This window comes from Rhizobium album (assembly GCF_003122325.1).
In the GTDB taxonomy this organism is placed as follows: domain Bacteria; phylum Pseudomonadota; class Alphaproteobacteria; order Rhizobiales; family Rhizobiaceae; genus Metarhizobium; species Metarhizobium album.
This window is the reverse complement of record NZ_QFBC01000002.1, coordinates 282,073-389,496: the sequence shown is the minus strand read 5'-3', so window position 1 is coordinate 389,496 and position 107,424 is coordinate 282,073. Positions and strand designations below refer to the sequence as shown.

Genomic DNA, 107,424 nt, shown 5'->3' with positions numbered 1-107,424 from the left:
GTTCCGAGGCGGGACCAACGGCCGGGTGGATGGCCTCGCGGACCTTGCGGCGCTTCCTGCGCAGATAGTCGCGCAGGCGGTGGGCGATCTCGCGCAGGTTGATGAAGATCGGCAGGCTGGTGGCCGGCTCCAGCGGTTCGAGCGATATACCGACCGACTTGACGTGTTCCTGTTCGTCGAAATCACGGACGATCAGGATGATCGAGCCGAGGCGGACACGATCGGCATATTCCGGCCGGGTGCCGAGCCGCATGGAGACCAGTTCGGCGATCGTCACGTCTTTTTCGCTGTCGTAGAGAAGGCCGGGGCCGTAGGCGGAATCCAGTTCGCGCGCCGGGCGGCTGGCGGAGATCGAGAAGGCGCCGAAGAACTCGGCGTCGTCGGCGTCGACGGGCGCGCGGCTGGCGAACAGCCGGTCGAGCAGGTGGGTGTAGGTCGGCGCCACGAACATGTAGACCTGGTCGTTTTCACGCAGGCGGCCGGCATACTGGTAGCGCATCGACCGGCCGTCGCGGATGACCAGCGACGGCACCGCCCACCGCGGGATGCGCTCGCCGCGCATCACCGGGCTGTCCTTGATGACACGGTAGGACAGCAGTTCGTGGTTGGCGGCGCCGGGAAGATCGAGTTCCAGCTTGTCGATGGCGCCCATGCGCGGCGGGATGATGAGGCCGAGCCTGCGGGCCACCGGCTTGATTGTCCAGCCCTGCAGCAGCAGCGAGACGAGCACGATGATGAAGACGGTGTTGAAATAGATCTGGCCGTTCTCCAACCCGCCGAGGATCGGCAGGATGGCGAGAAGGATGGAGACCGCGCCGCGCAGACCGACCCAGGCGATGAACGAATTTTCCTGCTGGGTGAAATCGAAGGGTAAGAGGCACAGCCAGACGGCCAGCGGCCTGGCGACGAAGATCAGGAAGAAGGCGAGCGCCAGGGCCGGCAGGATGATCGCCGGAAATTGCGACGGCGTGGCCAGCAGGCCGAGCACCAGGAACATGATGATCTGCGCCAGCCAGGTCAGCCCGTCCTGGAAGCGGCGGATGCTTGCCGCCGACTGGATGCGCTTGTTGCCGGCGAAGATGCCGGCGACGTAGACGGCGAGGAAGCCGCTGCCGCCCACGGCGCCGGTGAAGGAAAACACCAGCAGCGCCAGCGCCAGCACGAAGATCGGCGCCAGGCCGCGATCCTTGGCGAAGCGGTTGATGACGGTGACGATCATCATGCCGCCGGCGAGGCCGAGCGCCAGGCCGATGCCCATTTCCTCGATGAACAGCAGCAGCATGGAGAGGCCGATATCCTCGCTGCTGCTGGCGGAAAGCACGCTGACCATGGCCATGGTCAGAAAGATCGCCATGGGGTCGTTGCTGCCGGATTCGACCTCCAGCGTCGAGCGTACCCGCTCGCGGATGTTGATGCCGCCGATGCGCAGCAGGAAGAAGACTGCCGCCGCATCCGTCGAGGCGACGATGGAGCCGAGCAGCATGCCCTGCAGGAAGGTGAAGCGGAGGAAAACCATCGCCGCCAGCGCAAACAGTCCGGCCGTCAGCACGACGCCGAGCAAGGCAAGCGTCAGCGCCGGCGCCGCGGCGATCCGTAGCGAATGCAGCGAGGTGCCGAAGCCGGAATCGAACAGGATGATGGCGAGCGCCACGGACCCCAGCATGTAGGCGAGCGAATTGTTGCTGAATTCGATGCCGAGCCCGTCGACGCCGGCAAGCACGCCGATCATCAGGAACAGGAAGAGCAGGGGCGCGCCGAAGCGATAGGCGAGAAGGCTTGAAAAGGCGGCGAGGAGAACGAGCGCCGTTCCGATGAGGATTGCGATGTAAAAGCCGTCCAATGTGCCCCCTTTGCTGCGCGATCATGCCTTGTGCCGTCGCCGCCGTCCATCGGAAAACGATAGTTCACGGCAAGAACATTCACGTCCTGCATCCCATGGCAAAACAGATGTGCGCAGCGGGTCCGCCGGCCAAGCGCCGGCGTCCGATCTTTCTGCCATGACGATGCTGAATGCTGCCCGGACGGGCGGCGCGGATTGTCGGATGGTCGGCGCAAAATGTGCTGGCCAAATCGGGCGGGAACGGGGCGGGACGGCCACCGGCCATGACATTTTCATGATTTTTATGCCGGTGGCAAAAAGTGGCGAAATCGTGTCTGGGGCTTTGGAATAATCAGTTTGCCTTCCTACATAGGGACGAACCTTCCGCGCGCCGCGCATCCATTCGACAGGGAATTTTCATGGCCGGCTTTTCCATCCTCGACCTTTCGCCCGTTTCCGAGGGCAGCAATCTCACGCAGGCGTTCGAGAGTTCGCGGCGCATGGCGAAGCGGGCGGAGGAATGCGGCTACAAGCGCTTCTGGCTCGCCGAGCATCACGGCATGCCGGGCATCGCCAGTGCCGCGACATCGCTGGTCATCGCCCATGTCGGCGCCGCAACCTCGACGATCCGCATCGGCTCGGGCGGCATCATGCTGCCGAACCATTCGCCGCTGGTGATTGCCGAGCAGTTCGGCACGTTGGCAGCTCTCTATCCCGGCCGCGTCGATCTCGGCCTCGGACGTGCGCCCGGCACCGACATGCGCACGGCGCAGGCGCTACGGCGCAACCTCGATGCCGGCGCCAGCAGCTTTCCCAACGACATCCTCGAACTCAAGCAACTGATGGGGCCGATGTCGGACAGTCAGCCTATCATCGCCATTCCCGGTGCCAACTCCAACGTGCCGATCTGGCTGCTCGGCTCCAGCATGTACAGCGCCCATCTCGCCGCCATGCTCGGCCTTCCCTATGCCTTCGCCTCGCATTTCGCCCCGGATCTGCTGATGGAGGCGATCACGCTTTACCGAGATCGCTTCACGCCCTCGGAAGAACTCGACCGGCCCTATGTCATGGCCGGCGTCATGGGGGTTGCGGCGGAGACGGACGAGGAAGCCGCCTATCACTTCACCTCGGCGCAGCAGCAATTCGTCAACCTGCGCCGCAACGTCCGCGGCCAGTTCCCGCGTCCGCTGAAGAGCATGGACGGCTTCTGGTCGGAGATGGAAAAGATCAATGTCGAGCACACGCTGCGTTATGCGGTGGTCGGTTCGAAAGAAACGGCAGTAGAAAAGCTCGGCAACTTCATCCGCGAGACGCAGGCCGACGAGATCATCATCTCAATGCCGATCCACGATATCGAGGCGCGCCTGCGCTCGGTGGACATCTTCGCCGACGTGCGCGAGACGCTGGCCGCGCAGGCCTGAGACGGAAAAGGCCCCGCTTCATCTCCTGAAACGGGGCCTTTATGGCGGTTTGCCGGCAGGTCAGGCCGAAAGCTTGGCCAGGACTTCGTCGGACACTTCGAAATTGGTATAGACGTTCTGCACGTCGTCGTCGTCGTCGAGCGAATCGACGAGCTTCATCAGCGACTGCGCCTTTTCTTCATCGACCGGCACGGTGTTCTGCGGCTTCCAGACGGCCTTGACGGTCTCGGCTTCGCCGAGGGTGGCTTCCAGCGCCTTGGAGACTTCGCCGATATCCTCGAAGCCGCAGGTGATGGTGTGGCCGTCCTCGTCGGTTTCCACATCCTCGGCGCCGGCCTCGATGGCGGCGTCCATCACCTTGTCGGCACCGCCGACGGACAGCTTGTAGGCAATTTCGCCGACGCGGGTGAAGGAGAAGGATACCGAGCCGGTTTCACCCAGTGCGCCACCGGCCTTGGTGAAGATCGAGCGGACGTTGGAGGCGGTGCGGTTGCGGTTGTCGGTCAGGGCCTCGACGATGACGGCGACGCCGCCCGGGCCGTAACCCTCGTAACGGACTTCGTCGTAGTTTTCGCCGTCGGCGCCCGACGCCTTCTTGATGGCGCGCTCGATGTTGTCCTTCGGCATCGACTGCGCCTTGGCGTTCTGGATCGCCAGGCGCAGGCGGGCGTTCATCGACGGGTCGGGCAGACCTGCCTTGGCCGCCACGGTGATTTCGCGTGCGAGCTTGGAGAACATTTTCGACCGCACGGAATCCTGTTTTCCCTTGCGGTGCATGATGTTTTTAAACTGTGAATGGCCAGCCATGGCACCCCTGATCACGTCTTATGTTTGGAATGGCGCCTTATAGGAGCGAAACAGCCCGCATTCAAGGAAAAACCGACCATCCTCGGCTCCCGCCGGCGGTGGAACAAATGTGGCGGCTCTCTCGTTTGGACTGCTCACCGCACAGGGAAAGGAACAGCGATGGCAAGTTTCAAGGATGCGCGCGAGGCGCCGGCCAAGCAGCTCTGGGATGAGATCGACGGTATCCATGCCGGGATGCTGGGCGTGGAAAACTCCGGCCTGCTGATGCAGCCGATGGCGCCGCAGACGGATCGAAAGACCAATACCATCTGGTTCTTCACCAAGACGGACGCGGAACTGGTCAAGGCGATCAAGCCCGGTTCGCGGGCGCATTTCTGCGTCGTCGGCAAGGATCACGATTACCACGCCTGCATCGCCGGCCAGATCGAAGTGCGCAAGGATGCGGCCAAGATCGACGAGTTCTGGAATTCCGTGGTTGCTGCATGGTATGAAGACGGCAAGAACGATCCCAATCTCACCATGCTGGCCCTGCATATCGACGACGCGGAAGTCTGGGCGTCGACCGACAGCACCCTGAAATTCGGCTGGGAAATCGCCAAGGCCAATCTCAACGAACACAAGACTCCCGACGTCGGCGTCAACGTCCACCTTCGCTTTGCCTGAAGCCGTCTCTCGTCTCGGGCCTTTATGCCCCGCCGCTCCTCCCCGGCGGGGCATATTGTCGTGCGCCGTTTCGGCAGGCCCGCAAGAGCAAGCGTTTATAGATGCCAGTTCCTTAACCGGCCTTGCCGGAAAAGATGCGGCAAGGCCGGGCTGTCGCAGCGGAAATGCCTTCTAGCGCCAGAAGTCCGGAATGGTTTCGGCCAGCCGCGGGCCGAGGCGCAGCGGCGCGATCTTTTCGGCCAGCCCGGTGCTGTCGGAGATCTCGACGCCGACGCCGCAGATGGTGGCCGGGCCGGAGGCGGCCTCGAAGCGGCCTTTCGGCATCTTGGAAATGAAGCGGTTGAGCGGTTCTTCCTTGTCCATGCCGAGCGAACTGTCGTAATCGCCGCACATGCCGGCGTCGGACATGTAGGCGGTGCCGCCGTTGAGGATCTGGTGATCGGCGGTCGGCACATGCGTGTGCGTGCCGACGACGAAGCTGGCGCGGCCGTCGACGAAGTGGCCAAAGCATTGTTTTTCGCTGGTGGCCTCGGCGTGGAAGTCGAAGACGATGGCGTCGGCCTGCTCCTTGAGCGGGCAGGCGGCCAGGATCGTTTCGGCCGACTTGAAAGGATCGTCGAGTTCCGGATGCATGAACACCCGGCCCATGATGTTGGCAACGAGGATGCGGGCGCCGTTGCGTCCGTAGAACAGGCCGGAGCCGCGTCCGGGGGTGCCGGCCGGATAGTTGGCGGGCCGCAGAAACTGGTCGTGGCGCGTCGCGAAGATCACCGCGTCCTTCTGGTCCCAGACATGGTTGCCGGTGGTCACCACGTCGGCGCCGGCATTGATCGTTTCCAGGAAGATGTCCTCGGTGATGCCGAAACCGCCAGCGGCATTCTCGCCGTTGACGATGACGAAATCCAGCTTGAGGTCGGAAACCAGTCCCGGCAGCCGGTCCCAGACCGCCGTCCGTCCGGTCTTGCCGACCATGTCGCCGAGGAAGAGTAGTCGCATTCTTTATCCGATCCGCCTGGTAAAACGCCTGTAGCCGCTCTCGGTGAGCATGGCATTCAAGCCCACGTCATGTGGCTCCGCCGGCACAGATGCCACTTCTTGGCAGTCGAACGCAATGCCGACCAGTTGCGGGTCCATGTCTTTTTTGTGAAGGCGGTCGATGGCGCGGTCGTAATAGCCCGCACCGTAGCCGATGCGGTGGCCGGTCCTGTCGAAGGCGGACAGCGGCATCAGCAATATATCGGGATCGACCTCCGGTGCTTCGGGGCCGGGACCGGACGTGCCGAAACCGGTACTGACCAGCGGCGCATCGACGAACAACTCGCGGAAGACGATGGTCTGCCTGTCGATGACGACCGGCAGGCAGAGGCGGGCGCCGCGCTCGCGCAGGCGCGCCATCAGCGGCCGCAGGTCCGGCTCCGAGCGGATCGGGAAAAAGCCCGAGATCACCGCGCCGGGCGTAAAATGCAACGTTTCCTCGGCATGGGCAGCCATCGCCAGGCTCTTCTCGATGCGGTCATGGGCAGGGATTGCCTCGCGTAGCTTCAGGCGTTCGGCGCGGATGGCGGCCTTCTGTTCCTGCGGTGTCATTGCGGCATTCTCCTTCGTCCTTCGAACGGCGGAGACTACCGCCGGCCGCCGTTTCTGCAAATGGCCGGATGCGACATCCTGGGTAGCGGAAAGGGGAAGGGTTAAAAACACCAAGGCAAATTATTGGTGAATCGATTAGTTAAATTTCAATGGATTGTCCCTATTCCTGACAAAAAGCAAACTGGCAGTCGAATTGCGGCATAGGGGAAAATGACGCGTTCGACAAAGTTCTGGGGATTTAGGAGCATGAACGACACTCGCATTACCCGCCCGCTCTGGGTGCGGATCACCGCTTGCGGTTTTGCCGCTGTCCTGTTTTCCAGCGCCGCGATCGGCGGGCTGGCATGGTACAGCGAGAAGCAGATGAGCGAGCATGCGCTTGAAACCGAGCTGGCGAGCGATCTGGCGTTCTTCGAAACGGATATGGCGGCACAGAGCCGGAATGCCTCCACCCTGGCCCTGTCGCTGGCCAGCCAGCCGGAGACGGCCGATCTGATCGAGACCAAGTCCCATGACGGGCTTCTGCAGCGCTATTCCGGCAGTTTCCCGGACATCAAGGGCAGCAGCAACCTTGCCCTGATCACCTTCAGCCAGGCGGACGCGACGGTGCTGGCACGCATCCACGAGCCGGATGTCTTCGGCGACAACATTTCCGCACGACGCAAGACCGTCGTTGCCGCAATCAGCGACAACAGGTTGACGGCGGGCATCGAGCCGGGCCGCACGGCGGTCAGCATCTTCGCCTCCGCGCCGGTGGCCAAGGACGGCAAGGTGGTCGGCGTCGTCGATGTCGGCACCAAGCTGACGGAAGATTATTTTGCGCGGCTTGCCAAGGATATCGACGCCAACATCGCGCTGCACCTGCAGCAGGACGGCAAGTTCGTCAAGCAGGCGACGACGTTCCCAGGAGATACCATGCTGTCCGAGGCCGATCTGGCAGCGGCCTTCGACGATCAGAAATTCCATCGCTATGGTGAGCAGGGTGGTCGCATCTATACGGTGACGGCCGTTCCGCTCAAGGATTTCTCCGGCAAGAAGGTCGGCGTGATCGAGATCGCCTCCAACGTGACGCAGCTTGTGGCGCAGACGCAGGAGGCCTTGTGGCTGACGGTCGTCGGCACGGCGGCGATGTCCATTCTCTCGCTGATCGGCTTCCTGTGGTTCGCGCGCTCGATCGCCGGATCGATCCGCGGCGTCACCGATATCATGAGCCGCCTGGCCACCGGCGATCTTTCCGCCGAGGTGCATGGCAAGGACCGTCCCGACGAAATCGGCGCCATGGCGCGGGCCGTCCAGGTGTTCAAGGATGCGGCCGAAACCAACAAGCGGCTCGAACGGGATGCCGAAGAGGCGCGCGCCGCCCAGGAGGCGCAGCGTGGCCGCCAGACGGCGCTCGACAATGCCAAGGCCGAAGATCTGCGCGCCTTCATCCATGCCGTCGAAGACGGGTTCAATTCGCTCTCCGACGGCGACCTGACGGTGCGCATGCGCACCTCCGTCGCGCCGGAATTCGAGCCGATCCGCGCCAAGTTCAACGGCAGCGTCGAAAAGCTGGAAGAGGCGATCGGTTCCGTCGTCGGCGCCGTGCGGGCGATCCGCGGCGGCCTCAACGAAATCTCCTCGGCGTCCGGCGACCTTGCCAAACGCACCGAGCAGCAGGCGGCAAGCCTGGAGGAAACCGCAGCCGCCCTCAGCGAAGTGACGAGCGGCGTCAACGATACGGCCCTCAGCGCCGACCAGGCGCAGGTTGCGACCTCCACGGCGCAACGCAATGCCGAGCGCGGCGGTGAGATCGTCTCCAACGCCGTGTCGGCCATGGTCGAGATCGAGCAGTCCTCCGACCAGATCGGCAAGATCACCGGCGTCATCAACGACATTGCCTTCCAAACCAACCTGCTGGCACTGAATGCCGGCGTCGAGGCGGCGCGTGCCGGCGAGGCAGGCCGCGGCTTTGCCGTCGTTGCCCAGGAAGTTCGCGGCCTGGCGCAGCGCTCCGCCGAAGCCGCCAAGGAGATCAAGACGCTGATCGCCAACTCGACTTCGCAGGTCAAGCGCGGCGTGGAACTGGTGACCGCCTCCGGTACGTCGCTGGAGGAAATCGTCGCCCAGGTCGGCCAGATCAGCGCCGTCGTCGCCGAGATCGCCCGCAATGCCCGCGAGCAGGCGGTGCGCCTGAAGGAAGTCTCCGGCGCTGCCGACCAGATGGACCAGGTGACGCAGCAGAATGCCGCCATGGTCGAGGAAACCACGGCCGCCGCCCGCAACCTGTCGCACGAGACGGAAGACCTCGCCGGCATGGTCGACCGCTTCAAGACGCAGCAGGCCAGGGGTTACGCCCAGCCGGGCGCCGGCCAGTCCTACCGCCGCAACGCTGCCTGAGACCGAAAATTCGACGAAGCCCGTCCGCACTGATCGTGTGGGCGGGCTTCGTCGTTAGGATGGGCTTTGTCGTTAGGATGGTCCGGGCACTGCCGGTCAGAGCCTGATGCGGCCGAGCGTTTTGAGAGCAAAGAACAGGGCGGCGATATGCATCGAGTTGGTGACGCTGCCGGCGGTCACCTGCTGCAGCACGGTTTCCAGCGACATGAGTTCCACGGCGATCTCTTCGCCGGGTTCCAGATGGGGCTCGGCCAGCTTTTCGGCATTGCGGAGCAGCGTCACATGCACGTGGTTGGTCTGCAGTGCCGGATTGGCGGCGAAGTGCCCGAGATATTCCGCTTCACCGGCGCCGTAACCGGTCTCCTCCAGCAGTTCCCTACGCGCGGCTTCCGTCGGCGAAACATCCGCCGCATCGACGCAGCCGCCCGGCAGTTCCAGGTCGATCACGCCGGTTCCATGGCGGTACTGGCGGATCATCACCACTCTGTCGTCCGGCGTCAGCGCCACGGCGACGGCCCAGTCGGGATAGGCAAGCGTATAATAGGGATCGAGGATCGCGCCGTTGCCCGTGACCACCCGCTCGGCGGTGAGGTCCACCCAACGGTCCTTGTGGATGGTGCGGCGGTTTTCAGCCTTCCAGGGCAGGATCATAGGTCGGCTCTGTTGGCTGGTGCCGGCGCGGGGCGGCAGGGGAGGGAAGTGCGATCCACGACGACCGATGGAATGTTTACGATCCTGGGTGCCTACAGAAGTAGGTGGGCGCCGTGTGACCAGGCCCACGAGCCCGGTCAGGGACAGCTCCCTATGGATCGAGTATGGCCCCAGGGATTGTGGTTTCCTGTCGAGAGGCGCAGACCGCAACGGTAATATAGGAAGAAAATCGCCGATCCGCCAGAGGGCTTCGACGTTAATTCAACTCGGCGCCGGGGCGGCCGGTGAGCTTGGCCGTCAGCCCCTGGATACGCGCAGTGACTTCCTCGATCGTCGTCGCCAGAAGCTCCTCGGTGCGGGCCGTCGACGCCCGGTCGTCCTCGCGGGTCGCGGAGATGTTCTTCATCTCGGTTTCCAGCTTCGCCAGCCGCCGCGAGACGTCGGACAGTTCGTCCATGACCATGATGCCGGCCATGACCGTCAGGCGCAGGTCGCCGATTTCGCCGAACTGGCTCTTGAGATGGCCGACATAACGGTCGAAGCGGTCGGCCAGGTCGGTCAGGTGGTCTTCCTGGCCTTCTTCACAGGCCATCCGGTAGGCCTTGCCGTCGATCATCACGGTGACTTGCGCCATGCTGTATTTGCCTTTCGTGCCGCGGCCTGCCGGCGGTTACCGGTCGAGAACCGCCCGGATGGTTTCCATCGCCGTGACCAGGCGGCGCGAAACCTCCCGGTTGACTTCTTCCAGCCGGTTGGCACGGAATTCCGACTGGTCGAGTTCCTGCGCCAGCCGCGAACGGTCGGCGTGGACGCGCCGGACCTCGCCATCGACTTCGCTCTGGTCACGTTCGCGTTCAAATCTCACGTCGATGGCATTTTCAAGATTGGCGAGCGCCGCCTTCAGGCCCATCACTGCCATCTCCACCGTCTTGCCTGCTGCCATTGTCTGTCTTCTTGGCTCCTGGAAACACGGACGAATCGCCGGATCGGCCTCCATTTCGTCGGCCAAACATTATTCTTGCCGGCAAGTGCCCGTCAATCGTCGCGCCCGGCGGTAAATTGTGGATGAGGCCGAATTGCGGATGTTCCGCCCCTGCGACCTTTTGTTCATTGCCGTGGTCAAATGTTAAAAAATCCGGCAACTGCGCCGCGAAGGGGTGCCGGATTTGTTGACTTGCTTCCTCTTCCTGCTATGGATCACGACGCTTCTGGATGTTCGTTTTGCGGACATCTCCCGACACCCGGAACCAGCGGAAAAGCCATGATCTCTCGCGACAAACATAACCGGATGGCGAATGCAATCCGTTTCCTTTCCATGGATGCAGTTGAAAAGGCCAATTCCGGTCATCCCGGCTTGCCGATGGGTGCAGCCGACGTGGCGACGGTTCTCTTCAGCCGCTACCTCAAGTTCGATCCGAAGAGCCCGCTGTGGCCCGACCGCGACCGTTTCGTGCTGTCGGCCGGCCACGGTTCGATGCTGATCTATTCTCTGCTCTACCTCACCGGCTACGAGGACATGGGCATCGAGGATATCAAGCAGTTCCGCCAACTCGGCTCCAAGACCGCCGGCCATCCGGAATACGGCCATGCGTCCGGCATCGAGACCACCACCGGCCCGCTCGGCCAGGGCATTGCCAATGCCGTCGGCATGGCGATCGCCGAACGCAAGCTGGAGGAGGAGTTCGGTTCCGACCTGCAGAGCCACTTCACCTACGTCCTGTGTGGCGACGGCTGCCTGATGGAAGGCATCAGCCACGAGGCGATCGCGCTTGCCGGTCACCTCAAGCTCAACAAGCTGGTCCTGTTCTGGGACGACAACAACATCACCATCGACGGTGTCGTCGGCCTGTCGGATTCGACCGACCAGATCGCCCGCTTCAAGGCGGTCCACTGGAACACGATTGCGATCGACGGCCACGATCCGGATGCGATTGCCGCTGCCATCGAGCAGGCGCAAAAATCCGACCGCCCGACCTTCATCGCCTGCAAGACCACCATCGGTTTCGGCGCGCCGAACAAGGCCGGCACCCACAAGGTGCACGGTTCGCCGCTCGGCGCCGAAGAAATCGCCGCCACCCGCAAGGCGCTGAACTGGGAAGCCGAAGCCTTCGTCATTCCCGATGACGTGCTGTCCGACTGGCGGGCTGCCGGCGAGCGCTCCAAGGATGCCCACAAGGCCTGGGAAGGCCGTCTGGCGGCAACCGAAGCCGGCAAGAAGGCCGAGTTCACCCGCCGTTTCGCCGGCGATCTGCCGGGCAACTTCGACGCCGCCATGGACGCCTACAAGAAGAAGCTGGCCGATGCGCCGCCGGCGGTGGCTACCCGCAAGGCTTCGGAAGACGCGCTGGAAGTCATCAACGGCATCCTGCCGGAAACGATCGGCGGCTCCGCCGACCTGACGCCGTCGAACAACACCAAGACCAGCCAGATGAAGTCGATCACCCCGACCGATTTCTCCGGCCGCTACATGCACTGGGGCATCCGCGAGCATGGCATGGCGGCTGCCATGAACGGCATCGCGCTGCACGGCGGCCTGATCCCCTACGGCGGCGGCTTCATGATCTTCTCGGACTATTGCCGTCCGTCGATCCGCCTGGCCGCCCTGATGGGCATCCGCGTCATCCATGTGCTGACGCATGATTCCATCGGCGTCGGCGAAGACGGCCCGACGCACCAGCCGGTCGAGCACATGTCGGCCCTGCGCGCCATCCCGAACCTTCTGCTGTTCCGTCCGGCCGATGCCGTCGAGACGGCGGAGTGCTGGCAGCTGGCGCTCGAAGAAAAGCATCGTCCGTCCGCCCTGGCGCTGACCCGCCAGAACCTGGCGCCGGCCCGCAAGACCTACGAGGCGAAGAACCTGTGCGCCACCGGCGCCTACGAACTCGTCCCGGCCGACAATGCCAAGGTTTCGATCTTCGCATCCGGTTCGGAAGTCGAGCTGGCTTTGAAGGCGGCGGAAACGCTGGCGCAGAAGGGTGTCGCCACCCGCGTCGTGTCCGTTCCCTGCTTCGAGCTGTTCTACGACCAGTCGGAAGACTACCAGAAGAAGATCATCGGCACGGCATCGGTCAAGATCGCCGTCGAGGCCGCGGTGCGCCAGAGCTGGGATCACATCATCGGTTCGGACGGTGCCTTCGTCGGCATGCATTCCTTCGGTGCTTCCGGTCCGGCCAAGGATCTCTACAAACATTTCAACATCACGGCGGAAGCGATCGTCGCCGCTGCCGAAGCCAAGCTCGCATAACGAGAAGGGGCGTATCCCAGGCGCCCCTCCATCCCAGCACACACGCTTTTTAGGGAGACAAGAATGACTGTGAAAGTTGCCATCAACGGCTTCGGCCGCATCGGCCGCAACGTCCTGCGCGCCATCGTCGAATCCGGCCGCACCGATATCGAGGTCGTTGCCATCAACGACCTCGGCCCGGTCGAAACCAACGCCCACCTGCTGCGCTACGATTCCATCCACGGCAAGTTCCCGGCCGACGTGAAGGTCGAAGGCGACACGATCAGCGTCGGCGGCGGCAAGCCGATCAAGGTGACGGCGATCAAGGACCCGGCGACCCTGCCGCACAAGGAACTCGGCGTCGACATCGCCATGGAGTGCACCGGCATCTTCACCGCCCGCGACAAGGCCGCCGCCCACCTGACGGCCGGCGCCAAGCGCGTCATCGTCTCGGCCCCGGCCGACGGTGCCGACCTGACGGTCGTCTTCGGCGTCAACCACGACCAGCTGACCAAGGACCATCTGGTCATCTCCAACGCCTCGTGCACCACGAACTGCCTGGTTCCGGTGGTCAAGGTCCTGAACGACGCCATCGGCATCGACCATGGCTTCATGACCACGATCCACTCCTACACCGGCGACCAGCCGACGCTCGACACCATGCACAAGGACCTGTATCGCGCCCGCGCCGCCGCGCTGTCGATGATCCCGACCTCGACCGGCGCCGCCAAGGCCGTCGGCCTCGTGCTGCCGGAACTAAAGGGCAAGCTCGACGGCACCTCGATCCGCGTGCCGACCCCGAACGTTTCCGTCGTCGACTTCAAGTTCGTCGCCAAGCGCGACACGACGGTCGCTGAAGTCAACGCCGCCATCAAGGCTGCCGCCGACGGTCCGCTCAAGGGCATCCTCGGCTACACCGACGAGCCGCTGGTTTCCCGCGACTTCAACCACGACAGCCATTCGTCGATCTTCGCCAACGACCAGACCAAGGTTCTCGAAGGCAAGTTCGTCCGCATCCTGTCCTGGTACGACAACGAGTGGGGCTTCTCCAACCGCATGGCCGACACGGCCGTCGCTTTCGCCAAGCTGGCCTGAGCGAAGAACGATCAGGGGCGCCGCATTTCGCCGGCGCCTACCAAACAGTAAAGGCGGCCTCGTTTGCCGGCCGCCTTTCTTTTTGATGCGAGAAGAGAGAATTACCCGGCGCGACGGTACCGCTGCGGCGTTGCCGGTTGGGCCTGCCGGCCGCCATTCGCCAGGACGAACTGGCCGAGGCGCTGGTCCATCTCGCCTGCTTCCGCCGCCAGGCGGCGAATGGCCGAGGTGGTGTCCTGTACCATGCTGGCGTTCTGCTGCGTCACGGTGTCGAGCTCGGAGACGGCGCCGCCGATCGCCTGCAGGGTGTTTGCCTGCTCGCGGGTGGACGACATGATCTCGTGGATGCGGCCGTTGATCGCCTCGACGTGCTCGCCGATGCCGGTCAGCGCCTGTCCGGCCCGCTCCACCAGCGCCACACCGCTTTCCACCTCCACCGTCGATTTCTGCAGGAGGTCGGAGATTTCCTTGGCGGCGTTCGACGACCGTTGCGCCAGTTCGCGGACCTCCTGGGCGACGACGGCAAAACCCTTGCCGGACTCGCCGGCGCGGGCGGCCTCGACGCCGGCATTCAGCGCCAAAAGGTTGGTCTGGAAGGCGATTTCGTCGATGACGTTGATGATCTGGTTGATCTGTCTCGACGAGGTCTGGATCGCTTCCATGGCCGAGATGGTTTCCTGCATCACCTGGCCGGATTCCTCGGTGTTGCGCTTGGCTTCGGCGGCGATCTTCTCGGCCTGTTCGCCGCGGGAAATCTGCACCCGCACCGCCTGGGTGATGGCGCCGATGGCGGCGACCGTCTCGGTGATCGACGACGCCTGGCGATCGGTGCGCTCGGCTAGACGGTCGGCGCCGCCGCGCATCTGTTCCGATCCCTGGCGGACGGCGAGCGAATTGCCGCCGATCGACGACAGCGTTTCGCAGAGGGTGGCCATCGCCTGGTTGAAGTTCACCCGCAGGCTTTCCAGTTCCGGCGGGAACTGGCGATCGATCTGGAAGGCGAGGTTGCCGTCGGCGAGATTGTGAAGGCCTTCGTCCAGGGCTTCGACGACGAGCTGCAGCAGCCGCGCCTCGGCATCGCGGTCGGCCGCGCGCTGCAGCCGTTCCGTTTCGGACTGTTGGCGGGACTCGACGCTGGCCGCCTCCATTTCCCGCTGTTCGATCAGCGAGTGGCGGAAATGCTCGAGCGCCCGGGCGAGCGTGCCGATCTCGTCCTTGCGTTCCTGGTTTCCGACTGCCGTATCCACCTTGCCTTCGGCCACGGCTCGGGTCAGCCCGGCAAGTTTCGAAAGCGGCGCAAACAGCCGGTGTGCGAAAAGGCCGGTAATCAGCGACAGGGCGACCAGCACGGCCAGGCCACTGACGACAAGCACGCCGGCGATCTCCCACGATCCTTCGTTCAGTTCGCTGTCGAGGACGCTTTCAACGACCAGCAGCTTTTCGCCGTCGTAGTCGATCTTGCGCGAATAGCTGCGGGCCTTACCATCGGCGCGGGCGAAATCGGCAACCGTCATGGCGTCGCTGGCAAAGGCGTCCGTCGCGAAGGTGAAGGGCGCCGGGTCGATGGTAACCAGCTTTCCGGCAGCGTCCAGTCCGACCACCCGCCCGTCAGCGCTGATGACCTGCGCCTGTTCGGAGCTTTCCGATGTCAGACCCTTGGCGAGAATGCCGGCGATGATATCGTCGCGAACCTGGAAGAGGACGATGCCTTTCGGCGCGCCCATCTTGATCACCGGCACGGCAAAGAAGATCGCCGGCGTTCCGTCCTCGACCCGCAGGCCGGAAAAGCTCGACGGGGCCGAGTCTTCCGTGGCTTGCGCGGTGTTGTCCTTGCCGGTCCTGAAGGCGATGCCGATGCCGCGTTCGGCCCATGCGCCGGCGGCGATGTTCTGGGCAAAGGCATCGGTCTTCTTGTAGGAATAGATGACGTTGCCGTCGAGATCGGCGATCAGCAGGTCGCTGAAGGCGGAATCCTTGAGGAAGCCGGCGACTTCGGTCTGCGTCTTCTCGTGGCTGGAGTAATAGAAGCCGCTCGGCCCTTCCGGCTTGATCAGCTTTTCGCGCTGGTCGGCGGAGTTCGGGTTGCCGCTGACGAAGACGCCGGTGAGTTCCTTGCCGGCATCGCCGGAATTCTTCTCGATGGTTTTCCAGCCGCTGCGCAGCGAAGTGATAGACATCTGCAACGCCTCGATCTTGGCGATCGACACGGCCTGGCTTTCCAGCTGCGCCAGCTGGTCCTTCAGCATGTCGCCGCGGAACACCAGGATGCTTTCCATCGATTTCAGCGCCTGGCGCTGGAAGATGCCGCTGCTGCTGACATAGGCGAGCACGTTCAGCACGCCGACGGAAACGATCGTCAGCAAGAGGAAGATGGCTGTCACCTTGAAGGACAAGGAGTGGAGTCGTTGCTGCATGTATTCGATCCGCACATGGGCTCCACCGGCAGGACCTGCCGCGGGCAAGCGTCGGGCCGGCCGACACAGGTTTCAATATCCGCCATGTTCGGCCCGCATGCTTAATTCAGGGTAAACACAGGGTGCAGGAAGCATCGATGTTTTTGCTTTGTTCACCTTTGTCTGGCACATAAAGCGCAAGACGGGTAGGGTAGAGCATGCAGAACATCACGCGAATCATCGGTATCGACCCCGGATTGCGCCGCACCGGCTGGGGAATCATCGACGCCCTGGGAAATTCCCTGAAGTTCGTCGCCTCCGGCACGGTGACGTCGGACGGCGACATGGATCTGGCCTCGCGGCTCTGCCAGCTGCATGACGGGCTGGCCGACGTGGTGCACAGCTACAAGCCGGACGAAGCGGCCGTGGAACAGACCTTCGTCAACAAGGACGCCGTGGCGACGCTGAAGCTCGGCCAGGCCCGCGGCGTGGTGATGCTGGTGCCGGCCCGCGCCGGCCTGCCGGTTGCCGAATATGCCCCGAATGCGGTGAAGAAGGCGGTGATCGGCGTCGGGCACGGCGAGAAGCAGCAGATCCATATGATGCTGAAGATCCTGATGCCGAAGGCGACATTCAAGGGCAACGACGCCGCCGACGCGCTGGCCATCGCCATCTGCCACGCCCACAATCGCGGTGGCGCCAGACTGCGGCTGGCGGCGGCCGCAGGATAGGTTTGTTCTTGACTTGTTCCCAAGGTAAGGATAATTCTTACCGTGCAGGAGAACGATGATGCGGGTAACATCCAAGGGCCAGGTCACCATTCCGCGCGACTTGCGGGAGCTTGTCGGCATAGCGCCGAACAGCGAAGTCGTCTTTTCCATTGACGGTGGACGGCTCGTGGTCGAGCCGAAGAACAGCACGCGGGACGTGGAAGATCGTACCCGGCTGGATCGGCTTGCGGAGGCACTCGATCGGTTGGAGGGGTCGGGAGATCAGGATGTCGATGCCGATGCATTGATGTCGATCACGCGTGATCGATGACGCCATGGCTGTGCTGGTCGATACGAATGTGCTGGTGGATGTTGCCGTTCGCGATCCGGCATGGCTTCACTGGTCGCGTTCGCAACTCCTCGCCGCCGCCCGGGGCGGCCCGATCCTGATCAATCCCGTCATTTATGCGGAATTCTCGTATCGCTACGACAGTATCGACGAAGTGGATATGTTGTTGCCCATCCATGAGTTTCGTCGCGAAGCCATTCCCTGGGTGGCGTCTTTCGCCGCAGGGCTCGCTTTTCGGAAATACCGGCGGTCAGGCGGTGCGCACGACCGTATTCTTCCGGATTTCCTGATCGGCGCCCATGCGGCAATCCGCGGCTACACCATCCTCACCCGGGATACCAGGGGATACCGTTCCTACTTTCCCACGGTCGATCTCATTTCCCCCGAAACCCATCCCTGAAGGCATTCTCATCATGATCGGCAAACTCAAGGGCGTGATAGACGAGATCGGCGACGACCATGTGCTCGTCGATGTGCACGGCGTCTGTTATGTCGCCCATTGCTCGTCGCGGACGTTGTCGCGGATCGGCTCGGCAGGCGAGGCGGTGGTGCTGTTCATCGAGACCTATGTGCGCGAGGACCAGTTCAAGCTTTTCGGCTTCCTGTCGGCGCTCGAGCGGGAATGGTTCAACCTGTTGCAGAGCGTCCAGGGCGTCGGTGCGAAGGTGGCGCTGGCAGTTCTGTCGACCTTGACCCCTTCCGAGCTTGCCAATGCCATCGCCCTGCAGGACAAGGCTGCCGTGTCGCGGGCACCGGGCGTCGGGCCGAAAGTGGCGATGCGCATCGTCACCGAACTCAAGAACAAGGCCCCTGCCTTCGCCGGTGACATGGGCGCCAATATCGGCCTCAAGCAAGAACTCGGGGAAGGCGTGGCGCCGGCGCCGGTCGCCGATGCCGTCTCGGCGCTCACAAATCTCGGATACTCCCGCGATCAGGCAGCCAATGCGGTTGCGGCGGCGCTCAAGAACGGCGGCGAGGGGGCGGACAGTGCCAAGCTGATTCGGCTGGGCTTGCGGGAACTGGCGCAGTGATTTGCTTGACCCTATAATCGTTCCTTACTATTTCATTTTTGTAAGGAGATTTTCCATGGGCGTGTATTACGGCACTTTGACATCGAAGGGACAGACCACGGTGCCTGTCGAGGTGAGAAACTTGCTCAATTTGAAGCCCGGCGACAAGATCCGCTACATCCATCGAAACGGCGAGATCGTCATGAAGGCCAAGAACAGGCGGGCGATCGATCTCGCAGGCAGGTTTCACGATCCGGCACGTCCTTCCTTCACGCTGGATGAGGTCGACGATGTTGTCGGGCAAGCGATCGTCGAACGGCTGACGGAACCGAAATGATCGGCCTGGATACGAATATATTGCTCCGGCTCTTCCTCAAGGACGACCCCGAACAATGCAAACTGGTCGAGGATCTGGTCGAGAAGCTTCCCGAAATCGGGCCTGGCTATATCAACCGCATCACGTTGATGGAGTTTGTATGGTTCCTGCGCAGACGATCGGGATTGACGAGAGACGATATCATGGACGGCGTTGCCGGGTTACTGGACTCGGCCGATATTGTGGTCGAAGACGAGCAGGTCGTCGAGGAAACGCTGGATGTTATGAGGAATTCGAAGGTGGAGTTTGCGGATGCATTCATTGCCTTGCGCAATCGTGAGATGGGCTGCCGCGCGACGAAAACCTTCGACAAGACCGCCGCCAGGGCAATACCCGGAATGGAACTTTTGACATGAACGATCCCGCCCGTTTGATCTCGCCGGAAAAGCGCGGTGAAGACCTCGACACGACGCTGCGCCCGCAGACGCTCGACGAGTTCACCGGCCAGGCGGAGGCGCGCGCCAACCTGAAGATTTTCATCGAGGCGGCGAAGAACCGCGGCGAGGCGCTGGATCACGTGCTGTTCGTCGGTCCGCCGGGCCTCGGCAAGACGACGCTGGCGCAGATCATGGCCAAAGAGCTCGGCGTCAACTTCCGTTCGACCTCGGGGCCGGTGATCGCCAAGGCGGGCGACCTCGCGGCGCTGCTCACCAATCTCGAGGAACGCGACGTCCTGTTCATCGACGAGATCCATCGCCTCAACCCGGCGGTCGAGGAAATCCTCTATCCGGCCATGGAGGATTTCCAGCTCGACCTGATCATCGGCGAAGGCCCGGCGGCGCGTTCGGTCAAGATCGACCTGTCGAAATTCACGCTGGTGGCGGCGACCACCCGCCTCGGCCTGCTGACGACGCCGCTGCGCGACCGTTTCGGCATTCCGGTGCGGCTGAATTTTTATACGGTCGAGGAACTGGAACTCATCGTCCGCCGCGGCGCCCGGCTGATGGGCCTCGGAATGACCGACGACGGTGCGCGCGAAATCGCCCGCCGGGCGCGGGGGACGCCGCGCATCGCCGGACGGCTCTTGCGCCGCGTGCGCGATTTCGCCGAAGTGGCGCGGGCGGAGGCCGTGACGCGCGAAATTGCTGATGAGGCGCTGACGCGGCTGCTCGTCGACAATATGGGGCTCGACCAGCTCGACAAGCGCTACCTCAACATGATCGCCGTGAATTTCGGTGGCGGACCGGTGGGCATCGAGACGATCGCCGCCGGCCTGTCCGAACCGCGGGACGCCATCGAGGATATCATCGAGCCCTACATGATCCAGCAGGGTTTCATCCAGCGCACGCCGCGTGGCCGGGTGCTGACGGTGACGGCCTGGAAACATCTCGGCCTGCAGCCGCCGAAAGAGCTTGAGGCCGCGCAGTTCCGCCTTTCCCTGGAGGAGGACGAATGAGTGCCCGCCGCATGATCCGCATGGATGACGGGCAGGGCCGCGTCTTCCAGATGCGGGTGGCCGGGCTTGCCTTCCGCGACGGCCATCTCCTCGTGCACCGCGCCACGCATGAGACGTTCTGGACGCTACCCGGCGGCCGGGCGGAACTGGGCGAAACGTCTGAAGCCACGCTGGTGCGCGAAATGCAGGAGGAGCTTGGCGTGGCCGCCACCATAGGGCGGCTTCTCTGGTCGGTGGAGAATTTCTTCCACTACGACGGGGCCGACTGCCACGAATACGGCCTCTATTACCTGATGGAGCTGCCGGAGAGCTTCCCTTTCCACGCCTGCGACATCGTTCATCGTGTGCAGGACGGGTCGAGCGCGCTGGAGTTCAAATGGGTTCCCGCCACCCGCGAGGCGGTCGCGGCGTTGGACATGCCGCCCTATTTCCTCGCCCGCGAGATCGAAACCCTGCCGGAAAGCCCGCGTCACATCGTCTGGCACGACGGCGATCTGGATTGAGGGTCGGAAGCGCCGATCCGGCATTGCAGGAAAGACCATGACATGAACGAGCATCACCATCCGCTTTCCGGCGAGATCGGCGAGGAGGGGCGGCACCGCCTCATTCAACGCGTCTATTATGAGGATACGGATTTTTCGGGCCTCGTCTATCACGCCCGCTACCTGCATTTCCTCGAACGCGGCCGCACCGACTACCTGCGCTGCCTCGGCGTCGAGCAGAGCCGACTGGTGACGGTGGATGAAGAGGGGCTGGTTTTCGTCGTCCACCGCATGGAGATCGACTTCAAGAGCCCCGCACGCATGGACGACGTGGTGACGATCCTGACGCGGACGGAAAAGGCCGGCGGCGCCAAGATGATCCTGGTGCAGGAAATCCGCCGCGGCGAGACGCTGCTGACCGCCGCAAGGGTCATCATCGCCGTCATCAATGCGAAAGGGCGGCCGCGGCGCCTGCCGGAGGGTCTGGCGGCGCAGTTTACCGGCGTTGCCGCGCAAGGCTGAAAAGCGTTTTTCGCATGGCCGCACGGCCATTGAGCACTTGCAAAATAAACTAAACCGTGAAAGTAAAGTTTTCGTGGTGCAAGACAAAGCCCCGACAGGAGCGCCGCTCGCAACCCTTTACGCCCTTCGACCACGCCCGCTGCAAGTCCGCCTCGTCAGAGGCGGGCGGCTAAGAGACTAACACTCTTTTAACCATAATGGTGTCTTACTGGAATTCAAAGGATGTTGTGCGCTGCACGCCTTCCTTTAACCAAATTTGACAGCAAGAAGGCAGGCTGGAACGTTTCGCTTGACAGGGTGTCCAGCGGTGGCCGCCGGGGCTTTCTTGCAGGATTACTTTGGAACCGCCCGGTCAAGCACCGGGCGTTTGGATTCGGGGATTGTACATCTATGGAACAGGTTGCATTGGAAGCCGCGACGCACGACGTCAGCCTCTGGGCACTCTTCATGCAGGCAGGTCTTGTCGTCAAGCTGGTCATGCTCGGCCTGATCGGCGCTTCGGTATGGACGTGGGCGATCGTCATCGACAAATACATCAGCTTCGGCCGCGCCCGACGCCAATTCGACCAGTTCGAGCAGGTTTTCTGGTCCGGGCAATCGCTTGAAGAGCTGTATCGCACGCTTTCGGAACGTCAGAACACCGGCCTCGGCGCCATCTTCGTGTCGGCGATGCGCGAATGGAAGAAGAGCTTCGAGCGCGGCGCCCGGTCGCCGATCGGCCTGCAGATGCGTATCGACCGCGCCATGGACGTGACACTGGCGCGGGAAGCCGAACACCTGACGGGGCGGCTGTCGTCGCTCGCCACCATCGGTTCGGCCGGTCCGTTCGTCGGTCTGTTCGGCACGGTCATCGGTATCATGACCTCGTTCCAGGCGATCGCCGGTTCCAAATCGACCAACCTCGCCGTCGTGGCGCCCGGTATCGCCGAAGCGCTGCTCGCCACCGCCATCGGCCTTGTTGCCGCTATCCCGGCGGTTATCGCCTACAACAAGTTCTCCGGCGACGCCGGCAAGCTGTCGGCACGCATGGAAGGTTTCGCGGACGAATTTTCTGCCATTCTTTCGCGCCAGATCGATGAGAAGCTGCAGCCTCGCGCGGCTGCACAGTGATCGGCCGGCGGGAGTTTAGCTCATGGGTATGAATCTAGGCGGACAGGGCTCGGGCGGCGGCAAGCGCCGTCGTCGCGGTGGCGGCCATGGTGGTCCGGTCAGCGAAATCAACGTCACGCCGCTGGTCGACGTCATGCTGGTGTTGCTCATCATCTTCATGGTGGCAGCGCCGATGATGACGGTCGGCGTGCCGATCGACCTGCCGGAAACGCAGGCGAAGCCGATGAACTCGGATACGCAGCCGATCACGGTCTCGGTCAATCCTGCCGGTGAAATCTACCTGCAGGAAACCAAGATCGCCATCGACGAAGTGGTTCCGAAACTCGAGGCGATCGCCACGACGGGTTACAACGAACGTATCTATGTCCGCGGCGATACCAATGCGGGTTACGGCACGGTGATGCAGGTCATGGCCCGCATTTCCTCGGCCGGCTTCAAGAACATCGGTTTGGTCACGTTGCAAGAACAGAGTAAGTGAACGGGACGCTATGAAGGGTAGTGTTGTCGCATCAGGTATTCTGCACGGCCTTCTTCTGGCCGCGGCGCTGGTTTCCATCGGCGCCCCGGCTTCCTTTGAAGTGGCCGATGTCGAGGCGTTGCCTGTCGATATCATTCCGGTCGAATCGATCACCCAGACACAGCAGGGTGACGAGAAGGCCGAGATGAAGGAGAAGGCTGCGCCTATTCCGACGACCAAGCCCTCGACCGTCGAGAATGCCGAAAATGCCGGCGACAACGACGTCGACCTGAAGAGCGCCCCGGTGCCGATCACCAAGCCCTCGAACATCGAGACGGCCGCCGCCCCCGAAAAGGTGGAGAAGGTCTTGCCGCAGCAGGACGACGTCGCCAACGAGATCAAGGAAATCCAGCAGGAACAGGAAGCTGCCGCCAGCCAGGAAGTGGCGCTGAAGACCGAACCCAAGGAGGAGGTCAAGCCTGATCCGAAGCCGGAAGTGAAGGCCGAAACGACGCCGGAGCCGACGCCGACGGAAACCGCTGAAGAAGCGCTGCCGGAAAACGTGCCGGTGCCCGTCGCCAAGCCGCTGCAGGAAAAGAAACCGGAAGAGAAGAAGACCGCCGAAGAAAAGCCGACGCCCGAGACGAAGAAGGCGGAGGAAAAGCCGGTCGAGAAAAAGAAGACCGAGACGGCCAACAAGAATTCCGACGACAAGAGCAAGGAAGACAAGAAGAAGCAGGAGACGGCGAAATCGAAATCCTCCAAGCAGAGCGATTTTAACGCCGACGACATTGCAAGCCTCTTGAACAAGACCGACGCCAAGTCGACCGGTGCGAAACGATCGACCGAGACGGCGGCTCTTGGAACCAAGAAGACCACCGGCGGCTCGAAGCTGAGCCAGAGCGAGATGGACGCCCTGCGCGGCCAGATCGAGAACAACTGGTCGGTCATTGCCGGGATCGAAGGCGCCGATGGCGTGGTGGTCCGCGTGACGATGAAGCTCGACGAGACCGGCGATATCATTGGCGATCCGCAAGTGGTCGCCTCCGGTGGATCGGAAACGGCCCGCCGAACCCTCGAAGGCAGCGCCTTGCGCGCCATCATGAAGTCGCGCCCGTTCAAGAACCTGCCGCGCGACAAATATGACGCCTGGAGCGAAGTCGTCGTGAACTTCGACCCCAGCGAATTGCTATAAGTGCTGAAAGGCCAAAGATGATGAAGTGTTCCATGATTCGTCTCCTCGTCCTCCTGGCGGGCATGCTGGCAGGTTTTGCCGCGCCGGCCGGCGCGGTCGTCGAGATCAATATCAACAAGGGTAATGTCGAGCCGCTGCCGATTGCCGTGACCGATTTCGTGTCCGGCAACGATCTGGGTGCGCAGGTGTCAGCGGTCATCGCCGCCGACCTCAAGCGGTCGGGCCTGTTTGCGCCGATCAGCAAGACGGCGTTCATCGAAAAGATCGGCAATCCGGACCAGGCGCCGCGTTTCGAGGACTGGAAGGTCATCAACGCCCAGGCCCTGGTCACCGGCCGCGTCACCCAGGAAGGTGACGGCCGCCTGCGCGCCGAGTTCCGCCTGTGGGATACGTTTGCCGGCAAGCAGCTGACCGGTCAGCAGTTCTACACCCAGCCGGAAAACTGGCGCCGTGTTGCCCACATCATTGCCGATGCGATCTACAAGCAGATCACCGGCGAACAGGGCTATTTCGACACCCGCGTCGTCTTCGTGTCCGAAAGCGGCCCGAAGACGGCCCGCAAGCGCCAGCTCGCCATCATGGACCAGGACGGTTTCAACGTCCGCATGCTGACCAATTCCAACGATATCGTCCTGACGCCGCGCTTTTCGCCGAACCGCCAGGAAATCACCTACATGTCCTTCGAGGGCAACCAGCCGCGCGTCTATCTGCTGCAGCTCGAAACCGGGCAGCGTGAGGTCGTCGGCAATTTCCCCGGCATGACGTTTTCGCCGCGCTTTTCGCCGGATGGCCAGCGGGTGATCATGAGCCTGCAGCAGGACGGCAACGCCAATATCTACACCATGGACCTGCGCTCGCGCACCACGACGCGCCTGACGTCCACGGCGGCGATCGACACCTCGCCGTCCTATTCGCCGGACGGCTCGCAGATCGTCTTCGAAAGCGACCGCGGCGGCCGGCAGCAGCTTTACGTCATGGGTGCCGATGGCTCCGGCCAGCGCCGTATCTCTTTCGGCGACGGCTCCTATTCGACGCCGGTCTGGTCGCCGCGCGGCGACCTGATCGCCTTCACCAAGCAGTCGGGCGGCAAGTTCTCCATCGGCGTGATGAAGGCCGATGGTTCCGGCGAGCGTATCCTCACGACCGGCTTCCACAACGAAGGCCCGACCTGGGCGCCGAACGGCCGCGTGCTGATGTTCTTCCGCCAGAATGCCGGCGCCGGCGGTCCGCAGATGTATTCGATCGACCTGACCGGCTACAACGAGCAGGTTGTCAAGTCGCCGGCCTTCGCCTCCGACCCGGCCTGGTCGCCGCTGCTCGAATAGGGCGGCTGCAGTTGCGGTGCCAAACGTTAACTTGCTTTGCGGCGGGATGTCTCCATCCCGCCTCTTTGTTGCCGCAAAGTCCTGTGACTGAACGATTCCGGGACAAAATTGGCGGTTCATTAACCATACGCGTTGAATGCCGGTTAACCGAAAATGGTTAGAGTCTGGCAACGCTGAAATTTGACTTTGCAAGGAGATCCGTGGCTATGAGCCGTATGAACACCGTGGCGACGAGCCGTATGCAGACCCTCGCACGCAACCCTGTCGTGCTTGCCCTGGCGCTCAGTCTGGCTCTGGCCGGCTGCGCTTCCAAGAAGAACCTTCCGAACAACGCCAACGACCTCGGCCTGAACGGCAACGGCGTCAATGGCGCCGCCACGCCCGGCTCGACGCAGGACTTCACTGTCAACGTCGGCGACCGCATCTTCTTCGATACAGACTCCACGTCGATCCGTGCCGATGCGGCCCAGACGCTCGACCGCCAGGCACAGTGGCTTGCGCAGTATCCGAACTATGCAATTACCGTCGAAGGCCATGCCGACGAACGCGGTACGCGCGAATACAACCTCGCTCTCGGCGCACGCCGCGCTGCCGCGACCAAGCAGTACCTCGCTTCGCGCGGCGTTCCGGCAAACCGCATGAAGACGATCTCCTACGGCAAGGAAAAGCCGGTCGCCGTTTGCGACGACATTTCCTGCTGGTCGCAGAACCGTCGTGCCGTTACTGTCCTCGGCGGCGCCGGCATGTAATCTTCCGGAACACCGGATGTCCGTTCAAAACCCCGTCGCGCGCTCCGCGGCGGGGTTTTTCGTTGCGGGGAGGGGGCCCGGCGGCCCTGTCGCGGCGCCATCGGCCGAAATGCCGGTCCCGGCGGTATTTTTCACCACACTTTGGCCGAACTCCGTTGCTTTTTGACGGTAATTGGAAAAACTCTCCTGACCGCGCCGAACAGGCGCGCCGATTCACGATGACAGGACAAAAGGACATGAAGAAACTTGTCGTGGCGGGAATGCTCGGTTTCGCAGCGCTTTGCGGCCTGCAGGCGACGGCGCATTCCATGCCGCTCTTGGTGCCCCACGCACCGGTGAAAACAGGAGATGCGCGCCAGCCTCTGATCCTCGTTCAGAGCGCCGATCCGACGATCCGCATCCAGGAGCTCGAAGAGCAGATCCGCACGCTCAACGGCCGCATCGAAGAGATGAGCTTCCAACTGCTGCAGATGCAGGAGCAACAGCGCAAGACCCAGGAGGATAACGAGTTCCGCTTCCAGGAGCTGGAAAAGAAGAGCGGCAAGAAGACCGGGTCGCTCGAGACGAACAAGGCGCCGGAAACCGATGTGACGACGATCATCGAGCAGAACCAGGCGACCCCTGGCGTCGAAACCGGCAATGACACGACGGCGAGCACGGCGACCGGCCAGTCCCAGGAAACGCTCGGTTCGATCGAGCTCGACAGCAACGGCAATCCAGTCCGTGCCACCATCAACGAGAATGCCGATAACGGTTCGGGCACTGCGCCCGCAACCGGCACCGGCGCGACGCAGGAAACTGCGTCGCTCGGCAGCGAGGCGCAAGCCTATCAGGCTGCCTACGGCCACGTGCTTTCCGGCGATTACGGCCTCGCCGAACAGGAATTCCAGAGCTACATCGCGCAGTATCCGTCCAGCGCCAAGATCGCCGACGCCAATTTCTGGCTGGGCGAGGCTCTCTATTCGCAAGGCAAATACAACGAATCGGCAAAGACCTTTCTGAACGCCCACCAGACCTATGGCAAATCGCCGAAGGCGCCGGAAATGCTGCTGAAGCTCGGCATGTCGCTGGCGGCCCTCGACAATCGCGATACGGCCTGCGCCACGCTGCGCGAAGTCAGCAAGCGCTATCCCAAGGCATCCCGCGCGGTGATCAACAAGGTCGCCTCGGAGCAGAAGCGCCTGAGCTGCTGATTGCGGCTGGTTGCCCTTTGCCCGCCGATCTTTCTCCGCAAGCCGCCATCAATGCGCTGCTGACCACCATTCACCGCCCCGCGCACCTGCTCGTCGCCATTTCCGGCGGCAGTGATTCCACCGGTCTCCTCGTTCTGCTTCACCAGGCCTTGCGATCCGGTCGCCATCCCCACATTTCCCTTTCTGCCGTCACGGTCGATCATGCGCTGCGATCCGCCTCCGCCGCGGAAGCGCGCGCCGTCGCCGCGTTGTGCGCTCGTCTCGGCATCGCCCATGTCACCAAGGTCTGGAGCGGCGAAAAGCCGGCGCGCGGATTGTCTGTCGCGGCGCGGGAAGCACGCTACCGTCTTTTGTGCGAAGCGGCCGACGAACTCGGGGCGAATGCCATCCTGTCTGCCCACACCGCCGACGACCAGGCCGAAACCGTCGCGATGCGGGCTGCCCGCAACGCCTCGCCGGACAATGCCGGCCTTTCCGGCATGGCGTCCGCGGTTCTTTTGTTGCGCCGGCATTGGCTGCTGCGACCGCTGCTGGCCTGCCGCCGCGCCGATATACGCGCCGTGCTGGGCGAGGCCGGCATCGGCTGGATCGACGATCCGTCGAATGTCGATCCCGCTTATGAACGTGCTCGCATCCGTGCCGCCCTTTCGGCCAGCGGGGAACAGGCAGGCGGCGATCTCGATGCCCGCGCCGCCGTGTCGCAGGCGGCGGCGGCCTTTCTCGACCGGCACCTGACCGTGACCGCATCCGTCGTCGCCGCTTTGAGCCGCGCGGCGCTTGTCTCCACCGAACGCCCGACCCGCCGCTACGCCCTCAACGCCGTCGCAGCCGCCATCGGCGGCCGCGCGCATGGCCTGGCGCTGGAGCCGATGGACCGGCTGCTGGCCATGCTCGACGGTGATGGCGCGGCGAAGACGACGGCCGGCCGGGTGGTTTTCGATCTCAGGCGCGACGGCCTGTACATCACGCGCGAGAGCCGCGATATTTTGCCGCTGCGCGTCGAACCCGGCGACAGAACGATCTGGGACGGCCGCTTTCTCATCCGCAACGGCAGTGCCGAAGTGATCGTGGTCGAAAGTGGTGGGCAGGGCATGAACGGGGATCTCTTCAATGGCCTGCCGCCTGGCGTGGCAAGGCGCGCTTGCGCCGCGCTGCCGTTGGTTTGCGCTGGAAACATTGCGTTTCCGCTCTCGGCGGAGGGAGGCGGCGGTTTGATCGGGACGGAAGTTTTTCTCGCCGCCTACGACCGTTTTTTGCCATTGTTCGACCGTAAACTGGCAAATGTCCTGGCGCTTCGTCTCGGTCGTGGTGAATATGCGTTACCGTTTCACGACTTGTTGACGGAAAACGCATGTTGACTTGCAGTTTGCCTTGGCAATAACGGGCCGCAACCCTATGTTATAGGCACAGTCCTGTGCCTGCATGGCAGGTGGACGATTCAGGTTCCGGGGAGTTCAATGAACCCAAATTTTCGAAATATCGCCTTGTGGGCCATCATAGCCCTGCTGTTGATCGCACTCTTCAGCATGTTCCAGACGGCGCCGACGCAATCGGGTTCACGAGAAATTCCCTATTCGCAGTTCATTCGCGAGGTCGATTCCGGCCGCGTCCGTGACGTGACGGTGACCGGCAATCGCGTCATCGGCAGCTATGTCGAGAACGGCACCACGTTCCAGACCTATTCTCCCGTCATCGACGACTCGCTGATGGATCGCCTGCAGAACAAGGGCGTGACCATCGTGGCGCGTCCGGAGACGGATGGGTCGTCCGGCTTCCTGAGCTATCTCGGCACGCTGCTGCCGATGTTGCTGATCCTCGGCGTCTGGCTGTTCTTCATGCGCCAGATGCAGGGCGGTTCGCGTGGCGCCATGGGATTCGGCAAGTCGAAGGCGAAGCTTTTGACGGAAGCGCATGGCCGCGTCACCTTTGACGATGTCGCCGGCGTCGACGAAGCCAAGCAGGATCTCGAAGAAATCGTCGAATTCCTGCGTGACCCGCAAAAATTCCAGCGCCTCGGCGGCCGTATTCCGCGTGGCGTGCTGCTCGTCGGCCCTCCGGGCACGGGTAAGACGCTGCTCGCCCGCTCGGTCGCCGGCGAAGCCAACGTGCCGTTCTTCACCATTTCCGGTTCGGACTTCGTCGAAATGTTCGTCGGCGTCGGTGCGAGCCGCGTCCGCGACATGTTCGAGCAGGCGAAGAAGAATGCGCCCTGCATCATCTTCATCGACGAAATCGACGCCGTCGGCCGCCATCGTGGCGCCGGTCTCGGCGGCGGCAACGATGAGCGCGAACAGACCCTCAACCAGCTGCTGGTCGAGATGGACGGTTTCGAGGCGAACGAAGGCATCATCCTGATCGCCGCCACCAACCGCCCCGACGTGCTCGACCCGGCATTGCTGCGTCCCGGCCGGTTCGACCGCCAGGTCGTCGTGCCGAACCCGGATATCGTCGGCCGCGAGCGTATCCTCAAGGTGCATGTGCGCAACGTGCCGCTGGCGCCGAACGTAGACCTCAAGGTTCTGGCCCGCGGTACGCCTGGTTTTTCCGGCGCCGATCTGATGAACCTCGTCAACGAAGCGGCCCTGACGGCAGCGCGGCGCAACAAGCGCGTCGTCACCATGCAGGAATTCGAGGACGCCAAGGACAAGATCATGATGGGCGCCGAGCGCCGCTCGTCCGCGATGACCGAAGCCGAAAAGAAACTGACCGCCTATCACGAAGCCGGTCATGCGATCACCGCGCTCAAGGTGCCGGTGGCTGATCCGCTGCACAAGGCGACGATCATTCCGCGCGGCCGTGCGCTCGGCATGGTCATGCAGTTGCCGGAAGGCGACCGCTATTCCATGAGCTACAAATGGATGGTGTCGCGCCTGATCATCATGATGGGCGGCCGTGTTGCCGAAGAGATTACTTTCGGCAAGGAGAACATCACCTCGGGTGCTTCCTCGGACATCGAGCAGGCGACCAAGCTGGCGCGCGCTATGGTGACCCAGTGGGGTTTCTCCGACGTGCTCGGCCATGTCGCTTATGGCGAGAACCAGCAGGAAGTCTTCCTTGGTCACTCCGTGTCGCAGAGCAAGAACGTCTCGGAATCCACCGCCCAGAAGATCGACAGCGAAGTTCGACGCCTGATCGACGAGGCCTATACCGAAGCAACGCGCATCCTGACCGAAAACCACGACGGTTTCGTCGCGATTGCCGAAGGGCTTCTGGAATATGAAACGCTGACCGGCGAAGAGATCAAGGCACTCCTCCGGGGCGAGAAGCCCCAGCGCGATCTCGGCGACGATGCGCCGACGAGCCGCGGCTCCGCCGTGCCGAAGGCGGGCGCCAAGAAGGACGGGCCGATCGCCAAGGGTGACGAACCCGAAGGCGGTTTCGAGCCGCAACCGCACTGACCCACATTCGATCGTTTTTAAAACCGCCCGGCGCCGAAAGCCGGGCGGTTTTGTTTTGCCCGGTTCCGGCCGGGATAACTGCATGGCGGTCAGCTTGCGATAAGTAACGCGATGTAATGGATATTGACGTTATTTGACGTGCCGATGTCCGCGCTTTGTGGCATGACAGCGCCGATAACGGGCGGAAGACAGCCGCCGCACACAGACGCATGGAAGCCGTGCCGGCGCCAGACACCGTTTGTTGTCCATGGCGCCCATGCGCCCGCAACCGGCGCACCCGATGCAGGTGCGCCCCATTTCGAGGGTAGATTATGAAGCGTCGTTATTTTGGCACTGACGGTATTCGCGGGCAGTCCAACACCTTCCCGATGACGCCCGATCTCGCCATGCGGGTCGGCATTGCCGTGGGCACCATCTTCCGCCGCGGTACGCATCGCCATCGTGTCGTCATCGGCAAGGATACGCGCCTTTCCGGCTATATGCTGGAAAATGCCATGGTGGCCGGTTTTACCGCCGCCGGCGTCGATGCTTTCGTTCTCGGCCCGATCCCGACGCCCGCCGTTGCCATGCTCACCCGCTCGCTGCGCTGCGATATCGGCGTGATGATCTCCGCTTCGCACAATCCTTACGAGGATAACGGCATCAAGCTGTTCGGCCCGGACGGTTACAAGCTCTCCGACGAGATCGAGATGCAGATCGAGGACCTGCTCGAGAAGGATCTTTCCAGCCAGCTCGCCAAATCCGACGATATCGGCCGGGCCAAGCGCATTGACGGCGTGCATGACCGCTACATCGAGTTCGCCAAGCGTACCCTGCCGCGCGACGTGACCCTGCAAGGCCTGCGGGTGGCGATCGATTGCGCCAACGGTGCCGCCTACAAGGTCGCTCCCGCCGTGCTTTGGGAACTCGGCGCCGACGTCGTCACCATCGGCGATACGCCGAACGGCACCAACATCAATCTCGATTGCGGTTCGACCCATCCAGCGGCACTGCAGAAGAAGCTGCACGAGGTGCGCGCCGATATCGGCATCGCGCTCGACGGCGACGCCGACCGCGTGATCATCGTCGACGAAACCGGCACGATCGTCGACGGTGACCAACTGATGGCGGTGGTTGCCGAAAGCTGGGCCGACGACCAGATCCTCAAGGGCGGCGGCATCGTCGCCACCGTCATGTCCAATCTCGGGCTCGAACGCTTCCTGGATGGCAAGCGCCTGACGCTGGCGCGCACCAAGGTCGGCGACCGCTACGTGGTCGAGCACATGCGCCAGAACAATTTTAATGTCGGCGGCGAGCAGTCCGGCCATATCGTTCTCTCGGATTTCGGCACCACCGGCGATGGCCTTGTCGCCGCCCTGCAGATCCTCGCCTGCGTCAAGCGCTCCGGCAGGACGGTGAGCGAGGTGTGCCGCCGTTTCGAGCCGGTGCCGCAGCTTTTGCGCAACGTCCGCATCTCCGGCGGCAAGCCGCTGGAAGACGGCATCGTCAAGCAGGCGATCGCCGATGCCGAAAGCGAACTGGCCCGCTCCGGCCGCCTGGTCATCCGCCCCTCCGGCACCGAGCCGCTGATCCGCGTCATGGCGGAAGGTGACGACCGCATTCAGATCGAGCGCATCGTCAACGATCTCGTCGGCGTCATCGCCAATGTGCGGACGGCTGCATAGAGAACCGCTCCCTCTTTCCCAAAGTATCTTATCAAATGCCGTGCCACTCAGTTGGTACGGCATTTTTTTTTCGGAATGTCACCATTATTTTTTTTAATTCACCCAATTGGGTGAAGCGGAGAATCTAGGGTCGTGTTATAATTATTTCCCCTATAATGTAAGTATATTATTTGATTTCTATTGTATTTATGAGATTAACTATAGAAGAATATAGTATTTTTGTCAGATTGACATCTTTTGATACATATAATTATTCTGTTTTTGCGTCATCACTGGCGCATGAAAACAATATTAAACAGGGATTAATAGTTATGAAGCGTAAAATATCGACAGCCACAGCCGCAATAGCAGTCACGATTGCAAGCTTGGTCGGCCTCAGTGCGGTGCCTGGTGTTGCAACTGCTGAAACGTATAGCGCTAGGAAATATGTGAACCGGGATGTTTGTTACCGTGCCCGCAAGGTCCCAGGCACATATGTGTACGATACGCGCGGCATTCCGGTGACCGGAGAATCCCGCAGCTGGTCTGGCAACATGCAGAGCAACGGTGCAAAGATTCGCAACCGCTGGAATGCGCCGGTTTTCATTCAGACGGAACGTATGGTCGAGGACCAGCACGTCACGCTGGTTCCGGTTCCGTGCTAATCGAAGTGAACAAGGGCGGCGACTTTCGCCGCCCTTGGCATTTTAACGATAGGAGAGATTTGCCATGAGACCGGTTTTTGCCTGTGCTCTACCGATGTTCGTCGCTGCTTTCTATCTGGCAAGCAAGGCGGCCTCCGCCGACGAACTATCCCACCGATTGCTGAGCCTTGCGTTTGTCTCTTCGTCGGCGGATATGCATCTGGATGCGCCTGGGACCGCAGGCGTGGCGGCCGGGCGCGAGTTTGAGGATGGCCGGGTGCTCACGGCGCGCGATATCCTGAAACAATTTGAAGTCCAGCCCCAGACGAGAGAACCCGGCGCACTTTTTCGCAATGCCAGCCTTATCGTTTCCATCGTCGACGAAGCCGGTTCGGTTGCTGTGTCGGAAGAATTGTCGGCCTGCCGGGAACTTGATATCTTCGTGACACCGGATCAGACTTTTGCGGAAAAGGCCAGTTGTGACGGTCGGGTCTACGCCTATCTCGCGGGCAAAGAGGGAATTCTGATCAGCGCCGACGGGAAACCTTTTCGCCACTATCGACTACAAGCCGGCATGTATTCGATCAACGGAATTCCGTTTCGCATCTATTGAATGATCGGGGCGGGAACTGACGCCTTGCGAAGCAGTGCCGCCTGGGCGGGAATGGCCCGGAAAAGTGCGAGCACCTGGGGTGGAACCTCGGGAATTTCCCGGTCCGCAAAATTCCTGATGTAGCGAAGACGGTCGCCGTCGGTACAAACCCGGTCAGCAGGAAGCCCGCGATGAAAGCGGGAGTAACAGGTTTGTTCACCCTGTTTTTCCACGAAAATGTAGTCTGCCTCGCGGGTATCGGCCGCGGTCGGCGGCTTCAATTGGGTGACGCACCCGCTTGTAATCGTTGCAATAAAAAAAATCAGAATGAAGCGCATGGCAGACACCGGATTGATGATTCCTTATCATCATCCTCGCAAGCGTATGGTTAACAACGCATAAACAAAGGAAATAGCCGTTTCTTGAAAACGGGAATAAAAACCGTATAATGCAATTAACAGGTTGTATTTCTATTTCTTATTGCAAGGGCAGACTCGCTGGATACAACTATGTTTTCTGCTGCTGAGACACTTGAAAAGATATATGAAGCGGCCTTCTTTCCGCAGAATTGGTACCAGATCCTCGACCATATGGCCGAGGCCACCAATGCCCAGGGGACGTCCCTTGTCAGCACCAGTTCGCCGACCACACATTGGCTCGCATCTGAAGCGCTCGAGGACATGACGCAGAAGATGATCGAGGAAGGCTGGGTGACGCGGAATGCCCGTGCCGAAAAACTGCTCAGCATCGAACAATTCGGTTTTGTCGACGAGGCGGAACATTTCAGCGAGGCCGATTACAACGCCATCCCGATCTTTACCGACATGATGCAGCCGCTCGGCTACGGTTTCGGAACGTCGACCTTCATTAGCACGCCGAGCGGCGACAGGATCATCGTTGCCGTCGAGAAGAAGAAAGTCACCGGACCGGTCGAAAAATCGGCTATCGCCTATCTAGACCAGTTGCGCCCGCATCTCGCCCGGGCGGCGATGATGTCGAGCCGACTGGAATTCGAACGGATCAATGCTGCCGTTGAGGCTTTGCAACTGACCGGCCTGCCGTCCGCAGTTCTGACCTTCGATGGCAGGGTCATGCTCGCCAACACGCTTCTGGAGGGGTTTGCGCCGCAGATCGGCATCGTCGCGCGCGACCGGCTGCGGTTTGCCCATGTGCCGGCGAACGACGTGCTGGCGAATGCCATCAACCAGCTCCAGTCGGGTGCTCTACATCTCAAGTCGGCCAGCCGCTCGTTTCCCTTGCCGCGATATGAGGACGCGCCGCCGGCGATCGTTCATCTCGTGCCCGTGCTTGGCGATGCCCGCGACGTTTTCGTGCGGGCGGCCTTCTTTCTGGTGGTGACGCCCGTCGACCGGACGCGGGTGCCGACGGCGGAGACGATCGGTGGACTTTTCGATCTTTCTCCGGCCGAGGCGCGCGTGGCGCGGTCGCTGGCGGCTGGAAACGATGTCGGTGGGACGGCGTCGACGCTCTCGCTCAGTGCCGAAACCGTGCGCAGCCACGTCAAGGCGATCCTGGCCAAATCCGGCATGTCCCGGCAGACCGATTTCGTCGCAGCTGTCGCAAGTATCCGGCCCATCGCCTGAACGCCGATGTCTTTGCAGCCTACCGGCCTTCTTCAGGCGCCTTGTCGTCTTCGCTTCCGCCCAGGACGATGAGGATGTGGTTGTGCAGCAGGAAAGTTACCAGGAAGATCGGCACGGTGATCGGCCATAGCAGGCAGACGAGGATGCCGCCTGCCGCGCCCCAGGTCCAGAACCTCTCCGTACCGGACTTGTACTGTTCGCAAAAGGTCAGGAGAGCGCCGGCCAAAGCCGGCAGGGCCCAAAGTAGGACGACAATGAGGATTCCGGTGGACATGTTCGGCTGCTGATCCTTCGACTGTCTCATCATCCTCATTTCGGCACAGAAGTCTTCACCCGTTTGGGGGAAGCTTCGGAAATGGAAGTCGAGGCTTCTGCGGAAAGACGGAAGCGGCAATCGGTGCGAACGAAGGCAAGACGTGCTAGGTTAAGCTTTCGTGAAGCAATATTTTCTGCGTATCTTTAACCAGCTTCGTTAGCAACTCGCGGCGTTCAGCAGCCTCTTTTAATCGGCTTTTAACCTTTACGCTTCATTATCCATAACGAATTGGAAATATTGGCCGGTTTCGACCCAGCCAATTGCAAAACGGACCTGGAGTTGAAGCTATGAAGATGAGCGTGTTCGGCGCATTCGCCGTCTTACTCGTGAGTACCTCTGCTTTCGCGGCTGATCTTTATCAGCCCGAGCCGATACAGCCGATCGAGGAACAACCGGTGACGGTCACGGAGGCCAGCGGCTGGTATCTGCGCGGCGATGCCGGTTATTCGTTCAATCACCTGCGCGGCGCGAAGTTTTTCCAGGGCTCGAACTCGTATGAGCGGGATTTCGACCATTCTTCGTTGCGCGACGCCTTCACGCTCGGCGCCGGTGTCGGTTACCAGGTCAACCACTATCTGCGCACCGACCTGACGTTCGACTACATGTTCCGCTCGAAGTTCAACGGCTCGACCAGCGGCGGCGGTTCCGATTTCGGCGCCTGCGTCCTTGCCTGCACCTCGAAGGACGTCGCTTCGCTGACCGCGTTCAGCCTGCTCGCCAACGCTTATGTCGATGTCGGCACCTGGGGTTCGGTCACGCCTTACGTCGGCGCCGGTATCGGCGGCACCTACGTGAAGTGGGACAAGCTGAAGAACACCTCGTGCTCCGACAGCGATCCGACGAACTGCGACGGTACGGTCGAGCATGGCGGCAAGGGCAGCTGGCGCTTCACCTATGCCCTGATGGCCGGTGCTTCGGTCGATGTTACCTGCAACGTCAAGGCCGATGTCGGCTATCGTTTCCGCCACGTCGATGGCGGCAAGATGTTCGGATACGCCTCGAACGGCGGCCCTGGCTACGACAAGGGTTTCACCTCGCATGAGGGCCGCGTCGGCATGCGCTACATCTTCAACGGTTGCGCCGAGCAGGCCTACATTCCCCCGGCGGACATTCCGCTGCAGCAGCCGATCTACAAATAATCGACCGCCGATACGTTCGAGAAGCCGTCCGGATCTTCCTCCGGGCGGCTTTTCGCGTCTGCCCGTATGTTTCGCAAAGCTTAAGGAACATGCTTAACGGGTCGTTAACCGAACAGGATCATAGTTAATGTGGTTCTAATTTTAAAACGGGATAGCTGTGATGATCCGGTCCTGTGTATTTCTGACGGCGGCGGTGCTGGCCCTTGGCCTTGGCGGCGCTGCGCGTGCGGCCGATGAGGTGCCGGATCTGTTCGCGCCCGAAATCACCACGACGCCGGCGGCGACCGGCTGGTACCTTCGCGGCGATGTCGGCTACACCGGCTGGACCGGCGACGAGGGAGCCGGTTACACCGCTTATGACGCAGGCGGCGCGGTGACGGCGCGCGGTTTCGACGATGCCCGCTTCTCCCATCCCGTTTCTTACGGCGTGGGTGTCGGTTACCAAGTCAACGACATGTTTCGTGCCGACGTGACGGCGGAGACTTTTCGCGACCGGTTCAACGGCGACGTCGATTTTGGCGGTGCCTGCGTTGCCGGTCCGGCGGCTGCGGCCTGCGGTTCGAAAAGCAGCGCGGTCTATCGCGGCGTCGGCATCCTGGCCAATGGTTATGTCGATCTCGGCACGGTCGTCGGTCTGACACCCTATATCGGCGCCGGCGTCGGCGCGACGCAGCTTCGCTGGGGCGATGTTTCCATGACGGCCTATTGCGCCGATGGCGGGATCAACTGCGTCGGCGGCGGCTCTGGCCGCTACGACGGCCGCAACAGCTGGCGTTTTACTTATGCCTTGATGGCCGGTGTTTCCTACGATGTCAGCGAGCGGATCAAGCTCGATGTCGGTTACCGCTACAGCGACATTGCCGGCGGCGACATGTTCGGCCCGGCACCGGATGGCAGCGGCAGCATTCGCGGCGATGACGATGGTTTCTCGCGCCATGAGATCCGCGCCGGCTTGCGGATCAGCCTCTGGTAGTTATGGCTTGCCATGCGCGGCAACGATCCCGTTCCGAAACGAATCAGCGGCATCCGAACTGGCGTTGCTCGTGGATAAGTTATTGATACCGCTTCAATAAGCATCGGTGAAATTCCTGCCGGGCAGGGCCTTTCCTCGTGCCGTTAAAGCTTGATTAACCCTGGGCCTTCGCAGAACGGCCCCTCGGCCACTTTCGCCTGCAACTGCCTCGCGCTCGCTGTAACGTCCGCGGCAGGAGGTGATTCGCGATGATTATGCGACAATGCATCTTTGCCTACAGTCACATACAGACCGCGTTGCAGATTGCGACGGAACAGCCGGAATGTGAGGAACTGATCGCTCCGCTGGCCCATGCATTGGCGGAAATCCGGATCGTGCAAGGCAAGATCCAGCAATGCAACCGGACGCGGGACAACGTCGTGCCGCTTCGGGTAGCTGATTGCCGATCGAAGAAGGATGGCGACGACGCCGCCTCGAACTGAGATCTCTGCGGGCTGCGACAGATCCCATGTCGCAGCCCGCCAAAAAATTTTCCTCTTCGCGACTTTGCCTTCTTGACTGTGACGGTCCATCTCTATAGCAACGGCGTCAGGACACTCCTCCCTAACGAGGAGCTTCTATCTGGAAGGATAGCCAATGACGACGTTGAAGAAGCCGGACCTCCGTCCGGGGAATCCGCATTTTTCTTCTGGCCCTTGCTCGAAGCGCCCCGGTTGGTCGCTGACAGCCCTGCAAGATGCAGCACTCGGCCGCTCCCACCGCGCAAAAATCGGCAAGAACAAGCTCAAGCTGGCGATCGACCTCACCCGTGAGGTTTTGAACGTGCCCGCGGATTACCGCATCGGCATCGTGCCGGCTTCGGACACCGGCGCCGTCGAAATGGCACTCTGGTCGCTGCTCGGCGCCCGCGGCGTCGACATGGTCGCGTGGGAAAGTTTTGGTTCGGGCTGGGTTTCCGATGTCGTGAAGGAGCTGAAGCTCCAGGACGTCCGCAAGTTTACCGCCGATTACGGCCTGCTTCCAGATTTTTCCAAGGTGGATTTCGACCGCGACGTGGTCTTCACCTGGAACGGCACCACCTCGGGCGTGCGCGTTCCGAACGCCGATTTCATCCCGGCCGAACGCAAGGGCCTGACGATCTGCGACGCCACGTCGTCGGCTTTTGCCCAGGACATGGATTTTTCGAAGCTCGACGTCGTCACCTTCTCCTGGCAGAAGGTGCTGGGCGGCGAGGGCGCGCATGGCATGCTGATCCTCTCGCCGCGCGCCGTCGAGCGGCTGGAAAGCTACGATCCGGCCTGGCCGTTGCCGAAAATCTTCCGCATGACCAAGGGCGGCAAGCTGATCGAAGGCATCTTCACCGGCGAGACCATCAATACGCCGTCGATGCTCTGCGTCGAGGATTATATCGATGCGCTCACCTGGTCGAAGTCCATCGGCGGCCTCAAGGCGCTGTTTGCCCGCGCCGACGCCAATGCGCAGGTCATCCATGATTTCGTCGCCCAGAACGACTGGATCGCCAACCTTGCCGCCGATCCGGCGACGCGCTCCAACACCTCGGTGTGCCTGAAGATCGTCGACGCCCAGGTCGCGGCACTCGATGCGAGCGGCCAGGCCGATTTTGCCAAAGCCGTCGTCGCCCTCCTCGAAAAGGAAGGCGTCGCCTTCGATATCGGCGCCTATCGCGATGCCCCGTCGGGCCTGCGCATCTGGGCCGGTGCGACCATCGAGACGGCTGACATGCAGGCGCTGATGCCCTGGCTTTCCTGGGCTTTCGAGACCCAGAAGGCAGCACTTTCCCAGGCTGCGGCCTGATTGTTGCGTCGGCTTCGCCCGCAAGGCGAAGCCCCATTCTTCCATCGTTGACAATTTTTCAGGAGGCCTTCATGGCACCGCGCGTTCTCGTATCCGACGAACTGTCGGAAACTGCCGTCCAGATTTTTCGCGATCGCGGCGTAGAGGTGGATTTCCAGCCGAAGCTCGGCAAGGACAAGGACAAGCTCGCCGAGATCATCGGCAATTATGACGGCCTTGCCATCCGCTCCGCCACCAAGGCGACGGAAAAGCTGATCGCCAGCGCCACCAACCTCAAGGTCATCGGCCGCGCCGGCATCGGCGTCGACAACGTCGATATCCCGGCCGCCTCGCGCCGCGGTATCATCGTCATGAACACGCCGTTCGGCAACTCGATCACCACCGCCGAACACGCCATCGCGCTCATGTTCGCCGTCGCCCGCCAGCTTCCGGCCGCCGATAGTTCCACGCAGGCCGGCAAGTGGGAAAAGTCGAAGTTCATGGGTGTCGAGATCACCGGCAAGACGCTCGGCGTCATCGGCGCCGGCAACATCGGCTCGATCGTCTGCTCGCGGGCGCTTGGCCTGCGCATGAACGTGCTGGCCTACGACCCCTTCCTCTCGGCCGAACGCGCCCAGGAAATGGGCGTCACCAAGGTCGAACTCGACGAATTGCTGGCCCAGGCGGATTTCATCACCCTGCACGTGCCGATGACCGACAAGACGCGCGGCATCCTCAACAGGGAAGCGCTGGCCAAGACCAAGCCCGGCGTGCGCATCGTCAACTGCGCCCGCGGCGGTCTCGTCGATGAGGCGGCGCTTGCCGAAGCGCTGAAGTCCGGCCACGTCGCCGGCGCCGGCTTCGACGTCTTCGAGGTCGAGCCTGCCACCGAAAGCCCGCTCTTCGGCCTGCCGAACGTCGTCTGCACGCCGCATCTCGGCGCCTCGACCACGGAAGCGCAGGAAAATGTCGCCCTGCAGGTGGCCGAGCAGATGTCGGACTACCTGATGAAGGGTGCCGTCTCCAACGCCATCAACATGCCGTCGATCACCGCCGACGAAGCGCCGCGGCTAAAACCGTTCATCAGGCTCGCCGACGTTCTCGGCGCCTTTGTCGGCCAGGTCACGGAAAGCGCCATCAAGGAAATCGAGATCCTGTACGACGGCGCCACCGCGACGATGAACACCAAGGCGCTGACCTCGGCGCTGCTCGCCGGCCTCATCCGGCCGCAGGTGGCCGACGTCAACATGGTTTCGGCCCCTGTCATGATCAAGGAAAAGGGCGTCATCCTTTCCGAAGTCAAGCGCGACAAGACCGGCGTCTATGACGGCTACATCAAGCTGACCGTGACCACGGCCAACCAGACCCGTTCGGTTGCCGGCACGGTGTTCTCCGACGGCAAGCCACGCTTCATCCAGATCAAGGGCATCAACATGGATGCGGATGTCGGTCAGCACATGATCTACATCTCCAACACCGACGTGCCCGGCATGATCGGCTTCATTGGCACGACGCTCGGCGAAGCCAAGGTCAACATCGCCAACTTCCAGCTCGGCCGCGACAAGCAGGGCGGCGATGCCATCGCGCTGCTCTACGTCGATGGCGTGGTCACCGACGACGTGCTGGACAAGCTGCGCTCCAACCCGGCGATCCGCCAGGCGAAGCTGCTGACCTTCAACATCGACTGATCGTTTTTCCTCCCGGGAAATGTGTAAAACCCCGGCGCCGTCCTGGCGCCGGGGTTTTGCTTTTGCGGCTGAGCTGGCACTGGCTGACCCCGGCAAGGCCGGCGAGCTTGGCCAGTCTCGCGGCGGCAGACGGATCGTCGTCGATCCTCCCGCCGTGACCGCCATGATGCCGGGCAGGTCACAGGGCAGGGCGCGGAATGTGTTCATCCGCGTCTTGCTTCAACGGTTGCGCTGTTCCGGCCGGCATTCGTGCATCATCACCGCCTGGCGGGGCAGGTGCAACATGCGCCGGCCGGCTTTCCGCCCTTGAAACGCCGGGCATTCCTTTCTATATCGGCGGCAATTCTTGTCATGGCCGGCGCTGCCGGAGTATGGTCTCAAGGGCAGATCGCGGTGTTGCCCTCTTTCTCATGACATGTGCCGCGCTTGATTGAAGATTGGCGAGACGCCCGTGAATACGCTCGATTTTGACAAGAAGCCCGAAGACACGCGCATCGTCGTTGCCATGTCGGGTGGCGTCGACAGCTCGGTGGTGGCCGGCGTGCTGAAGCGCGAAGGTTACGACGTGCTGGGCATCACCCTGCAGCTCTACGATCACGGCGCCGCGGTGCATCGCGCCGGCTCCTGTTGCGCCGGCCAGGATATCGACGATGCGCGCCGGGTCTGCGAAACGCTCGGCATTCCGCATTACGTGCTCGATTACGAAGCCCGCTTCCGCGAGACGGTGATCAATCCCTTCGCCGAAAGCTACGTCGCCGGCGAGACGCCGATCCCCTGCGTCGCCTGCAACCAGACCGTCAAGTTCGCCGACCTCTTGGCGACGGCGCGGGAACTGGGCGCCGACGCGCTGGCGACCGGCCACTACATCCGCTCGCGGCCCAATCCCGCTCCGGGCCTGCCGAACCGCCGCAGCCTCTACCGGCCGATCGATTCCGATCGCGACCAGAGCTATTTCCTGTTCGCCACGACGCAGGAACAGATCGACTACCTGCGTTTCCCGCTCGGCCATCTCTCCAAGGCGGAAACGCGGGCGCTCGCCGAAGACATGGGTCTCGTCGTCGCCAAGAAGGCGGATAGCCAGGACATCTGTTTCGTGCCGCAGGGCAAATATTCCGACATCGTCGCCAAGCTGAAGCCGAACGCGGCGCTGGCCGGCGATATCGTCCATCTCGACGGCCGCGTGCTCGGCCGCCACGACGGTATCCTGCACTACACCATCGGCCAGCGCCGCGGCATCGGCATCGCCACCGGCGATCCGCTCTATGTCGTCTATCTCGACGCCCGCTCGCGCCGCGTCATCGTCGGCCCGAAGGAAGCGCTGGAAACCCACCGGGTCTATCTGCGCGACGTCAACTGGCTGGGCGACGGCCCGCTCGGCAGCGAAGCCGCCGACGGCTTTGCCTGCTTCGCCAAGGTGCGCTCCACCCGCCCGCCGGCACCGGCTGTGCTGCATGCGGACGATAGCGGCATCCATGTCGATCTTTCCGTCGGCGAGGCGGGCGTGGCGCCGGGCCAGGCCTGCGTCCTCTATTCGGCCGAGGGGCCGGACGCCCGCGTCTACGGCGGCGGTTTCATCGAGCGTTCCGAACGCGCCGCGGATGCAGAGGCCTGCCTGCGCGCCCTGCTCGCAACACCCGTGGCGGCATGAAAGCCAATCGCGCAAGACCGGAAAGTTTTCCCCAATCAGGCGCTTGACACTGGAGGTGCGGGGATTCTATAAGCCGCACATCCAGACGGGCCGGGCACAAAACGCCTCTTTCGGCCCGGATATGGCGGGGTAGCTCAGGTGGTTAGAGCAGCGGAATCATAATCCGCGTGTCGGGGGTTCAAGTCCCTCTCCCGCTACCACTATAACAGCCGACAAGTCCGGGCTGATCAAACTGGACAAATATCCCTTGATTTCGATCTGATATTCCTCGCCAGGGCGGCGGGGCTGGACGATGACAGCGGCAATTACCTGTCGGAAGTGCTTCATCAGGTCGATATGGAATTCGCCGTCCTGCCTCGTTAGGATGTCGGCGATGCGCGTGACGCTCTCCCGAAACTTCTCAATCGCCTTCGGTTTGATCTCGATGACCCTCTGTTCCGGCTCTTGCGCTTCGAGTTCGGCTTTGAACCTTTCGCGCTCCGCACGCAGACCCGGCAGAATGGCCGCTGCGTCGTCATCTTCGATCAGACCCTTCGCCAGCTTCAGGACCACTGCGGAAATAGCGTCCTTGGCCTCCTGTAGGCCTTTTTCGGCTGCGGCACGTCCCTTGCGCCGTTCCAGCGTCGCCCGCTTCTGCTCGGCCTCGTATTCTTTGACGTAGGCGTCAATAACATCGGTGTCGGCGAACTGCATCCGCAGAGTGTCGATAACCTTCCGCTCGATCTTCTCCACGTAGTAGCGAGCATTGTTGTCGCAGGTGCCTGATTCTTTGTGGGTGCTGCAGACGACACGCGGGCCGCTCCGGTCTGCGCCAACGATCGACAATCCCCCTCCGCACTTCCCGCATTTCAGCAGTCCGGACAGCAGGCGCTTGCCCTTCGCTGTCGTTTTGGCGTGCTTGCCACCCCGAGCCTCTTTGCGCTGCTGGACGGCATGATAAATTTCGTCTGAGACGATCCGAAGGTGAGGCATTTCCTGCCTTTGAAAATCGGCTTCATCGTTCGGCCGTGATACGCGCATTCCCGTGGACGGGTCTTTGATCATCCGGACCCGGTTCCAGACCAGCGTGCCGGCATAGAGCGGATTTCTCAGGATGCCATAGCCACGTGCGCCGTTGCCGTTGATCGTGGATGCGTTCCATTTCGTGCCACGGGGCGGAGCAACCCCTTCGTCGTTGAGTTTCCCCGCTATCGTCCTGGGCGAGATGCCGGCCGCGAAATAATCGAAGATCCGCCGGATCACTTCCGCCTCGGATTCGACAATCTCAAGCTCACCGGGCTTCCCCGGTACCGGACGATAGCCGTAGCTGCGGCCGCCGGCGCTCCTGCCGGACTGAACAACACCGACCATACCGCGTCGGACCTTCTTCGCCCCTTCCTCTCGCTGCATCTGGCCGACCAGGCCGTAAAGCCCGACCTGCATCGTGTCGATCTTCCCGCCGTTGACGCAATGAAGCTCGATCCCTCGGAACGTCAGCATCTTGTGCATGGAGCCAAGATCCGCGATGTCGCGTGACAGGCGGTCGGGCGCTTCGGCAATGACGACTTCGAAAGCGCCGTGCTCGGCAGCCTGCATCATGCTCGCCAGCCCTGGGCGGCCGAACATCGAGGCGCCGGACTTGGCTCGGTCGTGATACTCTCCGACGACAGACAGCCCCTGCCTTTCGGCGAGGGCCGTGCATATCCTGATCTGGTCCTCGACGGACGCATCGTTTTGCAGGTCCGTCGAGTATCTGGCGTAAATGACAGCGCGCTTCATGCTGATCCCCTGGTGCCCTTTCCATTGTCGTTGTCATTGACGGGGGCAGGGGGCAGCAGGTCAATACGAGCCTGCGCGCGGGCCATTGCCTTCACCAGTTCGATAAATGCTGCCTTGGCTTCGGCATTCGCGGTTTTCGTGTCGTGGCGCTCATAGTCCGTCATCACGAGTTTTCCCCATTATCCACAGGGCCATCCTGCGAGATTTCAGCTTCAAGGATGGCTTCCATGCGCTCGAGCAAGAAGTCCTGGTTCCGGTCCAGGATCTCTTGCGCATGCGTCAACACCTGCCAGAGGGCGCCACCGAGATAGATGTCCTTCTGATCGCGCAGGCCGTTCGCCGTGTCGTGGCAAGCCGCCTGGCAGACGCGGATAAGAGCGATTGCGAGCCAGCCGCGGTCGATCGCTTCATTGAGGATCTGGTTCATCGACGCCCCTCTTCATCGAGTTTCGGAACGACGAGGACCATGGCGACCTCTGGATCGTGTTCGATCTCGACCCGCCATTCGAGACCATGAATGCGTTTCATGACCTGAGCGAGGTGGTTAGCGATGGCCTTTACTTCGGCGATGTCACCAGCGACGGCGCACGAGGCCTGTGTGAGGAGCGGGTGAGCCATCACTCCTCCTCCTCGACGATCATCGACCGCAAAAGGAAGTTAATGACCGGCTCCCCGTTGCGCTTGCAATTGATGAGGCGATCCATTGTCGAGTCATCGTTGAGTAAGAAGGAAGCCTTCACCGAAATTTCAGCGAGCGACTGGCAACGGTACTCAATGATTTCCCGCTGCACCTCGTCCATCTTGATAAATTCCGGACTGGCGCCGTCTTTGTCTTGGGGCTTATCGAAAATGGCTTCCCACGCTACCTGAGCTTCGAAGTAGGTTACAATCAGTGTCCAGAGGGTGGGGGTCATGACAGCATATTCCCTACTTCGCCGGGGCCTCCGTCCAACGTGGCTGCCATAACCGTGACCAAATGGACGTGGTCAGAGACGATTTTTGCGAGTGCAAAGGCCCTATCCAGATCACGGTTGCGATTGTCGCTGGTCCCGTAATCCATCTCGGACATGAACCCGACCATCGTCTTCGCAAGATGATGTAGGTCAAGGAGGGAATAGAACAGGTCAGAAGGTTCGTATCGCTCGCGGTTGATCGACACCGTGAGTGACGGGAAGAGGTTCGAAGTCATTGCTGCACCGCCTTTCCTTCCAAATAGCCGATAGCCGCGTCGACCATGGCGACGCCCATTGGTTCGGTGATCATCCGCTCATCTTTGATCAGGCGAAGAGCCTCGATCGCGCCTTCCGGCGTGGTGGCTGGATCTTGCCAAGCGGTGAGCGCGCGCATCTGCTCGCCATAGGTCCGCTCGAAAAGGGTATCGTCATTGTCGATATCCTCTTCGGTCAGGCCGTCAGCGTAGGCCTTGCAGCCGTCGCGGTAGCTGAGGATGGTCGACAGGAGCGGATCGGCGGCGCCCGCGGGCACGGCTTCGCCGGTGGCCGGAACTGATGTGTTCGGCATGGTGGTTTCTCCGAGAATTTGAAACGGTGGAGATCGGCTCAAAATTGAGCCGGTCGATTATTTCTTTGCGGGCGTTGCCATCTGGAATTTGTCAGCCAGCTGGGCCGCTGCGTCGTCGCCCCAGATCGCCCTGGCTTCTTCGATGAGCCGTTGATAGGTGGCTTCTGCCACAGCATGGGCGGCGCCGGTCACATGGCGCGCCATGGTCAAATCCTGATGGAATTTGTGCGGGGTGTTGAAGAGCTCGGTCACCTCATCGTCGGTGACCGAATGCTCGTCGAACATCAGAGCAACGCGGGTCATGATGTACGATCGACGCGATTGATCCATCTTCGGAGCCTTAACCATTTTCGACAACTCCCCGATAGCGGCGGACAGATGTTTCAAGGCGACGACGAGCATTCGCTTCAGCCGCCTTCGCCTCGCCGAGCAGGACGAATTCCTCTTCGGTCGCGCTGCGCATCTTTTCGAGATCCGCGGAGCCGGCGGGCATGAAGTCGTCAACGCGGTTTTCGATCTTCCAAGCCTTATAGGATTGGCGAAGCTCGGCTTCGGCCCGACGGCGCTTTGCCGTGGCCGCGTCGGCCAGGATTGCCCGGTCGGCGATTTCGAGCAGCAGCATGATTTCTTTGGCGCGGATCATTCGTCACCGCCTTTCACGAGTTGAAAGCGTCCAACGATATAGGGGTGCGTATAGAGTTTCCCCGCAGAGTGAACGCATTCGCTGACGAAGCGCTTGAAGATTGCCGAGACTTCCTTCTTGGCGAAGCCCGCGTTGTGCACGCCTTCAGCGTGAGGATTGCGGACAAGAACGCGGATCGTCGGCGCCAAGGGACTGTCGCGCATGATCTTGTCAACGACCGGAACGGAAAGCTTGTAGAGGTCGTTCATGCGCGCCCTGATCCTTTCGATGCCTTCGCAGTCAGAGGGCATCTTGGGAAGCACGGTGTGCGCCTGCTTGATTTCGGCAATATCCTCGCGGGCCGCAGTAATATCGGCCCGTTGCGCAACAAGCTCAGTCAGCTGTTCGGCCTGGCGACGCTCCATATCTACCAGAGCCTGGGCGTTCTGCAGCGCCATTTCAGCAAGGCTGATGGGGCGGGCGCTCTGCGCGTTCTGCCGCTCCTCGATGGCTATGAAGTATTTGCGGATCTCCCGGCCTCGCGCCGATCGGTCGATCATCCCAAGCTCTTTACCCATGCCGATGGAAAGAAGATACTCCGTCGCCGGCCGACCACCTGAAGGGTTTTCACCAATCTGGGTGAAAACCACATAGTCGATGTTCGCGACGAAGCCGTACTTTTTGATACGGTCCTTCATCCAACTGGAATAATCCTTCTTCGACTGCAGGAAGCGATGAACCTCGCGGCCATCGACCGCTTTCACCAGGTGGCCGCCGATATTCCCGTCCATGACTTTCGGAAGCGGGGTGTTTTGCTCTTCTCCGATTTGAACTGTCGGCACAGGTGTGCTATTGGACTGGCTGTCCATTTTGGCATCCTTTGTTGAAAATGGTTTTCAGGTATGGGGCGACGTTTGGCGACTGCTGCCCCTACCTGCTATTCCCCGGCCGGAGCCGGCATTTCCTCACGCTGCACTCTGTCCATCCGCTCCCGTAGGGCGCGGACGATTTCGCTGTTCTGCGAGCTGCCGTAACGTTCGGACTGCTCATCGACAAAGGCTTTCACATCGAGCGGAAGCCTGATTATTTGCTGCGGTAACTGTCGGGCACCTTTCATGATAACCTCTCGTTAGTATTTGCATGATAAACCACGGTGGTCCATTGAAGTCAAGACCACGGTGGTTCATAATTTGCCATGACCAGAGATGATCCCCAAATGAAGCTTCGGCTTCCTCAAGAACTCAAAACGGCGATTGAAAAATCTGCCGCAAACAGCAAGCGGTCTTTGAATTCGGAAATCGTTCACCGCCTGCATTATTCCTTCGATGCAGAGACTGAACGTTCCGCCTTCGTGGAGCAGCTGACTATTTTGGAAGCTCAGAACCAGGCCTTGAGAGCCGACCAGGCGAGATCTGCGCAGCTTGAGCAATCGTTGGATGGGGCACTTAGGGACAACGCCCGACAGGCCGCAAGTTGGGAAGAATGGGCAACGCAACAATTCACCGACGAAAATACGGTTTATGTGCTCCTCGACGCGAACGGTCATCCGCAAAGCTGGGATGAAATCATGGCGCATCTGCAGGCGATTGGTGACGCAATCGGTGGGAAAATCGAACGCATAGACGCCGCCGTTGTCGACCCTGCTATGGCATCGAATAGCAAGCGGGCCGAACAATGGATGAAGCTTCGGGAGTTCTACCGATCCAAACAGAAGCCGGAGAAATAGCTTCCGCTGGCACATCACACCCGCTCCACCAGCAGCGACTGCAGGAAGTCTGCGGTCAGATCGCCGCATCCAGTTCCCTTGTCGGCCTCGTCGACATAGGCGTCGAGCGTCAGCTTCTCGATGTTGGAATACTCGTCGGGTTCTGCCTGCCGCAGGAAGTATCGCAGCTTCACCTGCGCTTCTTCTGCGGTCCTGCACTGCATCCGGGCCAAGATCCTGAAGGCCTTAACCTCTCGGCGCCAGGATGCGTCGAGCGTGGCCTTGTCGGCCAGCGGCTTCCCGTCGGCAGTATAGAGCTTGTCGTCTTCGGCGACCAGCGCGGCATGAAGCTCGATCGCATCCTCGACCATGGACCCGGAATTGTCGGCGATGCTCTGCATATGGAGTTCTTGTTGGGTTATCCAATCGTCCTCGCGCGCATCACTCGCATGCACATGCGAGGGCTTTGCATCACCGCGATGCGAAGTGCCGAAGTTGTCTTCCAGATAGGCTTCGCGGAGAGCGTCGTTGTCGGCCGTTTCCACACGATAATCCGGATTGGCGATCGACATCAGCGGATCGAGGCTATATTCGCGGCGCAGCTTCACCAGAGTGTCGGTGCTCGGGACAGTGGTCCCGGCCTCTAAATAGTGGACAGCGGATGGCGTTATGCCGAGGGCACCGCCGAATACCGCGAGAGTTTGCCCGGCCTGGGCGCGCTTGGCCGCAATGGCCTTGCCGATCAGTTTTTTCTCTTCGTCGGTTATCGACATGGGTGTTCCTCATCGTTGACCCGGCGGCGTTTCGCAAACTTCGCTTTCGCGGGCTCAGTCGCGGCCGGTGATGAGTAATCGTATTCCAATTCGAATTTATATCAAGAGGAAAATTCGAATTGGAATTTTCTTGTCGTGAAGACCTTATCAGTCTCGGTTATCAGGCTCGTAAATCACATGTGTCAAAATGCCGATCAATTTCACGGCGCCACCTGCAACTGTCCCGTCCAATTCAATGTTCATGGGGAGGCTTAGATCCTGGGTCTTCCTGTCGATCGGCCAGAGATAAAATCGTGATAGGTCAACGCCGTCCTTTCGTGCAACAATTCCCCGAATTTTGCCTAAAGAATATCGGATTGTTTCGTCCCTCCCCAGAAACGTGTAAAGCATCGTGTAGTGGCGAAAAGCGTGTCTGTAAGAGGATAGCAACTCTTCCGCTGTAGCCAGCTCGAAAATCCCGACAAAATCTCGAGGTAAGTTCTGGTAGGTTCCCAAAACGCGCCAAGCTTCCAGATTTGCGGGATCGATGCGTGTATCAATAGGCACTCGGATAGTCGCCTGCTCTTCAAAATTTACCGGCTCACTTCCGGTATTGTCAAAAAAACGGCCCCTGTAGGGCACGTCCACAATAGCAAGCGCTTTTTCCGAAAATTTATGGGTCGCGTCTTCGGAAGTCATGCCAGCGAGTTCTTTGAGTTTCTCGATTGTTTCCGCTCGCGGGCTCTCTCTACCTGCTTCCCATTTTGAAACGCTTCCTTGAGACACTCCTAGAGCGACAGCTAACTCGGATTGCTTCATCCGCAATTTGCGTCTGGCGTTAAAAACCAGCTTTGCAATGTTTGTTGACACGGGGCTTCCTCATATTTTTCGCATATCTGTATTCTAAAACGAATATATTGCTTGCTCGTTAATTCCGGTGGGCATATATTCGAATTATGCGACCGATAGCACATATTCGAATTGACGTATTCAAACAAACCCAAGCTGATTTTGCGCGGCTTGCGGGTGTGACGCAGGGAACTGTGTCCAAATGGGAGGCGGGAACCCTGGCTCCTTCACAGGCGGAGATGTCAAGGATCAGGACCGCCGCAATCCGCTTGGCTATGAAATGGGATGATCAATGGTTTTTCGTAGTCCCCACGGCCTCCATCGGGGTTTGCTCTAGTCCTCCGGTGTCCGCATGACGGCCGCCCCGACCTCCGAGTCCGTCACCAACGCCGCGATGCGGCTCGCCGACCAGGCGAAGCTGAAAGACGGCCTCCGCCGCGAACTCCGCGAGCGGTTCGACCTTGACGGCGATCAGATCGTCGAGGCCGTGCAGCTGGCGGCATCGTATCGCCTTTGCAGGAGGGCGTTCGCATGATCACCGTTACCAGGCGCGACGGTGTCGTCGTTTTCCCAGTCCACAAGACGCGGCCGCCGTCGGCGACAGTGCGCTTTGTCGCCAATGTTGTTCGGCTCCCGAAATCCGATCTCGGGCGGCTGTTCCTGCGCCGCGCATTGAAGTTCGGCGACAAGCTCGAATGGTACGGGCCGCGCTACGACTGGGATAAGGAGGCTAAGAGCATCCACGATGCTTGGCGCTGGTGCGATCGACAGGAGCGCCAGGGCGCGGGGAGCCGGCGCAATGAACCCTGACTATGTGCCGAGCTACGAGCACTGCGTGTTGCCGTACATCCAGTGGTATCAGGATGATTTTGTCGGCGGCATCCGCGGGATGAAGGCGCACGAGATCGGAGTCTACACCGTTCTGCTTATGGAAATGTATGCCAGGGGGCACGCGCTGGACCAGACGGAAGAGCGTCTTGCCAGGATGTGCGGGAGCGACCGCAGGACGTTTTCGAAGGTGCTCGACGGCCTTGTCGGCGATGGGAAAATCATCCGATTGAAATGCGGCCTGTGGAATGAGCGCTGCGAAAATGCGTTCAGAGAGCGCGCAAAAATGCAGGAGCAAAATTCTTCTGCCGCGAAAGCAGGATGGGAAAAACGTAGACAAAACAATGCGCATAATGAGCATCCGCAAAGCGAGCGCAATGCGGTCGTTATGCCAAACTCAGAAGCTCAGAGTTTAATAAAAGAAGAAACTAACGTTTCTTCCAAAAAACGCGCTTTTCGGCTGTCGCCGGATTGGCAGTGCCCGGACGAATGGATCGACGAAGCGGTCGACGCTGGCATGTCGAGGCCAAGGGCCATCTCCGAAGCCGAGCGGATGAAAAACTGGTCGCTGTCCAGCAAGAACGGCGCCAAGCTCGATTGGCGGGCAGCATGGCGAAACTGGTACAAGGGCAAACTCGACGAAGCCGGAAAGCCCCGTGACGGCCGCGGTGAGGACGGCCACCTGACGAACGACTTCCTGTTCGGGGGAGGGCGCGGACGATGACTGACACTCGCGCCGCACTTGCCGAGCACGGTATCCGTCTCCGGGACGAGAAGCCCGGCAGCCACAAAACCATTTGCCCCAGCTGCAGCAGCAGCCGCCGGAAGAAAAACGATCCTTGCCTGTCGGTGACGATCGAGAACGACGGCCGTGCTGTCTGGTTGTGCCATCATTGCCAGTTTTCGGGCGCGACGGGCGGGGAGGGATATCGGCCGGCACGGGAAAGCCGAGTTTATAAAAAACCGGTTCGGCCCGCACGCTGCGATCAGCCCGATACGCTAATCGCCTATTTTCAGAAGCGTGGAATATCGCGGGAAATCGTCGAACGCTTCGGCGTGTACAAGACCCGCGTTTGGTTCCCGCAGACCGAACGGGAAGAGGACTGCATCGCGTTCCCGTACGAGTGGGACGGGGAGCTTCGCAACGTCAAGTATCGCACTGTCGAGAAGCATTTTAGGCAGGAGAAAGACCCGGAACCGGTATTCTTCAACGCCGACAGCATCGGCGCCGGCGAAGATCTGATCATCTGCGAGGGCGAAGTCGATGTTATGACTTTCGTCCAGGCCGGCTTCGTCCACGTCGTTTCGCTGCCGAATGGGGCGCCGCCGAAGGAAGAGGAAAGCGAGAAGCGCTATGAGCCTTTCGGCACGCACTGGGAACTGATCACGCAGGTTCGGCGCGTTTTGATAGCATCCGACATGGACAAGCCCGGTGAATTGCTGGCGCAGCAGATCGCCAAGCGTGTCGGCAAGGACCGCTCCTATCGGGTGAAGATGCCGGCGGGGATCAAGGACGGCAACGAATGCCTTGTGAAGCTCGGCGCCGAAGAGTTACGGAAGGCGGTCGAATTTGCGGAGCCTTGGCCGCTCGAAGGGCTTCACGATGTCGAGGACTTCGCGATCGACGTCATGGACCTTTACCACGGCCGCGGACCTCAACCGGTCTCCACCGGATGGCCCGAGATGGACCGGGCGTTCAAGTACATCCCCGGTCAGTTCATCTGCCTGACCGGAATTCCGAACCACGGCAAATCGCGTTGGCTGTCGCAGGTCATCATCCAAACGGCCAGGCTTCGCGATGAGAAGTGGGCAATCTTCTCGCCGGAGACCGGGCACGCAAATCAGATAGCTGACCTTTGCGAAATCTGGGCCGGCAATCCGTTCTATGACGGGCCGAACGCCCGGATGTCCGAAGACGATGTCACGGCGGCAATGCTTTGGTTGCGCGACCGGGTTTTCATCATCGGTTCGCTGGAGCATACGCCGTCGATTGACTGGTTGCTGGAGCGCGCCCGAGCGGCCGTGATCAGGTACGGCGTCAGGAACGTCATTTTCGATCCCTACAACGAGATCGAGGCATCCCGGCCGGACAAGCTGACCGAAACGGAATTCGTTTCGCAGCTGATTTCGAAATGCAAGCGGTTCGGCAAATTGCACGACTGCACTGTCTGGATGGTAGTTCACCCTCGAAAACTCGGTGGTGTCGTAGACGGTCGGGAGCCGGTGCCGCAGCTGTACGACCTGGCCGGCAGTGCGCACTGGCGCAACAAGGCGGATGCCGGGATTGTCATATACCGCGACTACCAGAAGAGCGTGACTTTCGCCATCGCGCAGAAGATCCGCCGCCAGCCCATGTGCGGCATGGTCGGGTCGATCAAGCTTCAGTTCGTCGGCGCAGATCGCCGTTTCGAGCAAATCCCCAACAGTTATCAACCCCTTGGAAGAGAGGAAGACCTATGACGCGTGACGAGCATGGATTTGACGAAAACCGCCTCCTCGAAGGTGAGGTTGAGTTGTGGCGCAACAGTCAGTGGCGCGTGACCAGTTTCGCCCTGGAGGAAGTGCCAGGGGCGACAGGATACTGGATCGCCGCCCACGAAGTTCACCGGGACATGTGGCCGGAACACATGAAGGAAAAGCACTGGGTCGATCACGGCCTGTTTATGGAGGCTCTTGCGAAAGCGCGGGAACTGCATCCGCAGGCGGTTGCCGCATGACGCGCTCGATCAACCTTATCGACACCGCGAAGATTGTTCGCAAACTCTTGCGTCGCCTATTCCCAGGCGTCGTGTTCTCCGTCACTACGCGTCGATATCGAGCAGGCGATGGTTCGATCTGCGTCGTCTGGACTGACGGCCCCTGGCGGGATGATGTCGATCGTGTTTTGCGGCCGTTCGCCTCATCAGGGTTCGACGGAACGATAGACCTTGCTTTTGACGTCGAGGCTTTCCTCTTGCCTGACGGCAGCGCTGTCGTTGCGCAATCCGCCGGAACAATCGGTTCTGGTGGTGTCTGCCCGCCGATCAAGGCTTTTAAGCCAAGCGCCGCGGCAGAGCGTGTCTGTTTCGGATCCAGGCACATCTTGGTGATGAGAAAAACGGACAAACCCATAGCGGCGGTAGGGAGGTCAGCATGATCGACGAAGGCGCACTATCCGACCCCGGCGAGGTGCCGGTTCTCGACTGGATCGAGGTCAACAAGATCGGCGTCGAGGAAACCTATCAGCGGCCGCTCGATCTGAACAAGGTCGAGGAGATGGTCCGGACGTTCACCTGGCGGCTGTTCGGAGCACTCACGCTCGTTCCGCAGCCAGACGGCAGATACCACGCCGCCGACGGCCAGCACCGCCTCGAGGCGGCTCGCATGCATCCGATGATCACCTACGTCCCGGCCGTCATCGTCAAAGCCGAAGACATCCGCGAGGAGGCCAGCGTTTTCGTCGGCGTGAACAAGAACCGGAAGGCTGTCAGCAGCCTGGAACTGTTCTTCGCGATGCTGACGGCCGGCGACGACGATGCTGTCACGATCCTGCAGGTCTGCCAGCGTGCCGGCGTTCGCATCCCGAAACACCCGGGGAAGCCTCACAAGCCTGGCGACACCGTCGCCATCGGCGTCATTCAGGCTGTCATCGGCCGTCGAGGCGCGATGCGCGCCCGCCAGTATCTGGAAATCCTCGTCCAGGCTGGATTTGCGCCGATATCCGCCAACCTGATCAAGGCCGTCGAGCACATCATGAACGATCCCGAGTTTTCCGGGTCGGTGACGCTGGAAGACGTCGGTGAGACACTGAAGGCAGGCGGCGCGATCGACATTGAGGCCAAGCGCTTCGCCCAGACGCACCGCGTCCCGCTCTGGCAGGGCCTCGCCAACGTGATTTTCCAACGGACGAAGAAGCGCCGGGCGCCGGCGGGGAGGGCGGCATGATGTTCTGGCAGTCGCAGAGTTGGAATTTACTCGTTAGGCGGGCCTAATATAGCTAAGGCACGGGCGGCGTGTAGACGACAATGCTGACGCAAGGAACGGGATTCATGGGTGTGTAAACGAAACGGGGAAGCTCAAAATGCCGAAAATTGTTGAAAAAGTAGCTTTTGCGATTTGGCAGGCGCGTATGCGTACGACGGACGGAGAAGAGGTTTTCTCGCGCCTTGAAGGACGGGAGGACTGGATCGAATGTGCGCGTGCTGCAATCCAGGCAATCAAGGAGCCCAACACAGAAATGCGAGTAGCAGGAAGAGACGCGCTGGGCTCTTACTTCGGCAGGGGGGCGTCTAAGCCGGTTTCTTATGAATGGCAGATAGCGGACGAAACTTTTGCCGCGATGATTAGCGCGGCACTCGAGGAGGGTTAAATTGATCGCGAGAAAGTCCATCATCAACGAGTTTGACCACCTTGGCCGCGGTTCCCGCGACGGCTTTGTCATCGTCGTGCCTAACGGCCATGGTGCGATGAAGGTCTGGGGCGATCAGGTGTTCGAAACGCTGGACGCGGCGAACTCGACTGCGGCCCGCTGCATCCCGACGATTTGCGATATCCTGCCGGCGCGGGAGGTCATCCACTTCGGCAACAATCCGAAATCGTTCCGGTCCCGGACAAGCATCCTCGTCGAGCCTGTAGACGATGTCGACGCCCGGAAGCGCTGGTTTGCCATCCGCGTCACGCCAGGCTTCCAGAAGATGGCCCGCAAGGCCGCCGACGCGCCGCCGAACCGGATCGGGGAAAGCGTGATTGAGCGGAACCTGCGAACAGAAGGCATCGACGTCTACATGCCGTCGTTCTGGCGGGAGATCCGCAAGCACCGGAGCCGCAAGCTCCATTCCCGCCGGTACCCGCTCCTGGTCGGCTATGCCTTCATCCGCTACGACGAGGCAAAGGGTTTTGATTTCGTGCGCAAGATCGACGGCGTCAACAGCGTCCTGAAGCTTTCCAGCGACGGCCAGCCCCACGCCTTCAGCGATACCGATCTGGCGGAAATCGCAGCGCTCGCCTTCATGAAGGAACAGGACTTCAAGTTCCGCCGTCACAGCGCCGTCGAGAACGCCCGCATCAGCCGACGTGAAAAGCTGAATACCCAGCTGGGCCGCATCCTGCCGAAGGGCCGCAGCCGCACGGTATCGCTTCGGAAGCACGCCGAGGCGTACATCGACAGCATGGATGTTGCCGGCAAGGCCCGCGTGCAGGCGATCATTCAACAGCTTGACAGCCTGGAAGACGATCAAGCCCTTGATGAATTTCGCGAAGCGGTATAAATATTCAGCCAAGGACGACTGATTGCGCTCCGTCATATTCGCTGTGACGCCTGCTGCCGGTCCTGATGCCGATCGAATGCAATCGGCGCGACGGGAGAAATGCGCCCGTTGCGATCAGAAGGATCTCAGCATCTCGGGATACATCTTGAGCACCCGACTGCAATATTCAGGATAGCCGATCTGGTCGAATTTCTCGTTAACGAGGTTCGCCGCAGCGGCGATGGTGAGCCTTAGATCAAGGCTTTTTTCTTGCTCCTGCCCAACCATTTCATCGAAAATCAGGCCCTCGGAAGAGAACTGGATGCCAAACTTCGCGCATGAAGCATTTGTCAACCGGAGCATCACGATCTTTGCAGCAATTTCACCATACTCGGAAGAATCAAACCTCTCCGCATGAGCCGTGGCGGCCGTAACGCCAAACGTAAGTGCAGCGCAAATATGGATGATTGCTGTTTGTCGCATCCCGGATCCCGGCGTGGTCGTTGCATCGTCTGCAATTTATCGTAGTGCCGTTTCCGAGTGGTTAAACGCTACCTCGATCCTTCATATCCACCCCGGCCTTGAGCCGCATATCAAGCTGGTCAGAACCGAATTTGGTAATGGGTACTCGGCCGAAGAACCTTTCGTGAGGGCGCCGAGCGAAGCAGCACGTAGCGGCCAACCAGTTTGCCCCGTCTCCGATCCCGGCGGCGGGGCGTTTTCATTCCCAACCCAGCAGAAAGGAAAGAGCATGCGCTTCATGCGAAGTATTCTCTGCGCTGGCCTCGCCATGATGGCGGCGGTCATGTGCACATCGATGCCGACTGCCGCCGCTCCGATTGACGCCCAGGTGCTTGTCCAGCCTCTTGCAGGCAAGGAATACCCGGCCCCGGCCTTGGATGCCGTCATCCAGGATATCTGCGCCATCCCGGCCGAAGTGCCGAGCATCGGCGCCCCGTCCGGCGGGCGAAGTACGCTGATCACAAGCGCTCATGGTTTTGCCGACACGTCGATTGCTGTCCTGGCCTATATGCATATCGACCCCGACATCAGCGCGTAACCATCAAATTTCTCTTCGAGCCCGGATCGTCACCGGGCTCTTTCTCTCTCAAACGTAGAAAAAACCATCCCAAAGATGCCGGGAATTGCGGTTCAGTATCGGCGTCTTTGGAATTATTTTTCATTCCATCTGGAGAGAGTGATGATCTGGTTTCTCGTACCTTTTGCCATGATTGGCGCTGGTGTGGTTACGCTGATCATCATCGTCGTCAGTGCTGAGTTAATCAGGGCGGCACGCCAATCGAAAAGGGTGGCAGCAGTCGCTGTCCGTTACAATTGTCAAGGTCGCCGCCGGATCACGGCCAAGGAATGGTGCTTCGCCTTCCGTCGAGAGCTTACCAGCGGCTACAGCAGCCTGCGGATTGGCTATGTCGACATCCCTCGCAATCCTGACCAGCCGATGCGAGCTCGCCTCCCGCATTGATCGCCGCCTAACCATGGAGAGAGCGATGAAGACCCGCATCTGGTTATGGATCGGCGCCGTCATGATGGGGATTGGGTTCTTCACTGTGCCTGGATCGATTGTCAGCTTGGTCTTCCCAGTTGGCGCGACGATCATCTTTCTTGTTCTTCTGAGGATCGAACGGACATGACGAATTGGCGAGATATCAGCTCCGCCCCGGAAGGCGTTGAGATCATGACGAAGATCGATGACGCCGATGGCGAGCGCAATGTCCAGTCTCTGATCAAGCGCACACGTATCCCTGGTGAGACGAGGCCGATGTTTTGGACGCCTGATGGATCGATGTACGTCTATTACGCCCCGACGCACTGGCGTCATTTGCCCGCCGCCTAACCCATCCCCGTATCCGGTGAGGATAAGAGCCACCCCAGCAGCCACATTTCGCCTCCGCCCCACCCGCGACGGTGCGAAGGCCACGCTCGCCCGAGCAGATCGGCGCCGGAGGCTGCCAGGGGATGTCATGCATAGGCCGGCGTAAGCGTGGCAGGCGGGAACATCAACCAACCGAAGGAAATGATCATGCCGAAACTGGTAATTGACGTGAGCCAGGCCGATGAAGCATCTGCCGCACAGGACGCCATTGTCCGCAAACAGAAGATCGAGATGATCGTCGAAGACTGCCGCTTTGCGCAGATCGTGTCCACCGGCCACAGCAAGGCCCTTCTGATCGGCCGTCGCGTTGTCGATGTCTTCGGCGAAGATCCCGAGCTGCTGATCGAAGCAATCTCCATCGCGCTGCGTCGTGGCGGCGAGGCTCGGGCCTACAACGATTGCGCCAAGCGAAGTGCGGAAGAAGACTATCGCCAGTCTGTGCAGTCTTCCGTGGCAGCGGCCCGCTCCATGGCCAGCCTCTGATCCGCGGGTGATCGATGGCAGACCGTGACGAAAGCGGCCGGTTCCTCGTCGGGCATTCTCAGGCGGGACCGGGTCGCGATAGCCTATACGATCCATCGATGAACGACATGGCGCGCAAGCTCGCGCTGCTTGGCCTGACGGATGCGGAGATGGCTGAATTCTTCGGCGTGACGGAGCGGACCTTCAATAACTGGAAGGACGAGTTCCCCGCTTTTTTTCAGTCGCTCAATGAAGGCAAAACGATTGCTGATGCGAACGTGGCCGACAGCCTGTATCGGCGCGCCGTTGGCGAGGTCGTTTTCGTCGAGAAACGGGTGAAGGGCAAAGACGGCGAATACGAAATCATCCGGCTTTCGCAGCAGATCCCGGCTGACCCTGGTGCGGCCAAGCTGTGGCTGACGAACCGCCGTCCGCAGCAGTGGCGCGAAAAGCAGGAGATCGACCACAAGAGCAGCGACGGCAGTATGACGCCGGTTCGCGTCGAGCTGGTCGCCCTGACACCGAATGCAGACGGCAAGGGTTGAACTGCCGCCGAAGCTGATCCCGGTCTTCTCGGGCGAGGCTGATGTTCGTGGCGCATATGGTGGTCGAGGGTCTGGGAAGACCAGGTCTTTCGCAAAGATGACCGCCGTTCGCGCCTACATCTGGGAAATGGCTGGCCGCGAGGGCATCATCCTCTGCGGCCGCCAGTTCATGAACTCGCTCGAAGACAGTTCGCTAGAAGAGGTGAAAGCGGCAATCCGGTCGGAACCGTGGCTGGAACCGCACTTCGACATTGGCGAGAAATACATCCGGACGGCCAGTGGACGCATATCGTATTCATTCTCCGGCCTCGATCGCAACGTCGACAGCATAAAGTCGAAGTCGCGGATCTTGCTGTGCTGGGTGGATGAAGCGGAACCTGTCACCGATGCGGCTTGGACGAAGCTCATTCCGACGCTGCGCGAAGATGACAGCGAACTGTGGGTGACGTGGAACCCGGAAAGCCGCAAGAGCGCGACGCACAAGCGTTTCCGACTCGGCACTGACCCACGATACAAGGTCGTGGAGATCAACTATCAGGACAACCCGCGTTTCCCGGCGGTGCTGGAACGCCAGCGCCAACGCGATTTCATCGAGCGCCCGCATCAATACGCCCACATCTGGGACGGCGATTTCGTCACGGTCATTGAGGGTGCGTATTTCGCGGAAGCGCTGAACAAGGCGAAGTTCGACGGCAGGATCGGGCGTGTACCGCCGGATCCGCTGATGACCTATCGCGCTTTCGTGGACATCGGCGGTACCGGGCGCCTGGCTGATAACTTCGTGATGTGGATCGCGCAGTTCGTCGGCAAGGAAATCCGGGTGCTCGACCATTACGAGGCTCAGGGGCAGGACGCTGCAACGCATGTGCACTGGCTCCGGTCCCGCGGCTATACGCCGGATCGCTGCCAGATCTGGTTGCCGCACGACGGCGAGAAGCAGGACAGCGTTTTCGACGCTAGCTATCAGGGATACTTCCGGAAAGCCGATTATCGGGTGACGGTCATACCGAACCAGGGCAAGGGCGCGGCGAAAAAGCGGATTGAGGCGGCCCGTCAGCATTTCCCGGCGATCTGGTTTCATGAGGCGACGACGCAGGGCGGGCGCGACGCACTCGGTTGGTATCACGAGAAGAAAGACGATCATCGCGATATCGGCCTCGGGCCGGAACACGACTGGTCTTCGCATAGCGCGGATGCGTTCGGTTTGATGTGTGTGGCGTACACGCCGCCGAAGCCGAAGACTGATGACTGGAAATTCAAAGCGATCAAGGTGGCATGATGGGAACGCATGGCGAATTCTTCGGCGAGCCGCGCCGAGCCGAGTGGGACGGCGGTGTATACCTCGTCCGTGATGTATGGTTTCGGCCGAAGCCGAGGCAGTACGCACACACCTTCATTCGCTGCGAGTACGCGACGAAGGATGAAGCCGGCAATCAGGTCTGGCATGAGTGCGCAGAGGGCGTGCTCTTCGCCGATATCCAGCCTTTCGAGAAGGTCGCGGCCTGATGGCAGAAGAGGCGAATGATACCTTCTCTGCGGCCATCGCCGAACTCGTGCGCGAGTGCGAGAAGTATCGTGACGACCAATCCACGGATCGTGAGAAGGTCAACGAGTTTTACGACGGCGACACCCAGGCGTACATCCCGGAGCAGGAAGGCCGGTCGAAAGTCGTCAGCCGTGATATCCGATCGGTGACGAAGAAGGTTCTGCCTTCGATCATGCGCGTGATCCTGGGCGGCGACAAGATTGTCGAATACCTGCCCGTGCAGCGTGGCGACGAAGAGAAGGCAGAGCAGGCCACCGACTATGTGAACAATGTCGTGTTCCCCGAGAGCAATGGCCGTGTGGCTGTACAGGACGCTATCAATGACGCCTTGAAGCTGCGCAACGGCATCCTCTACTGGTGGTACGACAAAAAGATCACCGTCTCTGTCTCGCGGCATACCGGCCTCGATGAGATGTCGCTAGTGCAGCTGGTGAGTGACGACGATGTCGCCGTTTTGGAAGCCGATCAGTCGACTATGCAGGTCGACACGCCGCAGGGGCCGCAAGAGGTGCCGGTCTACAACGTGAAGATCCGTCGTCGCGAGGAGCAGGGCCTGACGAAAGTCCGCGCAATCGCGCCGGAAGAATTCCTGATCCATCCTGATGCGCTCGATATCGACGAAAGCCCGATGGTCGGCATCAACAAGCGCCTGCGCCGAACAGACCTCGTCGCGATGGGTTATGACCGTGATCTGGTATGGGGATTGCCGGAAGCAAAGGCGAAGGATGACTCCGAAGAGGAGTCGCGGCGCCGGGAAATCTTCAGCCACGGCAATGATGTCGTCAAGTCGATGCAGGAGGTCGAATACTACGAACTCTATGTTCGGATCGATGAGGACGAGGACGGCATCGCAGAGCTTCGCCGCATGGTCTATGCCGGCGGCATCCGGGATGAGTTTCAGCTTGAAAACGAGGAATGGGACGAGGTTCCTTTTGCCGACGTGACCTGCGAGCGCCGTCCGCACCAGCGTGAAGGCCATTCTCTTGCCGACGACGGGATGGAACTGCAGGTCATCCGCACCGTGCTGTTGCGCCAGACGATCGACAACCTTTATTGGCAGAACAATCAGCAGCCGATTGTCCGCGAAGGCGCCATTACCAACCCTGATGCGGTCCTAACGCCGACGTTCGGCAAGCCGATCCGCGTCGCCGATGATGTGCCCGATGTGCGCGCCGTGCTCGGATGGACGCAGATCCCGATGGTTGCAGATCAGTCATTCGGGATGCTCGAATATCTCGACCGCGAACTGTCCGAGCGCACAGGCATTACCGACGCCGCTGGCGGTCTGGCACCTGACGCCTTGCAGAACGTGACAGCCAAGGCATCGGCTTTGATGGAGCAGGCAGGGGTCGGTCAGACGGAATTGATGGTCCGCACCATCGCCGGCAATCTGGTGAAGGTCTTCAAGGGACTTCTCAAACTCACGGTCAAGCATCAGGACAAACCGCGCACCGTGCGCCTTCGCGATAAATGGGTGGATTTCGACCCGCGCACATGGAACGCCAACATGGACGCAAAGGTGAACACGGGCCTTGGCGCCGGCACCCGCGAGCGTGACATGATGGCGATGAACGTCGTCAACACCCTGCAGGAAAAGCTGCTCCTGGCCTTCGGTGCGATCGACAACCCGTTTGTGACGCCCGATAACCTCTACATGGCGATCGACAAGACGGTGCTCTCTGCCGGCCTGCCTTCGTCATTGCCATACATCACCAAGCCGACGCCGGAAGCGATCCAGAAGGCCGTTCAGGCAAAGCAGGGCAAGACCGATCCTGAGATGGAGAAGATCAAGGCCAAGGCTGCCGCCGATCAGGCGAAAGCGCAGTCCGATGCTCAAATCGAGAAGATGAAGCTGGACAACCAGTTGATCATCGAGCGCGAAAAGCTCGCTGCCGAAATGAACCTGAAGCGGTATCAGATTGATCAGGAAATGCAGCTGAAGCGCCAACAGAACGCGATCCAGATCATGACCCGCGAGCAGCCGACGCCAGTACATATCGGAGGTGAGCCAGGATGACCGATAAAGAAATCCTCCGCCGGCGCGTTGCCGCAGTCCGCAGCATGCTCGACATCCCGTATTTCACTGAGATGTGGGACGAACTGGAGCGCAGCGCGGTGAACGCGTGCATCAATGCGGCCCCGACTGACAACGAGACGCGATCCGCCTATGCCGCCGAGGCGCGGGCGATCAGGAAATTCCGCAGCAGGCTCAACTTCATTCTTGAAGAAGCAAAGGCTGCGAATAACGCGCCCGCATAACGCCGGCCGTTCCACCCTCCTGCAAAGGACAATCCACCATGAACGATAGTGCCAACCTGCCGGAAGACGGCGGGAGCAAAACCGTTGACGCGTTCAGCCTTAACGACCCCCGTGCTCTGGATTTCGCGGAGTTTGGCGAAGATGACGACGCCAATACCAACCCGAGCCAGGACAACGGCGACGATGCGGCCGAACTCCCGGATGGGGAAGACGATGATCTTCCGTCCGATCTCCCTGATGACGCCGAAACCGGCGATGACGACGGTCAGAGCAGCGACGATGACGACGAACAGTCGATCGACGACGCCAAGCTCGACGACACCGTCATCACGCTGAAGGGCGGTGAGCAGGTTCCCGTGAAGGAACTGAAGCTCGGTTACATGAGGGAGCGCGATTATCGCAGCAAAACCCAGGAGGTGGCGAACAGCCGCCGAAATCTGGAAGCCATGTCGCAGCGCGTCGAGCAAACCGCCGCCGCGCTCTCAAAGTTCCTGGTGGATCAGCTGCCGCCCGAGCCGGATCGTGCTCTTGCGGTGAAAGATCCGACCAAATTCGCCAGCCAGAAGGCCGTTTACGATGCTGCCATGGAGCAGGTCAACGAACTGCTGACACTTGCCGGCGAGCCAAAGGAAGTCGCGAACGCGCTAACCGAAGAGCAGCAGCGTGAAAAGCTGCTTGCTGAGAAGAAAGCCCTTCACGAAGCCTTCCCTGATCTGCTGAAGTCGAAGGATCAGCACGAAAAGTTCTTCGACGATGCGTTCGATACAGCGCGCCAGATCGGTTTTTCCGATCAGGAACTCGCCCGTGTCACCGACCACCGATATTTCAAGCTCGCTCACTACGCCCGCCTTGGCATGCAAGCCGAGGCAGCGAAGAAGAAGGCCATGGATAAGGTGGCGAACGCGCCGGCCCCTGTTGCACCGGCCAAGGCCAGCAACAAGACCCAGCAGAAAACCAGGCAGAACCAGGATGCGATGAAACGACTGGCCCGCACCGGGTCGATCAAAGACGCAATGGCGATCGACTTCGAATAACAACCCTGTTTTTCGAGGAGCAGCCCAATGGCTGTCATTACCAATACCGTTCGGACGTCCAACGCGACGACCAACAAAGAGACCCTGGCCGATGTGGTATCCCGCATCGACCCGGAAGATACCCCGATCTACACCATGTTGCCCAAGGGCTCCGCTGAAGGCATCCATCCCGAATGGATCACCGACAGCCTGGAGGCGCCCGGCGACAACGCCCGCGAAGAAGGTGAGGAATACACCTTCGACAAGGCTGACCCGCCCGTGCGGCCGGGCAACTACACGCAGATCTTCCGCAAGGACTGGATTATCTCCGGTTCGCAGGAAGCTGCGTCCGAAGCCGGTAATGTGCTCAAGCGCAAGTACCAGAAGGCAAAGAAGGGCGTCGGCATTCGCAAGGATGTCGAATTCTCGATCCTGTCGAACACGCCTTCTCAGGCTGGCGTTGTCCGTCGTTCCGGCGGGCTTCCGACCTGGATCACCAGCAACGTTTCCCGCGGCTCCGGTGGCGCCAACGGCGGCTTTGTCGGCGGCGTGACCACTCCGGCTACGAACGGCATGCAGCGTGCGTTCACGAAGACGCTCATGGACGGCGTGATGCAGCAGGGCTTCAACAACGGCGCCAAGTTCAAGAAGGTCGTCGGCTCTTCCTACATCAAGTCCGTATTCGTCTCCATCATGTCCGACGCCAACGTCGCGCCGTTCCGTTACTCGGTCGACAGCGGCGAGGGCAACACGATGGTTGCGACGGCCGACTATTACGAAGGCCCGTTCGGCAAGGTCATGGTCGAGCCGAACGTCGTCCAGTCCGCCAGCCCGACGCTTGCCCGAAACGTCTTCTTCATCGATCCGGAATTTGCCTCCTGGCTGTGGTTCCGCAAGATCCAGGAAGACAAGGAAGTCGCCAAGACCGGCGACGCCGACAAGGGCGTGATCATCGGCGAAGGTTGCCTGAAGGTCGCGAACGAAAAGGGCCTCGGCATTGTCGCCGACGTCTTTGGCATGACCGCATCGAGCTAAGGAGGTCGACCAATGCCCGCATATCTTCCCTTCAATGTCATCGGCGCCACCCAGGCGCTGAACGCTTCGACGCATGGCTCTCCGGCCATCGTCACCGTCAACCGTGCGGCAGGGTCCACGCTGACCCTGCCCGCAGCCTACGGCTCCGGCACCGAGTTCGATATCGTCGTCGGCACGACGATCACGTCGAACAACCTCATCATCCAGGTGGCGAACGCCTCCGATGTGATGACCGGCCACTGCGTCATGCTGCAAGACGCCGGCGATACCGTCTCCGGTTTCGAGACTGCCGCGGACTCGGACACGATCACGATGAACGGCTCGACGAAGGGCGGCATCAAGGGTGACCGCGTCCGTCTCAAGGACATCGCCACCAACCTCTGGCAGGTGCAAATCCTTTGCGCCGGCACGGGTACCGAAGTGACGCCGTTCAGCGCGGCTGTATCGTAAGGAGCAACGAGAATGTCTGATCTGGAAAACCGGGCCCGTGAGCTCGGCATCAAAATCGATGCCCGCTGGGGTGATGAACGCCTTCAGCAGGAAATCGATAAGCACCTCAAGGAGACCCCGCAGGGCGTTGTCGCACCGGAAATCCCGATGGCTGCCGACGCGGCACCTCCGAAGGTGGTCGACGTTACCCCCGGCCCGTCTCCCGTCTCCGTCCCGGAGACGGTCAAGCCGAAGGGCGGTGAGAAGCAGATCGATATCAAGCTGAAGGTGGACTACTGGCCGGTCGAAGACCAGCGCAAGGAAGCCGGCAGCGTGGTGAAGATCCCGCTCTCCAAGGCAAAGGAGCTCATCGCCCAGGGCAAGGCCGAACCGGCTCTATCCAACTTCGGGGATGACGACTGATGACCATCCGGGACGGCCAATGGGAACTATACGACTGCAATCTTCACACTGGCCGTACCGTCTGGCACTATTTCGACGGGCTGGAACATCATTTCCGGATCGACCAGCCCGTCGATGACATCGTTCGAATGAACGAATTCACCCGCAACGCCACGGCGGGGAATGCCATGGGTGACTGGGTCAAGGTGGCCTCGATCCCGATCAGCCACGCCTATCACCAGAACATCATGCGGGCACACAACGAGGGTGACGACAAGTACGTCGCCCGGTGGCTGAACGACAGCGACAACCGCGCCTGGCGGTCGTTTGAGGGGCGCATCTGATGGCAGCCGATCCTGCACTAAATGCCAAGCTGAAAGAGATGGAAGCGCGCCGTCCTGACCCAAAGGAAGACCCGGAAGGGTTTCGCCGGGTCAATGAGGAGATGTCACGCTTGACTGATCGGGCGCGGGCCTTTGCCTCCGCCAAGGGTGTGAAGGTGGCCTGATGTCCGCAATCTCCGACTACGGTTCCCTGCTGATCGACGCCTGCGAATATGCCGGACGCAATGATGTGGCGCATATCTTCTCGCGGTTCGTCGGTCTGGCGGAAGCGAAATTCAATCGCCTGCTTCGTGTCGGGGACATGGAGAAGACGGCGGATCTGGTGCTGACCGATGGCAATGCCGATCTGCCGGATGATTTCCTCGAAGTGCGATCGATCCTTGCCCCCAACGGCTCAACGCTGTCGGCTTGGTCCCTGACCGAACTGCAGGATCGATATCGCGGCTTCAGCGGTTATCCCTCCGGCTATGCAGTCGTTGGCAACGTCCTGCAAGCTCGCCCGGCTGGCAGCGCCACGTTGCCGATGTCCTATTATGCGAAGATCCCGCCGCTGACGCCCGCCGCGCCGACGAACTGGCTGCTGGAGAAGGCACCCGACGCCTACCTTTACGGCGTCGTCGAGGAAATCGGCATCTTCGGCCAAAATGCCGAACTGGTGGCCGGCGCCCGTGCGCTGAAGCAGGACGCGATCCGCGGCCTGAAGCTCAATGACGAGCGGTCCCGCTGGGCCAATAGTCAGTTTGTCGTGGGAGCGTACACACCATGACGATCAAATCCGTCATCAATAATGCCTGCGATATCCTTGCGCTCGATCGCTTCGACACAGTTTATGGCAATCCTAAAGCCCAGCCATTGCTTCGGATGGCAAAGGAGGGCGGCGATGAGATATCGCGGCGCGTTGACTGGAGCAGCATGCTCAAGACTGCGGCCTTCGCCGTCTCACCGGCTCCGATCCCGAATGATTACCAGCGCCTCATTCCAGGCGGCGGCATCAACACTTCGGCAGGTGAGCCGATCCGGCCTGTAACAAACGGCTCACAGTGGGCGGTTCTCGCTCGGGTCGGCACAGCCCAGCCATACTTTTTCGAAGGTTACACCACGTTCTCTTTTTTGCCGGCATCCGTCGGGGTGGGCGCGCAACTGCTCTATGTTTCTCGCAACTGGATCAAGTCCGGCACATCCGAGAAGGATGATTTCGGCGGCGACGACGACCAGATCCTCTTTCCTGAACGATTGCTCGAAAAGAACATCGCCTGGCGATGGAAGCGGCAGCAGGGGCTCGTCTACGACGATAACCTTGCCGAATTCGAGGCCGATCTTGTTCAGGAAATCAAAGCCGACAGGGGGGCACAATGATCAATGTTCGCCCCGGACGGTTGCCAAAGCCTTCAGGAAGCAGCGGTGGCGGTCGGCAGCCCTCGTCCGCGCCTTTGATCTATCCTGCGCCGAAGATGGGCCTGATTACCACGGCCGGTCTCGCTGATGAGATTTCGGGCGCAGCCGCCGTTCTCGACAACTGGCTGCCGACTCTTCGCGGTGCGCGAATTCGTGGCGGATCGGCGAAAGCAGGCCTTGTCGAGGATCTGACGAGCCTGATCAGCGCCTTCCGTTATAAGTTCGCGACCGTCGAAAAGTTGTTCATGTCGACGTCGAGCGCTATCTATGACGTCTCAAACCCGCCTGCATTGCCAGACGCCATCACGGCAGATGTCGATGGTCTCACGGGTGGGGATTGGTCCACATTTCAGCATGCGAATTCCTCCGGTGGATATCTGATCGCGGTCAACGGCCAAGACGAGCGTCAGGTCTTTGACGGGGTGGCATGGAGCACAACACCGGAAATCACCTTCGAAGATGGCGACCCGACGACAAGCGCCACTTTCAGCCATGGGTGGGTGTTCAAGAAGCGGGAATTCTTCATCAAGGCCGGCACTCTGGATGCCTACTATCTCAGCCTCACGGACAATATCGGTGGAGAGGCGAAGGTATTCCCTCTTGGGGGCGAATTCAGCAAGGGGGGCAGCCTTATTACCGGCTTCACATGGTCTTTCGAGTCCGGCGACGGGCCGAATTCCTATTGTGTCTTCGTGACCAGCGAAGGTGAGGCGGTCGTTTACGCTGGATCTGATCCGGAGGCCGATTTCGTAAAAGTCGGCGTTTATCAGCTCGGTAAGCCCCTTGGGAAAAATGCCTACCTTCCAATCAACGGCGACGTTCTGGTCTGCACCATCCCCGGCCTGCGGTCGATGTCGTCGGTTCTGCAGCGAGGAACTGACCAGCCTGCCTTGTCGCAGGCGATCGAGGAGGAATGGTCAAGAGCAGCTGTTTCCACCGGCGACGGGTGGCGGATGACATGGTGGGAGGAACAGAACCTCATCCTGATTTCGTTTCCGCCGACTGTGGTGGTGCCGGACACGACATTCGTTCTGCACAGCCAGACGAAATGCTGGTCGTTCATCCGCAACTGGCCGGCGAACTGCTTCGGGACAAGAGAGGGACGACTTTTCTTCGGGGGGCTTGAGGGTATTGTCTGGTCCGCGGACGCCACAGGCAGCGACGATGGCCAGCCCTTCCAGGCCACATACCTGTCGCAGTTCATCGCGGCTGGGAAGTTCGGGCAGCGCAAGGCCGCATCGCTGGCCCAAATGTATTTCCGCGGGAAAGAGGCGCCGAACGTTATGCTCTTTGCCCGCGCCGACGGCGACACGAGCATTCCGACGCAAAGCACTGTGACGGTCGGCAATGAAAACGCCTCGGTCTGGGATATCGGCTTGTGGGATGTCGCCGTCTGGGATGAAGTGTCGTCTCTCCAGCGGTTCAATAATCGTCAAAATGTCCGTGCCCACGGCGAGACGCTTGCTGTCGGGTGCGCGGTGACATCGTCCGGGCCGTATCAGCTGACGCTGCAGATCGATCTGGCGACCTTGCAGACGCATGTCGGGGAGATGGTGGCTTGACCTACGAATTCTCGATCGAGAACGCACATTCGAACGTCGACGAGCTTTATCCGCTCTATTGCCGGCACTATGTCGAGATGCAGGAGCGGTTGGCCGGCCAAGGCGTTGACATTCCCGATTTCGCCCCGCGCCTGGATCTGTATTTCAAGGCCGCCGATGCCGGATATCTCCTGAATTATGTCGTTCGCCTCGATGGCGCGCCCGTCGGATACAGCAACATCTATCTGACGAACGACATGCACAACGGCGAGCTTATCGCACAGGAAGACACGATCTACATGCTGCCGGAACATCGCAACGGCGTCGGCAAGAAGCTTTCGCAGTTCATCCTGGCCGATCTGAAAACCCGCGACGTCAAGCGCCTGTCTGTGACGGCGATTACGGATCTGCGTGTCGCCAAGCTCTGGGAGCGGATGGGTTTCAAGCACACCGCTCATCACATGACCTATGTTTTCTGAAAGGGGAGCCGATGTGCGCACCTAAAATGCCGGAGCCGCCTTCCGCTGAAGAAACCGCGAAGGCGCAGACCGGAACAAATATCTCGACCGGCATTGCGAACAACATTTTGAGCCGCACCGATCAGGTAACGCCATATGGCACCCAGACTTGGTCGAACAACGGCAGCGAATGGGTCGACGACGAAAACGGGCAAACGTATTGGCGTAATGCTGCTGGTGACGTCGTCAAGGACCGCCCGATGCTTCCCGGATCGGGAACAGGTGAGACGAAGCGTGTCCCGATCTATGCCGAGCGCGGCGGCCAAAACGGCGGCAAGTACATCACGGGCTACAAGGACGAGGTGGTCGGCGGCGAGCAGCAGTTCGACCCGGCTTATACGGAAGCCAAGGGCTACTACATCCCGAAGAGCAAGCTGACGACGACGCTCGATCCGGCGCAACAGGCAATCCTTGACCAGAACAACAAGGCCGGCCTCAATCTGTCGACGGCAGCTGCCGAACAGTCCTCCAAGCTTCGCGACCTCCTCAACACTCGTTTCAGCCTCGATGATGCGCCAGCGGCCGGTACTGCAGGCAATTACCAGGGCCTCCGCGAATTCATGTCGGCTCCGTCGCTGCAGCGCTACGATGCCGCCCCGTCGCTTGCGACGTCTTTCGGTGACGCCGGTAAGGTTGCGACCACGTTCGGCGACGCCGGGCAGATCACCCGCTCTTACGGCGCCAACGATTTCAGCGCCGACCGCCAGCGTGTCGAAGATGCTCTCATGGAGCGGATGCGGCCAGACCTTGATGCAGGGCGTCGCCGGGCGGAACAGACTGCCGCAGATCGCGGCCTGCAGCCGGGGAGCGTGGCCTATAATCGCTTCGTCGACCAAGCCGCCCGTGCCGAGAACGATGCCCGCCTCGGCGCCATCGCGGCTGGCGGGCAGGAACAGTCACGCCTCGTCGGCATGGATCGCGACCGCGCCCTGTTCGAGAACGCGGCACAAGGTCAGGACTTCCAGCAGCAGCTTGCCCGCGGTCAGTTCGGCAACGCGGCGCAGCAGCAGATCTATGATCAGCTTCTTGGCCGGGCGACGTTCGGAAATGCTTCGACGCAGGCCAATTTCGACAATCAGTTCCGCGTGACTGGCGCAAACAACGACGTTCGGCAGCAGAACTTCGACAACGATTTCCGTGTGACTGCCGGGAATAATCAGGTCATCCAGGGCAACAATGCCATCAACACGCAGACGTTCAACGAACAGAACGCATTGCGGGCAATGTTCCTGAATGAGCAGTATGCGCAGCGGGCGCAGCCGATCAACGAAATCACCAGCCTGCTTTCCGCATCCCAGGTCCAGAACCCGAACTTCTCGCCCACGCAGAGCGCCCAGATGCCGACCGTCGATTTTGCCGGCCTTACGCAGCAGGAATATCAGAACAAAGTAGCAAAAGCGCAGGCAGAGTCTGCTGGCATGGGATCGATCCTTGGCGGCTTGGCAGGCCTGTTCAAGGGCGTCACCTTGTCGGATGAGCGCACGAAAAAGAATGTGAAAAAGGTCGGATCGCTCAAGGGGCATCCGCTCTACGAATATTCCTACAAAGGCCAGTTCGACGACGGCAAGAAGCACATTGGCGTCATGGCGCAGGAGGTCGAGAAGAAGCGGCCGGACGCCGTGGTCAAGGGCCGCGACGGTCTGCGCCGCGTCAATTACGGCGCTCTCTTTGAAGCCAGCGCACCGGGGGCATAATCGATGGTCGGATTTCTCTTCGGCGGCAACACGGGCGAAACCGCCGACAGTATTGCCCGCAAGCGCAAGATGCTGGACGCGATGACTTCGCAGATCCTCGGCAACCAGCCGAAGAACGCCAATGACGGTATTGGCATGCTGCTCGCCAGCCTCGGCGGCGCCATCGGCGATTACCGTCTCGACCAGCAGGAAAAGGCCGGCACCGAAGCCGCGACGAGCCGTTTCAACGAGATTGCGAAGAGCATCTTCGGAAATAACACCAGCAACAACCCAGGCAACACGATCACCTCGCCGGTCGTTTCGAACGAGCTGTCGAAGAGCGCGCCGACGGCGAATGCCGGTATGGAGGGCGAGAACGTAACGCCGACTTCCGGCGACCTGCCGCCATATGCAACGGCGCTGCTGAACACGATTGCCGGGCCGGAGAGCGGCGGCAAGTATGATGTCATCTACGGTGGATCGCGTTTCAACGATTTTTCCGATCACCCGCGCAAGGCGGTGCGGATATCGTCTGGCCCTAACACTGGCAAGACGTCGTCGGCGGCCGGCAAGTATCAATTCCTTGGTTCGACGTGGGATGACCAGGCAAAGAAGCTCGGCTTGACCGACTTCTCCCCGGCGTCTCAGGACAAAGCGGCCTGGAACCTTGCGAAGGAGAGTTATGCCCGCGCCACCGGCGGCGATCTGGATGCGGTGCTGCAGTCTGGCGATCCACAGGCGATTGCGCAGGTCGGCCGCGTCCTGAACCCGATCTGGACCAGCCTGCCGGGCGGGATCGAGGCTGGGACGAATACCAACCGGTTCGTCAGCGCGTTCAACAGCAATCTGGGCAGCGGTAATTCGGCGGCGTCGGCGATCGAAGAAATCGCTCCTTCCGCATATGTCGATCCCATGGTCGTCAACGTCTCCGGGGAAACGGCCGACCAGCCGACGGAACTCGCCCCGATCCAGGCCACGGCCGAAATGCAGCCGGACGACGCGTGGGAAGGCCTGCGCAGCCCATTCGTGCCGCGGGATATCCGGCAGGCGCTTGTCGACCGCAGCGGCTTTGTTCCCGGCGGCACGGCGCAGGGCGAAGGCATGGAGCGCGCCCGCCGTGGCAATCCGAACTCGCCGTTCATTCCGCGTGATATGCGCGCCGAGCAGCCGCAGCAGGTAGCACAGGTCCAGCAGCCAGCGACAGCGGGTCAGACGGGCCAGTATGGCATAGAGGAGCTTTACGGTCTGATCGGCAACAAGTTCCTGCCGGAAGAATACCGGGCGCAGGCCCGCGCCATGCTCGAAATGCGCCTGCAGGAAATGCAGTCCCAGCGCGAGGAACAGACGTGGCGCGCCCGGCAGGAATATACGCGGCAGCAGCAGGAACAAGACCCGCTCCGGCAGCTGCAGATCCGGAAGGCCCAGCGCGAACTCGAAGAAGGCAAGCAGCAGCCGTTGATCAACGCCGGCAGTGGTTCGATCTATGACCCGAACAAGAAAGAATGGCTCCGGCCTCCGGACGGAAACACCAGCGGCGCTTTCCGGTTCTCCGGTAATTCCGTCGAGGCACAGGCGCTCAACGGCCTGATGGAAAGCGGGCAGCTGACGCCTGATCAGGCGCAGCAGATCGCCGCCGGCAAGACCATCACCGGCCCGAACGGCGAAATCATCTTCATGACGCCGCAGGGTGTGTTCGGCCAGCAGCAGGGCGGTGAGCCGCAAAGGTTGAGCGGCAGCCGGCCGGCCGATGGTATCGACATCTTCGGGGATGGTTCGGGAACCGGTAATGCCGTCACGCCGACCGCCGACACAAACCGCGGCAACGGCATGATCCCGCTGACCGAACCGAAGGTCACGATTGACGAAAAGAAGGCGATGACGTTCGCCGATCGAATGAGGGCTTCCGGGAAAATCATCTCGGAGCATGGCGCGGTCGGGGCCAGTATCAAGGATGCGCTCGCCAGCCAGTTGCCATTCGGCGTTGGAAACTTCGCGGTATCCGACGAATACCAGAGCGTCGAGCAGGCACGGCGCGATTTCATTAATGCGCAGCTTCGTCGCGAGTCCGGCGCGGTGATTTCGCAAGAGGAATTCGACAACGCCAACAAGCAGTATTTCCCGCAGCCCGGCGACACCGAAGATGTCATCAAGCAGAAAGAGCGGAGTCGCCAACGGGTGATTGACGGTATGGCCCGCGATGCTGGCCCGACCTACGGCAACAATTCGGGCGCTGAAGACCCGCTGGGGATCCGCTGATGCCGACCATTGCCGAAATCCGCCAGCAGTACCCGCAGTACAGCGACATGAGCGATGACGCACTCGCGTCGGCTCTTCACCAGAAGTTCTATTCCGACATGCCGCTGGCCGTGTTTCGTTCGCGGATCGGCGTGTCGAAGATGGCGCCGGGCAAACACCTCTCCTACGAGGAAGGCGCGGATCTGGTCGATGCGGAAGAGCGTGCCAAGACTGCTGCAGGCCAAACCACGGCCGGCCTGACTGGCATCGTCGACGGCGTGCCGATCGCCGGCCCATACCTGCTTGGCGGGGTCCAACGCGGTGCTGCGGCCCTCAGTTCGCTGATCGATGGCGAAAGCTACGACCGCAACCTCAATCAAGCGAAAGCCTTGACCGACGCCGCGCAGGCCGAAAACCCGTGGACGACGACAGCCGGCAATGTCGCCGGTGCCGTCGGCGGTACCATCCCAATGGTCATGGCGGCGCCAGCTGCTTTCGGCGGTGGAAGCGCTGGTATCATGGCACGCTCCATTTACTCAATGCTGACGGGCGGCGGGATCGGCGCTGCGGACAGTGCTGTTCGGTCGAACGGGGATGTAGACGATACGTTGTGGGGGGCGGGTTCTGGCGCCGCAATGGGCCTTGTTGGCCCGACCGCAGGCAAATTGATCGGCGCTGGCGCGAACAAGCTCCTCGAATTCTTCCGCGACGGGAAGACGGCCAAGGCTGCCGGCACCACGCGCTATGCGCTGAACAAGCTCCGCGAGTCCTTCGGCGCCGACGACCTCGACGTTCCAACGGCACGCAACAAACTCGCCGACCTTGGACCGGAAGGCATGATTGCGGATCTTGGCGACAACGTGCGCGGCCGGGCTGAAGCGCTGGCAAATATGCCGGGCGAAGGGAACAGCACCATCCGAAACAGCCTTGAGGCGCGCCGGGCCGGCGCCAACGACCGCATCCGCGCATTGGTCGATCAGAACCTCGGGCGCAATGTTGTCCCTTCGCAGGTGATCGAAGGCATAGAAGCCAACCAGCAAGCGATCACTCCACGGTACGCTGAGGTGTTTCGCAACGCCCGCAACTACGATATCTCGCCGGTGGCTGACGATCTGGATCTATCGATCAATCGGCTTCGTGGCGATGCGCAGCGCCGGCTTCGACAGGTGCGCGGCATGTTGAACACCGAAGGCACCGATCAGCTGTCGAGCAATCCGCGTGTGTTCTTCGAGACCCGCCAGGCGATCGACGGCATGCTCGCCACGGAAGCCGACCCGAAGGTGATCCGAGAGTTGGCCGAAGCACGGCAGATGATCGACGATGCCTTGGATCGTGCGGTTCCCCAGCTGAAGGAAGTTGATGCACAGTATGCCGAGCTTGCCCGTCAGAAAGATGCCATCGGCCGTGGGCAGCAGGTTCTTGACAGTGGCCGGACGTCGCCGCGCCCTACGGAGTTGGCGGCCGAAATTGATGCCGGCGTTCAGCCGAACGGGCTTCTCGTCGGTCCGTCGGCGGTGCCGCTTCGACTGTCGCAGGGCGCCCGTGCGGAAATCGACCGTATTCTCGGCACCAACGCCAACGACGTCCAGCGCCTTAACCGTCTGATCAAGACGCAAGGCGACTGGAACCGCGACCGGCTGGCCATGCTCTTCGGTCCCGACAAGGCCGACGATCTGTTCCGCGTACTCGACAACGAACTGACGTTCAGCCGGACGCGTGACAAGATCATCGGCAACAGCGCCACGGCAGGCCGTCAGCAGCAGATTGCTGACCTCGGCGGAGCCACGGACAGGAACCTGATCCGCGATGCTTATGCGGCCGGCGGGACGCCCGGCGCGGTGCGCGGTGCCGGCCTGAAGGCTGCGGATCGGTTCTTGAACATGATCCTGAAGGGCCGCGTCGAGAAGCAGAACAAATCGCTTGCCGATCTGGTCACTAGCAATCGTGCCGCGGTGGTCGATGCGATGCTGCCGCAAGGGATGAGTGCTGATCGTCAGAAGCTCATCGAGCAGATGGCTAAATCAATCCTGCTCGGAGGAGGAATGGCGGGCTCTCGTTGATCGGTCCATTCTATCGTTGATCAACCAGATAAGCGCGAATAGGCCAGCGCCACACATGAACCCGACAGGAAACCCAGGGCCATCGAAAATGTGTCGCATCGACATGAAGGCTTCCCGGAACGCGAAAAGCACGCCGGCCAGGGCAACGATGCAGAGGATTTGAACGACCCGGATCATGCCGCGCAGAATGCCGACAGCCGGGCGGATTGTCCAGCGATAGCGTTCAGCCAGGGTGAACGATGCGGAAAAGCTCCGGCCAACGCAGCACGATAGCGAGCAGCGCGCCGGCTATGACGATGAATTGCCAGAAGGTCAGCGTGCCTTTCATCTGACCCGACAGGTTTTCGACTTTCGAGGAAATATCACCGGTAGAGGCGGCCATTTTCGTTGAAAGGTCGCCGGAAACACCGGTGATCTTCGTTGTCAGTTCACCTGAGACGCCGGTGATCTTATTGGTCAGATCCCCGGACACAGTTGAAATTTTCGAAGAAAGTTCTCCTTTGACAGCCTCTATGTCGGATTTGACGGTCATGTGCGTCACGCGCCCTTTGATTTCGGCTGCGTCGATGAGCAGCTTCTTCAGGTCGCCTTTGATTTCCTTCATATCGGCTTCGAGCGCAGTTACACGGGCTTCCAAATCATCACCTCCTGGAGGTCCCCCGGACTTCCGCCGGGCCGCCAACGATACCACACCTTCTGGGTCTATAGGACGATAATTAAGATTGCTCATCTTCAGATCCACTGAGTGAGTTGATCATTGCGAGGTCATGGAAGCGGGTGAAGCCACATTTTTCGCACGTTAGTGGAAGCATCGGTAGGCGTGTTTCTGTGCTCTTGTGCTCGAAGGCAAGCCAGGCCAATCGCGGAACGCCTTCATCGGTCTTGCCGTAGGCCCATGTGGCGTTGGAGCAGAACGGGCAGATCGCGTTCGAAGTGACATCGCCCACGTATTTCAGGGCGTCCCATGCGATATCGGAAAGTGTCTTTTTATCCATTCGTCACCTCGCATCAGAGATTGAACGATTCAATTTCAAGAGTCGAGTGCCTGCATTTTCACAACCAGAAAGGAATGGAAAGATGGGACTGAGTATGGACCCGCTGGCGGTTGCTGGCGAACAGGCTTCTACGTCGCCGCGGGTGAAGCCGAAGAAGCGTTCGTTCTGGTGGACTTTCCGCATCCGCGTCGTGCTGCGATTTGCGCGTTTGATGCGGGTGCCGATCGATGTTCACAACAGCTATTTCAACGATGGTCGTTATGCGAACAAGGCTAAGTCTGCCGATAAGGCGGCTCTGGCGGTGGTCAACCATCTCACCAACCACGCAATCGACCCTCGCAAGTTCAATGAATTCGTCCAGGATGTGAAAGACGACTTGAAACGCCCGCGCCCCGTTGATGGCGGCAAGTCCGGCCCGGAGGCTGCATGATGGCCCCCGACATCGTTTTCACTGTACCCGCCCCACCACCGAAAACTGAATGGCTCCTTCTAGCGCGTCTCGAATTGCCGGAAGGGCGTCTGACGATATTTCGACCATCTGCTGAACGCCGGGCGGAATTTCTAGCGAAAGCGCCGCGCCGTGAGGCGTTGCAAGAACATCCACCTGTGACGGTGATAGAGGATGAAGTTGTGGTGGTGGCTTGAGGAAGCCGGACCCGACGAGAAGCGTGCTGATGAGGTCGGCGACGACCCTGGCCTCGATTTCCAGTTCTTCCGGACCTTCTTCGCCGGCCATCTCGATCGTCAGGCTTTTGCCATCGCCCGCGGCCCTGGATGACAGGATTGCTTTCAGCCCCTTAATTTGACGCATGTGTCCCTCCCTTTTTCGGGGCATCATCCGCCGATCACCCGTCAGAGTCGAGTCTCATGCAGGCGCCCGTTTAAGGCGCCTTTTTCTATGGAGTGAACAATGCCAAGAACAGGCGGCATCTATGCCGTTCCTTCCGGAACGAAGGGCGTCACGCTGCAGACCATTCAGTCGGGGAAATACAATGGTTTCCTCGACGATCTGACTGTTGATCTCAATGCTGCGCGGCCGATAACTGCAGGCGGGACAGGAGCATCCACGGCAGATGGCGCGGCCGCCTCACTCGGGCTGGTTTCGGCGAAGGATTTGGCTGGCGTCAACACGGTTAGCGGCACGGCAAACGCCATCACGATTGCGACGGATCGGGTTTACACGGCCTATGCCGACACGGTCTATCTCAGTTTCCGGGCATTGGAGGATATCGACCCCGGCGGCGTGACGATCGACCTGGACGGGCTGGGCGCGAAATCGGTTTACAAGACCGTGGCGGCCGGCCTTGTCGACGTCAACCGCGGCGACATCATCGCCGGCGGCTATTATCTGATGACCTTCGACCCTGTAGCAGACGGCGGTGACGGCGCATTCGTGCTCCTCAATCCTTCGACGGCTTCAGCTGCGTTCAAGGTCGGCGACATGCTGCGTTCCGCTCGCGACCTGACGGGCGATTGGCTGAAGTGCGACGGGGCACTTTATGACGTCGACGACTATCCCGAACTGTCTCTGATCCTGCCGCCGCTTTCCGATGACGCGATCTGGACCAACATCACCAACCCGTCTGCAGCAACGGATTACGAAATCGTGTCGACCTCGTTCGGCTTTCTGATGGGTGAAGACCAGGGCACGAATTCTCGCATTCTGAGGTCCGTCGATGGCAATACCTGGACCGTAGCGGCGACATTGACTTCATTCCGCATCCGGCGCCTTGCCCAGAACGGATCGATCTATCTCGCAGCCGACGGCTTCGCAAAGCTGTCGCTTTCGAATGACGGTAGCTCGTGGGGCACTCCCTTCGTGCCAACGGGTTTCACTGGTGGCAGCGATGCTATTCTCGGGAGTGCTTTTGGCGCCGGCCTGTTCGTCATTACGGGCACGGGAGGGAAAATCAGCACCTCGCCGGACGGCTCGACATGGACCGCAAGGTCGTCGGGCATATCCACCGCTATCAACGACGTTAAATTCATCAACAACATCTTCGTGGCTGTTGGGAGTGCTGGGCGCATCCTGACGTCACCGAACGGCATAACATGGACGTCCAGAACCTCGGGGACGACGACCAACCTCAACGGAGTTACTTTCGGTGCAGGGACATACGTCGCTGTTGGTGGTCTCACTCCGACCCAGAATGCAGTGATTGTTTCATCGCCTGATCTGATCACCTGGACGTCGCGCGGGACGGTCACAACGACGGCACTCTACAACGTCGAATACTCCTCTGCCGGGTTCCTGGCTGTTGGCGATACGGGCGTTGCTAGACTTTCAAAGACCGGCATCAGTTGGTCGGCAACTCCTACCGGAGTGACGAACACCCTGCGTGGTGTCACGTTCGACCCGAACCAGCCGACACGTTACCTCGTATGCGGCGCCTCCGGCCGGATCATGCAGGGCATCCGTACTCTGCCGACACAGTTCCAAGTCCCGAATTTCGATCACACCTACGACTGGATCAAGGCAGTCTCGTAAAGGACACCAGCCATGGCATTTTCAGGCCTGCACATTGCTTGCGGATCATACGTGAGCGACACCACAAACACGTTTACGCGGCAACCTATCTTCGGGGATGTCGTCTGGTCCGAAACCCTGACGGCGCAAGATGTGACAGCAAACGGGGCATCGAGCGAAAAGCCGGTCATCCGCTTCAAGGCCTCGGCTGACTGGTGGGTATCGATCGGCCGCGATCCTGACCCGACCCAAGATCCGCGCATCCTGATCCAGGCAGGAGTGATCGAGGACATCGGCTGCAAGCCGGGCGATTTCATCGCGGGGATACCGGCATGACCGGTCCCTCCCTCGCATCCGGCGCATATCGGACTGGCGGCGGCGCCGGCGGCGATCTGGCTGCTGTCGCCTACTCCGGCTCCTATGATGACCTTGAGAACTTGCCAACGCTCGGGTCTGCTGCAGCAGAGGATGCATCGGCGTTCGCAGCAGCAGAGCACACCCATCCTGCGGCGCAAATCTCTGATGCATCGGCCAACGGCCGTGCGCTGCTGACCGCCGCAGACTATGCCGCAATGCGGCTCCTGCTTGAACTCGTCAAAGGAACGTCCGCCGGCAACATTCCCGTCCTTGATGGAAGCGGCAAGCTCGACACGTCGATCCTGCCGTCGCTGGCGATTACCGAGACCTTCGTCGTCAATAACCAGTCCGCGATGTTGGCGTTGACGGCCCAAACAGGCGATGTTGCGATCCGGACGGATCTCAACAAGAGCTTAATTCTCTCGACGAACAGCCCGTCGACTTTGGCGGATTGGAAAGAGCTGCTGACGCCGCCCAACTCCGTTTTGTCCGTCGCTGGCTTAACCGGCGCAATCTCTGCTGCCGCGCTCAAGACTGCGCTCTCGATCGCGGCCTCGGATATCTCCGGTCTCGGCGCTCTTGCTCTGCTGGCGACAATCAATAACGCCAACTGGTCTGGCACGGATCTATCGATTGCCAACGGCGGTACGGGCGCCAGTGATGCTGCCGCGGCCTTTGGCAACCTGAAGCAATCGGCCTCGGACACTGTGACAGGCGTCGTCGAGTTGGCAACGCCAGCCGAATTGAGGGCACGAACGGCCAACGTTGTCGCAACGCCCGAACAACTCGGCGCCACGAAGGCGGCTGTTGCGCTGGCCTATTCTGCTACCAGGTCGTTGGTCTGGACTGATGGTTGGTATAGGACCTGCACGATGACCGGCAACATGACCATTTCCAACCCGACGTCAGTCGAGGAAGGGGATACTATCATGATCCTGTTAGTCGCCAGTACATCGACGGCCCGAACAATTTCATTTGGTACGAATTACAAGGGTGACCTGCCGACTGACACGGTAACAAACACCCGCAAAATCCTGCTGATCCTTACGGCGGCTTCAACAAGCGAAATCATCGTCAGCCATTTGGTGTATACATGATACTGCCTGGTTTCCCGGTCCCCCTCCTGAAAGGCCCTGGGTTCAACTATTCCGGCACATTTGCGAGTGACCGAGACGGATGGACGCAGGTCAGCGGCGGCTTCGCTCAAACGACGACTGCTGACGCCGTTCGAACTTCTCCGGGTGGTTGCCAAATGGCGACAGCGAGCAGTGGATCTGTCAACGGCGAAGGGCAATATACGATCCCGGCTGCGCGAGCAGGTGGATGCCATATCGACGTTTCGTTCTGGCACCGCGCGGTGAACTCAGTCGGCTCAGGTAACAACGTTGTCCTGCGCTATCGGATCGCGGCGGGCTCATGGGTGACACTGGCATCCATCAGCAGCAACGCCGTCACAAGCTGGGCTCAGATGTCGGGCGGGTTTGACAATCCCGGCAATAACGACGTGACGATAAGTATCGTGCTTAGCGGGCCGGCCAGCGTGGATGCCCGCTTTATCGACGACTGGTCAATCGTCGGCACCCCTCTTTGATTGGAGATACCATGACGCTCTATCTTGAGACGCCGGGCGGCTTTGTGCCGTGGTCCGGCGAGGCGATCAATGACGTTCGGCATCCTTTGACCGTTGAGTGGGTATGGTCCGACGACGAGCTTGCGGCAATCGGCCTATATCTGCCTGCACCTGCCGATGACGTTCCGCCCGGCAAAATGGCGGTGGCGACCAGCGTTGAGCGTGTCGGTGGCGTCGTCAAATTCGTCAACACGCTGGTGAACGCGCCGCCTCCGCCATTGCCATCGACGCCCGTAATTTATGCAGTCGGCAACTTTGCCGTTTCCGACATGGATATCAGCGGGATCGATACCGCCGTGAACTTCTCGGCCGCCGTCTGGATGGATGTCGGCGTTTACCTGGTGCTCTTTTCGGAGGCGCAGGCCAATACCCGATATCTCGCCAAGGCCTACAGCGGCACGAGCCAGGCGCTCGTGGTCGAGAAGGGCGAGGATTACCTCATCATCAACGCGAGCAATGCATCCGGCCCATACGACCCGGCCGAATTTTCGCTCGAAGTCATCAGGGTCCAGTAATGGGAAACGATCAAATGAAACTGGTATGTGAAATCAAGATCAGCGGCGTCGATACCCTTGTGGCCCTGACGACCGCCCCCGGCATCGATCTCGGCGCCTTTGTGAAGGTCAAGCCGGGTATCGGCAAGCCGTTCTACGTCTGGACCTCGATCCCGCAGCCGAACCCGACCAGCTGTGATTTCTCGAATGCCCCTATCGTGTCGAGCGATACCGCTGTGAACAATGCGGCCATCGCTGCAATCTCCGTCGCGCCGGAAGACGTGCTGACGTGGTGAGAGCGGGTGCGGGCGGGCAGGGGGTCAGCAGCCCGCACCCAAGCCGCGCGGGGAACCGATCCGACCAACGCGGTATCTCCGGGGATACCGAGGAGCCCTTCTCAAAGCAATACCTAAAATTTGAGGTAACCTCGCGCTCGGGCCTCAGCCCATAGCGTTCACGACCATCCAAAGCGGCAGGCCGGCTGTCACGACCGTTGCCAGCAACACGATGCCGACCTTCACCAGGTAAGAGCGACGCGCTCTGCTGCCATCCCACTCGTAAACCATAACGCTCTCCCACGCTGTGCCAGAGTGAACCACCGTCTGCTGCTCGTGTCGAGCGCGTAGTTGCAACATCGTTAATATAGGACATCACCATGACCACGACCGTGCAGACACTGCAGCGGCGCTTGATCGCGTCTGGCTTCCCGCTGCCGAAATTCGGAGCCGATGGCGGCTTCGGTGACGAAAGCATTTCGGCTGTGAACGCCGCGCTCGACGAACTGGAAAGGCATCGAGCCGGCGCTCAACCGGCGCCGCCGGACAACGTCGCGCCTGCCGCTCGGCCGCGCGCCGCCGCCATTATCCCGGCCGACTGGATGCCGGCGGCGAAGATGGAGCGCATCATCTGCCACTGGACGGCCGGCGCGCACAAGGCGAGCGAGTTCGACCGGCAGCATTACCACATCCTCATCGAAGACGACGGCAAGCTGATCCGCGGTATCCCGTCGATCAAGCTCAACGAGGCCCCGGCTAAGGCCGGCTATGCCGCCCATACCCTCAACTGCAACAGCGGATCGATCGGCGTCTCGCTCTGCTGCATGGGCGGCTCACACGAAAGCCCGTTCGACCCCGGCAAATATCCGATGACGGCAAAGCAGTTCGATGTGCTGTCCTCCGTCGTTGCCGAGCTTTGCCGGCGCTACGGCATCAAGATCACCGACAAGACCGTCCTGTCGCATGCTGAGGTGCAAGGCAATCTCGGCATCCAGCAGCGCGGGAAATGGGATTTCACCCGGCTTGCCTTCGACCCGTCCGTCATCGGCGCCAGGGCGTGCGGTGACAAACTGCGCGCTGCCGCCCAATCCAAACTCTAAGAGGTCATTATGCGCATCTTACACACGATGCTGGCGTTCGCGCTGGCCTGCTTGCTCACGTCCTGCGCGACCGCGTCGATCGACGGCACGATCCAGCGCAGCCTGCCGAAAACCTGCCAGCTGATCGAGACGGCGCACCTGGCGTTCACCACTGTTGCCCTGACAGGCAACATCAAAGCCAGCACCGTCCGCAAGGAGCAGGCCGCCTATGACGGCGCATCGGTGATCTGCGCCGATCCGTCGAGCGTAACGGCCGGCAATGCGCTGATCCTGGCCGCGCAAACCTATCTCGTCATTTCCACAGCCCTGAAGGAGGCCCGCAATGAACGCTAACCTGTTCCACAACATCCTGAACATCGTCATCGCCCTGCTGGCGGCCGCCACGGCTTTCCTGCTGGCAACCGGCTGCACGACCTTTTCGACGGGCCAGATCGAGTGCTCGGCGTCCTGGATCGATCCGGCCTACACCACGACGGCAGTCACCGTCCTGGCCGTGCTGAAGACGCTGGTCAACATCGCCCGTGACGGCCTGGCGGGCCTCACCAAGCGGCAGCCGCCAGTCGAACGGTAAAGGCCTCCAGCGTGACGACATCGAACGATGACCTCCTGCGAGCGCTCGGACGCGTCGAAGAAGGCGTGCGGCGCCTGCAGGAAGACTTCCGCGACGAGAAGGCCGCCGCCCACGAAAGCAGGGCAACTATCCACGCCAGGCTCGACGAACAGGTCGACCGGATCAACCGGCTCGACACGACAGTCGCGATCAGCGGCCAAGTTGATGCGCAGATCCGCAGCGAGGTGCAATCGCTGAAGGAGACAGTCGAGACCGCGCACGCGCCGGCCGTCGCCGACTGGAAGCGGATCAAGATGATCGGCCTCGGGATCAGCGGGCTGATCGCCTTCACGGGGATATCGATCGGGGTGTTCGCCAGCTGGGCAAGTGAGACGGCGGTTGCCGCGATCCGGCACTGGCTCAAAATCCCGTGACGGTTTGGTCGACATGATCGACATCATTGGCGGGAGAGGGCGATTTACGGGGCTTTTCGACGTATTTCTTGATCGCCCGGACCATCTGTACCTGCCATGTTCCGAGGCTGATCACGTCTTGTTCAGGGTGTCGGCTGCGGTGACCACTACGGTCTCCCGCTACCATTATTCTTCAAGCTACAATACGGTAAAAGACTTGGCATATTGCCGAAGTCCCGGTCTGTGCGTCACATCTCACGCTGTTGGACGTGGAGAGTTCTTCTTACCTCATGCACCGCGAGGGCCGGTGCAGCCTTCGAATACGTTAACCCGAATTATTGGAAAGCCTCTCTCCGCTTCGTCTCGGACTTCTCCGGCGGCCAGCGTCAGCGGGTGATGATCGCCATGGTGCTGGCGCAGGAGACACCGATCTTGCTGCTCGAAGAGCCAATCGCCTTTCTCGACATCGTCCACCAGATCGAAATGCTCGACCTTCTGGACGACCTCAACGCCGAGGGCAACCCCGGCGATATCGTCACGGAACAACTGGTCCATGACGTCTTTGGCCTGCGAGCCCTCGTCATCGAAGATCCGGTCTCCGATACCCCGATGATCGTCCCGGCAAAACGCCGGCGAGGCTTCGCTTGAAGCACGGTAAAGTCACACTCGGGATAGGAAGCCCGGAACCGGTTTGGGCGTCAGCACTTGCGATAAACGGTCGGATCCGGGATCGGGACGGCGGCCATCAGCGCCTGGGTATAGTCCTCGCGCGGGTTTTCGAATATGTCGCGGCGCGTGCCGGTCTCCACGATCCTGCCTCCGCGCATCACCGCGACCTTGTGCGACATCCGCTCGATGACAGCCATGTCATGCGAGATGAAGAGATAAGCGAGGCCCATCGTCTCCTGCAGTTCCAGCATGAGGTCGAGCACGCGGGCGCGGACGGAGACGTCGAGCGCGGCCACGCTCTCGTCGGCGACGATCAGTTTCGGCTCGAGCGCCAGGGCGCGGGCAATACAGATGCGCTGGCGCTGGCCGCCGGAGAATTCGTGCGGATAGCGCGTCGCGGCATCCGGCGTCAATCCGACGCGGCGGAGCAATTCGGCGACGCGGTCCTGCCGTTCGGAGGCGTTGCCGATGCCGTGGATGACCAGCGGCTCCGCCACCGCCTTGCCCACCGACATGCGCGGATCGAGCGAGGCATAGGGGTCCTGGAAGATCATCTGCGCCGAGCGCCGGAAGGGGCGCATGTCGTGTTGCGACAATCCGGCGATGTCGCGGCCCTCGATCTGCACCGAGCCCGAGAACGGAATCAGTCCCAGCACCGCCTTGCCGGTGGTCGACTTGCCCGAGCCGCTTTCGCCGACGAGGCCCATCGTCTCGCCGGGCATGATGTCGAAGGAAATGCCGTCGACCGTCGCGGGCGGCGCCTTGCGCTTGAAGATCAAGCCGGACGCACCGCCATAGGTGACGCTGAGATCGGTGACATGGAGCACGGGCGCGGTGCCGCGTTGGGCCGGCGCGATTGCGCTTTTCGACACTCGGGGCGGGCCATCGGTTCCCGCCAGCGCGCCGAGCCGCGGCACGGCGGCCAGCAATTGCCGTGTATAGAGTTCGCGCGGATGGCCGAAGACCTCGACCGACGGTCCCTGCTCGACGATCCGGCCCTGCTGCATGATTACGACGCGGTCGGCCATTTCGGCGACCACGCCCATGTCATGCGTGATCATGATGATCGAGGTGCCGAATTCCGCCTTCAGCTTGCGCATCAGCTCCAGGATCTGTGCCTGCACGGTCACGTCCAGCGCCGTGGTCGGCTCGTCGGCGATCAGCACCTTGGGCCGGCAGGAGAGCGCCATGGCGATCATCACCCGCTGACGCATGCCGCCGGAAAGTTCATGCGGAAACTGCTTCAGGCGCCGCGCGGGATCGCTGATCTGCACCGCTTCCAGCATCTCCAGTGCGGTCGCCTCGGGATTGGCAGACCCCTGATGCTCGCGGATCGCCTCGACCAGCTGCGCGCCGATGTTCATCACAGGGTTGAGCGAGGTCATCGGCTCCTGGAAAATCATCGCGATCTCGCCGCCGCGGATATGCCGCATCTGACTGTTGGAGAGCGTCGTCAGCTCCCGCTCGCCGAGCCTGATCTTGCCCGACGTCACCTTCAGCGAGGCTTTGGGCAGCAGGCCCATGATCGACAGCGAGGTCACGGACTTGCCCGAGCCGCTTTCGCCGGCGATGCACAATGTCTCGCCGGGATAGAGGTCGAAGGAGATATCGTCGAGCACCCGCTTCAAACCCTCGGGTGTGCGCGCATCGACCGAGAGGCGCTCGACGCTGAGCACCGGCGCCCCTGTTGGCTTGGTTTCGGTCACGCGAGCACGATCCTGGGGAAGTAGAAGGAGACGACCCAGTTGGGCATGTCGACGATTTCGGAGATGCGGAGATCGCCGCAGACCGAGCAGAGCATATAGGCGTCGACCGGGCTGTAGCCATGCTCGGCCGTCAGCAGGTCGATCATGCGCATGACGGCTTCGCGCGCACCGGTCATCAGGTCCGGGCCGATGCCGGTCGTGACTTCGTAACCCATGCCGTCGAGATGGCGGGTAACCGGCTCTGTCGTGGTAAAGCGCGGCGACTTGAGATTGGCGCTCTTGACCAGGTCCAGCGTCAGCTCGACATTCATCTGGCTTTCGATCGCCGTGCCGCAGACCTCGCCGTCGCCCTGCGCCGCATGGGTATCGCCGACGGAGAACAGCGCGCCCTCGACTTCGACCGGCAGATAAAGCGTCACGCCGGCGGTGAGGTCGCGGATATCGAGGTTGCCGCCGACCTGGCGCGGCGGGACGACCGAATGCAGGCCGGGCTCGGCCGGTGCGACGCCGATCGTGCCGGTGAAGGGTTTCAGCGGCACCTTGCCGCCGGGGCCGAAAGCGGATGGCGCCATCGATACCGTGTCATAGGTCCAGATATGCAGCGCCGGGTTCTCGAACTGGTCGGCCAAGAGGCCGAAGCCCGGAATATTGGCGGTCCAGCCGACGCCCGAGGGGTGGAACTTGTTGATGGTGACCTTCAGCGCGTCGCCCGGCTGGGCACCCTCGATATAGACAGGACCACTGACCGGATTGATCTTGCCGAAGTCGAGATTGGCGAGTGTCTCCAGTGTGGCATCTGCACCGATCTGGCCGCCGGAGGAATCCATGCATTCGAACAGGATGGTCTCGCCGGGCTTTGCCGTCAGTGCCGGCGGGAAGTCGCGGTTCCAGCCGAAATTATGCTGGGCGCGGTGGATGGTGTGGTTGCAGATGCTGCACATGGGAATTCTCCAAGATGGCTTTGCGACAGCCCCTCATCCGGCTGCGTGCTTCGCACCCTTCCCCCCGTCACGCGGGGAGAAGGGAAATTCACATTTAGACGGCGCTACTTCACGAAGATCGCGTCGTAGTTGATGACGCGGGTCGGATCGATGTAGATGTTGTTCTCGCCGCCCATGCGGAGCGACTTGGCCACGACGCGGCGTTCATTGGTCACGGGTATCCACGGCGCGTCCTTCATGGCGTCGGTGAAGATCGACTTCCATGCGGCGATACGCTCCGCGCCCTTGGCCGGATCGGACATGGAATCGGCTGCAACCGCACGCTCGTCGAGCTCCGCATTGCAGTACCACGACCAGTTCCAGCCGCCCTGCACCGCGCCGCCGCAGCCGAGAATCGGGCCGTAGAAGTTCGACGGATCCGGGAAATCGGCGATCCAGGCCATGCCGCCCGACCAGATCATCGGCGCCTCGCCTTCGGTGCCGCCGGCGGCGATGACATTGCCCTGCGCCAGCGCGCGGATCTCGGCCTTGACGCCGATCGCCGCCAGATCCTGCTGGATCGCCTGGGCGATGCGCGGCTGCGGATCGGTGTTGGTGGCGTAGAGCACGGTTTCGAAACCATCGGGGTGGCCGGCTTCCGCCAGCAGCGCCTTGGCCTTCTCGACACTGTAGTCGTAACCGGCATAGTCGTTGTCATAACCCGGCATCAGCGGTGGCAGGATTTCCTTGGCGGGCGTGGCGCGGCCATTGAGGATGCGCACGATGCGCTCCTTGTTGATGGCATGGTTGACCGCCTGGCGGACCTTCAGGTCGTCGAAGGGTTTTACCTTGGTATTGAGCGTGACATAACCGGTGTGAAGCTGCTCGCCGTCGACGATCATCTGCGCGCCGTCAGGCGAATTCTTGATCTCGAGGAATTTTGCCGGCGGAATGCCGTCGCCGGCAATGTCGACCTCGCCCTTCTGCAGGCGCAAGAGCGCCACCAGCGGTTCCTGGCCGACTTCGACCGTGAAGCTGTCGATCTTCGGCATGTCCTTGACGAAATAGTCGGGATTGCGTTCGAAGACCAGCTTCTGGCCGATCGTCCAGTCCTTGAGGAGGAAGGTGCCCGAGCCGACCGGCTTCTTGCCGAAATCGCCGCCGGCCGCCTCGACCGCCTCCTTCGGCACGACCGAGGCGAAGTTGATCGCCAACACGTGCAGGAAGGTCGCATCCGGACGAGTCAGCTTGAAAACGACGGTGGAGTCGTCGGGAGTCTCGATGCCCTTGAGGCCGCCATCCTTGCCGGCGGCCAGGTCATCAAAACCGTCGATGGCGCCGAAGAAGCCGGCGCCGGGACCCTGCGTCTTGGGATCGACGGCACGCTCGATCGAATATTTCACGTCAGAGGCAACGATCTCGCGGCCATTGGAGAATTTCACGCCCTTGTGGAGCTTGAACGTATAGGTCAGGCCGTCGGGGGCGACGTCGAAGCTTTCGGCCAGCGACGGCACGAGATTGGCGGTGCCCGGTTCATAATCCATAAGCCGCGAGAACAGGCTCTTGATCATCGACCAGTTGACCCAGTCGTAGCCGATCTGCGGATCGAGCGTGGTGATGTCGTCCTTGTAGGTGACGACGATATCCTTGCCTTCGGCGCTTGCCGCAAGCGGCGTCAGCAGCGCGGCCGTGGCCATGGCGGTTCCGAGTAACCAGCGTTTGAACATTTTGAGTTCCCCTTCTTTGGTTTTTCAGCTTGTGCGGATGCGCGGATCGATGACCGGCGCGATGAGATCTGCGAGAAGATTGCCGGCGACGATCGCCAGTGCCGAGGTCAGCGTCACGCCCATGATGATGGGGATGTCGACCTGCTGGATCGCCTGCCAGGCGAGCTGGCCGATGCCCGGCCAGCCATAGACGGCCTCGACCACGACCACGCCGCCCATGAACTGGCCGATATCGATGCCGATCATGGCGATGATCGGCAGGATGGCGTTGGGCAGCGCATGCCGGAAGATGATGCGCCGCGACGACAGGCCCTTGGCGCGGGCCGTGCGGACATAGTCCTGGTTCAGCACCTCGATCATCGCCGAGCGCACCATGCGCGCATACCAGCCGGCGCCGAGAATGCCGAGCGTCAGCGCCGGCAGCACGATATGGGCGAAGCTGCCATAGCCGCTCATCGGGAACCAGCCGAGCGTGACGGCGAAGACGTAGAGCAGCAGCAGCGCCGCGACGAATTGCGGGGCGGAAACGCCGACGAAGGAGGCGGTCATCACCAGCCGGTCGACGAAGCTGCCGCGCCTGACGGCGGCGATCGTGCCGAAGGTGATGCCGAGCACGACCTCGACGAAGATGCCGGCGGCCATCAGTGTCAGCGTCGCCGGCAGGCGGGCTGCGATCAGCGTCCAGACTTCCGTCTTCTGCGCATAGGAGCGACCGAGATCGCCCTGCAGCAGGCCGGTGAGATAGGTCCAGAACTGCACCAGCAGCGGCTGGTCGAGGCCGAGTTCGTGGCGGATCGAGGCGACCGTCTGCGCGGTGGCGCTGCGGCCGGCGATCATGCGGGCCGGATCGGCCGGCAGCGCATAGAGCAATACGAAGGTGATGGCGGCCACGCCGAGCAGAATGAGGAAGGCCTGCGCGAGGCGTTTGCAGAGCAGGATGACCATCAGCCCCTCCCGCGTTGCGTCGGGTCGAGGATGTCGCGGAGCGCATCGCCGACGAGATTGAAGGCCAGCGCCGTCAGCAGGATCACCATGCCGGGGAAGAAGACCAGCCAGGGTGCCGCCTGGAAATAGCTCTGACTCTCGAAAATGATGTTGCCCCAGGACGGCTGCGGCGGCTGTACGCCGATGCCGAGGAAGGAGAGCGTGGCTTCGAGCAGCACGGTGGTGGCGATGCCGAGCGTGCCCCAGACGATGGCGGTCGGGATCAGGTGCGGCAGGATATGCAACAGCAGGATGCGGCCATGGCCGGCGCCAAGCGAACGTTCCGCCATGATGAAGTCGCGCTCCACCAGTCCGCGTGTCTCGGTGTAAACGATACGCGCCACCTGCACCCAGTTGACCAGCGCGATGACCATGGCGACGATCCACAGGCTCGGCTTCATCAGCGCCGCCAGCACGATGGCGAGCAGCAGTGCCGGAAAGGCCATCATCAGGTCTGTGAAGCGCATCAGCACATTGCCCATGAAACCGCGCAGATAGCCGGCGACGATGCCGATAAAGAGTCCGATGGCGACCGCGATGCCGTTTGCCACCAGCCCGATGATCAGCGAGGTGCGTGCGCCATAAAGCATGCGCGAGAGCAGGTCGCGGCCGAGCGTATCGGTGCCGAGCAGGAACTGGCCGCCCGGCGGCATCGGCGCGCCCTCGAGCGTCAGTCCGTCGAACATCTGTTCGTCGGGATTGAACGGCGCCACCAGGGGAGCCGCCAGCGCCAGAACGACCACGACAAGCACGACCGCGAGGCCGAACAAGGCGGATGGCTGGCGAAAGAGCGAGCGGAGCACAGTCATCAGCCCACCTCCGGCCAGGGCTCGGCCCCGCCCAGGAAGATCGCCGAAACCTGTTCTGTCGACAGCCGGCGGCGCATGGCGCATTCGCGCAGCATGGCATAGGCCTGTTCTTCGTCGAGACCGCGGGCGGCGCGCAGCTTTTCGACCGCGGCATGCACCAGCGGTCGCATCCGCACGCGCTCCTCGAGAAATTGCATCCGTTCGGCGACCCCGCGGCGTTCCTCGTGGATCGAGACCGCCATCACCAGCGCCGGATAGATGGCGGAGGCCGCGACCGGCTTGGGGATGATGGCGCTGGCGCCCTGCTGCATCGCCCAGGCGATGCGGCCCGGCGCTTCCGAGCCGAGCAGCGCCACCAGCGGCTTGCCCAAGGCATCCGGCTTTGCCGGCAGCAGGTCATCCCAGCCCTGGTCGGCATCGACAAGCACGAGATCGGCGCTTTCCCAGTCGGCCAGCGGCGCCCACTGGCAGGTGGCGCGAATGCCGAGCAGGCCGAACTGCCGCTCCAGCCGCTCGGTATTGGTATCCGCGCGATGCAGGATCATGGCATGCCAGCCGGTGAAATTCGGTGTCTTGCTCATGACACGATCCTCAGCCTGGCCGGCATATGGGTGCCGCGCTTGGTGAGATAGGGATCGGCGGCGAGCGCCGGCCGGGAGGCGATGACGTCGAAGCCGTTATCGGCATTGATGCGGCCGAGATGGAACGGCAGCGCCGCATGATTGGTGCGGCTGTCGACAGTGAGCGGCCCGAACAGCGACGGCCATTCGCGGCCATGCACCTCGCGCCGCACCGCCTGCGGCTCGTCGCTGCCCGCCGCCAGGATAGCGCCGACGCAGAGGTCGACGGCCGTGTAGGCGCTGGCAAACACGCTGGAGATGCGGCGCTCGTGGCCGTAGCGGCCCGCGGCGCGGGCCTTGAAAGCGCTGTTGTCAGGCGTGTCGAGCATGTCGAAATAGGAGGCGGCACAAAGCTGGCCGGTGGCCGAACCATCGGCGATCAGGTCGAGCTCGCATTCCATCAGGTCGCAGCTGACGACCGGGCAGTTTTCGGGCCGGAAGGCCGGGTCATGATCGCCCAGCGTCTTCATCGCCTCGAGAAAGGCATAGCTCGACGGACCGATCAGGTTGTTGAGGACGAAGCTCGGCCGGCGCTCCTCGATCTCGGCGATGATGCGCCCGACCGCGGTTTCCTCGAGCGGCAGGTAGCGTTCCCCAAGCACCTCGCCGCCGGCATTGGCAATCAGCTCCCGTGCCAGCCGGTTCATCTCCCAGCCCCAGACATAATTGGCGCCGGTGAGATAGGGCCGCGCCCCGAAGCGCGGAATGAGATATTCGAAGGCAGGGATCAGATGCTGGTTGGGACAGCCGCCGACATAGATGACATTCTCGTTGGCCTCGAAACCTTCGTAGGGACACATGTACCAGAGCAGCCCATCATGCTTTTCGACCAGCGGGATCACTTCCTTGCGCGCCGCAGACGTGATGGTCCCGACAATATGCCGGCATCCCTCGCGCAGCAGATGTCGCGCGCCATCCAGATAGGCGCCGAGGCTTGCATGCGGATCGTAGAAGATCGGCTCGATGGCGCGCCCCGTCCGCCGGGCGCAGTCTTCGATCCTCGCTTCGATTGCCAGCATCGCCCCGTCGCGGGCGTCGACACCCATGGCGCCATAAGGCCCGGTGGTGGAGTAGAGAATGCCGATTTTCAGCGCATCACCCATCGGTCTTCCAAATACGAAAAACCCCATGACGCCGATCCCGCGGTTGCGGGAGCATCATGGGGCGAAACTGCCCTGCGACTATCGAAGTCATGTGAGCGCGAACCAAATTGCCTAATCCGCAGGCGTGATTAAAATACAGACATCAAGCGGGAGTCAAGCGCCTTCGGATACAACCTCTCATTTAAATGTGTGCTGTTCACTAAAAAGCGGATCGTTTCTGATTGGATTTTCCGCGCCCGCAAGATCCCGCGCGCGGGCTAGCCCATCAACCGGGTGATCGAGATCGCGCTCAAGCGCTATGAAAGGGGACTGTTCGAAACGTCGATACAGGCACCAGGCGATGTTCTCCGGGAGCCGATAGCAGAGGGTCGGGATTATCGTCCAACGATGGCGATACGGCTCTCGTCGTGGAGATTGCTGGTTTTTCGTGTCTTTGCCGAGCGTGGCTACAAGCTGGCGATTCGGTCCCGCCTCGACTTATCCATTCTCTGTCATGAGCGATGGCGCTGTCGGCCAAATCGTGAATTGCAGCAATCGCTTCCGGGTGATGGTTGCGCAATTTCGGTCCGTCGCCGGGAAATTCTGCCCTTCATTAAAATCTTAATATTTCACCAAAGTTTTCTGCAATCTCCGGTCTGTATGGTGAATGCAGGTGATGGATAGCGTCCATGTGAGGGTGCGCTTGATGGCATGAGGCCAGTCGTCCCAACCTGGGTTTGCTAAATGTCGTCCCTCTTGTGCGAGTAATGATTTCATGTCCAGCACTTCTTTTACCAATGCGACGGCGGCATCGGCCTTGTCGCTGTTAACCGGATCCAGCAAGGCGCTGGAGCGCAACACGATCCATGTCGCTGCCGGCCGCAATATCAACGAGGCGGCTGACAATGCCGCCTACTGGTCGATTGCCAAGGCAATGGAATCCACCGGCATGGCGCTGTCGTCGGCGGAGGACGCCTCCGGCCTTGCTGCGGCAACTGCAGACACTGCTGCGCTCGGGATGGAGGCCGCCACCGGCATCGTATCCGAAATCCAGGCGAAGCTGATCCTGGCGCGGTCGTCGGGCGCCGACAAGAACGCCATTAATTCCGAGATCACCCAGCTCAAGGCGCAGCTGGGCACCGTCTCGGCATCGACCTCGTTCAGCGGCGAGAACTGGCTGAATGCCGGCGCAGGCGCAACACCCGGCGTCAAGTCGCTGGTTGCCTCCGTTTCGACCGGTGAGGATGGTACGACGAACGTCAACACGATCGAGTTCGACACGGGGACGACGACGCTGACCAGCAGCAACAACGCTGCTGACGGCATGCTGACCAGGGCCTATTCCGGCACGACCGGCAACGGCAGCCCCTACGAATATTACATGCTCGATGCCGGCTCCACGACGCCGGCCCCTGCAACTGCCAAGGAAATCAAGATTTCCGACGCGACGACGAATAATGAGCTGGACGGCATGATTTCGGCCACGAATTCGATGCTCTCGTCCCTCACGGATGCCGGCGCCAAGCTCGGTGCAACTGCAAGTCGGATCTCGGCCAACACCGAGTTTGTGAAGTCCCTGCAGGAAACGAACCAGCGCAGCATCGGCCGGTTGGTCGATGCCGATATGGAGGAGAGCGTGGTCAAGCAGCGGTCGCTGATGGCGCAGCAGCAGCTTCAGACGATCGGCCTCAACATCATCAACAATCGAGCGAAAGCGACACTCGATCTGTTTCGCTGAACGCCTTCCCGGAGAACTGGTTTTTTGAGCCCACGGCCGTTGAACGGCCGTGGATAGGGCAGGCCGGTCAACGCCAGCAGGTATTCCGCAAGGTCTTCCGCCTGTCAGCGCATCTACGGGGCATTCGCGCCCCGGCTGTCCGGTTCGGCTCGGCAACGCCGCGATAGCGTTGCGCGCCGGCATCGTGTAGCATCGGTTGCCGTACAGGCCCGTACAGGAGGGGATATGATCGCGAAATTCGTGTTGGCAGCAATCGTCGGATTGGCTTGCGCGCCGGCGGCATCGGTGGCGTCCGGCCATTACCTCTATGGTGGCGTGCCACTGGAGGCGCGCCCCGATCTGGCGCGGAAGTATAACCGTGCCCTTGCCCATTGCGAATGCGAGGCAGGAAGCCTGCCACGTGGCTCCCTCGATCATAAAAGCCTGCTCTACGATACCGCCTTGCGGGCCTGTCTTTACCGACTTGGCTTCTTCGAGGGGCGCGAGGCCTATCCGGTGCGGGTTTTCGCCGACCGGTAGGCGGCGAGCGACAGCCGGTACAATCCCGTCTGTCGTCGGCATTTCCGGCGCGGAAGCAGGGTCGTTTTGTCACGTTCTCGCACGATTTTCCGAAAATGGCCGCCGTTCATCGATGTGCGCTGTATCACACTGCATTGCTCGCCAACGGTTCCACCCTCCGACAGTTCATCCACGGTTCACCTGCCGCGGCGCACTTTAGCGACATCGAACAAAGGAGGACTGCCATGACGCGTTTGATACAAAAGACCTTCGGTGCCTTCATTCTTGCCGCCATCTCCCTGACTTCCTTCGAAGCCACCGCCGCGCCGGTCCTCACCGGCAAGCCGGAGATCGCGTCAAAGGTCGAGCAGGTGAACCATCGCCGCCACCACTATCGCGACCGGGAATGGTCTGGCTGGGAGCGCCGCAAGCACTGGCGCCGCCACCATGACCGACGCGACTATTGGGATGACGATTACGGCTACCGCCATCGCGAATATCGTCATCACCGGCGCCACCGCGATGGTGCGTCGTTCGGCTTCTACTTCGATTGAGTTGAGGTCCTTGACGGCGTGAAACAGTGAAAACGAAAGGCCGGCTTCACCTGGTGAAGCCGGCCTTTCGTTATGCATGTAGGGTGGCCTGCATCGCAACCGTCAGAGCACGCGGCCCTTGAGCGACACGAGCGCATCCCGCAGCTCCGAAAGCATGCCTTCGGCACGGTCGATGTAGCGGGAGGACGAGGTAGTCGAGTGGCTTGACCAGGACATGCGGCTGGCGAGCACCACGACCGCGCCCAGCGCCGCCGCGGCGAGCACGGTGGTGACGGGATATTGCTGCACGGTGGAGGTCGCCTTGGCGCCGGCCTGTTTCGCCTTGGCGGCGACCGCATCGGCGGTCTCATGGCCGGCTTCGACCAGGGACTGGCGCAGCGATTCGATCTGCGAGCGGAGGGATTTCACTTCTGCTTCCAGCTCCTGGTTGACGGAGCTGACCGTTTCATGAGCGGTATCGACCACGCCGCGGGGAACGGCCTGCCCGATGTTTGTTGTCGTTGCCATGTCTAACCTCCTTTGGGGAACAGGAGAATGAACACGGAAAGGGGCGTTAAGTTCCATGCCGCATGCCGGACGAGGCAATACGGCACGGTTTGATGGTGTCTTGCCCTCGCCTCAGACGTCCGGCACGTTGTCCTTCAGCTCCTGGATCCAGATGCGGCCGTTGCCGTCCGACGGCGCGCGCCAGTCGCCACGCGGCGAAAGCGAGCCGCCCGAGGTCACTTTCGGGCCATTGGGCGAGGCCGAGCGCTTGAACTGGCTGATGGTGAAGAAGCGGAACAGGAAGACTTCCAGCCAGTGCTTGATCGTCGCAAGGTCGAAGGCCCGGCGCTTGTGCTCCGGGAAATGCGACGGCCATGTGCCGGCGTCGACATTTTCCCAGGCCTGCAGCGCCATATAGGCGATCTTCGACGGTTTCAAGCCGAAGCGGGTGAGGTAATACAGAGTGAAATCATGCAGGTCGTAGGGGCCGATCTTGTCTTCCGTGCTTTGCATCGCGCCGTTTTCATCTGCCGGCACCAGTTCCGGCGAGATGATCGTCTCGAGGATGCTTTCGAGCGTCGCGTCGGTTTCCGGGTCGAAGGCTTCGGTCTTGATGATCCAGCGGATGAGGTGCTGGATCAGCGTTTTCGAGACCGAGGCGTTGACATTGTAATGGCTCATCTGGTCGCCGACGCCGTAGGTCGACCAGCCGAGGGCGATTTCCGACAGGTCGCCGGTGCCGAGCACCAGTGCGTTGCGCTGGTTGGCGGCGCGGAACAGGAAATCGGTGCGCAGGCCGGCCTGGACGTTTTCGAAGGTCACGTCGTAGACGGGCTTGCCGTCGGCGAAGGGGTGCTTGAGGTCGTTGAGCAGCTGCGTTGCCAGCGGCCTGATGTCGACTTCTTCCGCAGTGATGCCCATGCTGCGCATCAGGGCCCAGGCATTCGACTTGGTGTTGTCGCCGGTGGCGAAGCCCGGCATGGTGAAGCCGAGGATATCGGACCGCGGCCAGCCGAGCTGGTCGTAGGCGCGGGCGGCGACGAGCAGCGCATGGGTGGAATCGAGGCCGCCTGATATGCCGATGCACAGGCGCTTGATGCCGGTCGATTTCAGCCGCTTCATCAGCCCCTGGACCTGGATGTTGAAGGTCTCGTAGCAATCCTGGTCGAGGCGCTTCGGATCGGCCGGCACGAAGGGATAGCGGGCGACGGCGCGCTTCAGGTCGATCAGGCCTTCCGGCACGGCGAAATCGAACAGCACGCGGCGGAAATTCCGGCCGGCGGTCAGGTTCAGCGTTGCGGCGTCGTTGAAGGTGCCGGTGCGCATGCGCTCCAGCCGCAGCCGCTCGACGTCGATATCGGCGATGCACATCTGCGATGTCGTCGGAAACCGGTCGGTTTCGGCCAGGAGGTCGCCGAGTTCGTAGATGCAGGCCTGGCCGTCCCAGGCGACGTCGGTGGTGGATTCGCCTGGACCGGCGGCCGAATAGAGATAGGCCGACCAGGTGCGGGCCGATTGCGCCGAGCACAACAGCTTGCGGGTATCGGCCTTGCCGACGGTGATGTTGCTGGCAGAAAGGTTGGCGAGGATCAGGGCGCCGGCGAGCGCGCCGAAATCGCTGGGGGCGGCCGGCGCCCATAGGTCTTCGCAGATTTCGACGTGGAAGATGAAGTCGCGGACATTCTGCGCCGAAAACTGCAGGTCGACGCCGAAGGGCGCCGTCTGGCCGGCAACGGCGATCTCCGCCTCGCGCACGGTGCGACCGGAGGCGAACCAGCGCTTTTCGTAGAATTCCCGGTAGTTGGGCAGGAAGGTCTTTGGCACGACGCCAAGAATGCGGCCGGCATGGATGACGACGGCGCAGTTGAACAGCCGTCCTTCATGGCGTAGCGGCGCACCGACCAGCAGCACCGGGCCGAGAGCACGGCTCTCGGCGGCAAGCGTGGCAAGACCGTCCTCGACGGCATCCAGCAGCACGTCCTGGCCCAGCAGGTCGTCGATGGAGTAGCCGGAAACCGCCAGTTCCGGAAACACCATCAGCCCGACATGCTGCTCGTGGCCCTTCCTGGCAAGCTCCAGGATCGAGCTGACGTTGAAGGGCGGATCGGCAAGCTCGCAGGCCGGGGTACAGGCAGCCACCCGCACGAAACCGTGGCTGTAGGGCGAATGGAATTCCATGAACACACTCCGCATGATCTTGCGTATTGAACTACCGCGCCGCACGGTGACCGTCGATCCCGACGGCCGGGTTTTTCTTATGGGCTACGGCAAATGCCGACTTGCCGGGGCGATTGACGACCAGCCTATTCCTTCGGCTTCTCCACATGGCCGCCGAAGGCATACCGCATGGCGGACAGCAGCTTGTCGGCGAATTCCGATTCCCCTTGCGAGGAGAAGCGGCTGAACAGCGCCGAAGACAGCACCGGCGCCGGCACGCCGGTATCGACGGCGGCCTTCAGCGTCCAGCGCCCTTCGCCGGAATCGGACACCCGGCCGCCGAACTTCTCCAGCGCCGGATCCTTTTTCAGGGCCTCCGACGTCAGGTCGAGCAGCCACGAGCCGATGACGCTGCCGTGGCGCCAGACTTCGGTGACGCCGGCGAGATCGATATCGAACTGGTAATAGTGCGGCTCCGCCAGCGGGCTGGTTTCGGCATCCGCCTCGCGCGCCTGGTTGCCGGAATTGGCGGCCTTCAGGATGTTGATGCCCTCGGCGTAGGCGGCCATCAGCCCGTATTCGATGCCGTTGTGCACCATCTTGACGAAATGGCCGGCGCCGCTCGGGCCGCAATGCAGGTAGCCGCGCTGCGCTGTCGGTGCGTCCGCGGATACGCCTTCGCCGGCGCCCGGCGCCAGCGTCGAAAAAATCGGGTCGAGATGGCGCACGGCCTGATCCGGCCCGCCGATCATCAGGCAATAACCGCGATCGAGGCCCCAGACGCCGCCGCTGGTGCCGACATCGACATAACTCAGGCCGCGATCCCCAAGGCGCTTGGCCTGGTCGACGGCGTCGCGATAGTTGGAGTTGCCGCCGTCGATGACGATGTCGCCTTCGGCCATCAGCGCCGCGACCTGGCCGGCGATCTTCGGCGTGATCGCTGCCGGCAGCATCAGCCAGACGCAACGCGGCGGTTTCAGCGCGCCGACGAAATCCTCCAGCGACGTCGCCCCGACAGCGCCTTCGGCCACCAGCGCCTCGACGCTTGCGGCATTGATGTCGTAGACGACGCATTCGTGGCCGCCGCGCATCAGGCGCCGGACCATGTTGGCGCCCATCCTGCCCAGTCCCATCATTCCGATCTGCATATTCGAGCCTCACCGTTTGCAACGATGCCCTTGAATATCCCTCTGTCGCCGAAGCTTCAACGATTGAGTGCGCCGGAGTGCCCACCCCGTCAGGCTTTTTGCTTCGGCGCCTGGCAGAAAAGATAAAACGCCTTGCAGCACGCGGAAGACGCCGGTTTGTGGTGTGTGCACGTGCGCCGGTATCCCGAGATGGCGGAAAGCCCTCGCCGGCTTGTCATGAATGTTTTGCAATCATATGCAAAAGGTCCGCCTTTCTCCATGCTTGTGTGGAACGGTGGCATCCTGGCCGGCGCTCGCCATTGCGTAGATTTGCAAGGTATGAATATCATTTGCGGATTCGCGCGGAGCAGCTTGATTGCCAGGCTCAAGCGCAGGAGGGCCGTGCCATCGAACCTGACCGCAAGGAAGCCCAGGTCACCCGCGACCTGCTTGCCGAGTTGGCACAGCAGCCGGAGATTCTGTTTCGCGCGCCTTTCCGCCTGCAATATGCCGCCTTGTGTTACCGTCGCGGCTTCGAAGGCGTCGAGGTCCTGGTGGTGACGACGCGCGCTTCCGGCCGGTGGATCATTCCGAAGGGCTGGCCGATGGACGACAAGCCGCCGCACAAGGTTGCCGCGCAGGAGGCCTTCGAGGAGGCCGGCGTTCTCGGCAAGGCCAAACGCAAGCCTTTCGGCCGCTATACCTATCTGAAGACGCTGGCCGACGGTCAGCGCGTGCCATGCCTGGTGCAGGTGCATCTGGTGAAATTTGCGGAAGAACTGCCGCGTTTCCGGGAGGCGGGTGAGCGGCGGATCGAATGGGTTTCCTGCATCGAGGCGGCACGGCGCATCTGCGAACCGGAGTTGAAGGGCCTGATGCTGGCGCTCTATCGCAAGCAAGAGGCCAAGCATCGCGATCGCCGCGGCATTCCGAACTGAGCCGCCATCGCCGGCGGTGCACGGAGGGCCGGGCATTCAAATTGCCGTTGGTGCGTTGCGGCACGCTCCGGCTCTGATAGAATGCGCCGATGACAACGACCCGCTTTTTTCAGATCGCCGCCTGGCTTTGCCTCTTTGCCATCATTTTCGCCACCATCTCGCCGATCTCTTTGCGGCCGCGTGATTTCCTGCCCGTCGATGCCGACCGGGCGTTGGCCTTCTTCGTGATGTCGGCGCTGTTCGTCATCGCCTATCCGCGCTACTTCCTGGCTTGCGCCGTGCTGCTGGTCATCGGCGCCGGGGCGATCGAGCTTTTGCAGTATCTTGCGCCGACCCGGCATGCCCAGGCGCATGACGCGATGATCAAGGCGATCGGCGCCATCGCCGGTATCCTCGTCGGCTGGGTAGCGAACCGTTTGCGGCTGCGCTTCCTGCCACAGGGCTGAAGGCGGCCCGCCGGCTTGCGGCCGACGGGCCGGAAATCTCAGGCCGGCAGCTTTTCCCGGACGTCATCGAGCAGGAAATGCACGACAACGTGTTCCGTGTTGTAGGCATGGCCGGCATCGGAAATATGTTCGTCCTTGCCGCCATCGGCGGGATGCCAGGCGTGGTAATGCGGATTGGTGGTGATCATCGTCACCGCCTGGCCGGCAAACGGGCCTTCCGCCAGCCGGAAGCGCATCTCCGCAAGCGGCCAGACACGCTCGTAAAGCGCCATGGGCAGCCGAAGCTTCAGCGCCTTCCTCGGCATGTGCGGTTCGGGATGTTGCTCCTGCTCGCCGGCCGCCGCGATGCTCTGCGGCGTGACCATGACCTCCTCCGCCTGCTCGAAAATAGCGTTGAACTCTTCGGGCCACATTCTTCTCATAAATCGCTCCTCCCAGCGCTCTTTCGATGATGCGCCGTCAGGATACCGTTTTCGCCGCCCATGGCAAATAGAGCAATTCCAGCAAACGTGCGCCGCGGCTTTTTGCCCGGAATTGCCTGGAAACAACGAGACGGAAAATGCTCTTCAGCCGGTGCGATCACTCCGAAACGTATTTGCCTTCGTAGCGGATCTTGAAGTTGCGCCTGTGGACTTCGTCGCTGAAGCAGATCAGCACCAGCTCTAGATCGCGCGCCGCATCCTTACGGTCGAGCAGGCTCAACGTCACCACGATCGCATCCTCATAGGTGCGGGAGAGCCGGATGGCGGCGTTGCGGATGTCGTTGACGCCGGGATCGTTGCGGTCGTCGCGCCGCTCGTAAACGAGCCAGAAAGGCGCAGTTTCCGAGGTGACGCCGAGGGCGGCTCTCACCTGCGCGTGGAAATCGTCGGCATGTTTTCCGCGTTCCCAGCCGATCGTGTAGTTGTGGCGATCGCCGATCAGGCTGAGATAACCGTCGCAATCGCACGGGCCGGCGAACCGATCGTCGATCTTTTCCAGCGCCAGGCTTTCGGGGATTGAGAGTCGGAAAAAAATTGCCATCGGATACACAAAGCCCAATCGTTCGGTTTACCCCCGGCTGGCAGGAAACGGGTCTGCCGGCCGATGGAGGCGCATGATAACCGATTCGGGTGCTGCCATCCGTCTTTCCGTTGCCGTCGGTTGCGGCGAAACGTCAAGGCCTGACCGGGCCGGTGCCGGGTCAGGCCTTGCGAAGACCGGGTGTCGACCTCTCAGTAGACTTCCGGCACGTACATGTCGGCCGGCACCGGATGGCGCACATAGTCGGTGTGGTGTACGCGGTCGGGCAAGTCCACCGGCGATTTCGGCACGTCGCCATAGGGGATCTGGTCGAGCAGGTGGGCGATGCAGTTCAGCCGCGCCTTCTTCTTGTCGACGGCCTGCACCACCCACCAGGGTGCTTCCGGCGTATGGGTGCGGGCCAGCATCTCTTCCTTGGCCTTGGTATAGTCTTCCCAGTGGATGCGGCTCTGCATGTCCATCGGCGACAGTTTCCACTGCTTCAGCGGATCGTGGATGCGCATCTTGAAGCGGAATTCCTGCTCGTTGTCGGTGATCGAGAACCAGTATTTGATCAGGATGATGCCGGAACGGACCAGCATGCGTTCGAATTCCGGCACCGAGCGGAAGAACTCCTCCAGCTCGTCGGCGGTGCAGAAGCCCATGACGCGTTCGACGCCGGCGCGGTTGTACCAGCTGCGGTCGAAGAGCACCATTTCGCCGGCGGTCGGCAGATGCGGCACGTAACGCTGGAAGTACCACTGGTTTCGCTCGCGCTCGGTCGGCGCCGGCAGCGCCACGACACGGCAGATGCGCGGGTTGAGACGCTGCGTCACGCGCTTGATCGCGCCGCCCTTGCCGGCCGAATCGCGGCCCTCGAACAGCACGACGACCTTGAGTTTCTGGTACTGGATCCAGTCCTGCAGCCGCACGAGTTCGTGCTGGAGGCGGAACAGCTCGCGGAAGTAGACCTTGCGGTCGAGCGTCATTTCGCCGGGCGCGCTCATGCCTTCGGCGACCAGTTCGTCCAGCCGGTCTTCTTCGAGTTGCATTTCCAGCTCCTCGTCGAAGCTGTCGGCGATTTCGGCCTTGATGCGGTCCAGATGATCCTGGTCAACACTGTTCATGGATATACCCCTGTCTTTCTGCCGCAAGAAAAGCGTGTGTGTGCGACAGCATTGTGACAGGCCGGAGCCGGAATGGTTTGCCGTCTGCTTTTTCCTTGCAGGGATCGTGCAGACCCCTCATCGACCGGCCTCCGCTCCCAGCGTGTCGGCGACGTAGGCGCCGCGTTCTCCCATCGGCCGCGGCGACCCGGTGGTCGAATCGCGGGCCGTCTGGTGTTCGAGTTCGGCGTTGACCTCGGCGCCGACGATCAGGATGACCACGGATATCCAGGTCCAGACCATGAAGCCGATCAGGGCGCCGAGCGTGCCGTAGGTGGCATTGTAGTTGGCGAAGTTCTCCAGGTAGAAAGAAAACAGGAAGGACGTGGCGAGCCAGAGCAGGGTGCTCAGGGCCGCGCCCCATGTCAGCCAGCGCAGCTTGGCGGGCTCGCGGCTCGGGCCGTAACGGTAGACCAGCGTGATGCCGGCGCCGACGATCGCCAGGATCACCGGCCAGCGGCCCAGGGATGCCAGCAATTCCGCCCAGCGGTCGAGCCAGAGATAGGCGAGAATGGCCGGGATGACGCCGATGGCGAAAATGAGGATGACGGCGACGAGCAGCGCGCCGAAGGTGAAGAGCAGCGACAGCAGGTTGAGCTTGATCAGGCCGCGCTTTTCCGTTTCGCCATAGGCGATGTTCATGGCGTCGAACAGTGCCTTGATGCCGTTGTTGGCGCTCCACAGTGCCACCAGCAGGCCGCCGAAGAAAGCAAAGCTGAGCGTCGAGTTCTTCTGTTGCGTCAATGCGGCGAGCTGTCCGAGGATGATGTCCAGCGAACCGGGCGGCAGAATGCGGCCGAGCACATTGAGGTGGCTGGCGATGCTGGCGGGATCGGCGATGAAGCCGTAGAGCGCGACAAGGGCGCCCAGGGCCGGAAACAGCGCCAGCAGCAGATAATAGGTGACGCCGGCGGCGATCAGTGAAACGCGGTCGTCATTCACTTCCGTGACGACGCGCCAGAACACGTCCTTCAGGCCCCTGGCCGGAATTTCACCGGGAGAGTTGGCGTCGCGCCCGCGGGCGCGATCTTTCCGGTTCTCTGCCGGTCCTGCTGTTTCGACAACGCCTGTTTCCGCCAAATTCTTCGCTCCTTCTTGCTACGGGAGCATGTAGCGCCGGAAATCGCCCGGTCTACGCAAGCGCGGACGAATTGCTGCGTGCCGCACTCAGGCGGAGGCCGTCAACACCTCTCGGCGGTCGTTGATGAAATCGAGCGCCTGCTCCGCCGGCATCGCCTTGCCGAAGATGTAGCCCTGGCCGATGTCGCAGCCAAGCAGCAGCAGGTGCGACAGCTGGCCGTGCTCCTCGATGCCTTCAGCCGTCGTCTTGATGTTGAGGCTGCGGCCCAGCCCGAGCATGGCCCGGACGATCTTGTCCTGCCGCTCGTCGTTCTGGTAGGTCGAGATGAAGCTCTTGTCGATCTTGATCTTGTCGAACCGGTAGCGCGCCAGCTGGGACAGGCTGGAATAACCGGTGCCGAAATCGTCGAGCGCCACCTGGACGCCGGCCTGCGTCAGTTCGTCGAGAATTCGGGCCGCATCGACGGGATCCTGGATCAGGGCATTTTCGGTGATCTCGATCTCGAGCCTCCGGGCGGGGAGTTTCGTGGCGTCGAGAATGCGCAGGATGCGGGATGCAAGCAGCCGATCCTCCATCTGCACCGGCGAGACGTTGAAGGAGAGGATGATATCCTCCGGCCAAGCGAGTGCATCGCCGCAGGCCTGCGCCAGCAGGTTTTCGAACAATTCGGTGATCAGGCCGGTTTCTTCGGCGATGGCGATGAATACCGGGGGCGGGATGAAGACCCCCTGGCTGTCGGTCCAGCGCGCCAGCGCTTCGAAGCCGCAGATCGCGCCGGTGCGCAGGTTGATCAGCGGCTGGTAATGGGTGCAGATCGCCTTTTCCTGGATCGCCAGGCGCAATTTGGCTTCCAGCGAGGCGCGTTCGGTCACCTTGTCCTGCATGGCGGTTTCGAAGGCGCAATGGCGGTTGGGACCGCCGGACTTCGCCTCGTACATGGCAAGGTCCGCCCGGTGCGCCGCCTCGTCGAGCCGCTCGCGACCTTCGCGCCAGGTGGCGAAACCGACGCTGGCGCCGACCTCGACCGCAAAGCCGTCGATATGGATCGGGCGTGTCACGGCCTGGATCAGCATCTGCGCGAACCGGCCCTGGTGGCTTTCCGGCAGGCCGATGGCGGCGATGAGAAATTCATCGCCGCCGAAGCGGAAGACGCAGTCCGCCTTGCCCAGCGAGCAAAGGCGACGCGCCACCTCGATCAAAAGCGCGTCGCCGCCTTTGTGGCCCACGAGGTCGTTGACCTTCTTGAAGCCGTCGAGGTCGACGGAAAACACCGTGACCGTTCTTTCTTCGTCTTCGCCGGGCGCCCGGCGAAGCGGCAGGGTGGCGCGCTCGAAGGCGTAGCGGTTGGGCAGCTTGGTCAGGTGGTCGTGCGTGGCGGCCCAGTCGGCACGGGCCTGGGCGGTGGTGCGCAACTCCATTTCCTTGCGCAGGTCGTAGATGCGCAGGATGGAATAGATGAAGCTCATGGCGCCGCCGACGGCGATCGCCAGCACGAGCTTGTCGGCGCCGTAAGGCTTGAAGACGTTGACGAAGCGGAACAGGCTTTCATGGAAACTGAGCTCGTAACCCAGCCCCCACAGAGCCGTGCCCAGCGCAACCAAGGACAGAAATTGCTTGCCGGCCCTGCTAAGAAAAAAATCTTTCATCCCGGATTCCTCGCTTCCCGGGTGTATTTCATATCTGGAAAACCTAAAATGTTCGTTTCGGCAAGATGTAAAATGTCAATTTCATGACGGCTTATGCGTCTCGAATAGAAGGTATTTCGTGCTTTCGACAAGATGGCGCCGCCTGCGGAAACCGTAAGGACGGCACGGCCGAAATTGCGTTGCGGTACTGTAAAATGCACGCGTGCAGTTTTTTGCACCGCTTGGCAAGACTGTGCTATGTGTGGTTCATGTCGCTCGCGACATATCCGTCAACAATTTGAAGAGTCCCTTTTGCTTACCGAGATCCTGATCGTGATTTTACTCACCGTGCTCAACGGTGTGTTGGCAATGTCCGAATTGGCGGTAGTTTCCTCCAGACCAGCAAGATTGAGGGTGCTCTCCGAACAGGGGAACCGCGGCGCCGGAATGGCGATCAAGCTCGCCGAAGATCCGGGCCGGTTCCTGTCCACCGTCCAGATCGGCATCACCCTTGTTGGCGTTCTCTCCGGTGCCTTTTCCGGCGCCACGCTCGGTGCGCGTTTTTCGTCCTGGCTACTGACTCAGGGCATGCCCAGCAATGTCGCTGATGCCGTCGGCGTCGGGACGGTGGTCGTGGCGATCACCTACCTGTCGCTGATCGTCGGCGAACTGGTGCCGAAGCAGATCGCGCTGCGCGATCCGGAGGCGATCGCGGCGCGTGTCTCGCCCGCCATGCGCCTCCTGTCGCGCCTGGCTGCGCCGCTCGTCTGGCTGCTCGATCGCTCCGGACGCCTGGTGCTGATGCTGCTCGGCCAGAGTGGCGCCTCCAGCGACCGTGTCACCGACGAAGAAATCAAGACCGTTCTGGCCGAGGCGCAGAGCGCCGGCGTGATCGAGACCGAGGAATCGGCGATGATCTCGGGCGTCATGCGCCTGGCCGACCGCACGGCGCGCGCGCTGATGACGCCGCGCCGCGAGGTCGAGGTGATCGACATCGAAGACAGTTTCGAGGAAATCAAGGAACAACTGCGCTCGACCAACCGGTCGCGCCTGCCGGTGCGCAACGGCAGTTCCGACGAGATCATCGGCGTGCTGTTCGTCAAGGATGCCTATGATGCGTTTTTCCTGCGCAACGAGAAGGACGTCCGCACCATCATGCGTGAGGTGCCGGTGGTATCCGACCTCACCAGCGCCATCGACGTCATCCAGGCGCTGCGCAAGTCGACGGCGCATCTGGTGCTTGTCTATGACGAATACGGCCATTTCGAAGGCATCATCACCTCCGGCGACGTGCTGGAGGCAATCACCGGCGTCTTCCAGGAAAGCGAAGTGGAGGAGCCGGCCGTCGTCGAGCGCGAGGATGGCAGCTACCTGATCGCCGGCTGGATGCCTATCGACGAATTCGCCGACCAGATGGGCTTCAAGGTCGGCGAAGACCCGGAATACGAGACCGTCGCCGGCCTGGTGCTGACCGAACTGCGCCGCCTGCCGGAACTGGGCGAAAGCTTTACCAAGAACGGCTGGCGTTTCGAGGTCATCGACCTCGACGGCCGCCGCATCGACAAGATCCTGCTGAGCAGGGTGGCCTGATGCCCACCTGACTACCGGCTTCCGTTCCCAAGGCGAAAGGCGGCACGGTCGTTCGCCGCAGGAACCCGGTTGCCGGCCCTTTATCCCCGCTTCCTGTGAATGCGGGTGGAAAATCGTTTCACACTTGTCCGAAGTTGCTCTAATGCAGGCGCCGACATGAAGATTTCCGACCTGATATCGCGCGGCAGCGTGCTGGCGCACGTCTCCGTTTCCAACAAGAACAAGCTGCTGCAGCTTGCGGCCGACACGGCTGCGGCCGCCACGGGCCTCGATGCCGCCGCCATCTTCAAGGGGCTGGTCAACCGCGAAAAGCTCGGTTCGACCGGCATCGGCGAAGGCGTGGCCATCCCGCATGCCCGCTATGCCGGCCTGGCGGAAGCCTACGGCCTTGTCATCCGCCCGGCGAAGCCTGTGGATTTCGAGGCGATCGACGACATTCCCGTCGACGTCGTCTTCGTGTTCCTGACGCCGGAAGGCGATCGTGGCGACCATCTCAACGCCCTGTCGGCCATCGCCCGGCGTTTGCGCACCGACAGCGTGCTGCGCAACGTCCGCCAGGCGCGCGACGCCGACCAGCTGTATGCGGCGCTGATCGCCGACGATCCGGCCTGAAGCTTGCGTCCTCGATCCCGGTCTCCGAAGGCCGCGGCCTTTTGCCGTCCATTGTGACAGAGCCTGCCGTTGAACCGGACGTTAAAGCGCGTTAAGCATGCCGCCACTGTCGGAAAGGCGCCTGCGAAACCACGGTGCGCCGATGCTCCAAAGAGGATCTTATGCGTCTTGTAATGATCGGTTCGGGTTATGTCGGGCTTGTTTCGGGGGCATGTTTTGCGGATTTCGGCCATAGCGTCGTCTGCGTCGACAAGGTCGAGGACAAGGTCGAGAGCCTGCGCAAAGGCTTGATTCCGATATTCGAACCGGGCCTCGACGCCCTGGTCGCCTCGAATGCCAAGGCGGGCCGCCTCAGCTTTTCCACGGATCTCGCCGCAGCGGTGCGTGACGCCGATGCGGTGTTCATCGCCGTCGGCACCCCGTCGCGCCGCGGTGACGGCCATGCCGACCTCAGCTATGTCTACGCCGCCGCCCGCGAAATCGCCCGGGCGGTGACCGGCTTCACCGTCATCGTCACCAAGTCGACCGTCCCCGTCGGCACCGGCGACGAGGTCGAGCGGATCATGCGCGAGGAAAATCCGCAAGCGGATATCGAGGTCGTCTCCAATCCGGAGTTCCTGCGCGAAGGGGCGGCGATCTCGGAT

The 107,424-nt window shown here is 61.4% G+C and carries 129 protein-coding genes, 1 tRNA gene and 1 other RNA gene (2 of these 131 cut by a window edge); 86 read left to right on the top strand and 45 right to left on the bottom strand.

Annotated features, from left to right (window positions below; translation table 11 throughout):
* A protein-coding gene (locus tag DEM27_RS06110; RefSeq protein WP_109457313.1) for a potassium/proton antiporter crosses the window boundary here: on the bottom strand, positions 1–1,840 show its 5' portion. Its footprint begins 32 nt before the window's first position; the window shows 1,840 of its 1,872 coding nt (coding positions 1–1,840); its start codon is at positions 1,838–1,840; its stop codon lies off the left edge, out of view.
* Between the two features lie 398 nt (positions 1,841–2,238).
* Between DEM27_RS06110 and DEM27_RS06100 the strand changes: the two genes are divergently transcribed.
* Positions 2,239–3,240 carry an LLM class flavin-dependent oxidoreductase gene (locus DEM27_RS06100; RefSeq protein ID WP_109457311.1) on the top strand — a complete coding sequence of 334 codons (1,002 nt, stop codon included), beginning with the start codon at positions 2,239–2,241 and terminating at the stop codon, positions 3,238–3,240.
* A 60-nt stretch (positions 3,241–3,300) separates the two neighbouring features.
* On the opposite strand, the gene DEM27_RS06095 is transcribed toward DEM27_RS06100, so the two are convergent.
* A complete protein-coding gene (locus tag DEM27_RS06095; RefSeq protein WP_109457310.1) occupies positions 3,301–4,047 on the bottom strand; it encodes a YebC/PmpR family DNA-binding transcriptional regulator in 747 nt (248 codons plus the stop codon).
* 159 nt (positions 4,048–4,206) lie between these two features.
* Here DEM27_RS06095 and DEM27_RS06090 point away from each other — a divergent pair, with 159 nt between their 5' ends.
* Complete coding sequence (locus tag DEM27_RS06090) at positions 4,207–4,710, top strand: pyridoxamine 5'-phosphate oxidase family protein (protein ID WP_109457309.1); 504 nt, start codon at positions 4,207–4,209, stop codon at positions 4,708–4,710.
* Positions 4,711–4,881: 171 nt separating this feature from the next.
* Here the strand turns inward: DEM27_RS06090 and DEM27_RS06085 are convergent, their stop codons facing one another.
* Complete coding sequence (locus DEM27_RS06085) at positions 4,882–5,706, bottom strand: TIGR00282 family metallophosphoesterase (RefSeq protein WP_109457308.1); 825 nt, start codon at positions 5,704–5,706, stop codon at positions 4,882–4,884.
* A gap of 3 nt (positions 5,707–5,709) precedes the next feature.
* Positions 5,710–6,297 carry a 5-formyltetrahydrofolate cyclo-ligase gene (locus tag DEM27_RS06080; RefSeq protein WP_109457307.1) on the bottom strand — a complete coding sequence of 196 codons (588 nt, stop codon included), beginning with the start codon at positions 6,295–6,297 and terminating at the stop codon, positions 5,710–5,712.
* A gap of 246 nt (positions 6,298–6,543) precedes the next feature.
* Between DEM27_RS06080 and DEM27_RS34945 the strand changes: the two genes are divergently transcribed.
* Positions 6,544–8,676, top strand: a complete 2,133-nt coding sequence (locus tag DEM27_RS34945) for a methyl-accepting chemotaxis protein (protein ID WP_280954508.1) — start codon at positions 6,544–6,546, stop codon at positions 8,674–8,676.
* Between the two features lie 96 nt (positions 8,677–8,772).
* On the opposite strand, the gene DEM27_RS06070 is transcribed toward DEM27_RS34945, so the two are convergent.
* The 4 genes from DEM27_RS06070 to DEM27_RS06055 all read right to left on the bottom strand — a co-directional run bounded on the left by DEM27_RS06070 (position 8,773) and on the right by DEM27_RS06055 (position 10,270).
* On the bottom strand, positions 8,773–9,327 hold the full coding sequence (locus tag DEM27_RS06070; protein ID WP_109457306.1) for an NUDIX hydrolase: 555 nt from the start codon (positions 9,325–9,327) through the stop codon (positions 8,773–8,775).
* Between the two features lie 48 nt (positions 9,328–9,375).
* Positions 9,376–9,536: non-coding RNA, 6S RNA (ssrS, locus tag DEM27_RS06065), on the bottom strand.
* A 47-nt stretch (positions 9,537–9,583) separates the two neighbouring features.
* Positions 9,584–9,961 (bottom strand): cell division protein ZapA, encoded by a 378-nt coding sequence (locus DEM27_RS06060; RefSeq protein ID WP_109457305.1) that lies wholly within the window; start codon positions 9,959–9,961, stop codon positions 9,584–9,586.
* Between the two features lie 36 nt (positions 9,962–9,997).
* On the bottom strand, positions 9,998–10,270 hold the full coding sequence (locus DEM27_RS06055) for a DUF4164 domain-containing protein (protein WP_109457304.1): 273 nt from the start codon (positions 10,268–10,270) through the stop codon (positions 9,998–10,000).
* A 318-nt stretch (positions 10,271–10,588) separates the two neighbouring features.
* Here DEM27_RS06055 and tkt point away from each other — a divergent pair, with 318 nt between their 5' ends.
* The gene (gene tkt, locus DEM27_RS06050; protein WP_109457303.1) at positions 10,589–12,571 is read left to right on the top strand and encodes a transketolase; all 1,983 of its coding nucleotides are present in this window, start codon (positions 10,589–10,591) and stop codon (positions 12,569–12,571) included.
* 63 nt (positions 12,572–12,634) lie between these two features.
* Complete coding sequence (gene gap / locus DEM27_RS06045; RefSeq protein ID WP_109457302.1) at positions 12,635–13,645, top strand: type I glyceraldehyde-3-phosphate dehydrogenase; 1,011 nt, start codon at positions 12,635–12,637, stop codon at positions 13,643–13,645.
* A gap of 101 nt (positions 13,646–13,746) precedes the next feature.
* Here gap and DEM27_RS06040 read toward each other — a convergent pair whose 3' ends face one another.
* Positions 13,747–16,059: a methyl-accepting chemotaxis protein gene (locus tag DEM27_RS06040; RefSeq protein ID WP_109457694.1), complete on the bottom strand. Its 2,313-nt coding sequence runs from the start codon at positions 16,057–16,059 to the stop codon at positions 13,747–13,749.
* Between the two features lie 197 nt (positions 16,060–16,256).
* Here DEM27_RS06040 and ruvC point away from each other — a divergent pair, with 197 nt between their 5' ends.
* The 20 genes from ruvC to DEM27_RS05945 all read left to right on the top strand — a co-directional run bounded on the left by ruvC (position 16,257) and on the right by DEM27_RS05945 (position 33,210).
* The gene (gene ruvC / locus DEM27_RS06035; RefSeq protein ID WP_109457301.1) at positions 16,257–16,769 is read left to right on the top strand and encodes a crossover junction endodeoxyribonuclease RuvC; all 513 of its coding nucleotides are present in this window, start codon (positions 16,257–16,259) and stop codon (positions 16,767–16,769) included.
* 58 nt (positions 16,770–16,827) lie between these two features.
* Positions 16,828–17,079 (top strand): AbrB/MazE/SpoVT family DNA-binding domain-containing protein, encoded by a 252-nt coding sequence (locus DEM27_RS06030; protein ID WP_109457300.1) that lies wholly within the window; start codon positions 16,828–16,830, stop codon positions 17,077–17,079.
* A gap of 4 nt (positions 17,080–17,083) precedes the next feature.
* The gene (locus tag DEM27_RS06025; protein ID WP_109457299.1) at positions 17,084–17,497 is read left to right on the top strand and encodes a type II toxin-antitoxin system VapC family toxin; all 414 of its coding nucleotides are present in this window, start codon (positions 17,084–17,086) and stop codon (positions 17,495–17,497) included.
* 13 nt (positions 17,498–17,510) lie between these two features.
* The gene (ruvA, locus tag DEM27_RS06020) at positions 17,511–18,128 is read left to right on the top strand and encodes a Holliday junction branch migration protein RuvA (RefSeq protein ID WP_109457298.1); all 618 of its coding nucleotides are present in this window, start codon (positions 17,511–17,513) and stop codon (positions 18,126–18,128) included.
* Positions 18,129–18,183: 55 nt separating this feature from the next.
* On the top strand, positions 18,184–18,444 hold the full coding sequence (locus DEM27_RS06015; RefSeq protein WP_109457297.1) for an AbrB/MazE/SpoVT family DNA-binding domain-containing protein: 261 nt from the start codon (positions 18,184–18,186) through the stop codon (positions 18,442–18,444).
* Complete coding sequence (locus tag DEM27_RS06010; protein WP_109457296.1) at positions 18,441–18,839, top strand: PIN domain-containing protein; 399 nt, start codon at positions 18,441–18,443, stop codon at positions 18,837–18,839. The genes DEM27_RS06015 and DEM27_RS06010 overlap by 4 nt, the downstream gene beginning before the upstream one ends.
* Positions 18,836–19,879: a Holliday junction branch migration DNA helicase RuvB gene (gene ruvB / locus DEM27_RS06005; RefSeq protein ID WP_109457295.1), complete on the top strand. Its 1,044-nt coding sequence runs from the start codon at positions 18,836–18,838 to the stop codon at positions 19,877–19,879. Before DEM27_RS06010 ends, ruvB begins: the two co-directional genes overlap by 4 nt.
* The gene (locus DEM27_RS06000; protein ID WP_109457294.1) at positions 19,876–20,382 is read left to right on the top strand and encodes an NUDIX hydrolase; all 507 of its coding nucleotides are present in this window, start codon (positions 19,876–19,878) and stop codon (positions 20,380–20,382) included. The genes ruvB and DEM27_RS06000 overlap by 4 nt, the downstream gene beginning before the upstream one ends.
* Positions 20,383–20,424: 42 nt before the next feature.
* A complete protein-coding gene (gene ybgC / locus DEM27_RS05995; RefSeq protein WP_109457293.1) occupies positions 20,425–20,883 on the top strand; it encodes a tol-pal system-associated acyl-CoA thioesterase in 459 nt (152 codons plus the stop codon).
* 390 nt (positions 20,884–21,273) lie between these two features.
* Complete coding sequence (tolQ, locus tag DEM27_RS05990) at positions 21,274–21,993, top strand: protein TolQ (RefSeq protein ID WP_109457292.1); 720 nt, start codon at positions 21,274–21,276, stop codon at positions 21,991–21,993.
* A gap of 22 nt (positions 21,994–22,015) precedes the next feature.
* Entirely contained in the window at positions 22,016–22,471 is a 456-nt protein-coding gene (gene tolR / locus DEM27_RS05985; protein WP_109457291.1) for a protein TolR, read from the top strand.
* A 10-nt stretch (positions 22,472–22,481) separates the two neighbouring features.
* The gene (locus tag DEM27_RS05980) at positions 22,482–23,645 is read left to right on the top strand and encodes a hypothetical protein (protein ID WP_109457290.1); all 1,164 of its coding nucleotides are present in this window, start codon (positions 22,482–22,484) and stop codon (positions 23,643–23,645) included.
* Between the two features lie 17 nt (positions 23,646–23,662).
* Complete coding sequence (tolB, locus tag DEM27_RS05975) at positions 23,663–24,970, top strand: Tol-Pal system beta propeller repeat protein TolB (protein ID WP_109457289.1); 1,308 nt, start codon at positions 23,663–23,665, stop codon at positions 24,968–24,970.
* 206 nt (positions 24,971–25,176) lie between these two features.
* Positions 25,177–25,719: a peptidoglycan-associated lipoprotein Pal gene (gene pal / locus DEM27_RS05970; RefSeq protein WP_109457288.1), complete on the top strand. Its 543-nt coding sequence runs from the start codon at positions 25,177–25,179 to the stop codon at positions 25,717–25,719.
* 236 nt (positions 25,720–25,955) lie between these two features.
* A complete protein-coding gene (gene ybgF / locus DEM27_RS05965) occupies positions 25,956–26,912 on the top strand; it encodes a tol-pal system protein YbgF (protein WP_109457287.1) in 957 nt (318 codons plus the stop codon).
* Positions 26,913–26,929: 17 nt separating this feature from the next.
* Positions 26,930–28,270 carry a tRNA lysidine(34) synthetase TilS gene (gene tilS / locus DEM27_RS05960; RefSeq protein WP_245445676.1) on the top strand — a complete coding sequence of 447 codons (1,341 nt, stop codon included), beginning with the start codon at positions 26,930–26,932 and terminating at the stop codon, positions 28,268–28,270.
* Between the two features lie 99 nt (positions 28,271–28,369).
* Entirely contained in the window at positions 28,370–30,310 is a 1,941-nt protein-coding gene (ftsH, locus tag DEM27_RS05955) for an ATP-dependent zinc metalloprotease FtsH (RefSeq protein WP_109457285.1), read from the top strand.
* 311 nt (positions 30,311–30,621) lie between these two features.
* Positions 30,622–31,974, top strand: a complete 1,353-nt coding sequence (gene glmM, locus DEM27_RS05950; RefSeq protein ID WP_109457284.1) for a phosphoglucosamine mutase — start codon at positions 30,622–30,624, stop codon at positions 31,972–31,974.
* Positions 31,975–32,144: 170 nt separating this feature from the next.
* On the top strand, positions 32,145–32,618 hold the full coding sequence (locus DEM27_RS33490) for a hypothetical protein (protein WP_128755450.1): 474 nt from the start codon (positions 32,145–32,147) through the stop codon (positions 32,616–32,618).
* A 64-nt stretch (positions 32,619–32,682) separates the two neighbouring features.
* On the top strand, positions 32,683–33,210 hold the full coding sequence (locus DEM27_RS05945) for a hypothetical protein (protein ID WP_128755449.1): 528 nt from the start codon (positions 32,683–32,685) through the stop codon (positions 33,208–33,210).
* On the opposite strand, the gene DEM27_RS05940 is transcribed toward DEM27_RS05945, so the two are convergent.
* Positions 33,204–33,527, bottom strand: coding sequence for a hypothetical protein (locus tag DEM27_RS05940; protein WP_109457282.1), 324 nt, complete (start codon positions 33,525–33,527; stop codon positions 33,204–33,206). The genes DEM27_RS05945 and DEM27_RS05940 overlap by 7 nt on opposite strands.
* A 171-nt stretch (positions 33,528–33,698) precedes the next feature.
* On the opposite strand from DEM27_RS05940, the gene DEM27_RS05935 reads away from it, so the two are divergent.
* Positions 33,699–34,793 (top strand): helix-turn-helix transcriptional regulator, encoded by a 1,095-nt coding sequence (locus tag DEM27_RS05935; protein WP_109457281.1) that lies wholly within the window; start codon positions 33,699–33,701, stop codon positions 34,791–34,793.
* A gap of 19 nt (positions 34,794–34,812) precedes the next feature.
* Here DEM27_RS05935 and DEM27_RS05930 read toward each other — a convergent pair whose 3' ends face one another.
* Positions 34,813–35,067, bottom strand: a complete 255-nt coding sequence (locus DEM27_RS05930; protein ID WP_128755448.1) for a hypothetical protein — start codon at positions 35,065–35,067, stop codon at positions 34,813–34,815.
* A gap of 329 nt (positions 35,068–35,396) precedes the next feature.
* Here DEM27_RS05930 and DEM27_RS05925 point away from each other — a divergent pair, with 329 nt between their 5' ends.
* Together DEM27_RS05925 and DEM27_RS05920 are read left to right on the top strand one after the other, a co-directional pair.
* Entirely contained in the window at positions 35,397–36,248 is an 852-nt protein-coding gene (locus DEM27_RS05925) for an outer membrane protein (protein ID WP_109457279.1), read from the top strand.
* 160 nt (positions 36,249–36,408) lie between these two features.
* Positions 36,409–37,221 (top strand): outer membrane protein, encoded by an 813-nt coding sequence (locus tag DEM27_RS05920; RefSeq protein ID WP_109457278.1) that lies wholly within the window; start codon positions 36,409–36,411, stop codon positions 37,219–37,221.
* Positions 37,222–37,364: 143 nt separating this feature from the next.
* Here DEM27_RS05920 and DEM27_RS33485 read toward each other — a convergent pair whose 3' ends face one another.
* Positions 37,365–37,793 carry a hypothetical protein gene (locus DEM27_RS33485; RefSeq protein WP_128755447.1) on the bottom strand — a complete coding sequence of 143 codons (429 nt, stop codon included), beginning with the start codon at positions 37,791–37,793 and terminating at the stop codon, positions 37,365–37,367.
* Between the two features lie 64 nt (positions 37,794–37,857).
* Between DEM27_RS33485 and DEM27_RS05910 the strand changes: the two genes are divergently transcribed.
* The 4 genes from DEM27_RS05910 to DEM27_RS05895 all read left to right on the top strand — a co-directional run bounded on the left by DEM27_RS05910 (position 37,858) and on the right by DEM27_RS05895 (position 42,551).
* Positions 37,858–39,036 (top strand): phosphoserine transaminase, encoded by a 1,179-nt coding sequence (locus tag DEM27_RS05910; protein ID WP_109457276.1) that lies wholly within the window; start codon positions 37,858–37,860, stop codon positions 39,034–39,036.
* A 71-nt stretch (positions 39,037–39,107) separates the two neighbouring features.
* Positions 39,108–40,703, top strand: coding sequence for a phosphoglycerate dehydrogenase (gene serA, locus DEM27_RS05905; protein WP_109457275.1), 1,596 nt, complete (start codon positions 39,108–39,110; stop codon positions 40,701–40,703).
* A 451-nt stretch (positions 40,704–41,154) separates the two neighbouring features.
* A complete protein-coding gene (gene mnmA, locus DEM27_RS05900; RefSeq protein WP_109457274.1) occupies positions 41,155–42,351 on the top strand; it encodes a tRNA 2-thiouridine(34) synthase MnmA in 1,197 nt (398 codons plus the stop codon).
* A 123-nt stretch (positions 42,352–42,474) separates the two neighbouring features.
* Positions 42,475–42,551, top strand: a tRNA-Met gene (locus DEM27_RS05895).
* Here the strand turns inward: DEM27_RS05895 and DEM27_RS05890 are convergent.
* The 11 genes from DEM27_RS05890 to DEM27_RS05845 form a co-directional block, all read right to left on the bottom strand.
* A complete protein-coding gene (locus DEM27_RS05890; protein WP_109457693.1) occupies positions 42,508–44,109 on the bottom strand; it encodes a recombinase family protein in 1,602 nt (533 codons plus the stop codon). The genes DEM27_RS05895 and DEM27_RS05890 overlap by 44 nt on opposite strands.
* Positions 44,106–44,273, bottom strand: a complete 168-nt coding sequence (locus DEM27_RS33880; protein ID WP_165823357.1) for a hypothetical protein — start codon at positions 44,271–44,273, stop codon at positions 44,106–44,108. The genes DEM27_RS05890 and DEM27_RS33880 overlap by 4 nt, the downstream gene beginning before the upstream one ends.
* Positions 44,273–44,536, bottom strand: coding sequence for a hypothetical protein (locus tag DEM27_RS05885; RefSeq protein ID WP_109457273.1), 264 nt, complete (start codon positions 44,534–44,536; stop codon positions 44,273–44,275). The genes DEM27_RS33880 and DEM27_RS05885 overlap by 1 nt, the downstream gene beginning before the upstream one ends.
* Positions 44,533–44,727, bottom strand: coding sequence for a hypothetical protein (locus DEM27_RS05880; RefSeq protein ID WP_109457272.1), 195 nt, complete (start codon positions 44,725–44,727; stop codon positions 44,533–44,535). The genes DEM27_RS05885 and DEM27_RS05880 overlap by 4 nt, the downstream gene beginning before the upstream one ends.
* Entirely contained in the window at positions 44,727–45,023 is a 297-nt protein-coding gene (locus DEM27_RS05875; RefSeq protein ID WP_109457271.1) for a hypothetical protein, read from the bottom strand. The genes DEM27_RS05880 and DEM27_RS05875 overlap by 1 nt, the downstream gene beginning before the upstream one ends.
* Positions 45,020–45,298 carry a hypothetical protein gene (locus DEM27_RS05870; protein WP_109457270.1) on the bottom strand — a complete coding sequence of 93 codons (279 nt, stop codon included), beginning with the start codon at positions 45,296–45,298 and terminating at the stop codon, positions 45,020–45,022. Before DEM27_RS05870 ends, DEM27_RS05875 begins: the two co-directional genes overlap by 4 nt.
* The gene (locus tag DEM27_RS05865) at positions 45,295–45,630 is read right to left on the bottom strand and encodes a hypothetical protein (protein ID WP_109457269.1); all 336 of its coding nucleotides are present in this window, start codon (positions 45,628–45,630) and stop codon (positions 45,295–45,297) included. The genes DEM27_RS05870 and DEM27_RS05865 overlap by 4 nt, the downstream gene beginning before the upstream one ends.
* A gap of 57 nt (positions 45,631–45,687) precedes the next feature.
* Positions 45,688–46,032, bottom strand: a complete 345-nt coding sequence (locus DEM27_RS05860) for a hypothetical protein (protein WP_128755446.1) — start codon at positions 46,030–46,032, stop codon at positions 45,688–45,690.
* The gene (locus DEM27_RS05855; RefSeq protein WP_128755445.1) at positions 45,971–46,252 is read right to left on the bottom strand and encodes a hypothetical protein; all 282 of its coding nucleotides are present in this window, start codon (positions 46,250–46,252) and stop codon (positions 45,971–45,973) included. The genes DEM27_RS05860 and DEM27_RS05855 overlap by 62 nt, the downstream gene beginning before the upstream one ends.
* Before the next feature lie 17 nt (positions 46,253–46,269).
* On the bottom strand, positions 46,270–47,121 hold the full coding sequence (locus DEM27_RS05850) for an antA/AntB antirepressor family protein (RefSeq protein WP_109457266.1): 852 nt from the start codon (positions 47,119–47,121) through the stop codon (positions 46,270–46,272).
* A gap of 68 nt (positions 47,122–47,189) precedes the next feature.
* Positions 47,190–47,369: an Arc family DNA-binding protein gene (locus DEM27_RS05845; protein ID WP_109457265.1), complete on the bottom strand. Its 180-nt coding sequence runs from the start codon at positions 47,367–47,369 to the stop codon at positions 47,190–47,192.
* Positions 47,370–47,447: 78 nt separating this feature from the next.
* Between DEM27_RS05845 and DEM27_RS05840 the strand changes: the two genes are divergently transcribed.
* Positions 47,448–47,978 carry an Arc family DNA-binding protein gene (locus DEM27_RS05840; RefSeq protein ID WP_109457264.1) on the top strand — a complete coding sequence of 177 codons (531 nt, stop codon included), beginning with the start codon at positions 47,448–47,450 and terminating at the stop codon, positions 47,976–47,978.
* Positions 47,979–47,992: 14 nt separating this feature from the next.
* On the opposite strand, the gene DEM27_RS05835 is transcribed toward DEM27_RS05840, so the two are convergent.
* Both DEM27_RS05835 and DEM27_RS05830 read right to left on the bottom strand, forming a co-directional pair.
* Complete coding sequence (locus DEM27_RS05835; RefSeq protein ID WP_109457263.1) at positions 47,993–48,730, bottom strand: helix-turn-helix domain-containing protein; 738 nt, start codon at positions 48,728–48,730, stop codon at positions 47,993–47,995.
* Positions 48,731–48,877: 147 nt separating this feature from the next.
* Positions 48,878–49,579 carry a helix-turn-helix transcriptional regulator gene (locus tag DEM27_RS05830; RefSeq protein ID WP_128755444.1) on the bottom strand — a complete coding sequence of 234 codons (702 nt, stop codon included), beginning with the start codon at positions 49,577–49,579 and terminating at the stop codon, positions 48,878–48,880.
* Positions 49,580–49,665: 86 nt separating this feature from the next.
* Here DEM27_RS05830 and DEM27_RS35165 point away from each other — a divergent pair, with 86 nt between their 5' ends.
* From DEM27_RS35165 to DEM27_RS05785, 10 genes are all read left to right on the top strand, one after another.
* Positions 49,666–49,914 (top strand): helix-turn-helix domain-containing protein, encoded by a 249-nt coding sequence (locus DEM27_RS35165; RefSeq protein WP_109457261.1) that lies wholly within the window; start codon positions 49,666–49,668, stop codon positions 49,912–49,914.
* Positions 49,911–50,093, top strand: a complete 183-nt coding sequence (locus DEM27_RS05820; protein ID WP_109457260.1) for a hypothetical protein — start codon at positions 49,911–49,913, stop codon at positions 50,091–50,093. The genes DEM27_RS35165 and DEM27_RS05820 overlap by 4 nt, the downstream gene beginning before the upstream one ends.
* Entirely contained in the window at positions 50,090–50,368 is a 279-nt protein-coding gene (locus tag DEM27_RS05815; protein WP_109457259.1) for a hypothetical protein, read from the top strand. The genes DEM27_RS05820 and DEM27_RS05815 overlap by 4 nt, the downstream gene beginning before the upstream one ends.
* On the top strand, positions 50,358–51,110 hold the full coding sequence (locus tag DEM27_RS05810; RefSeq protein ID WP_109457258.1) for a DUF1376 domain-containing protein: 753 nt from the start codon (positions 50,358–50,360) through the stop codon (positions 51,108–51,110). Before DEM27_RS05815 ends, DEM27_RS05810 begins: the two co-directional genes overlap by 11 nt.
* Positions 51,107–52,846 (top strand): toprim domain-containing protein, encoded by a 1,740-nt coding sequence (locus DEM27_RS05805; protein WP_109457257.1) that lies wholly within the window; start codon positions 51,107–51,109, stop codon positions 52,844–52,846. The genes DEM27_RS05810 and DEM27_RS05805 overlap by 4 nt, the downstream gene beginning before the upstream one ends.
* Positions 52,843–53,103 (top strand): hypothetical protein, encoded by a 261-nt coding sequence (locus tag DEM27_RS05800; protein WP_109457256.1) that lies wholly within the window; start codon positions 52,843–52,845, stop codon positions 53,101–53,103. Before DEM27_RS05805 ends, DEM27_RS05800 begins: the two co-directional genes overlap by 4 nt.
* Positions 53,100–53,522 carry an LPD29 domain-containing protein gene (locus tag DEM27_RS33480; RefSeq protein ID WP_128755443.1) on the top strand — a complete coding sequence of 141 codons (423 nt, stop codon included), beginning with the start codon at positions 53,100–53,102 and terminating at the stop codon, positions 53,520–53,522. The genes DEM27_RS05800 and DEM27_RS33480 overlap by 4 nt, the downstream gene beginning before the upstream one ends.
* A complete protein-coding gene (locus DEM27_RS05795) occupies positions 53,519–54,310 on the top strand; it encodes a ParB N-terminal domain-containing protein (RefSeq protein ID WP_109457255.1) in 792 nt (263 codons plus the stop codon). Before DEM27_RS33480 ends, DEM27_RS05795 begins: the two co-directional genes overlap by 4 nt.
* A 136-nt stretch (positions 54,311–54,446) precedes the next feature.
* On the top strand, positions 54,447–54,734 hold the full coding sequence (locus tag DEM27_RS05790) for a hypothetical protein (protein ID WP_109457254.1): 288 nt from the start codon (positions 54,447–54,449) through the stop codon (positions 54,732–54,734).
* Between the two features lies 1 nt (position 54,735).
* Complete coding sequence (locus DEM27_RS05785; RefSeq protein ID WP_109457253.1) at positions 54,736–55,632, top strand: transcription termination/antitermination NusG family protein; 897 nt, start codon at positions 54,736–54,738, stop codon at positions 55,630–55,632.
* Positions 55,633–55,746: 114 nt separating this feature from the next.
* Here the strand turns inward: DEM27_RS05785 and DEM27_RS05780 are convergent, their stop codons facing one another.
* The gene (locus DEM27_RS05780) at positions 55,747–56,094 is read right to left on the bottom strand and encodes a hypothetical protein (protein ID WP_109457252.1); all 348 of its coding nucleotides are present in this window, start codon (positions 56,092–56,094) and stop codon (positions 55,747–55,749) included.
* Positions 56,095–56,107: 13 nt separating this feature from the next.
* On the opposite strand from DEM27_RS05780, the gene DEM27_RS33475 reads away from it, so the two are divergent.
* The 23 genes from DEM27_RS33475 to DEM27_RS05675 all read left to right on the top strand — a co-directional run bounded on the left by DEM27_RS33475 (position 56,108) and on the right by DEM27_RS05675 (position 74,962).
* Positions 56,108–56,671 carry a hypothetical protein gene (locus tag DEM27_RS33475; RefSeq protein WP_128755442.1) on the top strand — a complete coding sequence of 188 codons (564 nt, stop codon included), beginning with the start codon at positions 56,108–56,110 and terminating at the stop codon, positions 56,669–56,671.
* Positions 56,672–56,812: 141 nt separating this feature from the next.
* Positions 56,813–57,094: a hypothetical protein gene (locus tag DEM27_RS05770; RefSeq protein ID WP_109457250.1), complete on the top strand. Its 282-nt coding sequence runs from the start codon at positions 56,813–56,815 to the stop codon at positions 57,092–57,094.
* A gap of 25 nt (positions 57,095–57,119) precedes the next feature.
* Complete coding sequence (locus DEM27_RS33875) at positions 57,120–57,263, top strand: hypothetical protein (protein WP_165823356.1); 144 nt, start codon at positions 57,120–57,122, stop codon at positions 57,261–57,263.
* 44 nt (positions 57,264–57,307) lie between these two features.
* Positions 57,308–57,466 (top strand): hypothetical protein, encoded by a 159-nt coding sequence (locus DEM27_RS33870; RefSeq protein WP_165823355.1) that lies wholly within the window; start codon positions 57,308–57,310, stop codon positions 57,464–57,466.
* A 186-nt stretch (positions 57,467–57,652) separates the two neighbouring features.
* Complete coding sequence (locus tag DEM27_RS05760; RefSeq protein WP_128755441.1) at positions 57,653–57,988, top strand: hypothetical protein; 336 nt, start codon at positions 57,653–57,655, stop codon at positions 57,986–57,988.
* Between the two features lie 98 nt (positions 57,989–58,086).
* Positions 58,087–58,512 (top strand): helix-turn-helix domain-containing protein, encoded by a 426-nt coding sequence (locus tag DEM27_RS05755; protein ID WP_109457247.1) that lies wholly within the window; start codon positions 58,087–58,089, stop codon positions 58,510–58,512.
* Positions 58,493–59,791: a PBSX family phage terminase large subunit gene (locus DEM27_RS05750; protein ID WP_109457246.1), complete on the top strand. Its 1,299-nt coding sequence runs from the start codon at positions 58,493–58,495 to the stop codon at positions 59,789–59,791. Before DEM27_RS05755 ends, DEM27_RS05750 begins: the two co-directional genes overlap by 20 nt.
* Positions 59,788–60,018 carry a hypothetical protein gene (locus DEM27_RS05745; protein ID WP_109457245.1) on the top strand — a complete coding sequence of 77 codons (231 nt, stop codon included), beginning with the start codon at positions 59,788–59,790 and terminating at the stop codon, positions 60,016–60,018. The genes DEM27_RS05750 and DEM27_RS05745 overlap by 4 nt, the downstream gene beginning before the upstream one ends.
* Positions 60,018–62,075, top strand: coding sequence for a portal protein (locus DEM27_RS05740; RefSeq protein WP_109457244.1), 2,058 nt, complete (start codon positions 60,018–60,020; stop codon positions 62,073–62,075). The genes DEM27_RS05745 and DEM27_RS05740 overlap by 1 nt, the downstream gene beginning before the upstream one ends.
* Positions 62,072–62,317, top strand: a complete 246-nt coding sequence (locus tag DEM27_RS05735) for an MBL fold metallo-hydrolase (protein ID WP_109457243.1) — start codon at positions 62,072–62,074, stop codon at positions 62,315–62,317. The genes DEM27_RS05740 and DEM27_RS05735 overlap by 4 nt, the downstream gene beginning before the upstream one ends.
* Before the next feature lie 38 nt (positions 62,318–62,355).
* Positions 62,356–63,351 (top strand): hypothetical protein, encoded by a 996-nt coding sequence (locus DEM27_RS05730; protein ID WP_109457242.1) that lies wholly within the window; start codon positions 62,356–62,358, stop codon positions 63,349–63,351.
* Between the two features lie 27 nt (positions 63,352–63,378).
* Entirely contained in the window at positions 63,379–64,365 is a 987-nt protein-coding gene (locus DEM27_RS05725; protein ID WP_109457241.1) for a DUF5309 domain-containing protein, read from the top strand.
* A gap of 12 nt (positions 64,366–64,377) precedes the next feature.
* The gene (locus tag DEM27_RS05720) at positions 64,378–64,815 is read left to right on the top strand and encodes a hypothetical protein (protein ID WP_109457240.1); all 438 of its coding nucleotides are present in this window, start codon (positions 64,378–64,380) and stop codon (positions 64,813–64,815) included.
* Between the two features lie 12 nt (positions 64,816–64,827).
* On the top strand, positions 64,828–65,217 hold the full coding sequence (locus tag DEM27_RS05715) for a hypothetical protein (RefSeq protein ID WP_109457239.1): 390 nt from the start codon (positions 64,828–64,830) through the stop codon (positions 65,215–65,217).
* Positions 65,217–65,540: a hypothetical protein gene (locus tag DEM27_RS05710; RefSeq protein ID WP_109457238.1), complete on the top strand. Its 324-nt coding sequence runs from the start codon at positions 65,217–65,219 to the stop codon at positions 65,538–65,540. Before DEM27_RS05715 ends, DEM27_RS05710 begins: the two co-directional genes overlap by 1 nt.
* Positions 65,540–65,704: a hypothetical protein gene (locus tag DEM27_RS33865; protein ID WP_165823354.1), complete on the top strand. Its 165-nt coding sequence runs from the start codon at positions 65,540–65,542 to the stop codon at positions 65,702–65,704. Before DEM27_RS05710 ends, DEM27_RS33865 begins: the two co-directional genes overlap by 1 nt.
* Positions 65,704–66,306: a phage adaptor protein gene (locus DEM27_RS05705; protein WP_109457237.1), complete on the top strand. Its 603-nt coding sequence runs from the start codon at positions 65,704–65,706 to the stop codon at positions 66,304–66,306. The genes DEM27_RS33865 and DEM27_RS05705 overlap by 1 nt, the downstream gene beginning before the upstream one ends.
* Positions 66,303–66,896, top strand: a complete 594-nt coding sequence (locus DEM27_RS05700; RefSeq protein WP_109457236.1) for a hypothetical protein — start codon at positions 66,303–66,305, stop codon at positions 66,894–66,896. Before DEM27_RS05705 ends, DEM27_RS05700 begins: the two co-directional genes overlap by 4 nt.
* Positions 66,893–68,497: a hypothetical protein gene (locus DEM27_RS05695; protein ID WP_109457235.1), complete on the top strand. Its 1,605-nt coding sequence runs from the start codon at positions 66,893–66,895 to the stop codon at positions 68,495–68,497. The genes DEM27_RS05700 and DEM27_RS05695 overlap by 4 nt, the downstream gene beginning before the upstream one ends.
* Positions 68,494–68,955: a GNAT family N-acetyltransferase gene (locus tag DEM27_RS05690; protein WP_165823353.1), complete on the top strand. Its 462-nt coding sequence runs from the start codon at positions 68,494–68,496 to the stop codon at positions 68,953–68,955. The genes DEM27_RS05695 and DEM27_RS05690 overlap by 4 nt, the downstream gene beginning before the upstream one ends.
* An 11-nt stretch (positions 68,956–68,966) precedes the next feature.
* The gene (locus DEM27_RS05685; protein ID WP_109457234.1) at positions 68,967–70,688 is read left to right on the top strand and encodes a tail fiber domain-containing protein; all 1,722 of its coding nucleotides are present in this window, start codon (positions 68,967–68,969) and stop codon (positions 70,686–70,688) included.
* A 3-nt stretch (positions 70,689–70,691) separates the two neighbouring features.
* Positions 70,692–72,923, top strand: a complete 2,232-nt coding sequence (locus DEM27_RS05680; RefSeq protein WP_205908868.1) for a glycoside hydrolase family 24 protein — start codon at positions 70,692–70,694, stop codon at positions 72,921–72,923.
* Complete coding sequence (locus DEM27_RS05675) at positions 72,923–74,962, top strand: hypothetical protein (protein ID WP_109457233.1); 2,040 nt, start codon at positions 72,923–72,925, stop codon at positions 74,960–74,962. Before DEM27_RS05680 ends, DEM27_RS05675 begins: the two co-directional genes overlap by 1 nt.
* 223 nt (positions 74,963–75,185) lie before the next feature.
* Here DEM27_RS05675 and DEM27_RS05670 read toward each other — a convergent pair whose 3' ends face one another.
* A complete protein-coding gene (locus tag DEM27_RS05670) occupies positions 75,186–75,692 on the bottom strand; it encodes a YceH family protein (protein ID WP_128755440.1) in 507 nt (168 codons plus the stop codon).
* Positions 75,679–75,957, bottom strand: coding sequence for a hypothetical protein (locus DEM27_RS05665; protein WP_109457231.1), 279 nt, complete (start codon positions 75,955–75,957; stop codon positions 75,679–75,681). Before DEM27_RS05665 ends, DEM27_RS05670 begins: the two co-directional genes overlap by 14 nt.
* 82 nt (positions 75,958–76,039) lie before the next feature.
* Between DEM27_RS05665 and DEM27_RS05660 the strand changes: the two genes are divergently transcribed.
* Entirely contained in the window at positions 76,040–76,387 is a 348-nt protein-coding gene (locus DEM27_RS05660; protein WP_128755439.1) for a hypothetical protein, read from the top strand.
* Between the two features lie 18 nt (positions 76,388–76,405).
* Here the strand turns inward: DEM27_RS05660 and DEM27_RS05655 are convergent, their stop codons facing one another.
* Positions 76,406–76,768 (bottom strand): hypothetical protein, encoded by a 363-nt coding sequence (locus tag DEM27_RS05655; RefSeq protein ID WP_109457229.1) that lies wholly within the window; start codon positions 76,766–76,768, stop codon positions 76,406–76,408.
* A 99-nt stretch (positions 76,769–76,867) separates the two neighbouring features.
* On the opposite strand from DEM27_RS05655, the gene DEM27_RS05650 reads away from it, so the two are divergent.
* From DEM27_RS05650 to DEM27_RS05625, 6 genes are all read left to right on the top strand, one after another.
* Positions 76,868–78,445 (top strand): hypothetical protein, encoded by a 1,578-nt coding sequence (locus DEM27_RS05650; protein WP_109457228.1) that lies wholly within the window; start codon positions 76,868–76,870, stop codon positions 78,443–78,445.
* A 12-nt stretch (positions 78,446–78,457) separates the two neighbouring features.
* On the top strand, positions 78,458–78,760 hold the full coding sequence (locus DEM27_RS05645; RefSeq protein ID WP_128755438.1) for a hypothetical protein: 303 nt from the start codon (positions 78,458–78,460) through the stop codon (positions 78,758–78,760).
* Positions 78,757–79,878: a hypothetical protein gene (locus DEM27_RS05640; RefSeq protein WP_109457226.1), complete on the top strand. Its 1,122-nt coding sequence runs from the start codon at positions 78,757–78,759 to the stop codon at positions 79,876–79,878. The genes DEM27_RS05645 and DEM27_RS05640 overlap by 4 nt, the downstream gene beginning before the upstream one ends.
* Before the next feature lie 155 nt (positions 79,879–80,033).
* Entirely contained in the window at positions 80,034–80,372 is a 339-nt protein-coding gene (locus DEM27_RS05635; protein ID WP_128755437.1) for a hypothetical protein, read from the top strand.
* A gap of 11 nt (positions 80,373–80,383) precedes the next feature.
* Positions 80,384–80,926 carry a hypothetical protein gene (locus tag DEM27_RS05630; RefSeq protein ID WP_109457224.1) on the top strand — a complete coding sequence of 181 codons (543 nt, stop codon included), beginning with the start codon at positions 80,384–80,386 and terminating at the stop codon, positions 80,924–80,926.
* Between the two features lie 14 nt (positions 80,927–80,940).
* The gene (locus tag DEM27_RS05625; RefSeq protein WP_109457223.1) at positions 80,941–81,201 is read left to right on the top strand and encodes a hypothetical protein; all 261 of its coding nucleotides are present in this window, start codon (positions 80,941–80,943) and stop codon (positions 81,199–81,201) included.
* A gap of 144 nt (positions 81,202–81,345) precedes the next feature.
* Here the strand turns inward: DEM27_RS05625 and DEM27_RS34940 are convergent, their stop codons facing one another.
* Positions 81,346–81,471 carry a hypothetical protein gene (locus DEM27_RS34940; RefSeq protein WP_280954507.1) on the bottom strand — a complete coding sequence of 42 codons (126 nt, stop codon included), beginning with the start codon at positions 81,469–81,471 and terminating at the stop codon, positions 81,346–81,348.
* An 89-nt stretch (positions 81,472–81,560) separates the two neighbouring features.
* Here DEM27_RS34940 and DEM27_RS05620 point away from each other — a divergent pair, with 89 nt between their 5' ends.
* The 5 genes from DEM27_RS05620 to DEM27_RS34345 all read left to right on the top strand — a co-directional run bounded on the left by DEM27_RS05620 (position 81,561) and on the right by DEM27_RS34345 (position 83,891).
* Complete coding sequence (locus tag DEM27_RS05620; protein ID WP_109457222.1) at positions 81,561–82,280, top strand: peptidoglycan recognition protein family protein; 720 nt, start codon at positions 81,561–81,563, stop codon at positions 82,278–82,280.
* A gap of 27 nt (positions 82,281–82,307) precedes the next feature.
* Entirely contained in the window at positions 82,308–82,613 is a 306-nt protein-coding gene (locus tag DEM27_RS05615; RefSeq protein WP_245445674.1) for a cell wall anchor protein, read from the top strand.
* Positions 82,603–82,851, top strand: a complete 249-nt coding sequence (locus DEM27_RS05610; RefSeq protein WP_109457220.1) for a hypothetical protein — start codon at positions 82,603–82,605, stop codon at positions 82,849–82,851. Before DEM27_RS05615 ends, DEM27_RS05610 begins: the two co-directional genes overlap by 11 nt.
* A gap of 11 nt (positions 82,852–82,862) precedes the next feature.
* Positions 82,863–83,264, top strand: a complete 402-nt coding sequence (locus tag DEM27_RS05605; RefSeq protein ID WP_109457219.1) for a DUF1515 family protein — start codon at positions 82,863–82,865, stop codon at positions 83,262–83,264.
* Between the two features lie 222 nt (positions 83,265–83,486).
* Complete coding sequence (locus DEM27_RS34345) at positions 83,487–83,891, top strand: ATP-binding cassette domain-containing protein (RefSeq protein WP_337250464.1); 405 nt, start codon at positions 83,487–83,489, stop codon at positions 83,889–83,891.
* A gap of 50 nt (positions 83,892–83,941) precedes the next feature.
* Here DEM27_RS34345 and DEM27_RS05595 read toward each other — a convergent pair whose 3' ends face one another.
* The 7 genes from DEM27_RS05595 to DEM27_RS05565 all read right to left on the bottom strand — a co-directional run bounded on the left by DEM27_RS05595 (position 83,942) and on the right by DEM27_RS05565 (position 91,781).
* Positions 83,942–85,618: an ABC transporter ATP-binding protein gene (locus tag DEM27_RS05595; protein WP_109457217.1), complete on the bottom strand. Its 1,677-nt coding sequence runs from the start codon at positions 85,616–85,618 to the stop codon at positions 83,942–83,944.
* The gene (locus tag DEM27_RS05590) at positions 85,615–86,559 is read right to left on the bottom strand and encodes an acetamidase/formamidase family protein (protein WP_109457216.1); all 945 of its coding nucleotides are present in this window, start codon (positions 86,557–86,559) and stop codon (positions 85,615–85,617) included. The genes DEM27_RS05595 and DEM27_RS05590 overlap by 4 nt, the downstream gene beginning before the upstream one ends.
* A gap of 104 nt (positions 86,560–86,663) precedes the next feature.
* Positions 86,664–88,265, bottom strand: a complete 1,602-nt coding sequence (locus tag DEM27_RS05585) for an ABC transporter substrate-binding protein (RefSeq protein WP_109457215.1) — start codon at positions 88,263–88,265, stop codon at positions 86,664–86,666.
* Positions 88,266–88,289: 24 nt separating this feature from the next.
* The gene (locus DEM27_RS05580) at positions 88,290–89,210 is read right to left on the bottom strand and encodes an ABC transporter permease (protein ID WP_109457214.1); all 921 of its coding nucleotides are present in this window, start codon (positions 89,208–89,210) and stop codon (positions 88,290–88,292) included.
* On the bottom strand, positions 89,210–90,058 hold the full coding sequence (locus DEM27_RS05575) for an ABC transporter permease (RefSeq protein ID WP_109457213.1): 849 nt from the start codon (positions 90,056–90,058) through the stop codon (positions 89,210–89,212). The genes DEM27_RS05580 and DEM27_RS05575 overlap by 1 nt, the downstream gene beginning before the upstream one ends.
* Entirely contained in the window at positions 90,058–90,639 is a 582-nt protein-coding gene (locus tag DEM27_RS05570) for an ANTAR domain-containing response regulator (RefSeq protein WP_109457212.1), read from the bottom strand. Before DEM27_RS05570 ends, DEM27_RS05575 begins: the two co-directional genes overlap by 1 nt.
* A complete protein-coding gene (locus tag DEM27_RS05565; RefSeq protein WP_109457211.1) occupies positions 90,636–91,781 on the bottom strand; it encodes a transporter substrate-binding protein in 1,146 nt (381 codons plus the stop codon). The genes DEM27_RS05570 and DEM27_RS05565 overlap by 4 nt, the downstream gene beginning before the upstream one ends.
* A gap of 754 nt (positions 91,782–92,535) precedes the next feature.
* On the opposite strand from DEM27_RS05565, the gene DEM27_RS05560 reads away from it, so the two are divergent.
* The 3 genes from DEM27_RS05560 to DEM27_RS05550 all read left to right on the top strand — a co-directional run bounded on the left by DEM27_RS05560 (position 92,536) and on the right by DEM27_RS05550 (position 94,550).
* Positions 92,536–93,498 (top strand): flagellin N-terminal helical domain-containing protein, encoded by a 963-nt coding sequence (locus DEM27_RS05560; protein WP_109457210.1) that lies wholly within the window; start codon positions 92,536–92,538, stop codon positions 93,496–93,498.
* Positions 93,499–93,723: 225 nt separating this feature from the next.
* The gene (locus DEM27_RS05555; RefSeq protein WP_109457209.1) at positions 93,724–94,017 is read left to right on the top strand and encodes a hypothetical protein; all 294 of its coding nucleotides are present in this window, start codon (positions 93,724–93,726) and stop codon (positions 94,015–94,017) included.
* 224 nt (positions 94,018–94,241) lie between these two features.
* Positions 94,242–94,550 (top strand): hypothetical protein, encoded by a 309-nt coding sequence (locus DEM27_RS05550; protein WP_109457208.1) that lies wholly within the window; start codon positions 94,242–94,244, stop codon positions 94,548–94,550.
* 102 nt (positions 94,551–94,652) lie between these two features.
* Here DEM27_RS05550 and DEM27_RS05545 read toward each other — a convergent pair whose 3' ends face one another.
* From DEM27_RS05545 to gnd, 3 genes are all read right to left on the bottom strand, one after another.
* Positions 94,653–95,057 (bottom strand): hypothetical protein, encoded by a 405-nt coding sequence (locus DEM27_RS05545; RefSeq protein WP_109457207.1) that lies wholly within the window; start codon positions 95,055–95,057, stop codon positions 94,653–94,655.
* A 111-nt stretch (positions 95,058–95,168) separates the two neighbouring features.
* A complete protein-coding gene (locus DEM27_RS05540) occupies positions 95,169–97,214 on the bottom strand; it encodes an NAD(+) synthase (RefSeq protein WP_109457206.1) in 2,046 nt (681 codons plus the stop codon).
* 125 nt (positions 97,215–97,339) lie between these two features.
* On the bottom strand, positions 97,340–98,341 hold the full coding sequence (gnd, locus tag DEM27_RS05535; protein ID WP_109457205.1) for a phosphogluconate dehydrogenase (NAD(+)-dependent, decarboxylating): 1,002 nt from the start codon (positions 98,339–98,341) through the stop codon (positions 97,340–97,342).
* A gap of 329 nt (positions 98,342–98,670) precedes the next feature.
* Between gnd and DEM27_RS05530 the strand changes: the two genes are divergently transcribed.
* Positions 98,671–99,258: an NUDIX hydrolase gene (locus DEM27_RS05530; RefSeq protein WP_245445672.1), complete on the top strand. Its 588-nt coding sequence runs from the start codon at positions 98,671–98,673 to the stop codon at positions 99,256–99,258.
* Between the two features lie 89 nt (positions 99,259–99,347).
* On the top strand, positions 99,348–99,704 hold the full coding sequence (locus tag DEM27_RS05525; RefSeq protein WP_109457204.1) for a VanZ family protein: 357 nt from the start codon (positions 99,348–99,350) through the stop codon (positions 99,702–99,704).
* 38 nt (positions 99,705–99,742) lie between these two features.
* On the opposite strand, the gene DEM27_RS05520 is transcribed toward DEM27_RS05525, so the two are convergent.
* From DEM27_RS05520 to DEM27_RS05500, 5 genes are all read right to left on the bottom strand, one after another.
* Positions 99,743–100,126 (bottom strand): hypothetical protein, encoded by a 384-nt coding sequence (locus DEM27_RS05520; RefSeq protein WP_109457203.1) that lies wholly within the window; start codon positions 100,124–100,126, stop codon positions 99,743–99,745.
* A gap of 157 nt (positions 100,127–100,283) precedes the next feature.
* Entirely contained in the window at positions 100,284–100,727 is a 444-nt protein-coding gene (locus tag DEM27_RS05515) for a hypothetical protein (protein ID WP_109457689.1), read from the bottom strand.
* 191 nt (positions 100,728–100,918) lie between these two features.
* Complete coding sequence (gene ppk2 / locus DEM27_RS05510; protein ID WP_109457202.1) at positions 100,919–101,833, bottom strand: polyphosphate kinase 2; 915 nt, start codon at positions 101,831–101,833, stop codon at positions 100,919–100,921.
* Between the two features lie 117 nt (positions 101,834–101,950).
* The gene (locus tag DEM27_RS05505) at positions 101,951–102,952 is read right to left on the bottom strand and encodes a YihY/virulence factor BrkB family protein (protein WP_109457201.1); all 1,002 of its coding nucleotides are present in this window, start codon (positions 102,950–102,952) and stop codon (positions 101,951–101,953) included.
* Positions 102,953–103,039: 87 nt separating this feature from the next.
* The gene (locus DEM27_RS05500; RefSeq protein WP_109457200.1) at positions 103,040–104,599 is read right to left on the bottom strand and encodes a putative bifunctional diguanylate cyclase/phosphodiesterase; all 1,560 of its coding nucleotides are present in this window, start codon (positions 104,597–104,599) and stop codon (positions 103,040–103,042) included.
* A 306-nt stretch (positions 104,600–104,905) separates the two neighbouring features.
* Here DEM27_RS05500 and DEM27_RS05495 point away from each other — a divergent pair, with 306 nt between their 5' ends.
* The 3 genes from DEM27_RS05495 to DEM27_RS05485 form a co-directional block, all read left to right on the top strand.
* Positions 104,906–106,168: a hemolysin family protein gene (locus DEM27_RS05495; RefSeq protein ID WP_165823366.1), complete on the top strand. Its 1,263-nt coding sequence runs from the start codon at positions 104,906–104,908 to the stop codon at positions 106,166–106,168.
* 156 nt (positions 106,169–106,324) lie between these two features.
* Positions 106,325–106,780, top strand: a complete 456-nt coding sequence (locus tag DEM27_RS05490; RefSeq protein ID WP_109457198.1) for a PTS sugar transporter subunit IIA — start codon at positions 106,325–106,327, stop codon at positions 106,778–106,780.
* A 161-nt stretch (positions 106,781–106,941) separates the two neighbouring features.
* Positions 106,942–107,424 carry the beginning of a UDP-glucose dehydrogenase family protein gene (locus DEM27_RS05485; protein WP_109457197.1) on the top strand. 837 nt of this gene lie beyond the right edge of the window, so 483 of the gene's 1,320 nt are visible here — the first part of the coding sequence; the start codon lies at positions 106,942–106,944; its stop codon lies beyond the right edge, outside the window.

Bases quoted from the DNA above. Each gene is read 5' to 3' on its own strand.
- DEM27_RS06100 (WP_109457311.1), top strand. From the start codon at position 2,239: ATGGCCGGCTTTTCCATCCTCGACCTTTCGCCCGTTTCCGAGGGCAGC.
- DEM27_RS06095 (WP_109457310.1), bottom strand. From the start codon at position 4,047: ATGGCTGGCCATTCACAGTTTAAAAACATCATGCACCGCAAGGGAAAA.
- DEM27_RS06090 (WP_109457309.1), top strand. From the start codon at position 4,207: ATGGCAAGTTTCAAGGATGCGCGCGAGGCGCCGGCCAAGCAGCTCTGG.
- DEM27_RS06085 (WP_109457308.1), bottom strand. From the start codon at position 5,706: ATGCGACTACTCTTCCTCGGCGACATGGTCGGCAAGACCGGACGGACG.
- DEM27_RS06080 (WP_109457307.1), bottom strand. From the start codon at position 6,297: ATGACACCGCAGGAACAGAAGGCCGCCATCCGCGCCGAACGCCTGAAG.
- DEM27_RS34945 (WP_280954508.1), top strand. From the start codon at position 6,544: ATGAACGACACTCGCATTACCCGCCCGCTCTGGGTGCGGATCACCGCT.
- DEM27_RS06070 (WP_109457306.1), bottom strand. From the start codon at position 9,327: ATGATCCTGCCCTGGAAGGCTGAAAACCGCCGCACCATCCACAAGGAC.
- DEM27_RS06060 (WP_109457305.1), bottom strand. From the start codon at position 9,961: ATGGCGCAAGTCACCGTGATGATCGACGGCAAGGCCTACCGGATGGCC.
- DEM27_RS06055 (WP_109457304.1), bottom strand. From the start codon at position 10,270: ATGGCAGCAGGCAAGACGGTGGAGATGGCAGTGATGGGCCTGAAGGCG.
- tkt (WP_109457303.1), top strand. From the start codon at position 10,589: ATGATCTCTCGCGACAAACATAACCGGATGGCGAATGCAATCCGTTTC.
- gap (WP_109457302.1), top strand. From the start codon at position 12,635: ATGACTGTGAAAGTTGCCATCAACGGCTTCGGCCGCATCGGCCGCAAC.
- DEM27_RS06040 (WP_109457694.1), bottom strand. From the start codon at position 16,059: ATGCAGCAACGACTCCACTCCTTGTCCTTCAAGGTGACAGCCATCTTC.
- ruvC (WP_109457301.1), top strand. From the start codon at position 16,257: ATGCAGAACATCACGCGAATCATCGGTATCGACCCCGGATTGCGCCGC.
- DEM27_RS06030 (WP_109457300.1), top strand. From the start codon at position 16,828: ATGCGGGTAACATCCAAGGGCCAGGTCACCATTCCGCGCGACTTGCGG.
- DEM27_RS06025 (WP_109457299.1), top strand. From the start codon at position 17,084: ATGGCTGTGCTGGTCGATACGAATGTGCTGGTGGATGTTGCCGTTCGC.
- ruvA (WP_109457298.1), top strand. From the start codon at position 17,511: ATGATCGGCAAACTCAAGGGCGTGATAGACGAGATCGGCGACGACCAT.
- DEM27_RS06015 (WP_109457297.1), top strand. From the start codon at position 18,184: ATGGGCGTGTATTACGGCACTTTGACATCGAAGGGACAGACCACGGTG.
- DEM27_RS06010 (WP_109457296.1), top strand. From the start codon at position 18,441: ATGATCGGCCTGGATACGAATATATTGCTCCGGCTCTTCCTCAAGGAC.
- ruvB (WP_109457295.1), top strand. From the start codon at position 18,836: ATGAACGATCCCGCCCGTTTGATCTCGCCGGAAAAGCGCGGTGAAGAC.
- DEM27_RS06000 (WP_109457294.1), top strand. From the start codon at position 19,876: ATGAGTGCCCGCCGCATGATCCGCATGGATGACGGGCAGGGCCGCGTC.
- ybgC (WP_109457293.1), top strand. From the start codon at position 20,425: ATGAACGAGCATCACCATCCGCTTTCCGGCGAGATCGGCGAGGAGGGG.
- tolQ (WP_109457292.1), top strand. From the start codon at position 21,274: ATGGAACAGGTTGCATTGGAAGCCGCGACGCACGACGTCAGCCTCTGG.
- tolR (WP_109457291.1), top strand. From the start codon at position 22,016: ATGGGTATGAATCTAGGCGGACAGGGCTCGGGCGGCGGCAAGCGCCGT.
- DEM27_RS05980 (WP_109457290.1), top strand. From the start codon at position 22,482: ATGAAGGGTAGTGTTGTCGCATCAGGTATTCTGCACGGCCTTCTTCTG.
- tolB (WP_109457289.1), top strand. From the start codon at position 23,663: ATGATGAAGTGTTCCATGATTCGTCTCCTCGTCCTCCTGGCGGGCATG.
- pal (WP_109457288.1), top strand. From the start codon at position 25,177: ATGAGCCGTATGAACACCGTGGCGACGAGCCGTATGCAGACCCTCGCA.
- ybgF (WP_109457287.1), top strand. From the start codon at position 25,956: ATGAAGAAACTTGTCGTGGCGGGAATGCTCGGTTTCGCAGCGCTTTGC.
- ftsH (WP_109457285.1), top strand. From the start codon at position 28,370: ATGAACCCAAATTTTCGAAATATCGCCTTGTGGGCCATCATAGCCCTG.
- glmM (WP_109457284.1), top strand. From the start codon at position 30,622: ATGAAGCGTCGTTATTTTGGCACTGACGGTATTCGCGGGCAGTCCAAC.
- DEM27_RS05945 (WP_128755449.1), top strand. From the start codon at position 32,683: ATGAGACCGGTTTTTGCCTGTGCTCTACCGATGTTCGTCGCTGCTTTC.
- DEM27_RS05940 (WP_109457282.1), bottom strand. From the start codon at position 33,527: ATGCGCTTCATTCTGATTTTTTTTATTGCAACGATTACAAGCGGGTGC.
- DEM27_RS05935 (WP_109457281.1), top strand. From the start codon at position 33,699: ATGTTTTCTGCTGCTGAGACACTTGAAAAGATATATGAAGCGGCCTTC.
- DEM27_RS05930 (WP_128755448.1), bottom strand. From the start codon at position 35,067: ATGTCCACCGGAATCCTCATTGTCGTCCTACTTTGGGCCCTGCCGGCT.
- DEM27_RS05925 (WP_109457279.1), top strand. From the start codon at position 35,397: ATGAAGATGAGCGTGTTCGGCGCATTCGCCGTCTTACTCGTGAGTACC.
- DEM27_RS05920 (WP_109457278.1), top strand. From the start codon at position 36,409: ATGATCCGGTCCTGTGTATTTCTGACGGCGGCGGTGCTGGCCCTTGGC.
- DEM27_RS33485 (WP_128755447.1), bottom strand. From the start codon at position 37,793: ATGGACCGTCACAGTCAAGAAGGCAAAGTCGCGAAGAGGAAAATTTTT.
- DEM27_RS05910 (WP_109457276.1), top strand. From the start codon at position 37,858: ATGACGACGTTGAAGAAGCCGGACCTCCGTCCGGGGAATCCGCATTTT.
- serA (WP_109457275.1), top strand. From the start codon at position 39,108: ATGGCACCGCGCGTTCTCGTATCCGACGAACTGTCGGAAACTGCCGTC.
- DEM27_RS05890 (WP_109457693.1), bottom strand. From the start codon at position 44,109: ATGAAGCGCGCTGTCATTTACGCCAGATACTCGACGGACCTGCAAAAC.
- DEM27_RS33880 (WP_165823357.1), bottom strand. From the start codon at position 44,273: ATGACGGACTATGAGCGCCACGACACGAAAACCGCGAATGCCGAAGCC.
- DEM27_RS05885 (WP_109457273.1), bottom strand. From the start codon at position 44,536: ATGAACCAGATCCTCAATGAAGCGATCGACCGCGGCTGGCTCGCAATC.
- DEM27_RS05880 (WP_109457272.1), bottom strand. From the start codon at position 44,727: ATGGCTCACCCGCTCCTCACACAGGCCTCGTGCGCCGTCGCTGGTGAC.
- DEM27_RS05875 (WP_109457271.1), bottom strand. From the start codon at position 45,023: ATGACCCCCACCCTCTGGACACTGATTGTAACCTACTTCGAAGCTCAG.
- DEM27_RS05870 (WP_109457270.1), bottom strand. From the start codon at position 45,298: ATGACTTCGAACCTCTTCCCGTCACTCACGGTGTCGATCAACCGCGAG.
- DEM27_RS05865 (WP_109457269.1), bottom strand. From the start codon at position 45,630: ATGCCGAACACATCAGTTCCGGCCACCGGCGAAGCCGTGCCCGCGGGC.
- DEM27_RS05860 (WP_128755446.1), bottom strand. From the start codon at position 46,032: ATGCTCGTCGTCGCCTTGAAACATCTGTCCGCCGCTATCGGGGAGTTG.
- DEM27_RS05855 (WP_128755445.1), bottom strand. From the start codon at position 46,252: ATGCTGCTGCTCGAAATCGCCGACCGGGCAATCCTGGCCGACGCGGCC.
- DEM27_RS05850 (WP_109457266.1), bottom strand. From the start codon at position 47,121: ATGGACAGCCAGTCCAATAGCACACCTGTGCCGACAGTTCAAATCGGA.
- DEM27_RS05845 (WP_109457265.1), bottom strand. From the start codon at position 47,369: ATGAAAGGTGCCCGACAGTTACCGCAGCAAATAATCAGGCTTCCGCTC.
- DEM27_RS05840 (WP_109457264.1), top strand. From the start codon at position 47,448: ATGACCAGAGATGATCCCCAAATGAAGCTTCGGCTTCCTCAAGAACTC.
- DEM27_RS05835 (WP_109457263.1), bottom strand. From the start codon at position 48,730: ATGTCGATAACCGACGAAGAGAAAAAACTGATCGGCAAGGCCATTGCG.
- DEM27_RS35165 (WP_109457261.1), top strand. From the start codon at position 49,666: ATGCGACCGATAGCACATATTCGAATTGACGTATTCAAACAAACCCAA.
- DEM27_RS05820 (WP_109457260.1), top strand. From the start codon at position 49,911: ATGACGGCCGCCCCGACCTCCGAGTCCGTCACCAACGCCGCGATGCGG.
- DEM27_RS05815 (WP_109457259.1), top strand. From the start codon at position 50,090: ATGATCACCGTTACCAGGCGCGACGGTGTCGTCGTTTTCCCAGTCCAC.
- DEM27_RS05810 (WP_109457258.1), top strand. From the start codon at position 50,358: ATGAACCCTGACTATGTGCCGAGCTACGAGCACTGCGTGTTGCCGTAC.
- DEM27_RS05805 (WP_109457257.1), top strand. From the start codon at position 51,107: ATGACTGACACTCGCGCCGCACTTGCCGAGCACGGTATCCGTCTCCGG.
- DEM27_RS05800 (WP_109457256.1), top strand. From the start codon at position 52,843: ATGACGCGTGACGAGCATGGATTTGACGAAAACCGCCTCCTCGAAGGT.
- DEM27_RS33480 (WP_128755443.1), top strand. From the start codon at position 53,100: ATGACGCGCTCGATCAACCTTATCGACACCGCGAAGATTGTTCGCAAA.
- DEM27_RS05795 (WP_109457255.1), top strand. From the start codon at position 53,519: ATGATCGACGAAGGCGCACTATCCGACCCCGGCGAGGTGCCGGTTCTC.
- DEM27_RS05790 (WP_109457254.1), top strand. From the start codon at position 54,447: ATGCCGAAAATTGTTGAAAAAGTAGCTTTTGCGATTTGGCAGGCGCGT.
- DEM27_RS05780 (WP_109457252.1), bottom strand. From the start codon at position 56,094: ATGCGACAAACAGCAATCATCCATATTTGCGCTGCACTTACGTTTGGC.
- DEM27_RS05770 (WP_109457250.1), top strand. From the start codon at position 56,813: ATGATCTGGTTTCTCGTACCTTTTGCCATGATTGGCGCTGGTGTGGTT.
- DEM27_RS33875 (WP_165823356.1), top strand. From the start codon at position 57,120: ATGAAGACCCGCATCTGGTTATGGATCGGCGCCGTCATGATGGGGATT.
- DEM27_RS33870 (WP_165823355.1), top strand. From the start codon at position 57,308: ATGACGAAGATCGATGACGCCGATGGCGAGCGCAATGTCCAGTCTCTG.
- DEM27_RS05760 (WP_128755441.1), top strand. From the start codon at position 57,653: ATGCCGAAACTGGTAATTGACGTGAGCCAGGCCGATGAAGCATCTGCC.
- DEM27_RS05755 (WP_109457247.1), top strand. From the start codon at position 58,087: ATGAACGACATGGCGCGCAAGCTCGCGCTGCTTGGCCTGACGGATGCG.
- DEM27_RS05750 (WP_109457246.1), top strand. From the start codon at position 58,493: ATGCAGACGGCAAGGGTTGAACTGCCGCCGAAGCTGATCCCGGTCTTC.
- DEM27_RS05745 (WP_109457245.1), top strand. From the start codon at position 59,788: ATGATGGGAACGCATGGCGAATTCTTCGGCGAGCCGCGCCGAGCCGAG.
- DEM27_RS05740 (WP_109457244.1), top strand. From the start codon at position 60,018: ATGGCAGAAGAGGCGAATGATACCTTCTCTGCGGCCATCGCCGAACTC.
- DEM27_RS05735 (WP_109457243.1), top strand. From the start codon at position 62,072: ATGACCGATAAAGAAATCCTCCGCCGGCGCGTTGCCGCAGTCCGCAGC.
- DEM27_RS05730 (WP_109457242.1), top strand. From the start codon at position 62,356: ATGAACGATAGTGCCAACCTGCCGGAAGACGGCGGGAGCAAAACCGTT.
- DEM27_RS05725 (WP_109457241.1), top strand. From the start codon at position 63,379: ATGGCTGTCATTACCAATACCGTTCGGACGTCCAACGCGACGACCAAC.
- DEM27_RS05720 (WP_109457240.1), top strand. From the start codon at position 64,378: ATGCCCGCATATCTTCCCTTCAATGTCATCGGCGCCACCCAGGCGCTG.
- DEM27_RS05715 (WP_109457239.1), top strand. From the start codon at position 64,828: ATGTCTGATCTGGAAAACCGGGCCCGTGAGCTCGGCATCAAAATCGAT.
- DEM27_RS05710 (WP_109457238.1), top strand. From the start codon at position 65,217: ATGACCATCCGGGACGGCCAATGGGAACTATACGACTGCAATCTTCAC.
- DEM27_RS33865 (WP_165823354.1), top strand. From the start codon at position 65,540: ATGGCAGCCGATCCTGCACTAAATGCCAAGCTGAAAGAGATGGAAGCG.
- DEM27_RS05705 (WP_109457237.1), top strand. From the start codon at position 65,704: ATGTCCGCAATCTCCGACTACGGTTCCCTGCTGATCGACGCCTGCGAA.
- DEM27_RS05700 (WP_109457236.1), top strand. From the start codon at position 66,303: ATGACGATCAAATCCGTCATCAATAATGCCTGCGATATCCTTGCGCTC.
- DEM27_RS05695 (WP_109457235.1), top strand. From the start codon at position 66,893: ATGATCAATGTTCGCCCCGGACGGTTGCCAAAGCCTTCAGGAAGCAGC.
- DEM27_RS05685 (WP_109457234.1), top strand. From the start codon at position 68,967: ATGTGCGCACCTAAAATGCCGGAGCCGCCTTCCGCTGAAGAAACCGCG.
- DEM27_RS05680 (WP_205908868.1), top strand. From the start codon at position 70,692: ATGGTCGGATTTCTCTTCGGCGGCAACACGGGCGAAACCGCCGACAGT.
- DEM27_RS05675 (WP_109457233.1), top strand. From the start codon at position 72,923: ATGCCGACCATTGCCGAAATCCGCCAGCAGTACCCGCAGTACAGCGAC.
- DEM27_RS05670 (WP_128755440.1), bottom strand. From the start codon at position 75,692: ATGAGCAATCTTAATTATCGTCCTATAGACCCAGAAGGTGTGGTATCG.
- DEM27_RS05665 (WP_109457231.1), bottom strand. From the start codon at position 75,957: ATGGATAAAAAGACACTTTCCGATATCGCATGGGACGCCCTGAAATAC.
- DEM27_RS05660 (WP_128755439.1), top strand. From the start codon at position 76,040: ATGGGACTGAGTATGGACCCGCTGGCGGTTGCTGGCGAACAGGCTTCT.
- DEM27_RS05655 (WP_109457229.1), bottom strand. From the start codon at position 76,768: ATGCGTCAAATTAAGGGGCTGAAAGCAATCCTGTCATCCAGGGCCGCG.
- DEM27_RS05650 (WP_109457228.1), top strand. From the start codon at position 76,868: ATGCCAAGAACAGGCGGCATCTATGCCGTTCCTTCCGGAACGAAGGGC.
- DEM27_RS05645 (WP_128755438.1), top strand. From the start codon at position 78,458: ATGGCATTTTCAGGCCTGCACATTGCTTGCGGATCATACGTGAGCGAC.
- DEM27_RS05640 (WP_109457226.1), top strand. From the start codon at position 78,757: ATGACCGGTCCCTCCCTCGCATCCGGCGCATATCGGACTGGCGGCGGC.
- DEM27_RS05635 (WP_128755437.1), top strand. From the start codon at position 80,034: ATGGCGACAGCGAGCAGTGGATCTGTCAACGGCGAAGGGCAATATACG.
- DEM27_RS05630 (WP_109457224.1), top strand. From the start codon at position 80,384: ATGACGCTCTATCTTGAGACGCCGGGCGGCTTTGTGCCGTGGTCCGGC.
- DEM27_RS05625 (WP_109457223.1), top strand. From the start codon at position 80,941: ATGAAACTGGTATGTGAAATCAAGATCAGCGGCGTCGATACCCTTGTG.
- DEM27_RS34940 (WP_280954507.1), bottom strand. From the start codon at position 81,471: ATGGTTTACGAGTGGGATGGCAGCAGAGCGCGTCGCTCTTACCTGGTG.
- DEM27_RS05620 (WP_109457222.1), top strand. From the start codon at position 81,561: ATGACCACGACCGTGCAGACACTGCAGCGGCGCTTGATCGCGTCTGGC.
- DEM27_RS05615 (WP_245445674.1), top strand. From the start codon at position 82,308: ATGCTGGCGTTCGCGCTGGCCTGCTTGCTCACGTCCTGCGCGACCGCG.
- DEM27_RS05610 (WP_109457220.1), top strand. From the start codon at position 82,603: ATGAACGCTAACCTGTTCCACAACATCCTGAACATCGTCATCGCCCTG.
- DEM27_RS05590 (WP_109457216.1), bottom strand. From the start codon at position 86,559: ATGTGCAGCATCTGCAACCACACCATCCACCGCGCCCAGCATAATTTC.
- DEM27_RS05585 (WP_109457215.1), bottom strand. From the start codon at position 88,265: ATGTTCAAACGCTGGTTACTCGGAACCGCCATGGCCACGGCCGCGCTG.
- DEM27_RS05580 (WP_109457214.1), bottom strand. From the start codon at position 89,210: ATGGTCATCCTGCTCTGCAAACGCCTCGCGCAGGCCTTCCTCATTCTG.
- DEM27_RS05575 (WP_109457213.1), bottom strand. From the start codon at position 90,058: ATGACTGTGCTCCGCTCGCTCTTTCGCCAGCCATCCGCCTTGTTCGGC.
- DEM27_RS05570 (WP_109457212.1), bottom strand. From the start codon at position 90,639: ATGAGCAAGACACCGAATTTCACCGGCTGGCATGCCATGATCCTGCAT.
- DEM27_RS05565 (WP_109457211.1), bottom strand. From the start codon at position 91,781: ATGGGTGATGCGCTGAAAATCGGCATTCTCTACTCCACCACCGGGCCT.
- DEM27_RS05560 (WP_109457210.1), top strand. From the start codon at position 92,536: ATGTCCAGCACTTCTTTTACCAATGCGACGGCGGCATCGGCCTTGTCG.
- DEM27_RS05555 (WP_109457209.1), top strand. From the start codon at position 93,724: ATGATCGCGAAATTCGTGTTGGCAGCAATCGTCGGATTGGCTTGCGCG.
- DEM27_RS05550 (WP_109457208.1), top strand. From the start codon at position 94,242: ATGACGCGTTTGATACAAAAGACCTTCGGTGCCTTCATTCTTGCCGCC.
- DEM27_RS05545 (WP_109457207.1), bottom strand. From the start codon at position 95,057: ATGGCAACGACAACAAACATCGGGCAGGCCGTTCCCCGCGGCGTGGTC.
- DEM27_RS05540 (WP_109457206.1), bottom strand. From the start codon at position 97,214: ATGGAATTCCATTCGCCCTACAGCCACGGTTTCGTGCGGGTGGCTGCC.
- gnd (WP_109457205.1), bottom strand. From the start codon at position 98,341: ATGCAGATCGGAATGATGGGACTGGGCAGGATGGGCGCCAACATGGTC.
- DEM27_RS05525 (WP_109457204.1), top strand. From the start codon at position 99,348: ATGACAACGACCCGCTTTTTTCAGATCGCCGCCTGGCTTTGCCTCTTT.
- DEM27_RS05520 (WP_109457203.1), bottom strand. From the start codon at position 100,126: ATGAGAAGAATGTGGCCCGAAGAGTTCAACGCTATTTTCGAGCAGGCG.
- DEM27_RS05515 (WP_109457689.1), bottom strand. From the start codon at position 100,727: ATGGCAATTTTTTTCCGACTCTCAATCCCCGAAAGCCTGGCGCTGGAA.
- ppk2 (WP_109457202.1), bottom strand. From the start codon at position 101,833: ATGAACAGTGTTGACCAGGATCATCTGGACCGCATCAAGGCCGAAATC.
- DEM27_RS05500 (WP_109457200.1), bottom strand. From the start codon at position 104,599: ATGAAAGATTTTTTTCTTAGCAGGGCCGGCAAGCAATTTCTGTCCTTG.
- DEM27_RS05490 (WP_109457198.1), top strand. From the start codon at position 106,325: ATGAAGATTTCCGACCTGATATCGCGCGGCAGCGTGCTGGCGCACGTC.